Here is an 89,083-nt window from a genome sequence, read left to right as displayed (position 1 = left end):
AAGATATTTCAGCTTTTCTTTTTTATAAACAGTGAAACTTCCATCAGTGGAAGTTTTCTTCATCCCCCACCTATCTTCTTCGCTTTCTCTGCATCTTGAGGTGAGGGTCTTACTGCCCGCAGGATAAACTCGTCGATATAATCCCCGTGATGAAAGATTAAATAGAAAAAGCATGTTTTGAAAAAAATGTTTTATTGAATAAAAGCTTAAAAGAAAATTGGATATCTTTTTACATTTTAGAAGGGATTGTTAAAATTTCTATATAAAGGGTCCGTGTCAAGAAGTATTTTGACGATAATATGTTAGAATAGTTATTAGGAATGAGTCTAACTCATAAAAAAATGTGTAGGAACGAAAAGAGAACATAGTTTGAAATGGAGGAATTATATGAGTATAAGCAAAAAACGCAAGCCCAATAAACTAAAAATCGTTTTTCGAGTATTAATGATTATTATTGGGGCATTTATAACAGCATATGGACTAGAATCGGTATTAATCCCAAACAACGTTTCAGACGGTGGTGTGACGGGTTTAAGTATTGTTAGCTCACAACTACTTGGATTACCATTAGGACTTCTAATTGCAGTCATTAACATCCCTTTTGTTTGGTTGGGGTATAAGCAAATTGGTAAAAATTTTGCTATTTATTCGATTATCGGTATTGCTTCACTAGCAATCGGTACTGTTCTTATGCACAACGTACGAACTATTATTCACGGTGATACATTGTTAGTTACTGTTGTTGGTGGGATTATCATCGGTTTTGGTATGGGGTTAGCATTGCGTAATGGCGGAGCATTAGATGGAATTGATATGTTAGCCGTATTACTTTCTCGAAAATTACCTTTTGGGACAAGTGACCTCATCTTATTTTTAAACATGTTTATCTTTATTGTTGTCTCAACAGTATTTGGTCTTGAAGGGGCTATTCTTTCAGCAATTGCTTACTTTATTGCTTCTAAAGTAATTCACATCGTTGAAGTAGGTTTAAGTGGTTCTAAAACATTTAAAATTATCACAAAGGAACCTAAATTAATGGTAGAGACAATTCGAGAACGCTTAGGTCGAAGTGCAACTTATAATGAAGTTTACGGCGGTTATTCACATGAAAAATTTAAAGAAATCACTTGTGTCATTAACCGTTTAGAAGAAAGTAAAATGAAAGAAATCATACATGAAATTGATGAAAATGCCTTCGTTACGGTATATGACGTAGCAGAAGTAAAGGGCGGTAATTTCAGAAAACATGACATTCATTAATTATAACCTAGAAAATTTTAATATAGTTTCACAAAAAATCACCTTTTAGTTTAACTAAAAGGTGATTTTTATACTGGATTTTTATCCCGCATTAACGGGCAGTAAGAGCTCGATTGGTTCAACTAACCATCAGTGGGGGATGAAAAAAATCGACATCTGTTTATGTAAACCGTCATTTTTTGATAGGTGCCTTTTTTGACAATACTTCAAATGCTAAGAATTGTGTTACCTGGCTAGAGTTGAAATTATTATCTGAAACTAGTACAAGACTGTCGTTCCCGTTTGCAAGTTTAGGACCCCAAGAAATGCCTTCGATATTGTCAAGCTTAGATAAACCTAATGTGTTCAAATCAAGAATCAGACGCTTTTTAACAGGCTTAAATTTGCCTTCTTGTAACGAATCTATATGACTAATATTACTAGCTCCGTTAAGATCAATCTCATAAATACGAATATAGTTTTTAAAAGTTCCATCTGCACCTTGTACACCAGAACGTTCAACTGTTAATAACTCGTGGTTGTTTACCGCGAGAATCTCTGACACGCCATTATCTGCATATTTGCCAGGCGCTGGCGTTGTTGGAATTGAATCAACAGGGTATGCGTACTGTCCTAGTACATTCCCTTTACGATCGTATTGAGTGATCCGTGAAAGTGCCCCGGAGTTTGGAGTAGGTATAGGCCCGTCCTGATATAATGGACCTTCCATTGCAACCCATAGCGACTTACCGTCGGGTGCAAATGTAGAACCTTCAAAACTCAGGTTATTACGTGCTCCAGTCTCTTGTGTTGGTGATACTTTAAATATTTCTGGCAAAGGCAATGTAGATAAGTATTGTCCATCACGAGTGGCATGTTTCACGAACGGATTTAAGCCAAGAGAACGATCACCCTCACTCGCATACCAAATACTCCCATCTAGAGGATCAATGTTTATGGATTCAAAATCGGGAACTTCTCCACCATGAGTGGTGTATTGTGTTTGATTGGGATAAACGCTTCCATCGGCTTGCTTTAAAAAATTCACTCCGGTCAATTGAATAGACTGAAAACCTTGAATATTATAGTCGAGCCTCGCATTATAAAAACGCGCAGGATTATAACTTGATCTGTCGTCGCTTATCATAACCCACGTGTTACTTTTAGAATCGTACCTAAGTCCTGAAAGACCACCCACAGTAGTTCCTTCAAAATTCTCATTGAACGGAATTTTTTTCTCTCCAATAAACCTTAGACTCTTAACGGAACGTTTTTCGTTTACGTTGTTTGCACCATCCTTTTTCTCGCTAGAATGGTCATCATTTTCCTGTAATACCTTTTGCTCAGCAGCATGAATAGTAATAGGTGATAAAGCTAGACAAGCACTTAATGCAGCAACACTTAAAACGTTAAAATACTTAGGTAACTTAAATTTTTTCATAATACTCTCCCTCTCCTATGTTTATTTTTATACAGCCCCATTTCCTTCATACAAAATTACCCCTCTAAAATAACACCCAGATATGAATTTCCATTTAAGAGACTATTAAAAAAATGTAAAGCATTGTCAAAATTTTAAACAACTTAAATATAACGACTTTCTTTCAAAGCCCCACAACGAAAAAGGATGGCAACCTCTCGGCTGCTCATCCTCTAACATACAACTATTAAAGCAAAACAGAATCCTCATCCTTGTCTTGATGACGTCGCTCCCGTTCTTCTACTAAACGTCTCATCAATACACTTGTTAACTAAATAATTATCTTTAGCAAAATAGGTTAACTTTTTTCTATATTTAACATCTTAATAATTCTCACGGGGGGTGCTTGGTGACATCTTGTTTATGGTACACAGCTCCGTTTTACTAAAGATTAGCGTCCCTTTAAATATTATCCGTTATGATTGAGTAACAATTGGCTGTGTTTCTTTGACAGTGTCCACACTATTATTACTTGTCAATTTTAATGTAATTAATGTGAAAAGGCCGATTATTAGTAATCCTGATAAAATAAACATCCCAAGGGTAAATGCTACAGATCCAAGAATCATCGGTCCTACAAATCCGCCTAATGCCGCAAATGAATTGACTAAAGCGATACCAACAGGTGCAGTAGACTCGGTGAAGAAAAATGTCATGTAGGCAAAGAAACATCCAGTAAATCCATATAATCCGGCAGATGTAATTGTTAACATAAGTACCATCATAAAGACGCTTTCTGAAAAGCCACATCCGATAAAGCCCAATACTGAGATAATAAAGCAAACAATTAAATGTTGTTTGTACGCATTCGTTCGATCCGAATACCATCCGACAAATATAATAGCCGGAATACCTACTAATGAAGGAATCATGGCTAACCAGCCTATTTCTAAGTTGGTCGTGGCAATTTCTGATAAGGATTTAATGATGGTTGGCATCCAGAATGACAAGCCATAGATACCTGTATAAACAGCAAAATATAGCATAGATAACTTCCAAACCTTTGAATCCTTCAGCATGTCTAGTTTTGAGACTTTATTTACTTTTGAACTTGCTTGCCGTTCAGCACTCAATTCGCCCTCCAGCCAATCTCTTTCTTCCTTCGATAACCATTTTGCATTTGCAGGTCTATTTGTTAAGAAGAAAATAGTAAGAACACCTAAGATAATGGCCGGGATGCCCTCAAGGATAAACATCCATCTCCATCCTGACATATTGAGCCAAAATATGTTATCAATAATCCACGTTGACACTGGTGCGCCGATTAGGCCGCCTATCGGTAAAGCCAGCAGTAATGCAGCTGTTGCTCGTCCTCTTTCACGGGCTCTAAACCAATAAGTTAAATACAAAACAATTCCAGGAAAAAATCCGGCTTCAGCAATACCTAATAGAAAACGCAGAGTGTATAAATGTGTCGTCGTTTGCGCGAAACCAGTTAAGATTACTATAATTCCCCATGAAAGCATAATCCGTGCAATCCAAATGCGCGCCCCAACTTTATGCATAATCATGTTACTTGGGACCTCAAAAAAGAAATAGCCAATAAAGAAAATACCGGAAAGAAGACCAAAAACTTCAGCAGATAAAGCTAATTCTGCATTCATTTCTAAAGCAGCATAGCCTAAGTTTACCCGGTCTAAGTAAGCAACAACATATAGAATTAATATAGTTGGAAGAATGCGTTTCATCGTTTTACGGATTGTACTTTCTTCTATAGCCTTAATATTCTGATTCATCAAATCCCCCCTATCTGTTTCATCAGCTTTGTACATTTTCTAAAATAATGGCAATGCCTTGTCCGCCGCCAATACAAAGCGAAGCTAATCCATATTTAACGTTTCTTTTCCTCATTTCAAGTGCTAAAGAATAGGTGATTCTAGCACCACTTGCGCCTACAGGATGGCCTAATGCAACAGCCCCTCCGTTCACATTCACCTTTTCCTTATCGACACCTAACTCTTTAATTACAGCAATAGATTGTGAAGCAAATGCCTCATTAAATTCGAACAAACCAATATCCTCTAAGCTTAAACCAGCCTTTTCTAATGCTTTTTTGCTTGCTGGTACGGGGCCAATACCCATAATGCTCGGGTCAACTCCTGCAACGCCCCATGTTACTATTTTCGCAAGTGGCTTTAAGTTATGTTCACTCACATACTCCTCAGATGCGACTAACACAGCAGCTGCACCATCATTAATGCCGCTCGCGTTCCCTGGTGTAACAGTCCCATCCTTTTTAAAAGCGGGCTTCAATTTTGCTAAACCTTCTACAGATGCACCTTCACGAATATGCTCATCCGTATCAAAAACGACTTCCTTGCCTTTTCTGCCTTTTAACTTAATCGGAACAATTTCCTCTGCAAAACGACCGCTATCTCTTGCTGCAATGGCCTTTTCTTGTGATTCCACAGAAAACTGATCCTGCTCTTCTCGGGAAATTGAATATTTTTCAGCTAAGTTTTCAGCTGTCATCCCCATTCCACAGCCAACGTAGTTATCTGTTAATGTTTCCCATAACATATCATCAACTTTTGGTGCTTTATTTGGTGAGCCGAAGCGCGTGCCTCTTAATACATGCGGTGATAAGCTCATATTTTCGGTTCCTCCAGCGACAACTACTTTTGCATCTCCAGAAGCAATGGACTGTGCGGCAGATACGATAGACTGCATGCCCGAACCGCATAATCTATTAAGTGTAAGCGCAGATGATGACTCTGCCATGCCGCTTTTTAAACCGATATGTCTGGCTAAATAAGCAGAGCCGCTGCTTGTATGAATAATATTTCCAAATATGATTTCATCTACATTAGAAGCTTGAATTCCGCTTCTTTTCAATGCCTCTTCCGTTGCTGCTACACCCAAATCGATATCGGTCACATCTTTTAATGCCCCGCCAAAAGTACCAAAAGCTGTTCTTGCTCCGTCAACAATATAAGTTGCCATTCTTTTTCCTCCTCTTTTTTTATTACATGCCGCCTGCGACTTTAATATGTTCTCCTGTAATACCGCCTGCTGCACCTGTCACAATAACTGTTCTTTGCTTGTCCATGTGTTGCCCTTCATTCTTCACTTATTACTTACGAGTGTTAAATCATTCACATACTCTAAATCAAAACCAACCTTTTCACTTAATTCTTGTATTGAAATCTCTTCCATCATTTCTACAACTTTTACGCCTTTATCCGTAAATTTAAAAACAGCGTAATCGGAAACAAATAAATCTACTTTTCGAATTCCGCTAGTTTTATATGATAATTCCTTGACTAATTTAGACGTTCCATCCTTTGCAAACAAGGTAGCTGCGACAATAACCTTTTTTGCTCCTGTCACCAAATCCATCGCTCCACCAACGCCTAAAATCGGCTGATTCGGAACGGCCCAGTTGGCAATTTCACCATGAACATCCACCTGAAGTGTGCCTAAAACCGCTACGTCAATATGACCACCTCTAATCAAAGCAAAAGAATCAGCACTATTAAAAAATGATGCACCTTTCAAATAGGTAACCGGTTCTTTTCCTGCATTAATTAAATCAATATCTAAATTTTCCTCTGCAGGAGAAGGTCCCATACCTAACAATCCATTCTCAGATTGTAAATAAACCTCTTTATCACCTAAATAGGAAGCAACCAAAGTAGGAATTCCAACTCCTAAGTTAACAATCTGTCCATCTTCTAATTCTTCGGCAATTCTCTTAGCAATAATTTGTCTTTTATCTTGACTCAACATAATCACTCCCTATCTTTGAATATTTGCTTTGGATGACATAATCCACATACGCATGAGGCGTCACAACAAATTCTGGGTCCAGCTCACCAACTTCAACAATTTCATTCACTTCGGCAATGACTATTTTTCCAGCTGTAGCCATCATAGGGTTAAAGTTTCTAGCTGTCGTATGGTACACTAAATTTCCAATTCGATCTGCTTTATCCGCCTTTATAATAGCGACATCACCTTTAATAGCCTTTTCAAAAATGTATCTCTCTCCATCAATTTCTCTTTCCTCTTTGCCCTTGCTTAATTCAGTACCAACGGCGGTTCTTGTGTAAAAACCACCTATTCCGGCACCACCGCAGCGAATTGCTTCAGCTAATGTACCTTGAGGCAGCAAATCGATTTCAAGCTCGCCTTTAGACCAGGCTATTACCGCTTCTTTATTAATGGAAAAAAAGGAGCCAATTGCTTTTTTGATTTTTCCCTGCATGAATACTTTATGTAATCCTTGTCCAAGATCCCCTAAATTATTACTAACAATCGTTAAATCACGAATATCTGTTTCTAATAGTTCATCAATGATCGTTAAAGGTGTACCTGATAAGCCAAAGCCTCCTGTTAAAATTACATCACCACTCTTGAAATACTTTCTTATTTCACTAGACTCAATGACTTTATCCATTATTTCCCCTCCATTTCTTTATAAAGCGCTTTCTTTTTTGGTTAGAATAAAATAAAATTAGAAATCGTTGTGATAGTCGAAATCTATGAGGTAGACTTGAATAAAACATCAACTTGTTAACTAGACTGCAGTCTGTTTATAATTAGACCGTAGTCTGATTTTATAAAAATATAAATATTCTGTCAATTTATTTCCGGAGGATTTTTCATGCTAGAATCAAAAAAAAAGCAGCGCAGAGGAGAAGTAACACGCGATAAAATTTTAAAAACAGCTTTAAAACTTTTTAGCCAAAAGGGTTATGACAAAGTAACAGTCGACGAAATCGTGAAAAAAACCGGCACTTCAAAAGGTTCATTTTACCAACACTTTTCGGCTAAATCGGACATATTTTTAGAGAGATTCACAGAAGTCGACAATTATTATTTAGAAGTTTTCCATTCTTTCCCGAAAGATATGGACCCATTTGAAAAACTATTTATTTTCACTCAGAAATTATTGCGCTTTCTAGAAGAAGAAATGGGTAAAGATCTTATGAAAGTCATTTATAGTTCCGCTCTAAATTCAAAAGAACACACTTACTTTTTAAATTCAAACCGTTCACTCTTTCAAATCATCTTTACACTACTTGAAGAAGCTAAGGACCAAGGATCCATTGGCACTGACCAATGTGTGGAAGTCATTTCTACAATGGTCACACAAAGTCTAATGGGAATCATCTATCACTGGGGTATACACGACTCTGACCAAAGTCTAGAGTCATTATCAATACCGCTGATTAAAACAATCCTTGAGGGATTGAATATGAAGAACTAAAACAAATTTAGAGGCCATCCGCGAGAAGATCTTTGTAGAATTGGACTTATGATGGGTACACAATAAGAAGACCGTTCTCATGCGAGAACAGTTTTCTTATATATGGAGGAGCTATAGCAGCCCTTCCACTCGTAAGTTTATTAAGCATTATTTGGTTATATGTTCAAGGTGAAGCAAGCGAAAGTTTGAGTAAATTTGCTCTTGGTGTTCTTTGGGGATTTCCAGCTACTGCTGTTTTATTACTTATCGTTTATACAGATTAAGAAGCTGTAGCGCTGGAGAGGATTCATCAAATGTGGCTTCCAATGATATTGATTTAGAGCTTTTCATAACCATAGTTCCTCCTTCAGAATTTTATCCCGCATTAACAGGCATCAGAATTGTAAAAATCGCGGATATACCATAAAAAAAGGATGGCAACCGTTCATTCGGCTACTCATCCTCTAACATACAACTATTAAAGCAAAACGGAATCCTCATCCTTATCCTGATGACGTCTTTCCCGTTCTTCTGCTAGGCGTCTCATATATATTTCGCCTTCTTTTTCAATAAACTCATTATCAATTTCTTGCTCTTTTTTCGACGTGTATAAGACCATATAACCGCTCACAATAATCCCAATAATAATGAGATAAATCCACCATGGTAAAGTTTCCATTCAAATTCCTTCCTTTCATAAGACAAGCTTTGTTAGTTTCACTGTATGAATGAAAGGAAGGTTTTATGACTCTTTTATTTTGAAAGGACCTTCAACTTATCGATGAACCCAAACTGCCCCTGCTGACTTATCATCAGCTTGACCTACTACTTCAATTTTAATTCCAAGCTTTGGAAGTTTTCGTCCTGCATCTGGAATTACGCTATTGATATATGATTTAGAATCATCAAATTTAGACACACCTGGTAATCCTTTATAATCAAAGATTCCGCGCGTCGGTGAATTTACTTTCCATGCTGGCGTTTGATCAAACGAGAACGCAGCATCTGCAATTTGATAACGAGTACTCTGTTCCACAGATGGTTTGCCATTTAATGTTCCAATAATCGCTTCTGGATGAGAATCCACTACTCCAAGGAATCCTTCACCTGGATGTATGCCAACCCAGTTATCTGTAAAGCTTTGATCTGCATACCATACAACAAGTCCTGTATTGTAAGCTGGACCGCGTCCATATTGTAATGCCTCGTCAGAACCTGCATAGTTTCTCCACTCTAAATAATAATTATTTTTCTTCTGCTCAAATCCATCAGAAACAGTAAATCCTTTTAAAGTAAAGCTTGGTTGTCCTTCTGCATCATCAGAGAAAACAACTTTATTATCTACCGTTAAAGTAGCATTATCAAGCGCAAAGCCTCTATAAGCTACAGCAACATCTGTTAAATATTCAAATTGTAGTTTTACTTTCTTCCCTTTGAATTGACTTAAATCATAAGACTTGCCAATCCACTGATCATTCGTTGTATCTACGCCATTCTTTATATCTTTGTCACCCATTCTATCAATCTTTGTTTTCGTTCCATCTTCCGTAATAGCGTATACGTCAAGGAAATCATATTTTGCTTCCAGTTCATAGAATGCTTTGTAATCAAATTTCGCATTCGTTGCATTTGTTAAATCAAACACTGGTGTCTCTAATGTTGTATGTATATCATTTCCTTTTGTACTATAATAAAATTTCTTTCCAAAGCCAGGTTCAATATTTTTCAAATTTTTATCCGGTAAATTTACACGAATAATTCCTGGACGTTTTGATTTTGTAACACTTTGATCTAAATACGTCGAAAATCCGATACCAGTGCCAAGTTTATCATAGTTTACCTCTACAATATTCGCCCAGTTCCCTTTCATATTCTTTTGGAAGAACTCTTTGTTTTGCGGAGAGAAACTTGTTGGCTCTGTTCCTGCAATTTTTCCAGCCCAGCTGCCGCCGCTCATAATAGACCAAGCCTGAATTGGCTCACCTTGTCCTGAATACTTTGTATCATACTCATCTGGTAAACCTAAATCGTGACCAAATTCATGTGCAAATACACCAACTGCACCGTCTTCAGGCTCAATTGTGTAATCATATGCAGCCATCTTTCCGCCAAAGTTTGGAACAGATGCTGTTGTGCCATCAATTGCATAAGGTTGTGCACCAAGTTTTGAACGATGAGACCAAATTGCATTGTCACCTAGTTTACCGCCGCCAGCTTCTTGTCCAACTCCAGCGTGAACAACCATTAAATGATCAATAATTCCATCTGGCTCATTTTTATTACCGTTACCGTTGTAATCGTACTGATCGTATTGATCAAAATCAGCTAAATTAATTCCTTTTGCTACTGCTGCTTTTAACGCGTCTTTTACTAAATCACGTGGTCCTAATGGTAATTTATTATCATGACCAGTTCCAGCATCATCACCGTAATCTGCAGCTTTCCCTGGAACAGTCAACCATTCTGTTACAGTTCCATCAACTGTATAGCTGCCGCCAGATTGCTCTTCATAATATTGTTTAAACGTTTTAATTTTCGAACCATTGAATAGTGTAAACTGTTCATCTCCAAACAGCATATTTTGATAATGCTCACGATTAAAATCATTCGCAAACATATATCCTGGTTCTTGATTGATATTGTTATGTTTAAAATCGCTATACTCTACAAGTAACACAAGAACTTTATCTTTACGAACAGACCCATTATATTCCGCTTGCTTCGCTGAAGATGTCGGAACTTTACCATTTCCATGTATCTTTCCATTTAATCCAGATACTTGTCCAGCTAATGGACCATTCTTAGACTGATGCTGGTTCTCATTCTCTTCCATTTTTGCATCTTTTACTTTTTTCATAAAATCAGTAGCTTCCTGAGTAAGACTGTCTTCTGGCGTTGTTTCCTTTCCAGGATTTTCGCCTTTTTTCTTCTCTACATATTTTTCTACAGCCTTCGACGTTTCTGCTTGTGATGCAGAAGGATCAATAATCCCGCGTTGTTTTAACGCATTCGCCAAACGTTCCTCCGGTATTAAATTCTCATCTATGAAACTAGATGGCTCTGATGATGATTCAGCATAAGCAGCATGACCACCGAAGGCAAACATAGAACTTAGCACAGCCCCTGTTGCCAACACTGAAAAAGTTTTTAATTTTCTGTTCTTTTTCAATGCAATCCCCCCTATTGTGTATAAGTTGTCGACTTTTTTTGTCGATATGTACATATTATTATCGATTGATGTAATTTTCAATATTTTTGTAATATACAGACTATTTGATATAATTTATTTTATTACAATAATTTTTCTGCAGTAGAGCTGATCATTTTTTTGTTCTACTTCACTTCAATAATCATAAAAAAAAGATTCTACCACGATAGTAGAATCTTTTTTGCAATCTTTTTTAGTTATGGAAAGTAGGTTTATAAAACGAACGATTATCAAGCGCAAAGACACGCTCTGTATATTCACCTGGTTTTGTACGGCTTAACGCACGATCCATCATGTTCATCTTCGCATCTAAGTTATCGATATAATGGAGAATTTCTGCTTCTTTTACAAGCGGCGGCTTCGGACTGCCCCATTCCGCTTTACCGTGATGGGATAAGACGATGTGCTGAAGAATCAATATTTCTTCTGCTTCAATTTGCAGCTCGTCTGCTGCTTTGCCAATCTCATTTACCATAATCGAAATGTGGCCAAGCAAGTTCCCTTCTAACGTATATGTTGTTGAAATTGGACCTGATAATTCAATAACTTTACCAAGGTCATGTAAAATAACGCCTGCATACAATAAATCTTTATCAAGGGACGGATATAACGCTGCAATTGCTTTTGCTAAGTCAAGCATTGATACAACATGATACGCTAGTCCCGATACAAATTCATGATGATTTTTCGTCGCTGCTGGATAATCTAAAAATTGACTTTGATACTTATTCAGCAAATGTCTCGTAATGCGCTGAATATTAGAGTTGCTCATTTCAAATATGTACTGTGTAATTTTCTCAACCATATCTTCTTTTTTGAGTGGCGCCTTTTCCACAAAGTCCGAAATATCCGTTACTTCATTCGAATTTGCCACTCGAATTTGTTTTACGCGAAGTTGAATGCGTCCTTTATAATTTTGAATATCTCCCGCTACTTTTACGATTGTTTCCGCTACATATTGCTGCTCTACTTCAGGTGACACATCCCATAGCTTCGCTTCAATATCTCCGCTTTGATCTTGCAAAATGACTGTTAAAAATGGTTTTCCGTTACTTGCGATTCCTTTTGTTGCCGACTTAATCATTAAAAATAACTCGACTTGCTCACCAACTTCATACTGTGCAATTTTCTTTTTCATATTCTTTCCTCCACCGTCATCGATATTGTTAGTATAGCATAACCTCACTGGTTTAACCTTTGCATTTCATCTTCTTCAAAGAAAGATAGAAGATGTTTATGACAAGTAAAGAAAATAACCTGCCGTTCTTTCGCTAATTCCTTCATAAGATGCACAGTCCGCTCTGTCCGCAGTACATCAAAATGTACAAAGCTATCATCAATAATAAACGGATACTGCCCTTCAAACGTATGCGCTAACGCAAACCGCAGCGATAAATACAGCTGCTCTGCTGTCGCTTGGCTTAATTCATGACTGTAAAAACGAAGTCCATCTTCTCTTTCTACAATAAACGGCTCTTCTGCATCTGGCGAAAAGACTTTTACATATTTTCCGCCTGTTAAATACACAAAGTATTCTTCTGCCTTTTGCAAAATGCGCGGCAGCTGCACTTCATGATAATACTTCTTCGTTTTACTTAATACAGCCTTTGCCGCAGCATATGCAGCCCACTTTTTCACTTGCTCACGCACTTGTGATTTTTTTAGTTCCCATTCATGAAGCACATCACCGTACGTACGACCATCTTCTAACTGGGAGATATCAAGACGCAGAGCTGCCAGTGTATTCGTCAATTCTTTTTCCTCGCGCATCAATTGTTCTAGCTGCTCCTGCTCTTTTTGGCGCTCCTCTTCGTAGCCTTCTAAACGGTAACCGGTCTCCAGCGCCGCAGTCATTAATCGTTCTTCCAACAAATCCATTTGCGGAATTAACCGATCAAGCTGCTGCTGCTTTTCTTCAATCTGCTCCGCTTGCTTTGCCGCCGTTAAAAAGGCCTCTTCATCAGTTGCCGCGGCAATGTCCCAAAGCTGCTGACGTTCTTCTAATAGATGATAAATCTGCTGCTCCACTGCCGCATACTCTTCTTTCCACGCAGCATCCTTTTCTTCCAACTGCTTTTTCTGCAATTGCTTTTCCTTTTCTTTCTGCACATCTTTACTCATACCATGTAAAAATAACGACGGTGTGTCCATGTTTCCTTCTGTAGAAACAGTTAGCTTCATTAGTTTATGTTCAAACTGCGAAATCATGTCTTCCTGCAGTTCTTTTCGTTCTTGCTGCTTCGCTAACTCACGGTACAATTGCTGCATCTTTTCAAGCCGTTCAAACGCCGGCAATATATGAGCATACGTAAAACTATCTGGCAGTGCGTACATCTCTTTATACGATTTCACCTGCTCATTCACCTGAAACAAATCACGCTCCCACTCATCATATTCAGAAAGAACGCGTTCATATCCTCGCTCAATTTGCTTTAACTTAAATTCCTCGCGCTCTAATAGCTTCCGCACTTCATCATCCTTCTCCAGACGATACCTTATTTCAAGCGCTTCATTACTTTCATGTCCCTCTGACGCAGACCCTTTAGAAGCAGAGCCCATATACATCACATACAAAACGACAAGGCCAATTAAAAGAAAAACACCAACAAACAATAACTTGCGATTGTCCATTAAAACGCCCGCAAGCAGCAGCAAAGCATTCATAACGAACAGTACCATCGTAGCTTTATTCATCTGCGGTGCGGTGTTACTTCGTTTCTGTCCTTGTCCTCTTTGCTGGGACGCTGCACTTTGCGCTTTTGGCAAATGTCTCTCCCGCTCTTCTTCAGACATCGTTTGCGCTTTGAGCCTGTTAACTGCTTCCTCTTGTTCCTCTAACTGTTCCTGATCTGTTTTAAATCTTTCATCTAACTGTTGCTTACGCTTCTCTAACTCTTTTGCTTGCTGCATCATCTGCGTAATTGTTTCCTTCATAGCCAAACTCGTCTGAAAAGAAAGAACATCCTCACGCGCAAACGCTATCCCGATTTGCTGCTGCAAATCTTGTATTTCTTCCTCTATATGTGAAATACGCCCCGTCAAATCCCGCACTTCTTGCAGCGCTGCTTCATAAGACATATGCTGCAAACGAAGCTCTTCCACATACACCTCTTGCTGAAGCAATTCTTCGTTTACTTGCAGTGCTTCTATTTCAATTTGGGCTGCATTCAATTTCTTTTGCAGTGCATCTCCTTGCAGCTGAAGTGGTTCAAGCCGTGCTTTTACCGCTTCATAACGCTTTAGACCATCAACTGGAAACGCATGTCCCGCATGTTGTTCTAAAAAGCGTTCACACGCACGTTTTTCTAGAAACAGTGGCTGCAACGCTTCTAGCACTTCATAATCTTGTTTTCGTTTTCCTGCTTCTTGCTGCTCTGTGCGAATGAATGTAAGACGCTCTTCTATACTCTTTTTCTTTTTCACAAGCTCTTCATACGCCGCAATCTTTCCTTGCCAATCAGCCAGCTGATCTTGCAGCTTTTTTAGCTCCTGCAATGCTACATTAATTTCGGGCTTACGGCCATTTGGCTTAAAGCGCTGCTCCATTTCTTTCTCAAGCATTTTTTCGAGTCGTAATAACCCGTCGCTGCCAACTGCACTTGCCGAAAATAAATAGTTGCCAATATCGTTTTCACCGATATGGTGAATATTTTGCAAACCATGCATATCAAATGAAAAAACAGAATCAAACAACTGCTCATTCATTCCGTTTAACAGCTGCTTTAAAACATCTTCGCCGCCTGTTTTTCCATCCGCAAAATAAATTGTCACTTCCCCGGCCGCTGTTTTCGGAAGACGTTCAATTTTTAAGCGTCCATACTCCTCAGTAAAAACCGTAATTGCTCCGCCGTATTTCCCGCCTTCTTTCGGCTCATAGCGGCGCTGCCCTCTTGTTGGAAAACCAAACAATACGCTCTTCATGAACGAACGAATCGTTGACTTACCTGCTTCATTTTCTCCGTACAATACTGTAAGCATGGAAAGGTTGAGCTCGACATTTTCTAATTTTCCATATCCGTAAATATGAAGCTTTTCAATTCTCATGCTTTGCTCCTCTCTTGCTCTAGTAATTGCTCTAAAATAATATTCTCGGCGCCCTTTTGAATCTCTTTCTTTTCTTCCTCAGAAAATGAATGAAGTACCTTCCTTGCAACCGGTGAAGTCCAAATCATCCGCAGCACCTCATCCATACTAGAAAATGACTCAAGCTCCTGCAGCACATTCCCAATAAAATGATTCTCTTTCTTCAGCTTCTCAATTTCCGCAAACGAAATCGTTTCATTCTTCCATTTCACGACGTGTACAAAATTACTGCGCTCCTCACCTGACGCTACAATATGAAGGATTTCCTCGACGCGCTTCTCATCACGTAAATAAGAAGCAAGCGGGCCTTGCCCTGTAAACATCATCGTCACAAGCAAACCTTCCTCTTCTTTTCGAACACCGTTCATATTCTCTGTACATGCATGGATAAGATCGTCAACTGTCTCTAGCTCATCAATGTTGATAGAAATCTCATCCCACACAACATCTGCCGTACTGAAAAATGTCAATTCCGTCCCTTGCTTAGACAAGGAAACAACATACGCACCTTTCTCTCCTGTTTCCTTTCGGTGCCGCCCTTGAATATTGCCAGGATACACGATGCTCGGTTCTTCTGTTAACACTTCACGCTTATGTATATGACCAAGCGCCCAGTAATCAAACTGCTTTTCCTTCAATTCACGAATTTGAAACGGCGCGTACCGATTATGCTCGGCATCTCCTTCAACGCTTCCATGAAGCATCCCAATATGAAAAGGCGCACCCGTCATCTTTTTATATTGCTCTGTCATATTATCCGTCACAGCTTGCTGCTGATAACTAAATCCATAAAGGGATGCCAGCAGCTCACCGTTTTTATAAAATGATTTTTCTTCTATATAAGGCTCTGTAAAAATATGTACATTACTCGGAAACTCAATTGCCGCCCAACTTCCGCCTAAATGATCATGATTGCCGTGAATCACATATACGGGAATGTCATACTGCGCCAAACGCTTCATTTGCTCACGAACAAACACCTGCGCCCGTAAACTTCTCGTCTCCGCATCATACAAATCACCCGCAAGCAAAACAAAATCAACCTGTTCTTGAATCGCTTTATCAACAATGCGCGCAAACGAACGAAACGTACTTTCCTTCATTCTTTCCCATATAAAAGCTGGCACATTCAATTCCATCCCTTTAAACGGACTATCCAAATGCAAATCTGCCGCATGAATAAACTTTACTTCTTTCACACTGTAACGTCCTTTCTCCGTCATACTTGGCTCTATTTTAACACGGAATGTCACATGCTTGTCTTATTCCAAGGCTAAAAAAAGAAGCAACTGAACGTCATAGTCTTCAGATTAAAAGTTTATATAAAAAAAATTTTAGTCTTCTATAAGACAATGAAAATAAGCCAAATGTAAAAAACATCCAGCTTTTTTCATTACCTCGCTCGTTACGTTTTCCTGCTTATACTTTAGCCTTATTTTACTTTTGCTTCCTCACCTTGTGTTTCCAACTTATTAAGTAATTCATGATATCTTTGCATTTCTTGCTCACTACTATCCCAGTTTTCTCCGTAAATATGATTCACTGTGTGCCCTGACATTTCTAAAATAAAAGTGCTATTATCATCACTTCGTACTGATAAGTAAGTATTTTCCCCTTCTTTATATGCTTTAACGGGATGTGAATTTTTTAATTTCTCCATACTTGGTTGCCCTGCCTTCTCTAGTACAATCGGCACATAATGATCCGCTACAATCCTCCGAAGTGAATTTTCACTAACATCACTCACTTTAAATGTTTGAAACTGTAATAGCGTTATACTCATCCATGATTCATCTAGTTTCTTTTTCCATTTTTCAGCTTCTTTTTCGTCAAATTCAGCAATAGCCTTTCTCTCTTCTTCACTTATATTCGGCGTCGTATTTCCATCTGTTTTATGATAAAGGTTATATAATTTCCCGGCACGGAAAACGAGAGTAAGAGACAGTGTAATTAACAAATAAATATACCATTTGTTATATCGCCGAGATTTACTTTCCTTTTTCCTATCTTCCTTCCCGCCAACATCTGAAAAACTCGTTTTACTTTCCTCTATTTCCACCATTCTATTTTGTTCTTTATTAAGAGAGATTGGCTTAGACTTGTCATGATTTTTCTCCACTTCATTCATCCTCTTTTCTATTTGTGCACAAACAAATGCTTTCATTGTAACGATTACGCTTTAAATATTATTCCTTTAAATGGATTAAGCTTTCGTAATTGCATATTTCCCTAATTCTGCAAAAATATCATAACAAATAAAACACTTTCACTTTGTCATATTTCGTCGAAAAAAAGATAAAAAAAGGGTTATCTACCTTTTTCTTCAAAAATAAAATAGATACAAAATTCATCTTACTTAATACCAATCATGTCGCATATTTCTTTTGCATAATCGCTCATTTTATGACACAATAGTTATAACATTCTGATTATTTATTTTGGAGGGAATTTCATGGGCGTATACACACTAACAGTTTTCGAAAAAGACGGTTCCAAAGTACTAGACGAATCATTTGAGGCTTCGACTGAAACAGAAGCAAAATCAAAAGGCGAAACCCTTTTACGAGAAAAACAATTGTATGACCACACACACCGCTGCACATCTTCAAGCGGAAAGCTTGTCTTATTCCAACGCTAAAAAAAGAAGCGTCTGACCGCTTCTTTTTCACACTATATCTTCTTCACACCACAGAAACACAACTTCTACGATTCGATTACCTAATCGAACGCGCTTATTCCACATTCCTGCTTGAATAAGGCGCTTTAACTCATCCTTCATTTTATCCGTCCAATCAAGAATACTCTCTCTCTTATCGTACGGATAAATACTTGGGAACTCTTCATGCAAGAGACGCAAACTTTCCGCATCTAGATGAAAATGAAAAAAATAATTCGCAGTAAGAGAAGGCTCCTGCAATTGTAAAAACTGGTGGTCAATTTGCTTTTTATTACGATAAAACGTAAAAATATTGACCTTCCCACTCGTAATCTGATCAATTTGAATTTCGTGCTTTTCAATAATCACGCTGTTCAAGCCACCTCAACATATACTACTTCTAGTATATATGTCTTCGACGGAGAAGTTAACTACTTTCATATGGAAATTCATCATTCCGCCAAAAAATACAATCAGAATAACCCAAAACAAGAAAGGAAGCGATTATATGCATTTCGGTAGCAAAGGTTGGTATGTAAACGAACTTAAAAAATTAGGTATCCGTTACTATGAAGGTAGAAAACTAGAGTCATATCGTACGCATATTTTGGCTGGGTTGTTAGAGAAAGTTAAGAGGCAGTCGGCTTAATTTAAAGAAGCTCCTTCTTAGGTGGAAGGAGCTTTTTCATTGAAAATATATATGTAACTAATAAACTATCCTACTTAATTATCACTTACCTCAATCAAAAAATTCCTTTCTTCAAATCCACCGCGTTTTTCTGCCTTTTCTTTACGAACTTTCTCCACGTCTTCCATCATTACGCCTTCATGCTGTGCTAGTGCGTTTACAAGTTCTAATAAATCAGCTAGTTCTTCTATTTTATGCTCCAGAGTTTCTGCTTCTACATACTCTACTAACTCTTCTTGTGTTTTTTTACGTATTTCTTCTATGTATTCTCGTTCATCTAAAATTCTTATTGTGCATGTTTTTCCGTTACTTTCAATAATTTCTGGAATGCGATCTCTTACTAACTTGTTGTAAACTGGCATCTTAATTCCTCCAATACTTTGATTCTATTATTTTATCACACAAAATTTTCCATTTCCCTTAAAGTAAACAAGTGACATCTGCAGAAAAATCCACATTTTTCGCAAGTAAAACAAGCTTTCCTTTTCATACTCAAGCATATACTGTTAAAAATTCAAAAGGAGCATGTTCACATGTATTACGGAACTAAAGGCTGGTACGTGTATGAGTTGAAAAAGCTTGGGATTAATTATTATGAAGGACGAAAATTGGAGAGTTACCGGGCGCATGTTTTGCGGAACTTGTTGTTGAAAGAACAGGAGGAAAGAGAAAAAGAAGATAAATAAGACCTCTACGTCGGCGGCGTAGAGATTAGAGGGCACTCATATAAAACCAAGAGAAACCTTAAGAAATTAAGGTTTTTTTCTATAGAATTGAGGTTTTCCTTTTATTGTCTAGACAGTATTACCAAGAAATGTTATATTACCATTTTATAATTATTATTAAGCTAAACAAGGAGGAACCTTGCATGCAATGGTATTTACAAGCATTTAAAAACTATGCAGGATTTCAAGGAAGAGCTCGTCGTAAAGAATACTGGATGTTTTTCCTTTTTAACTTCATTATCACGATTGTATTAGAAATCCTTTCGGCAATGTCAATTGTATTTTTAATACCTTTCTTACTTTATGCTATCGCGATCATATTACCATCTTTAGCTGTTGGTGCTCGCAGACTGCACGATACCGGAAGAAGCGGATGGTGGCAACTGCTGAGCCTTATTCCTTTCGTCGGTGGTATCGTTCTCATTGTATTCTTTTGCCAGGATAGTGAAGAATACGATAACGAATATGGCCCATACCCTAAGTTTAAAACGAACTAATGCTATTATTCTAACTACATAAGCAAATAAATAGCCCGTGAAGATTTTCTTCATGGGCTATTTCTCTTTTTCTTTTATTTGTGGTACAGTTCTCCGTAATTAACCGTAAAGTGAAACTTCCGGGGGGTTTTCTTCATCCCCCACTGACGGAAAGCCCGCCCAATCGGGCACATGCCAGCAGTTATCCATCACCTAGCTTCTTTGCTTATCTTTGAATCTTGAGGTAGGGGTCTTACTGCCCACGAATAGCGGGATAAACGAAAAATGACTTGAGTTGCTACATATGTAGCCTCAAGTCATTTTTCTCTTTACTGGATGATTAGTCTCAAAATCAGGCGATGGTTCGGTATTACTAAAGTAGCGGCCGTTTGGCTATACTAATCTACCATTTAAAATTAACTGTGCCCTTATCTTCCGCTTCTTCTGCACCATTGATCTGTATTGGCTTACGGAAGTTTGATTTTGGTTCAGGCATTTGGCTGTCCGCGCCTTTGATGCTTTTCCAGATAGCTTCGTTAAGCAGCGGTTCAGACGCGCTGTCTGAGACCTCAAGATTCATTTGGGCTGATTCGGCGGCCATTGGAGCATTCTTTGGATTTAGCTCGTCAAGTGACTGCTTTGGAACGATCGCCTTATAAGGTTTATAATTCGGCTTATCCGTAAAGCTATTTACCATTGGAGTTGCCGCTGCGTCAAATTGTGTCATCGGCGGTACTCCAACAATCAATTCCATCGTGCGCAGCATGGAAGTGGTCGTATAGAACGTAGAATCCACCTTGCCCGTTTGCGTATACGGGCTGATTACAAGAGCTGGCGTACGGTGAGAGTCAACGTGATCGGAGCCATTTTGCGCATCGTCCTCGGTAACGAAAATCGCTGTATCCTTCCAAAATTCGGAGTTCGAAACAGCTTCTACGATGCGACCTAACGCCAGATCGTTATCCGCCATCATTGCTCTCGCAGTTGGTCTACCTACTGATGTCCCGACGGTATGGTCATTAGGCAATCGGAGAAACTGGACAGTTGGCATCTTGCCTGCCTCTTCAAAAGTCTTAAACTCTCTTAACCACTCATCCGCTCTCTTCTGATCTTTGATATGCAACCCATCGCCTGGGTAAGCGGCATCTGTTTTTGCTGCCAGCTTCGGCATCGTAGAAGGTGCTATGCCGTTTCGAGCATAAAATCCGTAATTGCGATAATCGATGCCAGCTTGGTCCAGACTGTCCCATAAATAGGCATTATCAACATTATCGCTTGGTGCCGTAGATAACTTGTTTTCGCCTTCCCAATCATAATCACGTGCCCGTCCGCCGTACCAATGAGGCCAAGTCTTTTGCGTATACGAATTGGCCATAGCTGCCGTGGACCAATTCCAGCCATCCGCAGAAACATCAGCATCCGCATAAAAATTGTCGATCGTGCTGAATTGGCGGGCCAACTCCCGGTGATTCGGCGCCGACTCATCCCCGAACAGATTCAAGCTTGGATCCCCATTTCCTTTTTCCAAGGAACCAAATACTTGGTCATAAGTCCGGTTTTCCTTCAAAATATAAATCACATGCTTAATCTCGGAAGGATCCCCGACATGGCGAGGAATAACTTGCTTCGCCTCATTTGAACTGACGCGAACCTTATCCCGTTCATTAAACCCGTTGTTCTCAACTACCTGCTTTGTATACTTGTTAAGCTGCCCTTTGTCCGGCACATCGATGATGGAAAGTGTTCCTTTCGTCATCGAGGAGGTTTTTTGATCATCCGGAACAGTCTTTTTAATGGTAGGATCTGGACCATTCGGGTTAGGACCGGCTCCGAATCCTTTAGCATTGGCTACAAACAGCTGCTCTCCATCCTTGGAAACCTCCACTGCAGACGGATACCAGCCGGTTGGAATCATCCCCTCGATCTTTCCGTGTTTAGTATCGATGACGACTACATCGTTATTACCAGCGTTGGCCACATAAAGTTTCTCTCCATCCTCAGACACGGCCATTGCGTTGGGACTGCTTCCTTCTTGTGCACCTTTGTAAGGAGAGAGATCAATCGTTTGCTGCACCTTGCGTGTCTCGGTGTCAATAACAGAAATGCTATCGCTATCACTGTTGGTAACATACATAAGTTTTCCATTTGCACTTAACTTCAGGGCGCTCGGATGGGAACCGACTTTGATCTGATCCACCGCTTCTCCTGTTACCGTATCTATGACCGAAACCGTATTCCCGCCCCAGTTGCTTACATACGCAAACCCACCGTCATTGGAAAGCTTAACAGTGTAAGGATTATGCCCAACCGGAATCGTTTTGGTGACCTGTCCGGTTTGGACATCAATGATCGACATGGAATCATTCAGGTTATTGGCCACGTACAAGAACTTACCGTCCTTTGAAATGTCCAGTCCCGCCGGGAAGAAATCCACATTTTTCGGTAGTACAATCGGCTGCTTTTCCGTTAGACGCTGTCCCTCGACATCATAGACGCGAATCTTTTGATTGCCTCCGGTAGTAGCATACACATGTTTGCCATCAGGACTATAGGTGACACCCCAAGTCAGGGATTCTGGATATTTGTACTCCAGAGTTTGAATGACCTCCCCGCTCTTCACATCAACGACCATCATGGAATGGATGGATGTTCCACTGTTGGCGTACAAAATGGTTTTTCCATCCGGGCTCATGACTGAAGCGAAAGGCTTATCACCCAACTTCACTTGTTTTCCGGCGGGCGTGATGGTCCAGCCGTTTGCTGGTTTTTCAATTTGCGCTCCCCAAGGGAATTGGTTATAAGCAGCCAAAGCCGCTGTTCCTCCACCGAATGTCAAACTTACAGCCAAAGTTACCCCCATCCACTTCTTCCATTTCGTTTTCATATTCTCACTCCTTACCAAGATTTTGTATGTGCAAAACTATATAACTTGTTCAACTTCCACGATTTTTCCTGAATCAAGTGCTGATTTCCGATTCATCCATTCATACATGATAGGGATGATAAACAAGCTAATGCATGTTGATGTGAGCATACCCCCTACAACCACAATTCCGAGAGTCTGCGTCACAATCGTGTCGCCTCCGGACGTAAAACATAGGGGAAGGACCGTTAAGATGGTTGTACCCGCTGTCATTAAAACGGGACGAATCCGTGTCAGTGTACCTCGCAGTACAGCATCTCGCGGAGTCATTCCTTCCCTGAAGTTCCGTTCGATTTTGTCCACAAGTACGATTCCGTTAGTCACAACAATTCCGGTGAGCATCAACAGCCCGACAAAAGCGCTCAAATTCCACTCTTTACCGAATAGAATCAGCCCCCAGACGGAACCGATCAAGGCTAAAGGGATGCAGACGAGAACAGACATCGGAACCTTCCAGCCTCGGAAAAAAGTACTGACGATAAGGAGAACCAACAGCGTCGATATCCCCAACGCGATAGCCGTTTCGACCACCATTTGCTTCACCTGTTCCGAAATTCCGCCAAAGGTATACGTAACTCCCGGCGGCATTTGCACATCCTTCAAAATGTGCTCCACTTGGTCAGTGACCTCTCCCACATTCCTTGAGATAACATCAGCCGATACGACTGCAAAAGGATGCCCATCCCGTTCACGGATAACCGGATTGCGAAAATTGTGCTGAAGGGTTGCCAACTTGTTAAGAGCGACAACGCTTCCATCCGTTGCGGTAAAAGTTTCATTGGCTAATGCGTCAATGATGTTTTGTCCCGGCAGGACGGTAGCATCTGCTGCCACAGGTACGGCTTCCACTGAAGTGACCGCATCATTTTCCAGGATAATCGGAACTTCTCCAGAATTGATTTGGACCGAGAGCTTTTCCCCTTGAGAAAGATAAGGCTTGATCCGCTCTAGGACATCCTCCACTTTAATTCCAGTACGCTGAAGCTCATCTCGATTAATGTTTAATAGGTAAATAGAGTTGCTGTCATCGTTATCCGCTGCCCCTTCCACACTTAAGCCCTGTACTAACTTCATCTTGCTTTGGATAACTCGCGCCTGTTGTTCCAGCGTAGCGGTATCCGCTCCTGTAAGAACCACCTTCAACCTCGAGTCGTCCCCGGAGATATTCATATTCGTGACCGTAAACAACGCTTTGCTCGGGATAGCTTTGACTTTTTTGGTCAGTATCTCCGAGTAGGCTTCCACATCTGTTCCCTTTTTCACCGCGACAGTGATGTTAGCTACATTATTGCGTGGAATCCAGCCTCCACCTTCATCAAACACATCGTCAAATTGAGGCAGAAAATTGGAGCCAATCGTAGCCGAAAAGGTATCAATAGCAGGCTCCTTGCCTAGCACATCTTCAATCTTTTTCACCTCAGCATTAACCTGGGATAGGGAACTATTTTCCGGGAGCTCCACCTCAATATTGATTTCCCCCGAACGTCCCATTGGCAAAACATTAGCGGGCAGGAGCAGCGCTGCAACCACTGTAACAGAAAACACCCCTGCACAAACCGCTGTCACTGTCTTCTTGCGTGGCAGTGCCCAACTAAGCATACGGTGAAGAATGTTTTCCATCCGTTTGCTGTCCCCCTTGAGGGAACCTTTATTCAACCAAAATAGCGACAGACCCGGTATCACTACTAGTGACACTACCAAGGAGGTTACTAGCGCAATCACCACCGACCAGGCGAATGTTGAGAATGCGGCACTAATCATCCCTCCAACTAAAGCGATAGGGATAAACACAGCCACTGTTGTTGCCGTTGAGGAAACAATCGCTGGAATCATTTCCTTTACAGCTCCTGCAATGACAGGAATCGTAGCCTTTCTTCCAGTCTCCTTCACCCGACGATAGATATTGTCCAAAATAACAATTGAATCATCGACGACTCGGCCCATCGCCACCACCAAACCGGATACAGTGAGCATATTCAGGGTAATGTCCATTGCCTTTAGAAAGCCGGTTGTCACCAAGAAACAAATTGGCAGCGTCAAGGCGATCAGCAATGTAGCCCGAACATGGCGAAGAAAAGCAAAAACACAAATCATGGCAAACAAACTGCCCAATACCCCTTCCTTTAGCAGACCAAAAAGAGACTTTTGAACTTGAGCCCCGTAATCATAAAGGATGTTCATCTGCACGTCTTCGGGCAGTTTCGCCTGGACTTCATTCACCCGTTGTTTAATTCGATTCGATACATCTGTCACATCGGAGGAGGGCGTTTTCAGCACATCGATAAGGACGCTCGGTTTACCGTCCGTTCGCGAAATCGTCTTTAGATCTACCATGCCTTCGGATACATCGGCCACAGAGGAGAGATCTACCGATTTGCCCTCAGCATTGCTTATCTTTATCTGCTTCAGCAGCTCAGGATTGATAGTCTCGCCTGTTACTTGAATCGGAATTAGAGCCTGCTGACTCTGAATCTTTCCTTTCGGCCATACCGTATTGGCGGAAGACAACGCTTTCTCGACGTCTTTCAACGTCAGCCCGTTTTTTTTCAATTCATTCATGCGGACCGTTACGACATAACCTTTCTGTCCTGTCCCCGTAAGGCGTACTTCTTTTACCCCCGGAACATACTCCAGCTCCTTTGCTACCTTTGTTTGGATTTCTGTGCGAAGCTGTTTCTCGTCGGTCGCTGTCCCTTTACTTACTAATCCGATTCTCATCATAGGAAAAGAGTGAGTACTGACTCTCGTGACCACCGGTTTTTCGACTCCTGCTGGAAACTGATAACTGTTCAAGGCTTGAATAATCTCCTGTTCCGCCTTTTGCACGTCAAAATTGAGCGGAAAATAAAGACTGGCAAACAACCCTCCATCATAGGAGTTGGTTTCTAGATATTGAAGCCCATCTATTCCTCTCACAGCTTTTTCCACCGTACTTGCAACATCGCTTTTCACCTGATTGGCATCAAAGTTCTCCGCCCTTACCGTAATCATCAAGGTCGAATTGTTAATGGCAGGCATGTAATCACGCTGCATTTGATAAGCTGAAATCCCGCCCCACAGCATAATCAGAAGGATCGACATTATAACCAGCACAGAACGTTTCGTTACTGCTTCTATCAATCGTTCCATCGTTTTTTATCTCCTTCTTTAGCATGTAGAATATCGTCTGCTACCTTTTCCGTTCCGCTCTTTTCATTTTTTATTCGCTCTTCCTTTGTTGCCTTGTAAAAAATTTTGATTAAAAATACGCTATGAACGTTGATTTATCAACAAGACTTCGTTTTACCCCGCATTAACGGGCAGTAAGACCCCCACCTCAAGATTGAGAGAAAAGCAAAGAAGAAAGGAGGGAATAACTGCCCGTTAATGCCCGATTGGTGAGAGCTTTCCATCAGTGTGGGATGAAGAAGACCCCCACTGATGGAAGTTTCACTTTATTTTTTGAAAAAAGGTTGATCAAAACCCCTCTGATGTTTCAGACCATATAATTTAGAATAAAGTTCGAGAAAAAATGTTCATAAGTCTTGTTTTATCAACGTTCTTATAAGATATGTACTGTATTTAAATCAATCTTTTTTATAAACGGTGCAACTTTATCACAAACGGTCGAGCTTTATTTTAAATTCCCCCTTCAGAATCAAATTTGCTTTTCCACTTAATCGTAAGCGACAAAATTTAATAGAGCGTAAATCCAATGTAAAATTTTCGTAATCTTGTGGAAATGATGGAATAACGAGGGTTATCAATGGCTCATACGACCATTATGTGGTGGGATCATCAGTATAGTTCTGAATTAGACAAGCCATCCAAAACGTACAAATGATTCATGGAGAATATACGAGATGTATATCAAAGTAAAACAATTGCCAAAATGTTGGAATCTACTTTGCGCTTTCAAGTATAGATACAGCTTCTATCCCTATTAACATCATTCTTGCTACAGAAGTAGATAAATAGCCCATGAAGATTTTCTTCATGGGCTATTTCTACTTTTCCTTTATTTGTGATACGGTTCAGTGTTACACCTACAACGGAGATCATTCTATTTATCTCTTTTTTCCTACTCAAAAACATATGTCAACATTTACTTCAAATGCTTTTCTTATCTTACTATTCATTTCATCAATAATATATCATTATTTAATTCTAGTACTAACTCTAACTATTTTTTTACTTCTTTTACAAATTCCCATGTTTCTCCTTTATCTTTTGATTGATAAAGTGCACTGCTATCGCCATTATAGTCCCCATCTGCTCCTTGTCCAACTAACATATTAAAAACTCCATCTTTCTCATAAAGCATACCTGGAGAATCAAAAGGACTTATTATAGACTGTGTAGTATCTAATTTCACTTCATGAGGTGGATAATTTACCTTTTTAAAAGATATGCCCCCATCATCTGTACGGTATAACTCTCCCTCAGTACCAGAAGGTCTAACTGCTCCTAAAAATCCAAGTTTATCATTTATAAAAGTTATTCCTGATACACTACCAATTCCTCCAATGAATGGGTCTGTATTTATAACCTCCCATGTTTTACCTCCATCAATAGTCTTGCTTAGTGAATAAAACGTACTTCCTAGTGCTTTATCTGTCATATTTAGTTTATAACCAACTTCTTTTGATAGGTAAAACTGTTCCTTGTTATTCGTTACATCTTGTTGCTTCTCTTTAGAACTCTTTTGCTTTGGATTCGTATTTGGTTTACTCCAATTCGGATCACCTATTAAGTTATATCTAGCAGGTATTATCTCCTTCTCTTTTCCAGGGACAAATATGGATACTGTATATCCAATTATTTCAGAAGTTGCTTCTTCAAGCTTATGCTCCTTACCATCCTCATTAATATTAATAATTCCCTCTGTATTGTATCCCCAATTTCTTTTTCCATAATAAATTAATCCATACTTACTTTCATTCCACTTACTAACTGTTTGCTTAACTGGAATAGCCTTAACCGTTTTAATTAGAGGTTCTACTAGTTTATCATCATCATAATCAGGATTTGCATATCCATTTCGTATTACAGTAATATCTTGTGACTTCTTCTTATCATAGGCTATTAAATAAGTTTCCTCTTTCCCGTGAGCATTTTTCCCATAAACAAATGTATCAAATGCTGTAATTGTTCCATCTGAATTAAATGTAAGGTCGAAATCACTTGCCATATATAATTTCTTTGGCAAAGGATATTTTTTATTTATATCTTCAAAAATACCTTCTACTCCATATTGATATATGTTGTTATGTTCAAATTTAACTGATCTTTCATGTTTTAATTTTTCTATAAACCATGCAAGTTTGCCATTATAATTTACTGCACTTTTATAAATCTGCACCCCATAAAATGATGTGATTACAACAAGAATGATAATAGAAATGTATTTCCATGCAGTTAAATTAGTTAATTTTTTAGATTCATATTCTCTATCTTTTATAATTCTCATTGTAGTAAATGTAATTACAGATATAAAAAATACTAAACATAATAATAAAATATAAATATTATAATTCATTCTTCCATACTTACAGAATGAAGCTAACTCATAACAAAAAATCCAGTATCCAATTATTAATATTGGGTTTGTTAATAATGATATAAGTATCCTTTTTGCATTTCTCCTAAATATGTAAATCACTCCTAATCAAATTTATTAAATATAATGCATCTACATAAAGTATACTTTGTTTTACCAAATATTTGTATAATCCTTTGTTCATCATATTACTTAATTACATACGAATGAAAGTTAACGTAACCGGAATTGATATAGTAATGAAAAGAAAAGAAAATAAAAAAGCACTCCATCATGCACAGATGAGCGCTAATTTTTATAAAAATGATTCCGAAAATGACCCATTTTACTTTTTGGAGGAATCATCTCTGGTCACCATATCCTGGTAAGTCGCCTGTTCGCTTCCGATCTTGACATCGGCGATAAAAATCTTCCGTTCTTTTACCGGACCAGGTTTCGGTTCGCCGTACTTGAAATCTCTGGAACGGCTATATATGCAGAAGAATTCCAAGTTTCGATTTAAAAATAGGAAAAAGTTCGGCATATAACCGAACTTTTTTCATCTGTTTATCACTTCAATAAAAGATGTATCCCCATTGTTCCTAATTGTAGAATGGAATTTTTGATTTTCTAATGTCTCAGCAACTTGTTCTAATTTTTGTACATCATTATGATGAATGAGTAAACTGTCTGATCCACTTTCTTCAATGTGGATATGTTCAATATTACCAATGGCTTTGTGTACGGTTTGTAAAAAATCGGGTTTCATAAATAAGGCCTCCTATATTTACAGTTATTTGCTTCTATTATTTCCTTATTTATGAAAAATTAGGCCGGTTGATAAACGAATCTTGGTAATTTTGTTTTTTTAACTTGCATATATCCTAACCATCAACTGACTCATTATTTTCGATAAGCATTTGAATTTGACAGCTATACGATTCTGTATTAAAGAAATCATTAAATAACTCCACCTCAATAAAACTTTTAACTTTTAAATTATATTCTTTTATATATTTAATTATTTTATTTCTACGTTCCTCCTCATTCTCTTTACTATAGGCTAAAGTTAAATACTTTCCCTTTGGTAATATTTTTATATTTTGTTCCACTTCTATATTAGAATTCCCTTGAAATCCACTAAAAACATATTTTGGTTCTGCATCCCCCTCTGAATCAAAGTTATATATGATTCCTCTTTCCAGCGACATTTTTACTTCTTTATCTTGAATGATTTTCTCTAAATCTGAATAATAAAGTAACTCCTGTAAACTCCCCACTTCTTTACATGGTGCTACAATTACATAACGCTCTTCCAAAGATTTAATAGATATTTCATCATTATTTAATATCGCTTTAGAAGTCTCTACCTTCATATGTAAGCTATCAATGGTTTTGATTACTTCTTGCATTTTATTTATGTTTTCTTCTGCTTCATCTCTTTTTAATTGTAAAAATTGCAGTAATTTCTCCGTATCACAATCCTTAAAAATCTCTTGAAGTTCTACTATACTCGTTCTTAACTCTCTACAGCTTTTTATAATATCTATGTGAATAAATTGATCTATAGAATAATATCTATAACCTGTTGTTTCATCAATATATCTTGGAATAAGAATTCCCATTTTGTGATAATATCTTAACGCTTTTATTGTAATGTCTTTCATTTTTGCAACTTCCCCAATAGAAAATAAGTTTTTCACCCGAATCACTTCCTTTATATATTTTCTTACATCCTTGTTGACTCTCCTCTTAGGGGAGACCTTATGATCATAATAAGGCATTTACAACAAAATACGAAATGAAAATTTACTTATGTAAAAGGGAGTTTATAGACATGGATCAAGTAATATATAGAAGCCTAGTTAAAGAAGATTATGAAGCAGTTAAAACATTGATTGGTGAAGCATTTGGCTTCAATGAATTTATTAAGGATAAGAAATTTTTAGATTCAATATTAAACATCTATCTACAAGGTTGTATTTTAGAAAGTTCATTTAGCAAAGTAGCAGAAAAAAACAATAAGATTATTGGTGTTATTTTGGGCGATTCAAAAAAAGACAAAAATCGTTTAAAGAAAGCCCATAATACTGTAAGTCTTGCCTATAGCATGCTTAAAGTATTCATGGCCAATAAAGAAAATAAAAAATTCATAAAAGAATTCGCAAAGGTTCAAGATGCATATAAAGAACTTATAAAAGAAAAAGAAGAGGATTTTCAAGGTTGTATACAGTTATTTATTGTATCAGGGGAATCTAGAGGTCTTGGAGTTGGAAAAGCTCTAATGAACCATTTATATAATTATATGAAAAGTATGGATGTAAAATCCTTATATCTATATACAGATAATAGATGCAACTATGGATTTTATGACAGTCAAAACTTTGAACGTATAAATGAAAAAGAAATTTATTTTGATTCAATGAAAGACAAACTTCATGTATTTTTATACTGTTATGATTTTTAACGAATAGCAAAAACCGTATCACTTATTTGTGATACGGTTTTTGTGTAACGGGACAGACGATCAACTTCCCGATTTCGTACTACTTCGGCTTCCCTACGACCAACCCAAAGAAAAACAAATCTATCAATTGATCTATACTCCTCGTTATGCGTTCTTGATTCGACGCTTCCCAATGCCGCCCCAGCTCATTTTTGTACATCGTGAAGTACAGCATAATTATCTCTTCTGTTTGATCTCTATGAATGTAGCCCTGTTGCTTTCCAATCGCGACAAACTTCATAAATAATTGCATGACTTTCCGCTCATTATAACTCTTCAGCCTTTGCATCAACCCACTCCCCTCAGAGAATGGGGATTTCTGAAAATTATCCGATATAATTTGTAAATTTTTAGCTTCCAGCAGCATGATTTCCTTCGTCTTTTCAGGAAAGGAACACGCTGAATCCAGAATCTTCTCATACTGCTCCAACTGTTTGTCCATCCAATTCATAAGCATGTCAGTATAGAGCTGTTCTTTTGTTCCAAAGTAGTTATAAATGGTAGAGGGAGAAACCTTCGCATTTTGAGCGATTTCATTCACGCTCACCTTTCGAAAACCATGTTTGGAGAACAATTCAAATGAGGAGCTGTATATCTGCTCAATTTTGTTCTGTTTCCGTCGTTCGAATCCGTTCATATTCTCCACCTCACTTGTAGTGTAGCTCAAGTTTTAGAGTAAATGCAGAAAATGTAAGTTTGTACCGGGGATTCGGATTTGCTCTAAGCAAAGAAACACAAATCGACAAGGTACCCGTATATTGTATGTTCTATCAGAAAAATAGTTCGGGCAACGGAGATTCCGAGATTTCGGCTCATTTATAAAATGGTTTTGAATTTCATGCTGATACATAAAAAAGTGGCCGATTTAATGGCCACTTTTACTAACTTGTATGCTTTCATCAAAAATTAAGGGAAACCTAAACTATAAAGGTTTCCCATTCTTTGTTAAAGTATGAATCCGTAGCACTATAACTTTTAAAGCGGCGGATTTTCCACTCCTAAATGAATCCAATCTTCCTTTGGTGGACCATAAACTCCAAATGGTTTTATTCCTGCTTGACGCATAAGAACTGTAACTTGTCCACGATGATGAACAATGTGCTTAATTAGCCCCATTAGGATCGTAGCGTTTGATTCCTGTCTTCCAAATGCTTCTTGTATTTGCTTTAGAGATTCATCTGTCCATTGTTCTTCAATAACTTTGGCTGCATCGAGACTTATCTTTTTAAAGGTTTCAGCAATTTCCTTCGCTGAAGTTGGTACACTTTCTGCATTTTCTACTCCATCAATCTTCAACCCGAAATGAGCTAAATACTCTGGAATACTTGTTGTAAAATGCCACGCAATCCTTCCCAAAGTACGACCTTCTGTATAAACTTGTTGTTGTAATGATTCATCTGTCAAACCATCCAAAACTTTTTGGGTTAGTAATGCTTCCCTATTCCATTCATTAATAAAATCTGAAATTGTTACATACATGAATAATTCCTCCTCAATCAAAATTTTTTGAAATACAGTGCAAAACATTCGTTTCTATATCTTAATTTCCCTGCTTGAATTAGAACAACTCATTGATAGAATTGTTTTTTTGTATGTGGTACAAGCTATAAAATGCTTTGCTCACTTTGATAGCCAAGCGGAACATCTGTTCCCTATTTAACTATATCAAGAATTCAGAAAAACATCAAATAGATGGTAATCATTTAAGAAATTAAATTGGAAGCTGTGTCTGAGAGACCTTAGCTCGTCCGTTCGCTCCAACCTGCTTATTTCGTCATCATAACAATCCACTCTTCGGATAAAGTAAAACTTCCATCAGTGGGAGATTTTCATCCCACTCTTATCTTCTTTGACTCTCTCTAAGTCTTAAGGTAGAATCTTACTGCCCACTAATGCTGGATAAACACCAAAAAAAGCCATACAAGTTTGATAAATTTTTAAAGGCAGCCAAAAAATGACAGAAAGAATCGGAGAAATTGAGAATAATCATTCTTGACTGTCAGCTAATTGTAAAATTGCAAAGGAGTGTTCCTTGATGACAAATAGTAGAATGAATCCTAAGGTCGATGAATTTTTAAATGCGGCCAAAAAGTGGAAGGAAGAATACGAGAAGTTGAGAAATATCGTTCTTGACTGTGAGCTAACCGAAGAATTTAAATGGATGCATCCTTGTTACACGTTTGAGAAAAAAAACATAGTTTTAATACATGGATTTAAAGAATATTGTGCGCTTTCGTTTCACAAAGGTGCCTTGTTACAGGATACTCATGGGATTCTAATCCAACCAACGGAGAATGTACAGGCGGGGCGCCAGATTCGATTCACCAATGTTCAAGAAATAGTTGAAATGGAAGCCATCTTGAAAGCCTATATTTATGAAGCCATTGAAGTTGAAAAAGCCGGTTTAAAAGTGAAAAAGAAAGAGCATAAAGAATTCATAATTCCTGAAGAACTTCAAAATAAATTCGATGAAATGCCTACTTTTAAAACTGCTTTTGAATCATTGACACCGGGACGGCAAAGAGCATACATTCTTTATTTTTCTCAAGCCAAACAATCCAAAACTCGAGAGTCAAGGATCGGAAAATATATCCAGAAAATTCTCGATGGAAAGGGATTAAATGATTGTACTTGTGGGCTATCTCAAAAACAGCCCAACTGTGACGGCTCACACAAGTCATTGGATAAGAAAAAATAATAATCAAACTTTAAGATATTGTCTCACTTTGCGTTCATTCGAAATCTTTTTAGATCGCAGGTAACATTCAATCAAATAATTTATTCGCAGAGTATAAACAAACTACCGTATAACAGGCTTACGCATTATTAGTTAAGAAAAGAAAAATACTGTACACAAAAGTGTACCCTTTAGCTTTTTGCTGAAAGATACACTTTTCTTGAACTAACAGGTGCTTTAGTTGAATAAGCCAATCTAAAAAAGTCGGTTCCTTAGCGTACAGGAATTCGACTTTTTTTAGATTGGCTTAGCGTACAAAATTTCCGAAATGTTGGCGGGACCCCATAGCCATCAAGCTAAACTCTTGAAGTACCTCCCTAAACGAAAATTTACTTTTTTATCGTTCCAATCTCCAAATTTAACTTGTTACTTTCAAAATATCTCTCAATTCCTCCACCGTCAGCACTTCGTCCTTCTTCCGATGGATCATCCGATGACAATTGGAACAAACAGGAACAAGGTCCTCTTCCAGATTAATTTCCGTTGCTTCCTCAAGTGTACTTAATGGTTTTACATGATGCACTTCTATAAAACCTTTTCCTCTTTCTCCGTACACTTTTTCAAAATCAAATCCGCACACAGCACATGAACATCCGTGGATTTCAATAGCCGCTGATCTATTGCGTGCATCACGTTCATAGCGTGTTCCGTAGTATGTTTTTGCAGTCCCTTCTGTATAGAAAATATCCTCTTGTGCCAGTTCCGATGTAATATCCTCTTCTACAATTTTCTCCCTGTATTGTTTCTGTACTTCAGGGAACATCATCTGAAATGTCTCCTCATTTTCCCGTACCCACGGATTTACTTTTTGGCTATTTCCTTTGTAATGAACCATAGAAACGTCCTTTATAGAAACAAACGAGTTGTACTCAAACAAAAGTTCCAATCCTCTCCGCTTTACTCGTGTAAGCAATTGTTTTTTAGAGGAACTTCGCAAACGTTTTTTGTGAACTACATTCCCATCTTCTAGTAGCATCACTCGATATTCAGGTGCTTTTTCATCTTTAGAACACTTTACAATAAGGATATAGTATTTCGTTTTAAAACTTCCTTCATATTCTTTTTGACGCAAACTTTGAGCAAACGGTTTTTCATTGGACGGTAGTTGTTCTCTTTCAACCTTTTCCTCCCAGATCTTATCAAGGGCTTTCGCATGTTCCGATGATAAGAGATAATTCGTTTGGTTGGCCATACGTAAAATAAGTAAATCGTGTAAAATGTCATGTTCAGCTAAATCTTCTCTAGTTATCGGAGACTTTGTTAAAACTTGTTCGCGATTGATTGGGATTCCTTCTTTCTCATCCGTTCCGCCCTCATTAATCCAATATGTACTTGCATCAGCGGTTTGAGTTTCTGGCCCCGTAATCTTCCCTTTCGCAATGACTCCACCTGTTCCCTTCTGCTTTCCATCAGATCTCCAAATATAAACCGTGTCCCCTTCTCTTATCACATCTCTATAATGTTCCTGGTTTAAAGACCACAGCCAAGCTTCATTTTCTTCTATATAATCATCAATACGGAAACGTATAGGATTGCCTTGGAAAATCCACGTATGATTCAAACGCTTCGGACGCACCGTTTCGTGGAAAGAAGAAAGAAAATCATCCCAATGTCTGTACTGGAAAACCGCTTCTCGCTGCTCGTAGTAAAAATGATCCCACTCGTCTCCTTTTAAATTCCCATATCCCATCAGCGGTGCGATATATGTAAAAAAGCCTTCTCCAGGCATCTGGCTGTTCCGACTAATGACAATCGCAGATAAAGGAGGCGCGTTTCGTTCAATACACATCTCAGATATAGCTCCCAGCGGCTTGTTCAGCTGAATCGGAGAAATATATCCTCCAATTTCTTTACTTAATTGTCCATATTCCATTACTTTCCCGCTTTTCGCACACTCTACTAAAAGTTCACTTATTCTATAAAGAAGCTTCTTATTCATCTATATCCCCCTACAAAAATAGAATACGATTTTCATAACTTTATAAAGCCGAAAAGATTTTTTACAACAAAATTAATAATGATATTCTTAAATCCTATTATAACAAAAATAAAAATTACAAATTTACCCTTGTTTAATCCTTTTTGTATTCTTCCTACAGATTTGTTTGAGATATAGTCAAATTAATTTAAGGTATAATAAATTGTAAGACTATTCACATTATTTTTCCATTTAAATATACATGCAAATGTCTTTCAAGGGAGAGAGAAAACGATGAAACTTAGCAAATTACAAAAAGGGGATTTAATCGGGATTTATTCCCCTTCGTCACCAGCAACTTATACCGCACCTAAAAGATTTGATCGAGCAAAAAGATTTTTGGAGAACAAAGGATTTCATATAATAGAAGGAAATTTAACTGGAAAACATGATCATTACCGGTCTGGAGGTATGAAAGAACGGGCAGAAGAACTTAATGAATTAATACGAAATCCGAACATCAAATGTATCATGTCAACCATTGGTGGAATGAATTCTAATTCCATATTGCCTTATATTGACTATGAGGCATTTATGAAGAACCCAAAAATAATGATTGGTTATTCTGATGTTACTGCAATATTACTTGGGATATACGCAAAAACTGGAATACATACATTTTACGGACCTGCATTAGTCCCTTCATTTGGTGAATTTGAGCCATTTGTTAACTTTACATACGAATATTTTAGCGACATGTTAGAAGAGCAACAAACATTACCCTACAAGATTAAAAAACCGCCTTATTGGACGGATGAATGTATCAATTGGGAAGAAAAAACGAAGGAAAAACAACGCAGAAAAAATGATTGGGTCTGTGTAAATAGCGGAAAAGCAACAGGAAAGTTAATTGGAGGAAATTTAAACACATTAAGTGGTATTTGGGGTAGCGAATACATGCCAGAAATAAAAGAAGGAGATATCCTTTTTATCGAAGATGCAGCAAAAGATGCTGCTACGATTGAAAGAAGTTTTTCCTTACTAAAAGTCAATGGAATATTCAATAAAATTTCCGGCTTAATCCTTGGGAAACATGAGCAGTTTAATGATTGCGGTACAAATAAGAAACCATATGAGATTCTATTAGAAGTTTTAGATGGTATGAACATACCCTTTATTGCGGAATTTGATTGCTGCCACACTCACCCTATGTTAACCGTTCCAATTGGTATAAAAGTAGAGATGGATGCAACAAATAAAACACTACATATTCTTGAAGAGTGGATACGTTAAATCTATTAAATATAAAAAGGCTAATTAACCGAAACATGGATGAATCAGCCTTTTTCATATCAAATTTGTTTATTATAGAAGATAGCCGAAATACTGGCTGTACCCCATGCCTATCAAACCAAGACAATTCATTACCCCCATAACGAAAAAATGCCATCTTTTCTGTAATTTAATGTAAATAATGGTATTTTTTAAGTGTATTGAGGTTTCAAATGCAAGAAACAGGGGTATGTAGTAGAATAAATAGTACTGGAGGGGGATTGATGAAAGAATATATTTATACGAAAAACGAAAAAAAAGTGAACTTGAAATTTGGAATTTTAAAAAAAGACATTGTATTGACCATATCACTCTTATTAGCAATCGTAAGCTGTTTATTCCATGCACCAAAAATAGAATATATTAATTTTAAAGTATTAGTCAGTTTATTTAATCTTATGCTCGTAGTTAAGGCTCTGGAAGATCTTAAACTATTGGATAAGTTCGCCATTGCTCTACTAAGTAAATGTCATACTAGTAAAAGCGTTTCAGCAATCCTAATTTTATTATGCTTTTTTAGTTCCATGCTTGTAACGAATGATGTGGCATTAATAACATTTGTACCATTAACACTTATAATTAGTAAGTTTATACAAACTTCTATGTTAGATACTATTATACTAGAGACAATTGCGGCTAACATCGGAAGCAGCCTAACTCCTATGGGAAATCCTCAAAATCTTTTCATATTTACTAACTATGGAATAAAGCCTATACAATTTTTTACAACAATCCTTCTATTAGTGGTTCTTGGAATTATTCTGTTATTCTTTCTTAATCAAAGATTGAATAGTAAAACATTGGAAATGGAACTTCCGTATATTCCTATAAAAAGTAAAAAAAAGGCAACGGTATGGGGAATACTATTTGGCATCATATCTGCATCCATACTAGGGGTTTTAGACTACAAACTTGCGTTCATCATCGCATTGGGAACCGCATGTATACTTGATATAAAATTATTGAAGAAAATTGATTATTTATTGCTTATTACTTTTATATGTTTTTTTATATTTATAGGAAACATATCGGAATTAAAGGTAGTTCACACATTTGCAAGCGAAAATCTCAAAAGTCCCACATCTATCTTTTTCAGTTCCATAATTTTAAGCCAACTGATAAGCAATGTACCAGCTGCGATTTTTTTATCAAAATTCTCCGTGGATTGGCAGCCTTTATTAGTAGGTGTGAATTTAGGTGGACTTGGTACGATTGTCGCTTCCCTCGCAAGTGTAATTTCATTTAAACTTTTTATTAAGAGAGATCCACAAAAAAGTAAAATGTACCTTATAAGGTTTAGCTTTTATAACTTTTCGATTTTAGCTCTTTTAACTCTTGTTTATTATTTTACGATGAAAAATCAAAATTTCTTTTAATACAAAGTAATAGGTTTAAACAACTTTGGGTCCTACCAATATAAAAACCCAATTTCTCGAATTTTAATACTGAGAAATTGGGTTTTTTATATTAGATTTGCCTTAACATATGCCTATAGGGATACCACCCCATGTCCATCAAATTATCTACATAAAATACCCTCTAAAAATTAAGAATACCCAAAACTTAAAATAGACATTTATTTCATTTGTTATAATTCAAACAAAATAAATAAATGTCTATTTTCCATACTTGACGATGCCAAATTTACTGGAGGGGATAAAAATGAAAAAGGCACTTTACATCAATATAGGTGGAGAAGGACACTTAAATCCAACGTTAGGATTAGTGCATGATTTAGTACAACGTGGAGACAACATTGTCTATTATTCATCAAATGATTTTGAAGAAAAAATCTAACATAATACTCTTTTAGTTACAAATAGTTTGTGCTGTTGTGACTTTACATAAATTCTCGGCACCCGCTTCCCAATCAAACAAACCACTTCGTAATTAATAGTCCCCATCAACTTTGCAATCTCGTCCACAGATTGAAACGAAGAACCATTATGTCCAAAAATAGTTACTTCATCATCGGTACTGCAGCCATCAATATCCGTCACATCAATCATTGTCTGATCCATGCACACACGCCCGACGATAGGGGATAACTGCTCGTGCATCAAAACCATCCCTTGGTTTGAAAGCAGGCGTGAAAGGCCATCCGCATAGCCGAGCGGAAGTGTTGCGATAAGGCTTTCTTTTTCGAGTTTATATGTCCAGCCGTAGCTGATTCGCTGGGAGGCAGGAATAGTTTTCAGAGCCGCGATTTTCGTTTTGAAATTCATGGCTTGCTTGAGTTTGATAGAATGCCCTTTAAATGTCTCATTAGGGTATAAGCCATATAAAGCGATGCCGATGCGTACCATATCCAGATGCATGTCAGGGAAATTCATCGTGCCGGCACTGTTGCAACAATGCCTGATCGGTACATGAATATCGTGTGTTTCCAAAGATTCAATCACATCCAAAAAGTGCTGAAACTGCATGAGTGTATAGGCAGGGTCTTTACTGTCCGCATTGGCGAAATGCGTGAATATGCCTTCGAGATATACAGAGGGAGAGGTAGCCGCCTTTTGTGCAAGTTCCAAAGCTTCTTCCGCAGAAGTGATGCCGATTCTGGACATGCCTGTATCAACTTTTAAATGAACGGAAGCTGTTTTTTGTAATAGAGAAGATTGGATGATGATTTCATCCAATACTTCGTGAGAGAATACGGTCAGCGTAATGTCTTCCGAAACGGCCTTTTGAACCGAGCGTACTGGCGTATACCCTAAAACAAGAATCGGATGAGAGATACCTGCATTCCGCAGCTGCAGAGCCTCATCTAAAAGAGCGACAGCCAAATAATCCGCCTCTGCTTGCATAAGGGTCTTCGCAATTTCAACTGCGCCATGCCCGTAGCCGTCCGCTTTGACAACAGCCATAATTTTTGTTTGTTCCTTTACATATCCCCTGAATTGCAAAAAATTGTGGTGAATGTTGTCCAATAAAATTTCTGCCCATGTGTCACGATAACTGTTCCGTTTCATGTACCCATCCCCTTTGTATGAAAAACCCCCTCAAGAGCTGCTCTTAAGGGGAGATTGAAATCTTAATTAGATAGCCGCAACTTCTTTTGCGAAAGCGTTTTCTACAGATACGTAAGTGTAGCCGAGGTCTTTTGCGACCACATCGTATGTGATTTCGCCGTTCGCCGTGTTTACGCCAAGTTTCAATGCGCCGTTTTCAGAGATTGCTTTTTGCACGCCCTTGTTGGCGATTTGCAATGCGTAGGGAACTGTTACGTTCGTCAAAGCGATAGTGGATGTTCTTGGAACTGCGCCCGGCATGTTCGCAACAGAGTAGTGAAGAACGCCGTGCTTTTCGAATGTCGGATTGTCATGCGTCGTTACATGGTCGCATGTTTCCACAACGCCGCCTTGGTCGATCGCTACATCTACGATTACAGAGCCAGGCTTCATTGTTTTTACCATTTCTTCCGTGACAAGCTTAGGAGCTTTTGCGCCAGGAATCAATACGGCACTGATTAAAAGGTCTGCTTCTTTCACCGCTTCCGCGATGTTGAACGGATTGGACATCAATGTTTTGATTTGAGTGCCGAAAATGTCATCCAATTGGCGCAGACGATCTGCGTTCAAGTCGATGATTGTTACTTCAGCTCCGATGCCGATTGCCATTTTCGCAGCGTTAGTTCCTACGATGCCACCGCCGATGATAGTAACTTTACCGCGGCTCACGCCAGGAACGCCCGCAAGAAGGATGCCTTGGCCGCCGTTCGGCTTTTGCAGGAATTGCGCGCCGATTTGTACAGCCATGCGTCCAGCTACTTCGCTCATCGGTGTAAGAAGAGGAAGCGTACGGTTCACTTCTACTGTTTCGTATGCGATTGCAGTAACGCCATTATCTTTAAGAGCTTGAGCTAAAGCAGGCTCTGCAGCCAAATGCAAGTATGTGAATAGAATTAAGCCTGGACGGAAGTATGTGTATTCGCTGGAGAGAGGTTCTTTTACCTTCATGATCATTTCCGATTGCGCCCATACGTCAGCGGCACTTTCAATAATTTCGGCACCAGCGTTTGCGTAATCTTCATTTCTGAATCCGCTTCCAATACCAGCGTTTGCTTCAACCAATACTTTATGACCAGACTTCACGAATGAGATAACTCCTGCAGGCGTAAGCGCAACACGATTTTCGTTATTTTTTATTTCCTTCGGTACTCCGATAATCATTAGATTTTCTCCCCCTTAATAACCTTTAATTTACCTTGTTCTAATCCGAGTATAGAATGTTCAAAATATTTTTTCATCGTTAAAAAAGGAGAAAAACGCATCATCCTTTTGTGGAATTCCACAAAAGGATGATGTTACATCTACATAAATTTTTGCAGCTTGAGATCCAAGTACAAAATCATTTTTTGGTTGGGGTCTTTTAAATTGATTTCACTGATTTCACAAATGCGTTTAAGCCTGTAGCTCAGCGTATTGGCGTGAATATTCAAAGCCTTGGCCACGGCACTGACATTGCTGTCTTTATTCAAAAAGACCTCCAGCGTTTCAACAAGATTGCAATTATACTTTTGGTCATACTCATGCAGCTTTTGCAGCGTCTGATTTTCATACTCTTCATGCTTTCTCTGCTCAAGCAGAAGATCAATCAGCTGATAAATCCCCATGTTTTGATAACTGTGAATACTCGCTGTTTCGGAAGGGAATTTTTCCTTTATGGATAAAACAGTCAATGTTTCTTTGTACGCTTTGCCGATTTTTTGATAGTCACAGTATATACTGCTGAATGCCGGTCTGATAAATTTGATTCCGAATCGCTTTTCCATCTTGTGCACAAATGTCTCGACGAAGCGGTTGATTTCATGGAAAGGCTGATCGACATCATCCAATGAAGTGAGAAGGATCAGCTGGTTACAATCAATCGTATAAAGCAAAACTTTCAAATGCTGACTTGTTTTTAACAAATAAGAAATTTGTTTTTCTTCCTCACTCGTAATTTCTTGTTCAAAATGGAATACGGCAACGGCAAATAAGGAAGCGGGAGTAATGTGAAGCAGGTGAAAGTTTCTAATAATTTCCTCGTTTATCTGCATATGACCGGTGAGCAGCTTCCAAAAAAATTCTTGCGATCGTTCTTCCTGTTTGTTTTTGCGGGTTTGCAGCTGCAGCAGCTTGCTTTTCACAGCTTCCGCAGCTCTTTTCAGCAAGGTGCAATCCTGCTCAGTCAAAGATTTCTCGATTTCCAAAGCCCAAATGAACCCCAGGACGTCCTCTTTGTTCCAGATGGAAATCGCGACCCTGTCACCGAGACCAATATCATCTATCCTTTTTATGCGAATAGGCTCACAATCTTTTAAAAGGGCGGGAATAATTCCTTCTTTCCATAAGCTATTGATTACTTTTTCAGGTACGCGGCGTCCCATAATAGTCGCGATTCTCGCGGGGTCTGTTCTTTCATCATGGGTGCTGTACGCAAGAAGGCGATGATTCGCATCCTCAATCGTAATCGAGCATTGCAGAACCTCACTGATCACATCAGCAAATTCTTCCAAACTATCGAAGGCGGCTCTAAAAGGATCGTTTTTCATATATGTCAAGATTCATCCCTCCCATTTGAAATGTATTTGCATATTTACTGCAGGCGACAATTTCCTTTGTGTAAATCAACAAAATGATCTCATAATTTTTATAAATCTTATACAAAAAATAAATTTCACACAAGTGTCAAAATGCTGTAATATAATTTTTGTAATATTCTGATCAACGGGCCTGTTTATTGTAAGCGTCAACATCGGGAGGGCGGATCAACAAATTCTGTAGAAATGTCAATGGGTTTATATACATCTACATTCCGAAAGACGCGATATTCTTGCTTTATTCATAAAAATTAATATGTAACAAAAACGTTATATGTTTCTTAGTAAAGCAATAAATAAAAAGGCATGTTAACTATTGATTAGAGGAGGTTTGAATTTTGAGGCAAGAAGAACATGGGGAATACATTTCAAAGATTAGGAGATTTCTACAAAGGGGGAGAAATGATGCAGAAGAAGCATGAAAAAGAACTTCATCGCGGATTGGAAGAAAGGCATATCACTCTTATGTCGTTAGGGGCGGCTATCGGGGTCGGACTGTTCCTCGGTTCCGCATCTGCTATTAAGTTGGCGGGTCCCGGGATTTTGCTGGCGTACGGATTTGCTGGTCTCATCATGTTTTTCATCATGAGAGCTCTTGGGGAGATGGCGATTCAAAAGCCTGTGGCAGGTTCGTTCAGCAGATACGCGCGTGACTACTTAGGTCCTCTTGCGGGCTATCTGACAGGGTGGAATTACTGGTTTTTATGGGTTGTGACTTGTATGGCTGAAATTACGGCTGTCGGTGTTTATATGAAATACTGGTTCCCGGATATTCCGACTTGGATTTGGGCATTGGCTGCGCTTGTCATTATGACAACAGTCAATTTCTTGGCTGTAAAAGCATATGGGGAGTTGGAGTTTTGGTTCGCGCTTATTAAGATTGTGACGATTGTCGCGATGATCGCGATTAGTGCGGGAATGATCGTTTTTGGTATCGGAAACGGCGGCATCGCTACAGGCATTCATAATTTATGGGAGCATGGCGGTTTTTTCCCGAACGGAATCAGCGGCGTTCTCATGTCGTTGCAGATGGTTATGTTCGCTTACCTGGGCATTGAAATGATCGGTGTTACAGCCGGAGAAGTTAAAAATCCGGAGAAAACGCTAGCGAAAGCAATCGATTCTGTATTCTGGCGTATTTTAATCTTTTATGTAGGGGCACTCTTCGTTATTATGGCCATTTATCCTTGGAATGAAATTGGCACACAAGGAAGCCCGTTCGTTTTGACATTTGAGAAGTTTGGAATTAAGTCGGCGGCAGGTATTATTAACTTTGTCGTGCTGACAGCGGCTCTTTCTTCCTGCAACAGCGGTATCTTCAGTACGGGACGTATGCTGTTCAACTTAGCGGAACACGGTGAAGCACCGAAGCAATACAGCTCTCTTACAAAAGGCGGTGTTCCGGGCACGGCTGTTTTAGCTTCTGCAGCCGCTTTATTAATAGGTGTTGTGCTGAACTATGTGGTGCCGGCAAAAGTATTTACATGGGTGACGAGCATCGCCACATTCGGAGCGATCTGGACGTGGGCTGTTATTTTGTTATCTCAAATCCGTTACCGCAAGAGCTTACAGCCGGAGATACAAAAGCAACTAAAGTATAAAATGCCTTTCTTCCCATATGCTTCTTATGTTTCATTGGCATTTTTAGCAGCGGTAATCGGCATTATGGCTTATAATCCGGACACAAGAATCGCACTGGCCGTCGGACCGGTTTGGTTCGCTATCTTAATCGGCTTTTACTATGGAAAAGGATTCCACAAAAGAAAGCAGACAGAATATGCAAAAGGCAAACAAATCGGCTGAAAAGAGGCTGTGAAGAAATTGAACTTATTCCCATCAAGTTAAGATTTTGAAGTATCCCCAAAACGAAAAATACGCTATTCTTTTTGAAGAAATATGCAGAAAGGATGGCGTTTTTGGTATAAATTTATCGATTTCTGATGAACTAGAATTGTTTCTAAAGAACCCCTTCAAAAAACCCACCTCCCCCTTGTTTCATCCTTTTTGTATTCTTCTCACAAATTTGTTTGAAATATAATGGTATTAATTTAAGGTATAATGAATTGTAGGACTATTTACATTATTCCCCAAATACAAATACCTTTCAAGAGAGAGCACACTATGAAACTTAGCAAATTACAAAAAGGGGATTTAATTTGGATTTATTCCCCGTCATCACCAACAACTTATACCGCACATAAAAGATTTAATCGAGCAAAAAAATTTTTGGAGAATAAATGGAAATAGTCTTTCCTTTTTATATCAAAATGAAAAATGGGGGATTGAATATGAGTGAATTAATTGGGAATGAAACAGGAAAAAGACTAGATATAGGTGGTATTGAATTATACTATGAATTGTTAGGGGAAAATAATGAAGGTCCAACTCTAGTTTTTGATTCTGGATATGGAGCCACTTTAGAAAGCTGGAATCCTATTAGAGATGACATTTCAAAATTCTCAAAAATGTTTATTTATGATAGAGCCGGTATCGGCAAAAGTGGAATGGATGAAAGACCTCGCCATAGTCAACAAAGTGTCGAAAATCTGCGTATCTTACTTCATAAAGCAGGTATAAAACCTCCATATGTATTAGTCGGGCACTCATTGGGAGGTTTGAATACAAGATTATTTGCAAGCACATATCCAGAGGAAGTAGTAGGAGTAGTTCTCTTAGACTCAACTCACGAGGATCAAAACAGAATATTACCTGCTCTATTTACAAAAGAAGTTCAGGAGGCTTATTATAACCAATTTACTTTGGAAGGTTCCCTTAATGAGGTAGAAGAAAGTTTAGAACAAGTTCGTACTTCTAAATCTTTTGGAAGTATTCCACTTATTGTCGTAACAGGTGGTTTGCAGCCTTTTCATACAGTAGAGTCTATGGCTGCTTGGATGAAATTCCAGAGAGAGCTTGCTAACTTGTCGACTAATAAAAAACATATTATTGTTGAAGATGCTGGACACGCAATACATATTGATCAGCCTCAAGTTGTTGTTAATGTAATAAGGGATATATTAGATATGGTGAAAAATAACAACAAACACTCTACTCTGTAATGAACATTGTATGAAAGTTTGTTATCCCTATTTAAGTAGAAACTTGCTATATAGAATAATTTTTTTATATGATAAAGTGGGCTTATGCTTAAATAAAAAAAGGGGAGTGACCCAGATGACAAACCAAAATGAAATGAACGCTTTACCGCCAAAAACATGTACGATTGAACGTCTCATCACGATTCAGGAGGACATTGAAAAAGTGCTTGCAGGACAGAAAACGGCTACTCGCCGCAACGGGAGATATGCGGATGTCGGGGAAGTGATGGAGCTTCAAGGTCACCGGTATGTTGTGGAGAAGGTCTATTCGCAGTCACTTGGCGAATTGACTGATGAACATGCCCGTCAAGAAGGCTTTGCGAATGTGGAGGAATATAAGCAATCTATCCTGTCTCTTCACCCTGGCATGCCGTGGCTGCCAAAGATGAGAGTTTGGGTTCATGAGTTCCGTCCCATCGAAGGTTAATGTGATATAAGGATGGACATGTTGTATCGACTGCTTCTGTATGTACATATTTTCAGTGTAATTTTATCCATCGGCCCGTTTTTTGTATTGCTTCCGCTCATCAAAAAACTGCGGGCTTCAGAGGCTCGAACACAGCAGGCTTATCTGGATGTGTTCCGATTTTCGGTCAGGCTGGCCAAGCATGCTGGGCATGTGCTGGTTGCATCCGGGGCCCTGCTTGTACTGGCAGGCCCTTGGACTTGGAAGACCCCTTGGATAGTGATGACTCTTATTCTCATGGCGAGTTCATTATTTTTCCTAGCCCGCGCCTTTTCGCCGACCATTCGGAAATTCAACGAAACGAGCCAAGACAAGAACGCCTTGATTCAATTGTTGTGGCGTTCTGTTTGGACTTACATCGTTCTTTTGATGGTGATGTTATGGTTCATGGTGACAAAGCCTGCGTTGTGGCAGGGGTGATAGATCTAGGGCGAATAGCGGCTTTGTGTGATTGCCGTTTGAATTCGCGGGGCAGCATGGGACAAGGACAAGCCAAAACTGGATTGTCCTTGTTGTAGTTACGCTTTGAAGAGGTGATGGAATAGCCTTTTACGATCTGGGCCTATTACCCCAAAGCAAGGTTTTTGCCTGAGTTGCTCAGTTTTATCATTTTGAGGTAGTTTATTTTTGTTAGGTTGATGAGCATGGGGTAGCACTCACATTTTAACGTTTTTATACGCTAAAGGAACAAAGTAGTTAACGATTTTAAACAACAGTACTGTAAATATAGCGAATTTATTTGTAATGAAACATCTTTAATGTGAAGCAATACTTAATACATAATTTTTCTGTTCTTAACTACACCCACTTCTAATGATTTACTAAAATGTTGTGTAACTTCTCCGCAAATTCTTTATGATGCATTGTGTTATAGCCCACATGATGTCCAGGAAACTCCACAATTTCTGTTCCCAGTTGTTCCGTTAATGCGACTGCGCAGCGGTAAGCAAAAAAATCTCGTGATGCACTTCCTGCGGCTGGAAGTACCTGCATCGATGAGGAGTTTAATGCGTTCTTCAATCTATCGATGTCTAGCGAATAGTTAAGAATTCCTGGGATCTCATATTTAACGAAATACATTGAATTCCCAAGAAGACGCTCTGTTAGTATATCCTTCGATTGTCCAGGATCCATAGCGTCCATTCCCATATTTGACAATAACTTAATGACCTCACTTCGATGATTTTTCTTAAGATCTTCCATGAATTGCTCGGCTTGTTTTAACTCATTTCCAAATAAAAATTGCAGTAAGATTGGTTCGTGTGGTATCAGTAGCTTAATCTGTTCTGGATGATGTATGCACAGATCAATTCCGATGACAGCACCGGAGCTGCTTCCGAATACGTACGCCGGTTCATCAGTCAGTTTGGCTATTAGGCGGTGAGCGTCGTTGCTGTGTGTTTCTACGCAATAATCCTCAATTTGATTGGTGGGATTGCTACGAGAATGGCCGCGGCGGTCGTAGGTAACAACTGTATACCGGTCAGCAAGGTGGTTTGCAACCTTCAGAAACTTATCAGCATCACCACCTCCCCCATGAATGAAAAGAAGTACAGGTCCCTTTCCACGTACTTCATAGTAGATACTCGCTTCATGTACTTGCAATATTCCATTCTTCGCTACAGTCATTTACAATCCCTCTCCTCTCTTCTTATCCATCATAATAATTATTACTTTTTAATAGATCCTAAGAATGGTTATACCCATAAATCGCTAGTTTCCTTTACTTTATATGATTTGTAAATGATATAAAATGCAGAAATTAACTAAGAAACAAAACTGCCATATTTAAAAACACTGATCAAAGTGTGATTGAATAGCATTTTGATTAATCTTTTTATAAATGTAGTGTAGTGCTATCCTAAGGGGAAGTAAAAAATCCCTCTTGGTAATAGCACTATTTTTATACCGTAAACAGTTGTTTTGTGCCTTTTAAAACATTTACAGGAAATTAGTATTTTTTAAGTCTTAATCTACCCCTGTTTCAATTTAACGCGGATTGTTTGCTTTTTGCGGCTACGCTTTCCTGAACACGATGGCAGCACCAAGCGCCGAGGCCGCCGGTACGAAGAGGTCGCCCGAGTTCGTCTCCGCTATCGGTAAACCGTTCTCTTCGAGATAACTTCGGGTGTGGGAGATGTCGCTCACTGCTACCGCGTACCCGGCGAATCCCGGCACCGGGGGTGCCACCTCTCCTGGTAGCAGCTCTGACAACCGCGATCCGGGAACGATTGTGATGCGAGCCCCTTCCAAGTTGAAGATGTGTGTCACTCCATCCGTCTGGACCTCACAATCCAAGTATTGGCCGTATCGCCTAGTAAATTCATCCAGCTCGGAATCGTCTACGCATAAGATTGATTCGACTAGATCCGTCGCCCCATTCGGATGGTTCGGAGGTATTTGCTCCCCCATTATGGCTGAGGGTGGGTTTTCCGCTGCGGCCAGACGACCTTCGTGCACGTTGTCCCCGTCAATTTCCAAATAACGTACGGGAATAAGTTGAATTCCCCCGGACATCTCAAGAGGTCGCTGTACGGTGTTAACACCGCCATGACTGATTCCACTCCGTTGGAAACGGTCCGCTGTCTGGTCGGCATCCTCGGTACCGAAACAAAGAATATGCGCTCCTTCATAACGGGACAGACATCTGGAGACAGTATCGACAGTGCGTTTGATTTTTCCGATTATTACTTGGAGCACATCCGGCGATGCCTGCAACGGAACGAGTTTTGCATTGATCGGAATCCTCGCGCCTTTCTCGGCAACCGTTACGATTTCGATGAAGCTGCCTAAAAACTCGGCATGTGAATTGGCTGCTCCGAATGGCTTCGGAGGTTCTCCTTCATTCTCGGCCATCGCCGGATAGGACGGCGGCGAACAGACAAATCCCAGTTTTCTGTACAGCTCGAGTGCAGCTTCCATATCGGAAACTACATGGCCGACGTGATGAATGAATTTGATTTCAGCATGCATCTGCATCCACTCTCCTTGAATTCAATAATTGTGACAAAAGAAAAGTTTATTTTAATTACATTGAAAAATTTGAGGTAGAGACACATAGCCATCAAGCTAAAGTTTTATTGCACCCCTAGAACGAAATTTTTAGGCTTTCTTGTAACGAAGAAGCTTATTTATCGTTTTTGGGGTGACTTGTTTTCTTAAGTTGATGGCAATGTGGTGGTACCCCAATTTATAATCCTTTGTTTAGTTGATTATTCTTATTTTTAAGAACCTCGATGCTTTACATCTGCGGATACGCCTCCCGCTATAGGCTATGTCCTCCTCCAAACCCAATTAATCCCTTATATAATTCCCTTGTTTTATACTCTTTCGCATATAGTATGTAGTCTTTTATTTTTAACTAATTTATTCTGAAAAGACTACGGAAATAATCGAACTTTATTCAAAAGCTAACTATACACGGCCTATTTTATGATAAGAATACATACAACCGTAGAGATGTTTATGAGGTAAAGACTAGAAAAATAATACCTTATTCAAATACAATTGCCTCCTCACCTATTCCCTTCCACAAACCTCCCATACTCCTTCAAAAACATTAACTTCACAACCCCAACAGGCCCGTTCCGATGCTTTGCCACATGAATTTCTGTAACATCTTTATCCTCTGTCTCCTGATCATAATAATCCTCCCGGTACATGAGCATAATCACATCCGCATCCTGCTCAATCTGCCCTGTTTCCCGTAAGTCAGACAAAAGCGGTCGCTTATCTTGTCGCGACTCTACGGCACGTGACAGCTGCGACAGCGCTACTACGCACACATTCAAATCACGGGCCATCAGCTTCAGCTTGCGGGAGATTTCACTCATTTCCTGAAACCTGTTTCCCCTGTGTTTTGAATCACCTGTAATGAGCTGCAAATAATCAATGATAACGAGCAGTTTTTTATTTGGATACTTTCGTTTCAGCTTTCGCACTTGCATCCAAATTTCCTGCGTTGTGACGCCTGCTTTATCATAAATTTCTAGCGGCAGGTCGCCAATTTCCGCAAATGCTCGGCTTGTTTTCTCCCAGTCTTCGATCGTAAAACGATGCTTCGGATTTTTCAGCCTTTTTCCCGATACCTCTCCGGTGCAGGAAACCATCCGTTTCAGCAGTTGCTTGTCGCTCATCTCCAAAGAAAACAATCCAACTGCCGCACCCGATTTTGCGGCATGAAGAGCAATATTTAAAGCGAACGCCGTTTTTCCTATGGAAGGCCGTGCACCAATCACAACAAAGTCACCCTCCTGCAAGCCGCACGTCATCTTATTTAAAGCGGAAAAGCCGGTCTCAATGCCTATGAGTTCTTCTGCGTCCTGATGAAACTCTTCATACAATCCAACTAAAGAATCCTTCAAATCAAAATCTAGTGTACAATCCACTTCTTCCAGTTCACAAAGTGCTGTAATCGTCTCGCCGATTACTTTCTCATTCTTCTCCGCCAGAAGACGTTCACTCATACTTTGCGCCATGATTCCCGCATGATGCATTTTCCATGCGCTCCGAACAAGCCCCTCGTAATAGGAGAAATTAGCAGTATTCGGAACACTCTCGATGATATTGACAAAGTACTCAATTCCGCCAATCTGTTCCAAAAAGGAAGGGTCCATTTTAGAAACAAGCGTAACAAGATCAAGCGGCTGTCCATCTTCCTCTATTTTCCGTATTAACTTGAATATCGCTTGATGCACAGGCATAGAGAAATGCTGCTCGGTTAGCCTGCACTCCTTAATCAGCTCTCCATCAAGCAGCAAAGAGCCTAATACGGTCTGTTCAGCTTCGACATTTTGAATGCTCACGGACGCCACCCCTTTTCCTGCAAGAACTTCTGCAGCTCTTCTTCAGACGGTACGTTTTTCTCCCACTCTTCACACTCCTCCAAAAACTGCTCAGTCTCATGAATAGCAGACGGTTCCTTCTTCCGGAACTTCACTGCCGCTTCCTCTACTTCACTAAGTTTCGTATATCCCTTTCCATGCCAATCTCGTAAAATGCCTTTTACGTAAGCAAGCGTCCGCTTGTTGTTTTCATGAGCAATTTGGAGTGCTTTCAATACGAACTCCTCTGATAAATCATCAATCCATCCGCTCAGTTCCTCTGCGGTATACGGCGACAAACTGCCGAAGTTTTGTTCATAAAACGTGAATACATTGCTGTCAGAATCTATTTTTTCATCTGTTTCACAGCTTTCAGGGTCGTCTTGAGAAGCAGCCTGAGACTCTTCAACCGGCATGCCGAAATGCTCCAGTAATAGCGGAATGCTCAGCTCTTCCTCCAAGCATTTTTGAAGGAACATATGGACAAACTTTTTACTTTTCACAGTCTTTAACTCACGCAATACACATTTCTCAACGTTCGTGTTCGTAACTGGGTTATAACGCACCCAATTCAGGATATATAACTCCTTCGTTTTTGCATCATATAATATCTTTCCGTAATCGATAAACCGCTGCAGCAACTTCTCGACAGTCTCTCTGTTGTAGCCTGTTTCCATTTCCGCCAAACGCTTCGGCAACGGATAAATACCGCACTGCGTCGTTTTAGAACATGTCAGCAAGTATATGTAAAAGTATCGCTCCTCCGGCGTTAAGTCCAATACAAAATCATCCTGCCAAAAATTCACCTGTACGTTCCGGTATACTGCCATATGTATCCCTCCCATCTTTGATGACAAATATGAAATTGCAGTTTCTTTCATATATATAAGGATGAGTGAGGAAATTTGGCATTTTAATTTTATAAAAAATTACTACTACGGTTTTATTTCCTTCGAAGTGATTCTTATAGTAGTAGTTTTTTTGTTTTTGTTTTTTATTTTTGTAATGATTTATTACTTGCAAGGGGCTTAGTAGGGGCTTAGTAGAGGCTTGGTAGGAACTGTTTTACATTCGTCATCCATAAGGAAAAGAAGTTTCATCAAATGATAATCCCCCTTTTAAACTGCCTTCCCATTTCTTCATCATATTCCCGCATACGCTGCTTCTTGCTTGCGACGAAATGGGATGCTTCTCTTTACTTCGTGTAGCATCGCCAACAGTAACAGAAACTTTACAACTTTTGTTAAATTTTAAAATTATTTAACAAATTTATTTATCATGAATTCCATACTCTAAATGTTGCATTACAGCTCAATATAGTCATAGAATTATAATTATCCTCTGGCCGAAAGGACGTAAAGAGCTGCTAGAATGAAGTAATAAGAATATGAAGAATGCAGCAAAGGAACGAAGTAAAAGCTAAAAAAATTAGAAAAGGAAAATGGAGAGATGAATTAAATGTTAAAGATAATAAAACATTTAAAACCTTTTACTGCCTCAATCATTGCAGTTATATGTCTTTTAACTGTACAAGCGGTATGTGACCTATCACTACCAGACTACATGTCTAACATTGTCAATGTAGGTATTCAACAAAAAGGTGTCGAAAACGCAGTACCTCAAGTCATTCGTAAAAGTGAGTTTGACAAACTTAAGCTCTTTATGAATGAAGATGAGAAGAAAAAAGTAGATGACAACTATGTGCTTTTAGATAAGAAAGATCTTTCTCAAAGTGAGTTGCAAAATTACTTAAAAGATTATCCGCAGCTTGATAAAGAACCTCTTTATAAGCTACAGACAAAGGATAAAGATACAATTAATGAGCTTAACGACATATTTGGGAAACCAATTTTAATTACAGAGGGAATTGAAAAAGGTGGTACATCCGCTGCGCCAAATGGTAACAAAACACCGACGAATCTTCCGCCAAATACAGATCCTTTCGCAGTAATTGCTAAACTGCCTCAAAGTCAAATCGATGCAATGAAAGAAAAGGCAGATGAAAAGTTTAAAAATATGCCAGGCAGCATGGTAACGCAGTCAGCCGTTCCATTCATTGAGAATGAGTATAAAACGATCGGTATAGATACAGGTAAGCTTCAATCAAATTACATTCTTACTTCTGGTGGGAAAATGCTGCTTTTATCTTTAGTTAGTATGGCCGCTACTGTTATCGTTAGTTTACTTGCTGCAAAAGTAGCTGCTGGATTAGGTAGAGATCTTAGAAAGAAAGTATTTCGGAAGGTTACAAGCTTTTCGAATGCGGAGTTCGATAAATTTTCTACTGCATCTTTAATCACAAGAAGTACAAATGATATTCAACAAGTGCAAACACTTATGGTTATGATGCTTAGAATCGTATTCTATGCACCGATTTTAGGCATAGGCGGCGTAATCAAGGTACTTACCACAGACGTTTCCATGGGATGGATTATCGCAGTTGCAGTTATCGCGATTTTAAGCTTAGTAATTGGTTTATTTAGCGTCGCAATCCCTAAGTTTAAGAGTATCCAAAAGTTAGTTGATAAAATTAACTTAATCACTCGTGAATCTTTAACAGGTATGCTCGTTATTCGTGCTTTTAATAACCAAAAGCATGAAGAAAAGAAATTTGAAAAAGGAAATCAAGATTTAACAAGAACGAATTTATTTGTAAGCCGTTTAATGTCATTTATGATGCCAATGATGATGTTTATCATGAATGCCGTTACTGTACTTATTATTTGGGTTGGAGCACACCAAGTGGATATGGGGCATATGCAGGTTGGTGATATGATGGCATTTATGCAGTATACAATGCAAATCATCATGGCCTTCTTAATGATTTCTATGGTATCCATTATGGTTCCACGTGCTTCTGTATCCGCACAACGTATCGCAGAAGTTTTAAATACTGATGTTACCATTCGTGATGCAGAAGAACTAAAAACATTCTCTTCAGACAAGAAAGGTTACGTTGAATTTAAAGATGTTAGCTTTAGATATCCAGGTGCGGAAGAAGATGTGCTTTCCAATATCACCTTTACCGCAAAACCTGGAGAAACGACAGCTTTTATTGGAAGTACAGGTAGTGGTAAATCAACACTTATAAACTTAATTCCACGTTTTTACGATGTAACAAGCGGCCAAATATTAATAGATGGCACTGATATTAGAGATGTATCACAGAAGGAATTAAGAGAGAAAATTGGTTATGTACCACAAAAAGGAGTTCTATTCTCAGGTACGATCGAAAGTAATCTGAAATACGGTAAAAAAGAAGCAACTGAGGAAGAACTAGCAAAAGCATCAGAAATCGCTCAAGCTATGGAGTTTATTAACGCGAAACCTGAAAGCTTCCGTACAGAGATATCACAAGGCGGTACGAACGTTTCAGGCGGTCAAAAACAAAGACTTTCTATTGCGCGTGCTCTTACTAAGGAATCCGAAATATTTATATTTGATGATAGTTTCTCAGCTCTTGACTTCAAGACAGACGCAGCATTGCGTAAAGCTTTGAACAATGAGATTTCAGGAAGTACTATGCTACTTGTTGCACAAAGAATCAGTACAATCATGAATGCAGATAAGATCATTGTACTTGACGAAGGAAAAATAGTAGGAACTGGTACTCATGAAGAGCTTATGGAAAACTGTGAGGTTTATAAGCAAATTGCTTTATCACAACTTTCAAGGGAGGAACTTTCGTCATGAGTGATAGAAAAATAGAAAATAAAAGACAAGGTGGCCCTGGTCCTGGTGGCGGCGGTCATATGGGCGGCGGCATGAGAAAGATTGAGAAGGCAAAAAACTTTAAGGGAACGATGAATAAGTTACTTCAATACCTAAAGCCATATAAGTTCTCTATCATGATCGTCATTATTTTTGCAATTGGTAGTGCTGCCTTTGCAATCGCAGGTCCAAAGATTTTAGGTAAAGCGACAACAAAACTTTTCGAAGGACTAGTAAGCAAGGTGACGGGAGCGCCAGGTGCTACAATTGACTTTACTTATATCGGAAACATTGTCGTTATACTCCTTGGATTATATATAGCGAGCGCTGTGTTTGGCATTATCCAAGGCTATATCATTTCTGGAGTAGCACAAAAGGTATCTTATAATTTCAGAAAAGAAATTGATGAAAAGATTAACCGTATGCCGCTTAAGTACTTTGATAAAACGACACATGGAGAAGTATTATCTAGAGTTACGAATGACGTAGATACTGTGAGCCAGACTTTAAATCAAAGTATGTCGCAAATCATCACATCCGTTGTTACAATCATTGGTGTACTCATCATGATGTTATCAATAAGCTGGCAAATGACATTAGTAGCACTTTTAATATTGCCAGTATCAATGATGCTCATAATGGGAGTCGTAAAAAGATCACAAAAATACTTTAAATCCCAGCAAGAGTATTTAGGACACGTTAACGGTCAAGTAGAAGAAATTTATAGTGGTCACAATATCGTAAAAGCCTTTAACACCGAAGAAGACGAAGTTAAAAAATTCGAAGAGGTTAATGATACTCTTTACACTTCTGCATGGAAGTCTCAATTTTTATCTGGAATGATGATGCCGATTATGATGTTTATCGGTAATATCGGTTACGTAGCTGTATCTATTTTAGGCGGATGGCTTGCGGTCAAGAAAACGATCGCAGTTGGAGATATTTTAGCCTTCGTTCAATATGTTAGAAGTTTTACACAACCAATCGCTCAAGTAGCTCAAATCGCGAACGTACTTCAATCCACAGCTGCAGCTGCAGAAAGAGTTTTCGAATTTTTAGAAGAAGAAGAGGAAATTCCAGAAGCAGAAAATCCAGTGAAGCTGCAAGAGGTTAATGGAGAAGTTACTTTCAAAGATGTTCAATTTGGATATAATCCAGATAAGATCATCATCAATAATTTCTCAGCTCATATTCAGCCTGGACAAAAGGTAGCCATCGTAGGACCCACCGGAGCAGGTAAAACAACAATCGTGAAACTGTTAATGCGTTTCTATGATTTAAATAGCGGTGCTATATGTATAGACGGTCACGATATAAAAGACTTTACGCGAGAAGATTTACGCAATATGTTCGGTATGGTACTTCAAGACACTTGGCTATTTAACGGTTCAATCATGGAAAATATACGTTACGGTAGACTCGATGCTACTGACGAAGAAGTGATTGAAGCAGCTAAAGCAGCTCATGTTCACAGCTTCGTAAAGACCTTACCAAATAGATACAATATGGAATTAAACGAAGAAGCAAGTAACGTATCCCAAGGACAAAAGCAGCTATTAACAATTGCTCGTGCCCTTCTAGCGGATCCGAAAATATTAATACTCGACGAAGCAACAAGCTCGATTGACACTCGTACAGAAGTACTCATTCAAAAAGCCATGGAAAACCTTATGGAAGGCAGAACAAGCTTCATTATCGCTCACAGATTATCAACAATACGTGATGCAGATTTAATCCTCGTTATGAAAGACGGGGATATTGTAGAACAAGGTAATCATGAAGAGTTATTGAAGGCTGATGGTTTCTATGCTTCGCTTTATAATAGTCAGTTTGAAAGTGCGGATGCTTCGTGAGATTAAATGGAACACTCCTCTGTTTTTTAGAGGGGTGTTTTGTTTTTTCTACTTCTTGTAATCATGCTTCATACCGAATAAATGCTTCGTATCTTTTCCCTGTTATCTTTGGCTATTTGTTTTTCTATCATAATATCCTAAAATCTTAATTGGACTTAGCGAAGTCCAAAAATGACCTAAATTATAAAGTTCATATAGTACAATTCTCGTTAATATGACTCAAAATTCTTATGAAGTCGCAAAAGGGGTTCGGAATGAGACCATTCCGAACCCCTTTTGTGACAAACGCTTTTTCAACAACATAAAACTACTAGAATTCTAGTAGTTTGTCAGTTCTGTCTTTAACTTTTTCTAGTTCCGATATAAGCTTCTTTATTTATTTTGCTTATTTTTTTGTAAAAATATTCTGCGATTTACATAAAACATGTAAAGTAATTAAAGAGTTTGTTAAGAATCATGTAATTTCATTGAACTTTAATGGTTTTTCTCTAAGATGGAAAAGGTAATCTATTATTACTAGGAGGACTAAAGACTATGAAAAAATGCTTGGCTGTTTTAACCCTTATTGCTTCTGTTTTCATGCTATCTTTTACAAATGTTTTTGCAGCTGCCGAGGAAGGCAATTCATCTTTATCTAACCAAGAGACTGTGGTTCCTCTTGCAAAAGCTCACGCACATAATGATTACGAGCATACTCGTCCATTAACAGATGCTCTGGAACATGGATTTACCAGTGTAGAAGCTGATGTTTGGCTTGTTGATGGAGAACTCCTTGTTGCCCATGATAAAGAAGATATTCGACCAGATCGAACATTGAAATCACTCTATCTTGACCCATTGAAGAAAAGAGTGAAAGACAATAATGGAGCCGTTTATCCAGGATACGATAAAGAGTTTACCTTATGGATCGACGTGAAATCGGAGGATGCCGCGACCTATCAAGTGATCCATGAACAGCTTACAAAATATCAAAATATGCTTACAAAGTTTTTGCCTTCAGGGGTGAAACCGGGGGCGATTACTGTCTATATTTCAGGGAACCGTCCAAAAGAACTAATGGAGAGCCAGCCCGTTCGCTATGCAGCTTATGATGGACGAATGAGCGACCTTGAATCAGGTGACTCCAATGAGTTTATGCCAATTATTAGTGATAACTGGACCAAATATTTTACATGGATGGGTGAAGGTGAAATGCCAAAAAGTGAAAGGGAGAAACTAAATCATATCGTTTCAACCGCTCATGCTAATGGCCAAAAAGTTCGTTTTTGGGCGACTCCTGACATCGCATCCCCAGCTAGAGATGCTATATGGAAGGAACTGTTAAATGCTGGTGTTGATTTTATCAATACTGATGATTTAGCTGGGTTGCAGCTTTTCTTAATGAAAAATGATCCTCAGCCTTCTGAACCTAATATTACTTGGGAAACCACTAACAATAATAAATAAACGCTGAGGATTCAGTGTAATCATTTCAGATTATTGTAAAATAATCCTTAGCTAAACCACCACTTGTGTTAATAAGTTCGATTATCCATACAACGGAAAGGCGATGACTGAGTGTCATCGCCTTTGTGTGTTTAATACGGTCTATTGCGGTTATAAAGTGTTGATTTTTTTGTGATAGCCATTACTATTACATCTTCAACTAACGGGTGCGTTAGTTCAACAAGCTATAAGCGATTTTAGGAATAAGCCCATATTTTAGTTATTCCATTAAAGGGCACTATTGCGGAAAATCTAAGGTGAAAAATGATCAAACTTTTTTATAAAACCGAAACTTAAATATGCTAAAGAAGAATCCATTTTGATCAATCTTTTTTTCAAAATGGATTCTTCTCATTTACCGTAAAATACGGGTTTGTGAGGTGTTTTTGATCAAACTTTATTTTAAAGTAACAACAGATCAGCATACAAGCATTCCCTTGCTATCATTATGTTATTTTTACAACATAATGATAACCAAAATAAAAAGTATAGGATGATTATTATGTGTTTTTTATTTTGGTTTTTTCAATTCTGGCGGGATATATAGTAACTCTATGTTTTTAAGTAGAAATTAGTGCAAGATAAATAAAATGTCGAAATTATAATAATTTTGTGATTTTTTGTTGATTTATGTTATTTTTAATGTTAAACTCATAATAACAAAGAAAGAGTAAACGAAAACCCTTAGTGATTAAATTATCAGAATTTTTAGTTTTATAAGTCAGTTTACTCCATGTGATTTACATGTTTGTGTATTGCTTTTCCACTCTTTCTTTGTTCGACCCTATAAAAGAAAACAACCTGTTTTTATCCAAGTTGTTTTCTTTTGTAAAAATTTAATTTGTTGTTTTTATAACAGAGTTGGGATCACTATTTTAAAAGTTATTATGATTTATGGGGGTGACAGCTAATAAATTGGACATTTAATGAGGAGTTTACATTACAATGGGAGTGGATCCAGAAAGAGGTGAAAACTAAGAAGTTTGGATTTTAATTTTTGAAAAGGAAGAATAAAAATATAGTGGACATACAATTACAATAAGGGAATGCAGTATAGATCAGTATACAAGCATTCCCTTTTTATGTGTATGCTATTTTTTGTTTTTAGTTGAGTTTATAAGTATTTATAATCAATAAAGTTGGATATATCGTTTTTAACTAGAGCATAATTTTGATAGACTTCGTCTTTTAATTGTGCACATACAATGTGATTTAGAAGAACGCGAATACTATTAGGGGTACCGCCCCATGCCCATTAAGCTAAAAATAACGATTTATCCCAAAACGAGAAAAATGTAAAAAATTTTCGTTCTGGGGTAGTTTCTATTGTTAGGTTGATAGCCATGGGGCAGTACCCCAATATGGACTATTGGGGGTTATTGTATTATCTCTTCTTTAGGTTGAGTAAAAAAGAAGATAAAAATAATTAAAGGAAGAGCTAGAAGAAAGACTCCACTTTTAGATGGATTAATAGAAGGAATATCGGTTAAAGCCATGTCATCATTCCTTTGTAAGTGTTTTTAATAAATTAGGATTAACATCAAAATGTTTGGACACAACCTTTTGAAAGAAAGTATAATCTCTTTTCAAGTAAGGAAGAGTAGGTTCAAGTTTAGGAACACCAAAAATGGGTCCACTAACATTGATGGTAAATCTGCCAGGTGCAATAAAGCTACCCGTAACACCAATCTCATCATTGAGTAATAAAACGGCGAGGATAACGTCTATTACATCAATAATCACATTCGTAGTTTGTTTTTCAAATTTACCTTCGATTCGATTTTCCCCTGTTAATGGTCCTCCTAATGAAACGCGAAACCCTCCTGGTGTCACAAAAACTCCTATAATGGTGATTTGTCCAGTTAACAATAGTGCGACTGTCACAATATTGAGATCGCGTTGGATAGACCGTATGACTTGTATATTTTTTGTAATTTCAATGTTTTTTTCCAATATTGTCACACCCTCTAGGTACATATTATTCTGAGCGATGTTAAATGTGAGTAAGGATAAGTATGAAATATAGGAATTTATGTAGTAGTGAACCAAATTATCTTCAATAGACACATTAATTATAAAAATACATAATATAACTTTATGAATAAATGTGAATTAGGCCTCCATTTATTACAACCCGCCGTCGGCGGGTTATTTTGTTATAATTTCGTAGTACCAGGGGTAGTGACAAGGTTAATCTGTCTAACTTTATGTAGATCACTTCATAGAAACTGATTTTCTTTTAGTTGTTATCTTTATAAAATCTTTGTGCTTTTCCCCAAGCTTCAGTTAATTTTCTTAATTCGATTGTTTCAATTTTACATATATTAGGATCATGGATAGAATATAAATCGGCAATTATGGTCTCATCCTTTTTTACTTGAACTGAGCATAATGTACCTTTAAATTCATTATATTCTTTTAAGTTGTTTAATACTTCATCAATTTGTTGTAACCACCAATTAATTGGAATGCCTTGTATATCATTTTCTAAAAATGTTGCTACAATTTCTAGTTCTTTTGGTAATTCTATTTTTAAAGAATCTAGGCCTTTATTTTTTGTTATATGATATTTATATTTCATATTTTTGCACCTCATATTCTTCAATATATTGGATAAGCGGTTATAATTTTATCATTTTGGCGAATTAATTCTTCACACAAGTAGATAATTCCTTGGGCTAAAGGACGAAAGGTTTGTGCAAAGAATGTTTTTGCACTGTCGTAAGTTTGCCCTTGCAAAACAGCATCGAATACAAAAGCATCAATCGAATTGATGGCTTGTTCCATACCTTGAATGGTTGCTACGCACAAAGCATTCATACTTTGTGTTTGAGCTCGCACTTCTCCTAGATACATGTTTAAACTCATGACTTCACCTCCAGTGCTAATTTTTGGCGTTGATAGTGAAGGTCATTTTCTAGATTACTGAGGTTTTGTTTCTCCTTTAGCAACGTTTCTTTTTGGTCTTCCAGTTCGTGAGTAAGCTTTCTCCCGATTTGTTGTGCATCTTGACGCAGATTATGAAAGAATTGTCCTAGTTCTCTATCGTTATGCCAAGTTTCTAATATACGGTCAAATAAACGATAGCTTTGACCTTTCCGTGAATATTCAGTTTTTTCATTAGAGTAAAATAAAAAAGCACAGATAGCAATATCCATGCCTTTCTAAAAAATATTTTGTACTATTAATTAATCGTCCTCATCTTCAAACTCATATAAGCTATCGAGTAATTCTGTAAAAGACGAACAAACTGGATAAATCGCTTCTTCCATCTCTTCCTCATGATCCCAAAATATAACCGTTGGTGATTGGGGATTGTTTCGATAATCAAAACATAAAAAATTCCCAAATGGATCACGAGCAAACGGGTATACTTTATCTACTAATCGATCTTTTATATTCTCATATCTTTGGAGAATATAGTATTCACTTTCTAAATCGAAAGTTAGAAGGTTATTTATTACGTCATCATCTTGTCCTTCTATATCAAACGTATTAGGTTGTGGATGCCCTCCATCATTTTGCTTCACACATTCAATAAAATCATGAGGAAGTTTTACACCAAAATATTGTTCTACTTGTTGAATATGTTCATCTGTAATTGTTTTTTTACTTGTTCCAATCCATGTAACATTGTTTATTTTAATGCACCTCCCTATAAAAATATAGCTTGATATCTATTGAATATAGTAGTCAGGCTTTTCAACTGAGTGTAAGACTGTATTTGCCAATCCTTTAATGTATTTCAGTACTTTGTCCTACTGTCATCACTTTATTTTTCCAGAACTAAATAACTATTGATGGATAGCCAAAGTATAAAGTTCATAATAGCAAGGTTAAAACATATTATATAACGGCTAATGAACTCTATGTATAGTATGAATCCATAAGAATTGGTTTATTTGTCATACTTTAAATTTTCTGCTTCCCATATTAAAATTAATTCTCTTAACTCAGAAGTTTCAATTGTGCATGAATATTTTTCATCTTCAACATAACGATTTGAAATTTTTGTAAAATCTGGATTTATTTCTAATTCACAGGCGTTTCCACCAAAGTTTGAGGATTTTTCTTTACCATTTAAAACTTGATCAATTTCTGTAATCCAGGGCTCAGCGCTCCCGCCTTGGATATCAGAAGCTAAAAAATCTGCAACTATAGATATTTCCGAGGGTAATTTCATTAGTAATGTATCATATGGGCCAATAATAAATTCATAATTATATTTCATTTTACTTTCTCCTACCTTCTATAAATTTGGAATGCCTATATGGTTTTTCTATCTGGAGTAAGAAACATCCTAATTTTCATTCCATTTGAAGTTACTCCGATGTATGCACTTTCTGCACCTTCCATCGTATGAATACTCTTTTCCGACGCCTGATCCATCTTCTAACGAATTAATTCTTCACACAAGTAAATAATCCCTTGCTCTAGAGGACGGAAAGTTTGTGCAAAAATACCTATATAACATAATGCAAAAACACCTTAGAATTCATCCAAGGTGTTCAATGCGTTTTTTACTAAAAGGATATATTATAAACAAAACTTTATTTACATCTCTAACAATTTTTCACGTAAAACTAATTCACTTTCAGTCATATAACCTCTATGTAATTCCTCTACAATTTTATCACAATTAAAGCACAATACTTTTTCATCACCTAAGTAACCAACAGGATAAGGAACACCGACATAGTCAAAATCACGTTTATCTGCTGAAACAACCATTCTTCCGATAATCATTATAATTGGTTCTACAGCTTCTAATTTTACAACTGAGCCGATAGGTAATAGTTTCATTTATTTATTCTCCTTTCTCTTTTTATAAAACCGTTCCACTAGCATTGAGGCACAAAAAGTGAATGCTCCTATGCAAAGGATAATTAGGATTGCTAATAATTTATTTGAAATAGTACTTGTAGAAAGTAGTATTATAACAATTGGTGGTAATACACCTAGAATAATTAAAATTCTTCCTTGCTTCAGCAAACTAGTTATCTCCATTCTTTTTAAATTTGCTAGTTATACATTCTAGTAAGTTTGTAGTACCAAAAGATAAGGAGGCTAGTATAAGCACAAAAGCAATAAGAGCTAACTTTTTCCCCCATCCATAAGGAGCAAAAAGGCTAAATATAAGTAAAACTGAAAACCCAACAATCTTAATAATTCTTGCTTGTTTAAACATGTTTATTCTTCCCCCGGTTTAGTAAATTTAGCAAATATCCCACCACCAACTTTTCCACCGCCAACATACAGACCAGTTTCTCGACCTGCGTGTAATTTGTAACCGAATGTCCCTATTCCAAATTCGCCTCGTATTTCAATATCATATTCACCAATAAAAGGAATAAAATCAGGGATGTCAATCTTCTTTAAAGCTAATTCGTATTTCTGAATCGTTAACTCTGCATCATCTTTAAATGTGTAATCCTCGATTCCGTAAGCTAAAGAACCATCTAAGAATTTCTGTGTTACCTGCATCTCTGTATTATATATAATATTAGTTGAAATGGAGTTTTCTAAGCCTGTAATCCCTACCTTACCTCCAATGATGTTTCCTGTAAAAAAATCTTCTTTTATTGTATTAAAGTTATAAGGGGCGTTTAAATCAACTTCCCCATGACCAGCTTTAAATGAAAATTCATTGCCTTTTGAAATAGCGTATTTTCCTTCGATTAAATTTCCTTCTGCTTTTCCTCCAAGACGCCCATCTGTTTTCCATTCTGCTGAACCTACAAAAGTTTTGTATCCTCCTTCAAAGGGTTTCACAAATTTCGCAGAAGATGACATGAAAGCTAAATTATCAGCTTCACGAGCCTTATCCTCTGCAATTTTTTGAATAGACGCCGTCCATCCCATATTCAATTCTTGTATGCTAAATGTTCCTGCTGTGGCATTAAAACCTTTCCCACTTTGAACTTCCGCAAGACCTTGAGCAATGCTGGCAGCTAGTTGGAGTGCAGTATCATAATTACTACTAGAAGTATAATTGAATTCATGCAGATGTTCTAACTTTTCTTGAAGCTTTCGTTTCATCGCATCAAAAATTTGCACCATAACTTGCATGCCTGGAAGGGTCTGACTAATTACTTCAATGCCTGTTTTTGTTCGCTCGATCTCTCGAATTTGGCCTAGTATTTCTTGTTCAATGACATCTGTTGAAGCTACTTGTGATTGAAAATCGTTCGGAAAGGCATCATTCTGACGAATTAATTCCTCACACAAGTAAATGATTCCTTGGGCTAAAGGACGGAAGGTTTGTGCAAAGAATGTTTTTGCACTGTCGTAAGTTTGCCCTTGCAGAACTGCATCGCCTATAAAAGCGTCAATCAAATTGATGGCTTGTTCCATGCCTTGAATGGTAGCAACACAAAAGGCATTCATACTTTGTGATTGGGTTCGCACTTCCCCTAGATACATATTTAAACTCATGACTTCACCTCCTGTGCTAATTTTTGGCGTTGGTGGTAAAGGTCATTTTCTAGATTACTTAGGTTTTGTTTCTCCTTTAGCAACATTTCCTTTTGGTCTTCCAATTCGTGGGTAAGCTTTCGCTCCATTTGTTGTGCATCTTGACGCAGATTATGAAAGAATTGTCCTAGTTCTCTATCGTTATGCCAAGTTTCTAATATACGGTCAAATAGACGATAGCTTTGACCTTTCCATTCATAAAAATCTGCTTCCGTTTGTTCTTGTTTTTGAATAGCGTGTTGATTTTGAGATTGTTCTTCAGATAGACTTCTTAATTTTTCATTCAGTTGATTGATTTGTTTTTCGATATCTTGACTCATCTTTTCCCTCCTACATTTTTACGTTCACGTAGGTTTTCATATTAGTTAAAGGTTTTTTTATTAAAGGATAATTATGAAAAGTTTTTTTGAAGTTCGTTATCCATACGCTCAAACTCTTTGGCTACAGAATGAATATTGTTAACCGCTTGTTGAAAGGCGCTATAAAATTGTTTAGTTAAATCAAAAGCTTGTTGGTTAGCTTCTTGTGCTTTGGAGTTAACGGATAACGTCGTACGTTCTGATTTAGTTATAGATCTATTTGCGGCACTATGAATCGTATCAGCAGCGGTCCCCATTTGCGTCGCGATTTGTTCTGCCGTTTGAAAATTACTTTGAAATTGTCCCATCGCTTGAATCCTCTCTATATTTTTCTGTCCAGTCTTTCAGAGTTTCTTTGAAAATTTTTGGACTTCTTCACAACTTGATAAACTATGAAAATTATACCATATGAAAAAATGAGGGTTTCATAAAAAATCTCCAATTATTGTATATTGCTTTTTCTTTTTTGTACCTCCTCGAAGCACTTAACTGTGTTAAATATAGTAATTCCCCCGTCCTCCACACAGTCTATATGTTGTAGCCTGTTTCTATCTCCGTCGAACACTTCGACAACGGATAAATACCACATTGCGTAGTTTTAGAGGCTGGATATATTTTCAGCTTTAATAGATCTCTTTATGCGGAGTTCTTATTATTTAATAATAAAGATTTACGATGATATCATTAATTTATAAGTACATGCACTGCATACTTGTTCCGACAGTTGGAGATTATTTCAAATATACAGATTTGAGTAATGAAAGAAGGGAATTCGTTTTGAATAAAAAACTGAAATTAGCATTTTCTGGTGGTGGATTTCGGGCTTCATTTTATGCACTAGGGGGATATAAACGGCTTGTTGAATGTAAGTTAGACAAACATGTATCCAGTATCAGCTCTGTTTCTGGAGGTAGTATCACCGCTGCAGCTATTATGCTTGCCTTACATAAAGGTGGCGAATTTCGAAATGTGATTGATTTTGAAGATCGTGTTATTACTCCCTTAGTTAAATTAGGACAAATTGATCTTCGCACAAAATTGATTACAAATTCTTTTACAAAACAAGTCTTATCTTTTAAATCTCTTCGGGAGAAATGTAGTCATGCACTTCCAACATTACTTGATGAATACCTTTGTGAAGGGGTCCGAATGGAGGAATTACAAAATCTTCCGATCACCTGGTATTGTAATACAACTTGTTTAGATACGATGCGGATGTTTTATTTTTCAAATGATCATATGTACGGAACATATATAGGACAAACAAATAATATAGATGACATTTCTGTTTCTTATGCTGTAGCTACTTCAGCAGCTTTTCCATTATTATTTTCCCCTTTTTCTTTATCAGTAGCAGATAGAATCTTTAGCGACCCAGAAAATCGAATGCAAGGGAGTTCATTAGAAAAATATGACACCCTTTGGTTTTCAGACGGAGGAGTTTTCGATAATATTGGAACTGAACCATTGATATTATCGGATCGGGAAGTACCCGATAATAATAAACAGAGATATCCTCCTCTTGCAAAACATAGAAAAGAACCTATGAAATTTATTCCCAAAAATTCCGATGAGATATACTTCGTCTTTGATGCCTCTGCGGCTGAAAAAGAGTGGAAAGAAGATGAAAAACCCACACATTTTGAATTAAACAAACGCATTTTAGATACATCTAATAGTCAAATTGTAATATTGAGAAGGAAAATGCTGCGTAATCTAGATCCAGATACTTATCCAGGATTACAGCTCATTCTTAGCAAACCTATTCAAACTTTATTAGATCCGAATAGCAACCCTTTTTATACTGACCATGTTTCCATACCAGACTACCAATTTTATTCGCCTCCTTCAGATCAAGAAAATATAGAAAAATTATTAGCGGGACTTCGTACAGATTTGGATGGTTTCCATGATAGTGAAATTCAAACATTGATACGTGCAGGTGAAATTCGAATGGACATTGCCCTGCGGACGTTACTACCAGATTATATGGAGAGTTTAAACAACATATCGATTCCTACATTCGCATCGGAAAATATAAAACACCTTTCAGATATATTACGGTCAGGTGGCAAACATCACTTTACTGGCAGTCTTTTTCAAAACCTTCATGATAGTAAGAAATCTTGAGAGAAGAAATGCTTCAATCCATTGGCTTGTATCATACTTTAAATATGATGGCCGCGCTATCTATATAAAAGAGTTTATATAATTTTTTTATAAAAATAAATTTTGTGTATCTGTAAACACTATCATTTATATAAACTATGGAGGAAACAACTATGGCTGAACATTTACAAAGACATCCGCATTTCGGAAATACATTAGCAGATTATTTTATGGAACATCATCGAAATCCACTTTCATTCCATGGTCCGATCGTACATGTTAAAGCAACAATAAAATTAGTTGAAGAAGATGAAGCTTTCTGTGCCATTCGCTATGGAGATAAGTTAGACTTAAAAAACCTATTCCAGACTTAAAAGAAGGGGAAGAAATTGAATTACAAGAGGAGTATGTTGATAGAACACGTGTAAAAGTAGGAATTGGTAATCCAAGGGATCCAGTCATACACTTTACGCATTACCCAGTAGGATTTGTAAATTGTAATGGTAAGCACTACAAATAGATATTTAATTGGCTCTCTCATAAACGGTAAGATTTTATTTTTAGTAAATAACAAAGGTGAGGTTTATCAAAATTAACACCTTTCATAATGGTTACTGCGGTTTCAGCGGAATACCTGGATATGTTACCATAACCATTCATCCAAACAATTATAACATTCCGAGAATACTGGCGCTCATTGCCCATGAATTTCATCATAACCACCGTTTTTCTTATTTCGATTGGGATCATGGAGACGTAACGTTAGGTGAATATTTAGTCATCGAAGGACTTACTGATTCATTTGCTACTGAGTTGTATGGTGAAGAATATTTAGGTCCTTGGCTCACATCAATTGATGAAGAAGAACTCAAATATTCGATTCATGTCATTCGGGAAGGTTTTAATTTAAAAAGATTTGCGGAAGTTAGTAGTTACATGTTTGGAGATGAAATTGATAAAAAAGAAGGTTATTCACCAGTAGGCTTATCATCTGGCGCAGGTTACGCCGTAGGTTAACACCGTACAATCTTTTATGAAAAAGAATAACATCACAATTCAAGAAGCCACATTGTTAAGTGAAGAAGAAATTATTACAGGATGTGGCGTTTTTTAAGGACAGAGCATTTTAAAGTTCGAAGTATTATGAGGCTGTTCCAAAAGGTCGTTCAATAACAACCTTTTGGAACAGCCTCATTTTGTTTTTACTAGATTAATGGGTATATGTTATGACTTTTATTACTTTAATACAGAATTTGTTCTCTTTTTATTTTTGAAAATTAAGGTACTTTTTTATTCTAACTGCATCATTATATATGATACTAAACCCAGTATGATTACAATAGTAATAAACTTAATAGCTATAACCTTTAAAGTTAACTCCCCACTCCGAACTTTAACGATAATAATGATGCTTGCGAGAATGACCATAAATATATAAAAAGTGTTCATCGTGATCGTTCCTCCTTCTTATCTTCTTGATTTAAGTTAGACGCTAGAACAAATTCTTTATTAATAAAACTACTTAATTCATTATCATGACTAATAAAAATACATATTTTATTTGAAAATTCCTTAGACAAAATCTTTTTAAAAGCTTGTCTCGCTTTTTGATCCATATTTGATATAGCTTCATCAAATATCAAGACATCAAACTCTTTCATAAAAGCCCTTGCAAAAGCAATTTGTTGAATCTGACCTTTAGATAAGTTTTTCCCATTTTCAATAATTTTTTTGTTTAAATCTAAATCTGTTAAAATACCATTAGTTTTAAGTAAATCAATTTTCTGTCGAAATTCGCTCTCTTTAATCATAGTGTTTCCTATTTTGATATTATTAGCAATTGTATCTTCAAATAAATATATATTTTGAGGTATAATCCCAATTCTATCTCTTAAGTCTTTTATATTTATTTTTTTTAACTCTGTTCCATTTATAAATATATTTCCTAAATAAGTTTGATAGAATCCTAATAAAAGTTTTACAATTGTGGTTTTGCCAGAACCATTGCTACCGATAAGGGCTAATTTTTCCCCAGTATTCAGGTCTAAATTAACATTTTTTAGTATTTCTTTATGTGCTGTTTCATATTTAAAAGATACATTTTCAAGTGAAATGCTTTCAATTTTATTAACCTTTATCCCTTTGTTATCAGGGACTGTTTTTCCAATTAAACTATTTAAACGTGACATCGCAGCTAACGCAGGTTGTATGGTAATTTTGAAACCTTGGAACATTGTAATTGGTGCATATACCATACCAACGTATTGAGTCAAGGACACATAATCTCCAACTTGCAATCTCCCTTGTGTAATTAAATAAGCAATCGTACCAATAATTAAAGTTTGAATGATAAGAATTGTTACATTAAGTAACTGTGAACTTTTACTGATTGTTTTACTTTGGTATACCGTTTTTTCAGCTAAACTAAATACCTCTTTTGAAATACTTTTATTAACATTTTTCTCTTGATTTAGTTGTTTTAAAGTTACTATTCCTTCAAAGGTTGAATGAATTTTATTATTTGTTTTAGCGTTTGTTTCAAACATTTCTTTAGAATATTTATTTATTACACTTAGTGAACTATTAGAAATTATATAAACTAGTGGCATAAATAATATACAAATAATAAAAATCAAAATGCTTTTGCTAAATATGAAAATTAAGGCTCCTATCATTGATATTGAAGTCGAGAAAAAGCTAAATACTGTAGGTGTGAATATTGAAGACAAAGAGTTTGCTTCATTTATTCTAGATAAGATATAAGCTGTAGATTTGCTATCAAAAAATGACATTGGCATATTTAATGTTTTATGTATCATATCAGTTTTTATATCAGCGATTACTTTAGAAGAAGTTTTTGCTAGTAGAAAGTCACTAATATAATTTAATATGCCCCGACTGAAATATATAATGATAAGTACAGCTGTAAATAAAATTATACTGTTAATATTTCCTTTTAATATGCCCTCATCAAATACTTTTTGTGACAAAATAGGAATGGCATTTGTAATACCAGCAATTAGAAATGTTATAAACCCTAATAAAAAAATCGTCATCAGGCTTTTTTTGAAATATACTACAAAAGTTTTCAACACCTTCACCTTCTATCAATATCAGTATTTGACATTTATAAAATATTTTCTATTGAACGTTTTTTTATTACCATATTTAGCAAAAAAGCAACTATAAATAGTACAGCAACTGATATAAATAGTAACCCAATATCTCCTGTATTGGAAAATAACAATATATAGATTATCGTTCCAGTCATCGTAAGAAGCTTAGTCACTAACATGTTATCAATCAATAAGATCAATACCGTTAGAATATTTCCAAACAATAAATTAATAACTGGTAATAAAGAAATAGCACCTAAGATTTCAAATTGAGGATAGCCTTTTAGTAAAACAAAATAAATAAAAAAAGCCATAGAGTATGTAATACTTACAAGGGTTGCTGTTATCATACCAAATACAGTTTTAGCCAATATAATTTTTTCTGCACTAAATAGTGGTAGTAGTTTTTCTAAGGTTTTGTTACCTTTATCAGACTTAATAGATTCAAATATTATTTCCGACATAAAGATAATCGATGTTACACCTAATATGAAATTAAATTTCATAGGAATAGAGAGCGTTTTCAAACTTGATGTAGCATATAAAGATAGAACTGCTAATATAAAGAGTATGAAAATTGTTTTTTGCCAACGACTTTTTACAAGGCGAAACTCTTTCCAGATTAAAGATTTCATACCTCTTCTATCCCTCTTTCTTATTAATATTTAAATATATTTCTTCTAACATGACACTTTCTTCGACTACATCTCTAATATTAATTTGTAATTTGATTAACAAAAGTAATACTGAGTTTAAATTATACGTATCTCGGTCAATGATAATCTCATCTTTCTTTACTTCAGACTGATTAAAGGCTTGCTGTATTGCTTTCATTTGTACTTCTGATATATCTTCTAATAGTCTTATATGTACTTTTGAATTTTTATACTCTGTTTTTAAAGTCTCTAATTGTTTTTGAACTTTTATTTTCCCTTCTGAAATTAACAATATTCGCTCACAAAGATTTTCAATATCATCAAAATTATGCGAAGTGATTATAATACAACTATCGAGAAGATAATTTTTAATTAAATTTTTCAACAATATTCTATTTTCTACATCGAGGTTAACTGTAGGTTCATCTAATATTAATACTTTAGGTTTGTGAATGATAGCACATGCAAAAGCGAGCTTTTGTTTCATTCCAGATGATAATTGAGATGCTTTTTTCTCAAGCATAGATTCCATTTTTAAATTTGATACAACTTCTTTCACAGCTTTACTTGATTGATTAAATGCCTTAGCCCAAAACATTAAATTTTCCAATACCGTGAATTCATCGGTAACCCCTTTGGATGCGGGTAAGTATCCAATTTGATTTTTATTTATATAATGCAATACTTCTCCAGATGTTGGACGGTAAATTCCCATAATAATTCTTAATAATGTTGTTTTACCAGAACCTATTGAACCAACAATTCCAATTCGTTCACCCGACGTAAAAGCTAAATTGATATTTTTTAATACGAACTCTTCAGTGTTAAATCTCTTATTAACATTTTCTAATCTGATATATTCCATACAGTTCACCTCCTCTTCCACTTTGTTACTTTAATCATATTAGACGTAAGAACATAATGTTTTTTTCGTAAGATCTTTTGAAAACTCCATTTCTGCAGCTCTACAATCTCCACACATTCGTCTAAATTCACATTTACTACATGGTTCTATCTTTTCTAGACTTAATTTCCAGTATTTCATTATATTAGCTTTTTCATCAAATAAATCTAAAAATCTTTCATTATTTTCCAAGTCCATTAGTGGTTCTTCATGCATTCTTGGACAAGGATATACTTTTTTATCCGCTCCAACTGCCAAAGTACCCGCTAAACAAGGGTGATATTCTCCTAGATACGAAAAGGTATTAATATCTTTTGTAAATACAGGTAAATACTGGTGGTAAACTACTTTATCATCAAGACTATTAATGAGTACTGAAGGAATGATATGTCGGACACCTATCCCATGTAATTTCTCATATATTAACTTGAAATCTTTTAAACTTTCTGTGCTAAACAACACATTTACTATAACATTTTTATGATTTTCATTAAAGTTGTGAACTATTGTTTTTATAGATTTTACCATTTGCAAAATATCTTCTGAATTATCACTTGTGAAATCGATATTGATAATTGGTGTAATATTAAAATCTAACATAAATTTAACTTTATCATTATCTAAAAGACTACCATTTGTTTGTATAAATATATTTTGTTCATTTGTAGTTAACAAAGATGTAAAATGTAATATCTCTTTTGTAAATTCCCATTCAAGTAATGGATCACCACCATGAAAATAAAGATTTTTAAACTTCAAAGCTACAATATCGCGCATTAAATTATAGTAAAATCCTAATTCTTTAATAGCAGTTTGCGTAGCTCTTTTGCAACTATAGCAACCGTTTATTTTGGTGTCATCACAATGCACACAATTTTTTGTGCATTCGCATGGTAGTTCTATGAAACAATTTTGCATAGGGATATTTTCATCTTTTAATAAATTTTTTATTGCTCCTTTTCGATAAGTTTCCCTTGGAAGGAAGTTGTTTGAATATTCCCCCATACTTTTTTCTATTAATAAATTTATAAATTCATCTACAATATCCCCATCAATGTCCTTCTTAATCTCTTTAATTTCTTGACCATTAATTATTCGATTTATAATGATACTTTCTTTTTCTTTAAGATGAAATACCGTTTCTTCGTTAAAGTTATATAGTGTACTACGTAATTGTCCGTTAACAGGAACGCAATGAGAGTATAAATTAAAGTATTTATTCATGACCATCTGCCTCCTTTATAATTTACATATTTAATATTCCGTCCAGTTTTACGCCTTGTTCTAACAATGTATAAGTGGTTTTAAATGCATTCCTTTTTTCAGTAATAAATTCTTTGCAAGGCTTGCTTAGTTTTCTATCAAAACCACCTTCATTGTCAATGAAATTCCTAAAACATGTTGGACATAATCGTTGAATAGGACAATTAACACATTGGGTGCCCATGTATTGATTATATTTTTCTAGACTTTCTGCTATTCTATCAATGTCAAGCCACCCCCTGACAGTTCCGATAGGCATTTTATCATTTACCTTTTCACAACTATGTAAAACTCCTTTAGTATCAACAGCAACTTTAGTCCCCGGAACACAAGTTCCAGTATAAGGTAAAAATTCTGCTTTTAATTCATTTAATGGAGCATTAACAGCTCTATTAATGATTTCATATATCGGTAAAGCGAACAACAATCTGGAAAGTGGATCTAATTTTTCGCCAGCAATTACTTTTTCTTTAAATTCTTCTCTTAGAGTATGTATCTGATTATTAAATTTTTCTTTATCCTCATCAGTATACTGATCGTACCAATCAGTTCCCACATCTGAAACTTGTAACAAAATTGATATTTTGTTTTTTACTAATTCATTTGATAGATAAAAATCTTTCAATTTATACAGGTCTGTACCAATATCAAAAACATCAATAATTTGTAGTTTTGTCCTAAAGTAATCAGGATAATTTTCTTTAATAAAACGTAATTTACTCATAATGACTTCGTATGTACCTTTATTATTTGCAAATACTCTCATTCGGTCATTTTCTTCTTTGTAACCATTTAAACTTATAGATAAAAAAAAGTTATTATCTATTAAAAATTTTATTTTTTCTTCATTTAAAAGAGTTGCATTCGTTGTAATATTAAAATAGATTTTACCGTTGTATACTTCCTTCGCATAACTAACAATCTCTTTAATAAGTTCATAGTTTAGTAATGGCTCTCCACCGTAGAAACCAATCATTGGAATAATAAAAGGTTTTTCTTGTTTAATTTTTGTCACGCTTGCCAAATACTTAAATACAGCTTCCTTCGCGGTACCAGTTTGCATTTTAAAGTAATTATGTGTTCGATTGTTATCGTATTCTCCTGAATATAAACAGTATTTACATCTCAGGTTACAACTTTCTGTAACAATTAAGATAAGCTGACTAAAACCATTTTTATCAATGAAATCACTCAAAGATTTTTTATTAATTGTTTTGGGAGTTGCTTTTTCTTTCCCAAAAACTAATTTTTCTGATTTAGAGCCATCTGCTAATTCTACGTTACCTGAAACATCATTATAAAAATAGGTATTTTTAGAAGTTTTAAAATAAAATCCTCTCTCTTCCATTTTATACACTTCCTTATTTTTTGATTTGAATAAAAGCCATCCTGCTACGGATGGCCTTTTATTTAGAAGCAAAATTGATAAATCGGTTTAACCATGGCCTCCAGCGTAACCTGATGCTGTTCCAACTGCATCCATTACTGGACTAGCTGTATCAATAGCACAAACTCCGAGACAAGGGCCAGCACATTTTAACGCACAACCCAAATAGTCAGCATGTTGAATTGGTTCCATAAAAACCACTCCCTCAATTTAGTTTTGGCTAAATCTTTTAGTAAGAACTAAACCGACTTAGTAACTTCAACTGATATATCGGTTTAACCGTGGCCTCCAGCATAACCTGATGCTGTTCCAACTGCATCCATTACTGGACTAGCTGTATCAATAGCACAAACTCCGAGACAGGGGCCAGCACATTTTAACGCACAACCCAAATAGTCAGCATGTTGAATTGGTTCCATAAAAACCACTCCCTCAATTTAGTTTTAGCTAAATCCCACTTTTATTAAGTAAGGATTAAACCGCCTTAGTAGCTGTTTGCTACAGTTATAAATTACTATAAATAGAAATAGAATTATATAGTTATTACCAATTGTTCACAATATTTACATTAATAGATATATTTGTATTTTTATTATTTATATAGTGAAAAATAACCTTAATTAACTAATATTGTTAATTGTTTAATATAGTTCATATCCCATACCTATAAAGCCAATCTAACGATGTACCCTCATATCCATGAAAACTCCCGCCACTTATCTCCTGCGGATCTTGAAGTGGGGGTTTCTCGTGTATCACCTTCAAGAGATGCTTAACACGAGTGGAGTTGACACAGCTGCCGCCAAAGGAAACGTACTGACTACGACGGTCGGCTGCACTTCTTCAATCAATTTTAGCAATCGCCCGAGACCTGTAGAGAAAATCGTCTTTATCAAATTGGATAAAGTGTTCACTCTCCGTGTTTTTTGATAAATATACCCATACACCTGAGGGAATTTTTTTACTCCTTCAAGGAAAAGGAAACGGCTTACATGACTAGAATACGGATGGACCCATTGCATAAAATCAAAAATCACCGGTTCTAATGTCGGAAATCGAATTTATATCGCTTCATGTAGTGCTTGGGCTACTTGAATATGACCATCCCCATAATTTCCGGTAAGGATTAAAATTCTTTCTTTATTTACTACCTCCATTGATCTCTGCTCCTTTAAAGTGTTAATGTGACTTTTATCTATGGAGTTCGAGTGCCCCACATTATCCAGTCGTTCATCTCAACACTAATAACCAAACTGAAAAAGATTTCTTGGCAACATGTTTTACTGTACAGTTCGGTAATAACAACCACCTATACACAAGCTCTACCATTTTAAATAAACATTCAACCAATAAAATGACGGTTATAACATCCATAATGACATGTTGTTTTATAAATAAAAACCATCTAATCTAGCAATTAGATGGTTGTTTCTAAACATAATTATCTTATGTTACTTTTAATGGTATCGTTCTTTCTTCACATTCTTTTTTAGTATCTTGCTTGTCGCATTTTTAGGCAAAGAGTCTACTGATATTAAGTCAAAAAATATAAAGATTCATTCTTAAACTTTTAGAAATTTAAAAACAAAAATACCTTCAACAAGCACTACGTCATCCTGTTTGATTTGCAGGTCGAGCTCATTAACAGCAATAAATATATTACCATCACTTCCTTTATTCATTGAAGACATACAAACAGCCATCGTTTCATGGAATATCCATGAAACGATGGCTATTTTTGTTTAAAATTATATATAATCTGAACTTGCTAGCTATGGTATTTATGACAATCAATAAATCTCCCACCTACACAATAGAAAACACCAGATAAACTCCAATAACGACGAAAACAGCTAACGTCTTAATCAAAGTAATGCCGAAAATCTCTTTATAAGCTTCTCGGTGCGTTAAGCCTGTAACTGCAAGCAGAGTTATAACTGCTCCGTTATGAGGAAGAGTATCCATGCCTCCTGCCGCCATTGCGATTACACGATGCAGCACATCTAATGGAATACCGAAATTCGTTGCCGCTTCAATATATTTTTCCGCCATTAAACCTAATGTGATGCTCATTCCGCCTGACCCCGAGCCCGTCAGCCCGCATAATATATTGGTCATGACCGCCCCGCTAACCAAAGGATTTGAAAATGTTCCAGTCAAATAGTTTTGAATCATAACAAAGCCCGGTAAAGCTGCTATAACGGCACCGAATCCAAACTCAGCTGCAGTGTTCATGGCAGCTAGAATAGAACCACTTACACCCACGCTTGTAATAGATTGAAAATGTTCTTTTACCGCTTGGAAGTTTAATAATACAGCGGTCAGTATACCGATAAGAAGCGCCATTTCCACTGACCAAATACCCACAACTTGCGTCATATCAATCTTTCCGTAATCCTTCAAACCTATTGAAGCAAAATCAAATCCGTTTGCATACCAAACGGGGATGAATTCTGTAAAAACTTTATTCATCACACCGACCAGTACAAGCGGAAGGAATGCTATCCAGTGACCAACTGTAATGGCATCTCCTGAAACAATCGGCGTTGGTGCAGCTTGACTAACACTAGTTGTAGCAGCCATTTCAGAAGTAGCACCATTTTTCCCGAAATAACCCTCGCCATTAGCGGCTGCTTTCTTTCTACACCTTTCCAAATACAGCATGCCGCATGTAAAGATAAATACTGCGCCGATGATTCCTAATGTTGGGGCCGCATAAATATTAGTTTTAAAGAACGTAGTCGGAATGACATTCTGGATTTGAGGAGATCCAGGAAGCGAATCCATGGAAAACGTGAATGCACTGAATGCGATTGTCGCTGGAATGAGACGTTTCGGAATATCAGCTTCGCGGAATAACTGCGCCGCAAATGGATAAATTGCAAATACTGCAACAAATAAGCTTACACCACTGTATGTAAGAATCGCTCCCATCAGCACGATGGAAAGAATGGCTCTTTTCGCGCCTATAAAACGAACGATGATTTTCGCGATTTTCTCTGCTATACCAGTGACTTCAACCAATTTACCAAATATCGCTCCAAGCAAAAACACTGGAAAATATAATTTTATGAATCCGACCATCTTCGTCATAAAGACATTGGAAAAGAACGGAAGAACATGCCCCGGCTCGGTCAAAAACACAGCCAACAAAGCACACAAAGGAGCGAACAGAATCACGGAGAACCCCCGATAAGCTAGAAATATAAGCAGGCCGAGCGATAATAACACAATCAATAAATCCATAACTCCAATCCCCCCTCAATAAAAATGGATTTTCTTAAATTCTTGTATATATCGTTGGATGCCTGCCCCTAACAGGCATCCGGATATGAAGCTGCTTTCTGCAAATTTGCAGCCGTACCTTTTTATTTATGATGAAAAAGCGGTATCCTTTTTTCTATAAAAGCTTCCACTCCTTCTTTTACATCACTCGTTTGAAATACGTGACCAAAATTTTCGGCTTCCACTTTAAGCCCTTCCTCAAGAGAAAGGGACAGTCCCTTATTGATAGATTGCTTCATCAAAGATAAAGCTGGAAGGGAAAAACGAGCCATCTTCGCAGCCAGCTCCTTCGCCTTATTCAGCGCTTCACCGCGGGGAACAACATGATTCACTAGACCGGCTTGCAAAGCTTCTTCAGCAGTGAGCGGTTCGCCGGTGAACATAATTTCTTTTGCCCTTGCTGCTCCTATTAAACGAGGCAAACGCTGCGTTCCTCCCGCTCCTGGAAACAAGCCCAGCTTAACTTCCGGAAGCCCGATTCGGGCATGTTCTTCCATAATCCGTAAATCACAGGATAAAGCCAACTCACACCCGCCTCCAAGCGCTAATCCGTTAACAGCAGCGATTACAGGCTTTGGCAGTCTTTCCATTTTATTTAACGGGTTCTGAAGCCACAATGATTTTCCCTCGGCATATTCACTTCCTTTTCCAATCCATTCTGGAAATGACTTAATATCCCCTCCGGCAACGAAGGCTTTTTCTCCAGCACCGGTTATCAGTACAACAATCACTTCATCATCCCGTTCAATTTCATCAACCGCTGCCGTCAGTTGTTCGATCACGGCATAGCTCAATACATTAACAGGAGGATTATTAATGATAATGGTCGCAATCCCTTTTTCTTTAGACCATGAAACAACCCGCTTCTTTTCCAATGCGATCCCTTCTTTCCAACATGTAATAAGACGCACATTTTCTATGAAACAATCATCTTCAGCTCGTTCTTGTAATTACATATCCGGCCTGCTCACGATCCCAAGCAGCACCGATTCCTTCTTCCTTCAGCTTGAACTTCTGAATCCGTTCCGTCGCGGTTTTTGGGAAAGATTCACTGAACTGGACGTATCGCGGCACCATAAAATAAGCCATGCGTTCTTGACACCAATCTATAATCTCTTCATGGGACATCATTTCCCCTTGCTTCAAAATCACATATAATTTGACATCCTCTTCTCCCACTTCCGACGGGACGCCAATAGCCGCTGATTCAAGCACTTTCGGGTGATTGTTCACAACCTTTTCGATTTCCCAAGAAGAGATGTTTTCTCCACGTCTCCGGATACACTGTTTGATACGATCGCAAAAGTATAAGTAGCCCTCTTCATCCCGATAACCGCGATCTCCAGTATGGAACCATCCACCTTCCAACGCCTCCTCCGTTTTATCCGGCATTTTATAGTAGCCTTCCATGACTGCCTGTGAGGAATGGATGTAAATCTCCCCGATTTCACCGATCGGCGCTTCATTTCCTTCCTCATTGACGATTTTCGTCTCTACGTAGGAATACGGTTTTCCGATAGAAGGCGGCTTATTGGCGTTCAATGGATTCGTTACACAAAAACCCGTCGTCTCCGTTAATCCGTAGCCTTCCACGATCCGAACGCCGAATCTCTCCTCAAACATCTTCCAGAATTCCTTAGGCGTAGCGGCACATGCCGTCACCCTTGCAGGATTTTCATGATCGTTCTCCTTTTCCGGCTGCTTGCAGAGAATCGGAATCATGGATCCTAAAGAATTGAAAATCGTCGCACCATGGTAGCGGATTTCATCCCAAAAACGAGAAGCGCTAAAACGCTTGCCAAGAGCGACCGTCGCATTGGAATGAATAGCACCGAAGACTGTATGAGCTTGGGCATTAATATGGAATAACGGCAGCGCTGTAAATAAAATATCTTTTGAATTCGCGCCAACCATATGATCGGCGAATGACTGTGCGGAATTTACATAAGCAGAATGACTTAACATGACCCCTTTAGGCAATCCAGTCGTTCCAGAGGTGTAAAGGATACTGTTGATAGAAGAGGAGGAAACAGCTTCATTTGGAAAATGGTGATAATTTGTATTCAATACATCTTTCAATCCGATTACCGGTCGTTCTTCACCATTCCCCATCATGATGACGCTTTCATTATTGCCATAGACGACAACTTGAATTTCCCTTTGTATAAATGGCAAACAAGAAGCAATTTGCGAAACAAAGTCCTGATCAACGATAATCAACTTACAATCGGAATGGGATAAAATATACTGCAGGCCTTCTCCTTTTAAATGCACATTAAGAGGCACCGCGATTGCTCCCATAAAAGATAAAGAAAACCACACATCCAGATATTCAGGAGCGTTATGTAGCATAATACAAACCTTGTCACCTTTTTGGATGCCCAGCTCACGAAATCCCGCTGCGGCCCTAGTGATCCGATGATAGAGATCTTCATAAGTGACCCTTTGTTCTTCAAATTGCAAATACACCTTATTTGGTGTCTTTTCGATACTTCGCATAATAAAATGCGGCAGGCTGTAATTCTCCATCATTGGCTTCTATTCCCCTTTCTACTAAACTCTTTTTTATCCCCAAAATTACGAGGCTTTTATTTTTATATAGCAAGAGGTATGCCAAAACTCTAATTATTGCCAAATTCCTTATTTCTTCAGGGACATGCTGTCAAAATCCTTATATGTACACTTGCATGTGTCGCATTTATGCTACAAATTATAACGATGACTCTTTTATAAACGTCGCATATATGAGACACCGTCGCAAAAATGCGACGGTGAATATTGCTGTACACTCTATCGACATCCACATTCCAAACAAAAAAAGGGCCTGTTTGCCCTTTCCATTTCCTCATTGTATGTCATATCTGTCTATTTTCCGATATAAGCTGGCCCGATGAATTCCTAAAAGCTCGGCTGCCTCTTTTCTGTTTCCAGATGTTTTTTCCAGAGCTCTCGCAATCACCCGTTTTTCAGCTGATTCCACTTCCATGTACAACGAATAATTCATCTCAATCTCATCTTGATCCACTGCAAACATTTCATGATACAACTCCTCTTGCAAACTCTTTTTCCGCAAGTAGACAGGAAGGTGATGCACTTGAATAATAGTTCCTTCAACAACATTCATCGATCGTTCGAGCACATTCTCTAGCTCCCTAATATTCCCTGGCCAGTCATGCTCCATAAATATATCTCTCACTCTCTCATCCAATGAAAGAACGCTGCTTCCAAGCTCCTCATTCAATTTCTGAATTAAAAATTTCGTTATATGTATAATGTCTCCCTTTCTTTCTCTTAACGGAGGAATATCAATCGCAAAAACATACAACCGGTAATATAGATCCTCTCTGAATTTCCCGTTTTGAACCATTTCAAAGAGATTTCGATGTGTCGCCGCAATAAAACGGACATCAATCTTGCGAATGTTCGTGCCACCGATTCTTTCAATCTCTTTCTCTTGAAGAACGCGAAGCAATTTCACCTGCATGTCCAACGGCATATCGCCGATTTCATCCAAAAACAACGTTCCATTATGGGCCAGCTCAATCTTCCCAGGATTTCCACCTTTTTTCGCTCCTGTAAAAGCGCCCTCTTCGTACCCGAACAGTTCAGCCTCCAAAAGATCCCTCGGAATCGCGGCACAGTTCAAACGAATAAATGAACCTGCAGCACGCGGACTAGCATTATGAACCGCATGGGCAAAGAGCTCTTTCCCTGTTCCACTCTCGCCTCTTATCAAAATGGTAGACCGGCTTTTTGAAACCTTTAAGGCCATATCCTTCACTTCATTCATTTTTTCGCTCTCTCCTATAATGCTTTGAAATGAAAGCTTCCCCCGTTGCAGCCGTTTTAATTCAGACTCATAATATGACAGCTTCGATTCCATCGTACTGATCTGATCCGCCAAAGCCTTAAACTGCTGTATATCATGAAACATAATTTTGCCTATGGCACCAATAATTTTACCTTCCTTGGCAATAGGTATACGAATTGCAATAATATTCCGATTATTTATACGCTGAATGTGCCCAATCTCCGCATTCCCCGTTTTCACGATAATATGCATCCTCGTATTCTCAACAACCTCCGTACAATGCTTCCCAATCGCATCCTTTGGGTCATCGATTCCTAAAAATTGCGCATAAGAACCACTTAAGAAATTGATGATTCCTTGCCCATCCACCCCTAGAATACATTCAGACAGCAAATTCAAAGCATTTTCATACTGACTGATGATCGTTTCCAAAGACTGTACGCTCTTTTCCTTGCTTGGCTTGTTTTCCAGTATTACAATCGATCCTTGTCTTTTCCCATCCTGATATACAGGGGATTCGTTCACGATAAACACTTGATTGCCGCTCTTATACTCATACTTGTACAGATTATCATTTTGATTGACTAATAGCTTTTTACTGTTGGGAATGATTGTTGATATGTGCTTGCCCGCGATTTCGTTTTCTGATTTGTTTAACATACTACAGAATGATTGATTGCTGAATGTGATGGTTCCGTCATAATTTGTGACGGCTATTCCGTTATTCATTAACTGAATAACATGGCCGGTTAACCGCAGATTTACCCCTTCATCAATATGCATTTGAAAACCTCCCCTATCAAATAGCACTCTTTCTCCTATGTAATATATATCCATTTTACAACACCTTGTGAAATACTTGGAACTCCTAAAATTATTTAACAGTTCATTTAGTTGATTAATCGGCTTTATATTGATTTTTTTAGGGTTAAATTAAAATTAACAATTTTATCAAAGGTTGTCTTATTTCTCTTCAAAAATGGAAAATAATCTACAGAAATACGAGATCGGGCCTGGGCGTGGATTCGGTCTCTTTTCCATGCCCGTGATTGCCAAAACACAAGTTTCGTAAGGGTTTAGTAGCCTTTCAATTCCTTTCCAGCTGGGTTTCTTACGGTATAGAATCTAAAGGTTTTCGGTAGCTTTTCCTGTGTTTTTTCTAACAGTTTCGGTTCGGAAGTAGCTGAAAAAAACGATTGGTATTCATTCGGTTCTTTACCAAAATATAGATGGTGTTATTTATACTTTCTTTAGCAATTATTAATTGCAAAATGCAAATGATTATTTACATTTTGTAATCAATCTTTTACAATGATGGTGATAGAAAATAAAGGAAGGAAAATCAAAATGCTGGAAAATAGAGTAAGAGAATTACGGGCACGATTTAAATGGACTCAGCAGGACTTAGCTGATGCAATTGGAGTGACAAGGCAGACAATCGGATTAATAGAGAAAGGTGATTATTCTCCATCTGTCACTATGGCGTTAAAAATAGCTGCTGCGTTTCAAGTTACCGTAGAAGATGTTTTTTATTTAAGGGGAAAGGAATGATTATGATGAAACAGGTTTTAAGAGCTCCGCTTATGGGGGCCAGTATATTTGTGTTGATTATTGCGTTTTTACTATTTTCTCTTATGAATACACAGGTCATTTTAGCTAGATTATGTTTTGGGATTTTAGTTACGGTTACTTTTTTATGGGTCATTCTTACAAAGTTTTATAACAGGAAAAATCATGATGATAAGATTAGATTATTTGGCTTTATACCATCCGAATTTCGTGAAATAGATGAAGGGCAGCAGTGGGTAACCTATAAGGCTTGCCGAAATGTGTATATTTACTATAGTATTGCACTTCCAGTAACGGCAGGGATTTGCTTCCTCTTTTCTCAACATAATTTTGTTCCATTACTGTGCATTGGTGTACTAGGTGCGGGTCAATACATTGTCTATTGGTTAACTACTATTCTTATTTTAAATCGTATTTAATCTAAAGAAAAAAGGGGATGGAACGATATGCTGGAGTGGGCTCAAAATGCAGGTGCATTATGGCAATATGTAGTGTTATTTCTATTAGCTTTTGCCCCATGGATGGATGTATCAATCGTTGTACCACTTGGTATCGCATGGGGGTTACAACCATTTGCAGTAGGAATAACAGCATTTGTAGGAAATCTTATTTTAATTCTAATACTAGGCTTTTTCTTTAAACAGTATGCCAAATGGCAAGCAGCAAGAAGGTTAAAAAAAGGTATAACAACACCTTCTAAAAAAGAAACTCGATCAAGAAGAATATGGGAACGATATGGTATTCCAGGTTTGGCCTTGATCGCTCCAATTCTTGTAGGGACTGATATTGCGGCCGTATTAGCTTTAACATTTGGGTCTAACCGGACACACGTTATAAGTTGGATGACAGTTAGTCTAGCAGTTTGGACGGTTATCTTTACAGTTGCTTCGATATATGGATTTAGCTTTTTAAATATTATTTAGGAGAATGAGAAATAACAATCAATTAGTTCTATTCGATTGGGAACGTATAGGATATGGTTCTCCTGCTATTGATCTTGTGGATTAGGAACTACGGAGACATTACTAGAAGTCAGTATTGCTAATACATACCTCAAATTTTGGAAAGCTACCTCAATACCTTTTCCATACTCAATCTCAGAATTAACACAACAAATTACAGTAGCTAAGATATGGAGTGTATTAAACTTCATAGTTAACAATGCGGAGACATTAGAAAAAGAAACATTAGAGATTATAATAAAACAGCTAAGTAATAAATTAGAATACGAGTATGCAACTTTATAAAAGATACAACAACTTTCGATAATGAAAAGGAAACAAAAGGTGCTTTCTAGACGTGAAAACCCCTTTTCAGTCTACAACTTTAACAGTCTAATACTTTTTTCTATGGTCTAAAACATTTTTTAATAAGACATTTTCATTAGATTTATTGTCCCTACACATCATCCAACAATACAAATCCCCTTTANNTAAAGGGGATTTGTATTGTTCTAGTGCGAAGATCCTTTTAAACTTGGATATAGTGATATTCAGCTCTCCCTCCACTTGAGCTACACTTTTCCCTTCTTCCAAGATGCACCAAACTATTTGTCTGTTAAAATCTTCATCATACCTTTTCACGTAGACACCTAATGTTTAATTTTTTTCATTATAATCCGTGTCTACTATTCAATCTACTATCACAATTCATCAATTCTTACACAAGACATATCGCGGCTTGATAGTTCTTTAAAGACATCTTTTAATGCATGAATGGTATTCATAGGGGCATGTTCATCCGCTCCCAAGGTTTTTCCACAATCATGCAAGAGGATAACATCCCCATTTTTTATATCCCGTAATAGTCTTTTTTTAACTTTTTCACTGCCGCCTTTACTGCGCCAATCCTCTGCCATTACCGACCATAGGATGATTTTATACTTTTTCATTAGAAAAAAATCGAATAAGTTCAATAATCCCCATGGCGGACGATAATAGATGGGACGTTTCCCAGTAATATTTTCAATGATGGAAGCACTCTTCCTTACATGCCGCCTTATCGTCCAAGGGGCCATAATCCAGTTGGACTTGTGCACGTAATTATGCATTCCTATTAAATGCCCCTCTGCTTGCATTCTTTCAATTAACTCAGGGTATTGTTCCGCTTTGGAACCAACGACAAAAAATGTCGCTTTCATATTATTTATTTTTAACAAGTCCAATAGCTGTGGAGTATAAATAGGATTGGGACCGTCATCAAAAGTAAAAGCAATTTTTGCAGAAGAATCTTTCCTTTTTAATACCCCGATACCAAAACCGGTAGTAAGAATATATGGAACAAGCCAGTATAATGCTAGTAAGAACAATACCAGTAAAATAACCTTAACCATCTCCTACACTACCCCCTTTCTATCATTTCTGTTCTTGTAGTGTTTCATTTTAGAAGTGCTTGATGTATGAAGAAAATACAAATATATTCCTGTAAGAAGTAAGAAGACAAATAAACTTCCAATAGATAAAGAGCGAGCTACTGGTTTCTTGAACTTGTATGACGCAAACATTAAAATTCCCATGTTTTACTTTATTAACTAATCATGAACCAAACGAATACATTAGGTCATGTCCATTGTTATTGTTTTCTTTTGTATTCATAATTACTTCTACTGATGCAAACGCAGATTCTTTAGAATGAAATCGTTTCGAATTCTCCCTCATCTGTTGAAGTAATTCTACATCGCTCAATAATTTGGATAAATGATCGGTTAAATCCCGATCCGTTTTTGCTTGAATCGCCACGCCTGAATAAACTAAAAATGTAGCGTTATCCTGTTCTTGACCCGGAATAGGTTTATAAAGAAGTATAGGCAACTCCATGGCAATCGCCTCAAAAGTAGAGACTCCTCCTGGTTTTGTAATCATTAGATCGGAAATAGCCATTAACTCATGAACGTAATTGATATAACCAGTGAGATGGATGTGATGTTTAGAATCCTTTAACTTTTCCTTTAATTGCATACGAAGTTTTTCATTATGTCCACAAACAATGATGAATTGAATAGGCTGCGATAACGTATCAAACTCCTGAAAGGTGGAACTTCCATCACCAATCATGCCATAACCGCCCCCCATTACTAACACTGTAGGAATATGAGGATCTAAACCATATTTCTCGAAAATTTCCTCTCGTTCAAAGGACTGAGAAAATTGCTGACGAATGGGAATCCCTGTATGAGCAATCCGATTCTCTTTAACGCCTAAGTTAATCAAAGAATCGCGGACAATACTTGAGCCGACGATATATTGATCCGTAAAAGGATAAATCCAGCAACTATGATCTGTATGATCAGTAATGGTGGTTACAGTAGGAATATCGGTTAAACCATAGGATTTCAACCTTGACATCACAGCTGCTGCCAAAGGAAACGTACTGACTACAACGGTCGGCTGCACTTCTTCAATTAATTTTAGCAATCGTCCAAAACCTGTAGAGAAAATCGTCTTTATCAAATTAGATAAAGTGTTCACTCTCCGTGTTTTTTGATAAATATACCCATACACCTGAGGGAATTTTTTTACTCCTTGGAGGAAAAGAAAACGGCTTACATGATTAGAATAGGGATGGACCCATTGCATAAAATCAAAAATCACCGGTTCTAATGCCGGAAATCGAATTTGTATCGCTTCATGTAGTGCTTTGGCTACTTGAATATGACCATCCCCATAATTTCCGGTAAGGATTAAAATTTTCTCTCTATTTACTACCTCCATTGATCTTTGCTCCTTTAAAGTCTTCATGTGACTTTTATCTATAGGTTTCGAATGTCCCACATGATCCAGTGGTTCATCTCAACACTAATGGCTAAACTGAAAAAGATTTCTTGGCAACATGTTTTACTGTGCGGTTCGGTAATCACAACCACCTACACACAAGCTCTACCATTTTAAATAAACACTCAATCAATACAATGACGGCTATAACATCCATAATGACACGTTGTTTTACAAATAAAAAAACATCTAATCTAACAACTAGATGGCTTTTTCTATACATAATATTCTTATGTTATTTTTAATGGTATCGTTCTTTCTTCACATTCTTTTTTAGTATCTTGCCTGTCGCATTTTTAGGCAGAGAATCTACTGATAGTAAGTAAAAAGATGTAAAGGTTCATTTTTAAACTTTTAGAAATTTAAAAACAAAAGTACCTTCTCATTTGTACCCTCCCCTGAATAACGAGAAATCACCTACTATTCAGGGGACCACATCTTAGTTACAACTACTGATGCTTTACGGTACAGAGAAAAATTAAAATCAACACCAAAAAAGAAACCGCCCTTGTAGGCGGTTTTACTTTACGCTTATACGTTTACTTTCTTTAACTTCATTTCCATGTGGAAAATTAATGAAATCCCCCTTCTAAAAGAACGCAAGTTCGTATATAATAAGAACGAACGTTCTAGTTGTTAGGAGTGATTTCTTTGTATGACTATTCTCTTTTACCAAAACGGAACATCTTATGTGTAGATTTATTCTGTTACTATTATGTCAACGATTCTATATCGTTGACATTTTTTATACAAGGAAACTGATAGCTATAGATTTTTATCTTAGAAGGAATGATAATGAACCAAAATGATACCTTACTTGTAGAAATAGCGAAAGGAGAAAATGAATTACGTTACTTAATTACAGATAATGGAATTCCGATTCCTGAGGTGTCTCTCTGGCTAGATTTAGTTAGCCTAAATAGTTATTTGACAGGGGAACGTTATGCATATGCTTTATTGAAGTATCTTCGTTTTCTAAAAAGCAAAAACATGGATTTTAAAGGGGTTCAGAACAAAGGTACCATTGAAGAGTATGTCAAATATCTAATGGGATTTAGAGAACAAATTATTAACATTGAAGCTCCTTTAACATTTACAGCTATGCAAACTAATCTTACCCCCATAAAGCAATTCTATGGTTGGCTAGAAGATGAGCAGGTATTAACTCAAAGTCCTCTACGTTCAAAGGTAGAAAGACAAAATTCTTCTTTTAACGTTCATTGGAAAAAAAAGCTATTGTACGGTCAAATATGGTCTTTTAATACAGAAAAAACGATACTCGCAAGAATTAAATATACAAAAAAACATGTACATCTTAAATGGTATACAGAAGATGAAATTAAAGGAATTACTGAGTGCCTTCCTACTATTCGGGACAAAGTTATTTTTCAAATTGGAAACAGTGTGAAAAACGCTCCTTAAAATCAAATGATGTAGTTTGCGTTGATAATAATGAGCCACAACTACAAATTGATGAACTTACGTATAAATTATCCATAGTTGAAAATAAAAATGAAAAGTTGAAAAGAAAATTAGAGCAAGAACAAACACGTTTGCAAATAAATGTGCAGGAGATAAAAGAAATAAAAGAGAAGCATCAAAAGCTTTTATATCAATATTTAAAAATATTAAGGGAGCTACATGTTCGTGGTATTAAAATAGAAGATTTAAATACAGAATCTACTATTTAATAGTAATTCATTGTTGATATACGCATCTAAATGTCATTTATTAGTAAATGCAAATTGTGTGGCTTTAAAATAAAGTTACGACGTTTATAAAAACATTTTGCCTAAAGGACCAAAAAAGAATAAGACGGTCATTTAGAAATCGATAACAACAGAAGTAAACTTGTTCGGCTATTAAGACCAATGTAATCTATTATTTACTAAAAAATATTATAAAAAATTTTTTAAAATGATACTTGTCCAAACCATATCTACTCTATTTCATATAATGATTCTAGTTAGATAATACTAACTAATAATTTAAACCCAATTTGGAGGGATATTGGAATGGATGATTTAAAAGAATTGATTTCTTCAACACTTAACGGAAAACAAAAGGACGAAATAATCAATATAGTACTTTCAGATGTTTTAAATAGAAATGATATAACAGATTCATTTCTAAAAAATTTACCCTCAGAGAAAAAAGCACAAATTAAAAAAATCTTTTCTGAATTACAAAATCAAATTAATAACATTTTAGACTAAAAGGAGAGAATTTATGTCTGGAGTTTGGTATCCAAATCAAGATAAAAAATGGAGTGCATTAGATTCTTCAAAGCCTCATCCATCCTTCAACGATCCAACAATTTCAGAAGAAGCTAAGCAAAAAAATAAAATGTATCAATTGTCTGAAGAATATATTGCGATTGTTGACTCTGCTGACGTTCAAGTTACTACTACAGATACAAAAGTAGCACTATCGATTCAAGCAGCATTACAAGCAGCAATTACTGCTATTATAAGTATATCTATTGCAGATAGTGAAAAAGCTGATAGAATAGCACAAGAACTTTTTCAAAAATCAGCTATTACACAAATCAATAGACAACGTACTATTATTAGAAATTCTCGAAACGTTTCAGTAACTACTACAGATACTGATATAGCAGTAAATATTCAAATCCTTCTTCAAATTTTAGTAGCTTTATTAGTTAAAGTAAATATTTTATAAA

Annotated in this window: 78 protein-coding genes and 5 pseudogenes; 30 read left to right on the top strand and 53 right to left on the bottom strand. The window is 37.1% G+C overall.

What is annotated here, in order from left to right; translation table 11 throughout:
- The first annotated feature begins 387 nt into the window (after window positions 1-387).
- Entirely contained in the window at window positions 388-1,260 is an 873-nt protein-coding gene (locus CN326_RS02610) for a YitT family protein (RefSeq protein WP_176524516.1), read from the top strand.
- Between the two features lie 172 nt (window positions 1,261-1,432).
- Here the strand turns inward: CN326_RS02610 and CN326_RS02605 are convergent, their stop codons facing one another.
- From CN326_RS02605 to CN326_RS02585, 5 genes are all read right to left on the bottom strand, one after another.
- Entirely contained in the window at window positions 1,433-2,680 is a 1,248-nt protein-coding gene (locus tag CN326_RS02605) for an esterase-like activity of phytase family protein (protein WP_098305932.1), read from the bottom strand.
- 455 nt (window positions 2,681-3,135) lie between these two features.
- Window positions 3,136-4,455, bottom strand: coding sequence for an MFS transporter (locus tag CN326_RS02600; RefSeq protein ID WP_098305930.1), 1,320 nt, complete (start codon window positions 4,453-4,455; stop codon window positions 3,136-3,138).
- Between the two features lie 22 nt (window positions 4,456-4,477).
- On the bottom strand, window positions 4,478-5,662 hold the full coding sequence (locus CN326_RS02595) for an acetyl-CoA C-acetyltransferase (protein ID WP_098305928.1): 1,185 nt from the start codon (window positions 5,660-5,662) through the stop codon (window positions 4,478-4,480).
- Window positions 5,663-5,785: 123 nt separating this feature from the next.
- A complete protein-coding gene (locus tag CN326_RS02590; RefSeq protein ID WP_098305926.1) occupies window positions 5,786-6,448 on the bottom strand; it encodes a 3-oxoacid CoA-transferase subunit B in 663 nt (220 codons plus the stop codon).
- A complete protein-coding gene (locus CN326_RS02585) occupies window positions 6,432-7,118 on the bottom strand; it encodes a CoA transferase subunit A (protein WP_098305924.1) in 687 nt (228 codons plus the stop codon). The genes CN326_RS02590 and CN326_RS02585 overlap by 17 nt, the downstream gene beginning before the upstream one ends.
- Before the next feature lie 207 nt (window positions 7,119-7,325).
- Here CN326_RS02585 and CN326_RS02580 point away from each other — a divergent pair, with 207 nt between their 5' ends.
- Both CN326_RS02580 and CN326_RS25510 read left to right on the top strand, forming a co-directional pair.
- Window positions 7,326-7,931, top strand: coding sequence for a TetR/AcrR family transcriptional regulator (locus tag CN326_RS02580; RefSeq protein WP_098305922.1), 606 nt, complete (start codon window positions 7,326-7,328; stop codon window positions 7,929-7,931).
- 101 nt (window positions 7,932-8,032) lie between these two features.
- Window positions 8,033-8,182: pseudogene (locus CN326_RS25510) on the top strand (DUF3147 family protein); the annotation flags it as partial.
- 206 nt (window positions 8,183-8,388) lie between these two features.
- Here the strand turns inward: CN326_RS25510 and CN326_RS02570 are convergent.
- The 6 genes from CN326_RS02570 to CN326_RS02545 form a co-directional block, all read right to left on the bottom strand.
- The gene (locus CN326_RS02570; protein WP_098305920.1) at window positions 8,389-8,589 is read right to left on the bottom strand and encodes a sporulation YhaL family protein; all 201 of its coding nucleotides are present in this window, start codon (window positions 8,587-8,589) and stop codon (window positions 8,389-8,391) included.
- 96 nt (window positions 8,590-8,685) lie between these two features.
- The gene (locus CN326_RS02565) at window positions 8,686-11,079 is read right to left on the bottom strand and encodes an immune inhibitor A domain-containing protein (RefSeq protein ID WP_176524515.1); all 2,394 of its coding nucleotides are present in this window, start codon (window positions 11,077-11,079) and stop codon (window positions 8,686-8,688) included.
- Between the two features lie 232 nt (window positions 11,080-11,311).
- Window positions 11,312-12,256: a 3'-5' exoribonuclease YhaM gene (gene yhaM / locus CN326_RS02560; RefSeq protein WP_098305916.1), complete on the bottom strand. Its 945-nt coding sequence runs from the start codon at window positions 12,254-12,256 to the stop codon at window positions 11,312-11,314.
- A 44-nt stretch (window positions 12,257-12,300) separates the two neighbouring features.
- Entirely contained in the window at window positions 12,301-15,162 is a 2,862-nt protein-coding gene (locus CN326_RS02555) for an ATP-binding protein (protein WP_098305914.1), read from the bottom strand.
- The gene (locus tag CN326_RS02550) at window positions 15,159-16,400 is read right to left on the bottom strand and encodes a metallophosphoesterase family protein (RefSeq protein WP_098306259.1); all 1,242 of its coding nucleotides are present in this window, start codon (window positions 16,398-16,400) and stop codon (window positions 15,159-15,161) included. Before CN326_RS02550 ends, CN326_RS02555 begins: the two co-directional genes overlap by 4 nt.
- A 233-nt stretch (window positions 16,401-16,633) precedes the next feature.
- Window positions 16,634-17,320 (bottom strand): hypothetical protein, encoded by a 687-nt coding sequence (locus CN326_RS02545; RefSeq protein ID WP_098305912.1) that lies wholly within the window; start codon window positions 17,318-17,320, stop codon window positions 16,634-16,636.
- Window positions 17,321-17,653: 333 nt separating this feature from the next.
- Between CN326_RS02545 and CN326_RS02540 the strand changes: the two genes are divergently transcribed.
- Complete coding sequence (locus CN326_RS02540; RefSeq protein ID WP_098305910.1) at window positions 17,654-17,839, top strand: YhzD family protein; 186 nt, start codon at window positions 17,654-17,656, stop codon at window positions 17,837-17,839.
- 27 nt (window positions 17,840-17,866) lie between these two features.
- On the opposite strand, the gene CN326_RS02535 is transcribed toward CN326_RS02540, so the two are convergent.
- Window positions 17,867-18,226, bottom strand: a complete 360-nt coding sequence (locus CN326_RS02535) for a hypothetical protein (RefSeq protein WP_098305908.1) — start codon at window positions 18,224-18,226, stop codon at window positions 17,867-17,869.
- Between the two features lie 40 nt (window positions 18,227-18,266).
- Between CN326_RS02535 and CN326_RS25505 the strand changes: the two genes are divergently transcribed.
- Window positions 18,267-18,506, top strand: coding sequence for a YflJ family protein (locus CN326_RS25505; protein ID WP_483295624.1), 240 nt, complete (start codon window positions 18,267-18,269; stop codon window positions 18,504-18,506).
- 74 nt (window positions 18,507-18,580) lie between these two features.
- On the opposite strand, the gene CN326_RS02525 is transcribed toward CN326_RS25505, so the two are convergent.
- On the bottom strand, window positions 18,581-18,907 hold the full coding sequence (locus CN326_RS02525) for a nucleoside triphosphate pyrophosphohydrolase (RefSeq protein ID WP_098305904.1): 327 nt from the start codon (window positions 18,905-18,907) through the stop codon (window positions 18,581-18,583).
- Between the two features lie 171 nt (window positions 18,908-19,078).
- On the opposite strand from CN326_RS02525, the gene CN326_RS02520 reads away from it, so the two are divergent.
- Both CN326_RS02520 and CN326_RS02515 read left to right on the top strand, forming a co-directional pair.
- Window positions 19,079-19,231 (top strand): YflJ family protein, encoded by a 153-nt coding sequence (locus CN326_RS02520; RefSeq protein WP_098305902.1) that lies wholly within the window; start codon window positions 19,079-19,081, stop codon window positions 19,229-19,231.
- Window positions 19,232-19,413: 182 nt separating this feature from the next.
- Entirely contained in the window at window positions 19,414-19,767 is a 354-nt protein-coding gene (locus CN326_RS02515) for a DUF805 domain-containing protein (protein ID WP_098305900.1), read from the top strand.
- Between the two features lie 382 nt (window positions 19,768-20,149).
- Here CN326_RS02515 and CN326_RS02510 read toward each other — a convergent pair whose 3' ends face one another.
- Window positions 20,150-22,630, bottom strand: coding sequence for a bifunctional YncE family protein/alkaline phosphatase family protein (locus CN326_RS02510; protein ID WP_218007838.1), 2,481 nt, complete (start codon window positions 22,628-22,630; stop codon window positions 20,150-20,152).
- 36 nt (window positions 22,631-22,666) lie between these two features.
- Window positions 22,667-25,798 (bottom strand): efflux RND transporter permease subunit, encoded by a 3,132-nt coding sequence (locus tag CN326_RS02505; RefSeq protein WP_098305898.1) that lies wholly within the window; start codon window positions 25,796-25,798, stop codon window positions 22,667-22,669.
- Window positions 25,799-26,369: 571 nt separating this feature from the next.
- Here CN326_RS02505 and CN326_RS02500 point away from each other — a divergent pair.
- Window positions 26,370-26,529: pseudogene (locus CN326_RS02500) on the top strand (IS6 family transposase); the annotation flags it as partial.
- A 302-nt stretch (window positions 26,530-26,831) separates the two neighbouring features.
- Here CN326_RS02500 and CN326_RS02495 read toward each other — a convergent pair.
- The 3 genes from CN326_RS02495 to CN326_RS02480 form a co-directional block, all read right to left on the bottom strand.
- The gene (locus CN326_RS02495) at window positions 26,832-28,310 is read right to left on the bottom strand and encodes a WD40/YVTN/BNR-like repeat-containing protein (protein WP_098305896.1); all 1,479 of its coding nucleotides are present in this window, start codon (window positions 28,308-28,310) and stop codon (window positions 26,832-26,834) included.
- Between the two features lie 436 nt (window positions 28,311-28,746).
- Complete coding sequence (locus CN326_RS02485; protein WP_098305892.1) at window positions 28,747-28,956, bottom strand: hypothetical protein; 210 nt, start codon at window positions 28,954-28,956, stop codon at window positions 28,747-28,749.
- Window positions 28,957-29,071: 115 nt separating this feature from the next.
- Window positions 29,072-29,890, bottom strand: coding sequence for a MerR family transcriptional regulator (locus tag CN326_RS02480; protein WP_098305890.1), 819 nt, complete (start codon window positions 29,888-29,890; stop codon window positions 29,072-29,074).
- 134 nt (window positions 29,891-30,024) lie between these two features.
- Between CN326_RS02480 and CN326_RS02475 the strand changes: the two genes are divergently transcribed.
- Complete coding sequence (locus CN326_RS02475) at window positions 30,025-30,654, top strand: GNAT family N-acetyltransferase (RefSeq protein WP_098305888.1); 630 nt, start codon at window positions 30,025-30,027, stop codon at window positions 30,652-30,654.
- A 79-nt stretch (window positions 30,655-30,733) separates the two neighbouring features.
- Here the strand turns inward: CN326_RS02475 and CN326_RS02470 are convergent, their stop codons facing one another.
- Both CN326_RS02470 and CN326_RS02465 read right to left on the bottom strand, forming a co-directional pair.
- Window positions 30,734-31,330 (bottom strand): TetR/AcrR family transcriptional regulator, encoded by a 597-nt coding sequence (locus CN326_RS02470; protein ID WP_098305886.1) that lies wholly within the window; start codon window positions 31,328-31,330, stop codon window positions 30,734-30,736.
- A gap of 338 nt (window positions 31,331-31,668) precedes the next feature.
- Entirely contained in the window at window positions 31,669-32,172 is a 504-nt protein-coding gene (locus CN326_RS02465; RefSeq protein WP_098305884.1) for a DinB family protein, read from the bottom strand.
- Between the two features lie 556 nt (window positions 32,173-32,728).
- Here CN326_RS02465 and CN326_RS02460 point away from each other — a divergent pair.
- Window positions 32,729-33,391: a DUF1801 domain-containing protein gene (locus tag CN326_RS02460; RefSeq protein ID WP_098305882.1), complete on the top strand. Its 663-nt coding sequence runs from the start codon at window positions 32,729-32,731 to the stop codon at window positions 33,389-33,391.
- 397 nt (window positions 33,392-33,788) lie between these two features.
- On the opposite strand, the gene CN326_RS24845 is transcribed toward CN326_RS02460, so the two are convergent.
- Window positions 33,789-35,369, bottom strand: a complete 1,581-nt coding sequence (locus CN326_RS24845) for an HNH endonuclease (protein WP_098305880.1) — start codon at window positions 35,367-35,369, stop codon at window positions 33,789-33,791.
- A 273-nt stretch (window positions 35,370-35,642) separates the two neighbouring features.
- Here CN326_RS24845 and CN326_RS02450 point away from each other — a divergent pair, with 273 nt between their 5' ends.
- The 3 genes from CN326_RS02450 (at window position 35,643) to CN326_RS02440 (ending at window position 38,477) form a co-directional block, all read left to right on the top strand.
- Window positions 35,643-36,641, top strand: coding sequence for a S66 family peptidase (locus CN326_RS02450; RefSeq protein WP_098305878.1), 999 nt, complete (start codon window positions 35,643-35,645; stop codon window positions 36,639-36,641).
- A 263-nt stretch (window positions 36,642-36,904) separates the two neighbouring features.
- The gene (locus CN326_RS02445) at window positions 36,905-38,056 is read left to right on the top strand and encodes an SLC13 family permease (protein ID WP_098305876.1); all 1,152 of its coding nucleotides are present in this window, start codon (window positions 36,905-36,907) and stop codon (window positions 38,054-38,056) included.
- A 286-nt stretch (window positions 38,057-38,342) separates the two neighbouring features.
- Window positions 38,343-38,477, top strand: a complete 135-nt coding sequence (locus tag CN326_RS02440; RefSeq protein ID WP_255258081.1) for a hypothetical protein — start codon at window positions 38,343-38,345, stop codon at window positions 38,475-38,477.
- Here the strand turns inward: CN326_RS02440 and alr are convergent.
- The 3 genes from alr to CN326_RS02425 form a co-directional block, all read right to left on the bottom strand.
- On the bottom strand, window positions 38,474-39,649 hold the full coding sequence (gene alr / locus CN326_RS02435; RefSeq protein ID WP_098305874.1) for an alanine racemase: 1,176 nt from the start codon (window positions 39,647-39,649) through the stop codon (window positions 38,474-38,476). The genes CN326_RS02440 and alr overlap by 4 nt on opposite strands.
- 66 nt (window positions 39,650-39,715) lie before the next feature.
- A complete protein-coding gene (gene ald, locus CN326_RS02430; RefSeq protein WP_098305872.1) occupies window positions 39,716-40,849 on the bottom strand; it encodes an alanine dehydrogenase in 1,134 nt (377 codons plus the stop codon).
- A 140-nt stretch (window positions 40,850-40,989) separates the two neighbouring features.
- Window positions 40,990-42,213, bottom strand: a complete 1,224-nt coding sequence (locus CN326_RS02425) for a PucR family transcriptional regulator (RefSeq protein WP_098306255.1) — start codon at window positions 42,211-42,213, stop codon at window positions 40,990-40,992.
- Between the two features lie 453 nt (window positions 42,214-42,666).
- Between CN326_RS02425 and alaP the strand changes: the two genes are divergently transcribed.
- The 4 genes from alaP (at window position 42,667) to CN326_RS02400 (ending at window position 46,245) form a co-directional block, all read left to right on the top strand.
- On the top strand, window positions 42,667-44,064 hold the full coding sequence (gene alaP, locus CN326_RS02420) for an alanine permease AlaP (RefSeq protein WP_098306253.1): 1,398 nt from the start codon (window positions 42,667-42,669) through the stop codon (window positions 44,062-44,064).
- A 485-nt stretch (window positions 44,065-44,549) separates the two neighbouring features.
- The gene (locus CN326_RS02410) at window positions 44,550-45,320 is read left to right on the top strand and encodes an alpha/beta fold hydrolase (RefSeq protein ID WP_098306251.1); all 771 of its coding nucleotides are present in this window, start codon (window positions 44,550-44,552) and stop codon (window positions 45,318-45,320) included.
- 115 nt (window positions 45,321-45,435) lie between these two features.
- Complete coding sequence (locus CN326_RS02405) at window positions 45,436-45,786, top strand: ASCH domain-containing protein (RefSeq protein WP_098305870.1); 351 nt, start codon at window positions 45,436-45,438, stop codon at window positions 45,784-45,786.
- A gap of 18 nt (window positions 45,787-45,804) precedes the next feature.
- Window positions 45,805-46,245, top strand: coding sequence for a DUF2269 family protein (locus CN326_RS02400; protein ID WP_098305868.1), 441 nt, complete (start codon window positions 45,805-45,807; stop codon window positions 46,243-46,245).
- 390 nt (window positions 46,246-46,635) lie between these two features.
- Here the strand turns inward: CN326_RS02400 and CN326_RS02395 are convergent, their stop codons facing one another.
- From CN326_RS02395 to CN326_RS02380, 4 genes are all read right to left on the bottom strand, one after another.
- Window positions 46,636-47,454 (bottom strand): alpha/beta fold hydrolase, encoded by an 819-nt coding sequence (locus CN326_RS02395; protein WP_098305866.1) that lies wholly within the window; start codon window positions 47,452-47,454, stop codon window positions 46,636-46,638.
- Window positions 47,455-47,841: 387 nt separating this feature from the next.
- Window positions 47,842-48,798 carry a VOC family protein gene (locus CN326_RS02390; RefSeq protein WP_098306249.1) on the bottom strand — a complete coding sequence of 319 codons (957 nt, stop codon included), beginning with the start codon at window positions 48,796-48,798 and terminating at the stop codon, window positions 47,842-47,844.
- A gap of 542 nt (window positions 48,799-49,340) precedes the next feature.
- A complete protein-coding gene (gene dnaB / locus CN326_RS02385; RefSeq protein ID WP_098305864.1) occupies window positions 49,341-50,630 on the bottom strand; it encodes a replicative DNA helicase in 1,290 nt (429 codons plus the stop codon).
- The gene (locus CN326_RS02380; protein ID WP_098305862.1) at window positions 50,627-51,478 is read right to left on the bottom strand and encodes a DnaD domain-containing protein; all 852 of its coding nucleotides are present in this window, start codon (window positions 51,476-51,478) and stop codon (window positions 50,627-50,629) included. The genes dnaB and CN326_RS02380 overlap by 4 nt, the downstream gene beginning before the upstream one ends.
- A 628-nt stretch (window positions 51,479-52,106) precedes the next feature.
- On the opposite strand from CN326_RS02380, the gene CN326_RS02375 reads away from it, so the two are divergent.
- The 3 genes from CN326_RS02375 to CN326_RS02365 all read left to right on the top strand — a co-directional run bounded on the left by CN326_RS02375 (window position 52,107) and on the right by CN326_RS02365 (window position 57,658).
- Entirely contained in the window at window positions 52,107-54,341 is a 2,235-nt protein-coding gene (locus tag CN326_RS02375) for an ABC transporter ATP-binding protein (RefSeq protein WP_098305861.1), read from the top strand.
- The gene (locus CN326_RS02370) at window positions 54,338-56,212 is read left to right on the top strand and encodes an ABC transporter ATP-binding protein (protein WP_098305859.1); all 1,875 of its coding nucleotides are present in this window, start codon (window positions 54,338-54,340) and stop codon (window positions 56,210-56,212) included. The genes CN326_RS02375 and CN326_RS02370 overlap by 4 nt, the downstream gene beginning before the upstream one ends.
- Before the next feature lie 534 nt (window positions 56,213-56,746).
- On the top strand, window positions 56,747-57,658 hold the full coding sequence (locus tag CN326_RS02365; protein WP_218007836.1) for a phosphatidylinositol-specific phospholipase C/glycerophosphodiester phosphodiesterase family protein: 912 nt from the start codon (window positions 56,747-56,749) through the stop codon (window positions 57,656-57,658).
- 1,539 nt (window positions 57,659-59,197) lie between these two features.
- Here the strand turns inward: CN326_RS02365 and CN326_RS02360 are convergent.
- The 11 genes and pseudogenes from CN326_RS02360 to CN326_RS02305 all read right to left on the bottom strand — a co-directional run bounded on the left by CN326_RS02360 (window position 59,198) and on the right by CN326_RS02305 (window position 64,838).
- Window positions 59,198-59,659 carry a hypothetical protein gene (locus CN326_RS02360; protein WP_255258080.1) on the bottom strand — a complete coding sequence of 154 codons (462 nt, stop codon included), beginning with the start codon at window positions 59,657-59,659 and terminating at the stop codon, window positions 59,198-59,200.
- A gap of 277 nt (window positions 59,660-59,936) precedes the next feature.
- Window positions 59,937-60,278: a hypothetical protein gene (locus tag CN326_RS02355; RefSeq protein ID WP_098305855.1), complete on the bottom strand. Its 342-nt coding sequence runs from the start codon at window positions 60,276-60,278 to the stop codon at window positions 59,937-59,939.
- 50 nt (window positions 60,279-60,328) lie between these two features.
- Window positions 60,329-60,565 (bottom strand): annotated as a pseudogene (locus tag CN326_RS02350) (T7SS effector LXG polymorphic toxin); the annotation flags it as partial.
- On the bottom strand, window positions 60,562-60,855 hold the full coding sequence (locus CN326_RS02345; RefSeq protein ID WP_098305853.1) for a DUF3958 family protein: 294 nt from the start codon (window positions 60,853-60,855) through the stop codon (window positions 60,562-60,564). The pseudogene CN326_RS02350 and the gene CN326_RS02345, both read right to left, overlap by 4 nt.
- 30 nt (window positions 60,856-60,885) lie before the next feature.
- Entirely contained in the window at window positions 60,886-61,338 is a 453-nt protein-coding gene (locus CN326_RS02340) for an SMI1/KNR4 family protein (protein ID WP_098305851.1), read from the bottom strand.
- 257 nt (window positions 61,339-61,595) lie between these two features.
- Window positions 61,596-61,928, bottom strand: coding sequence for a hypothetical protein (locus tag CN326_RS02335; protein WP_098305849.1), 333 nt, complete (start codon window positions 61,926-61,928; stop codon window positions 61,596-61,598).
- Between the two features lie 323 nt (window positions 61,929-62,251).
- Complete coding sequence (locus CN326_RS02330) at window positions 62,252-62,500, bottom strand: DUF4176 domain-containing protein (protein ID WP_098305846.1); 249 nt, start codon at window positions 62,498-62,500, stop codon at window positions 62,252-62,254.
- Window positions 62,501-62,690: 190 nt separating this feature from the next.
- Entirely contained in the window at window positions 62,691-62,885 is a 195-nt protein-coding gene (locus CN326_RS02320) for a hypothetical protein (protein WP_098305842.1), read from the bottom strand.
- A 2-nt stretch (window positions 62,886-62,887) separates the two neighbouring features.
- A complete protein-coding gene (locus tag CN326_RS25330; protein ID WP_098305840.1) occupies window positions 62,888-64,132 on the bottom strand; it encodes a T7SS effector LXG polymorphic toxin in 1,245 nt (414 codons plus the stop codon).
- Entirely contained in the window at window positions 64,129-64,491 is a 363-nt protein-coding gene (locus CN326_RS02310; RefSeq protein ID WP_098305838.1) for a DUF3958 family protein, read from the bottom strand. The genes CN326_RS25330 and CN326_RS02310 overlap by 4 nt, the downstream gene beginning before the upstream one ends.
- 71 nt (window positions 64,492-64,562) lie before the next feature.
- Window positions 64,563-64,838, bottom strand: a complete 276-nt coding sequence (locus CN326_RS02305) for a TIGR04197 family type VII secretion effector (protein ID WP_098305834.1) — start codon at window positions 64,836-64,838, stop codon at window positions 64,563-64,565.
- A gap of 469 nt (window positions 64,839-65,307) precedes the next feature.
- Between CN326_RS02305 and CN326_RS02300 the strand changes: the two genes are divergently transcribed.
- The 3 genes and pseudogenes from CN326_RS02300 to CN326_RS02290 form a co-directional block, all read left to right on the top strand.
- Window positions 65,308-66,660 carry a patatin-like phospholipase family protein gene (locus CN326_RS02300; protein ID WP_098305832.1) on the top strand — a complete coding sequence of 451 codons (1,353 nt, stop codon included), beginning with the start codon at window positions 65,308-65,310 and terminating at the stop codon, window positions 66,658-66,660.
- A 152-nt stretch (window positions 66,661-66,812) separates the two neighbouring features.
- Window positions 66,813-67,159: pseudogene (locus CN326_RS25355) on the top strand (hypothetical protein).
- An 86-nt stretch (window positions 67,160-67,245) separates the two neighbouring features.
- A pseudogene (locus CN326_RS02290) lies at window positions 67,246-67,753 on the top strand (DUF2268 domain-containing putative Zn-dependent protease); the annotation flags it as partial.
- Window positions 67,754-68,084: 331 nt separating this feature from the next.
- Here the strand turns inward: CN326_RS02290 and CN326_RS02285 are convergent.
- The 12 genes from CN326_RS02285 to CN326_RS02240 form a co-directional block, all read right to left on the bottom strand.
- Window positions 68,085-69,731 (bottom strand): ABC transporter ATP-binding protein, encoded by a 1,647-nt coding sequence (locus tag CN326_RS02285; RefSeq protein WP_483295623.1) that lies wholly within the window; start codon window positions 69,729-69,731, stop codon window positions 68,085-68,087.
- A 35-nt stretch (window positions 69,732-69,766) separates the two neighbouring features.
- On the bottom strand, window positions 69,767-70,390 hold the full coding sequence (locus CN326_RS02280; protein WP_098305830.1) for an ABC transporter permease: 624 nt from the start codon (window positions 70,388-70,390) through the stop codon (window positions 69,767-69,769).
- Window positions 70,391-70,397: 7 nt separating this feature from the next.
- Window positions 70,398-71,276, bottom strand: coding sequence for an ABC transporter ATP-binding protein (locus tag CN326_RS02275; RefSeq protein ID WP_098305828.1), 879 nt, complete (start codon window positions 71,274-71,276; stop codon window positions 70,398-70,400).
- Between the two features lie 39 nt (window positions 71,277-71,315).
- A complete protein-coding gene (locus tag CN326_RS02270) occupies window positions 71,316-72,539 on the bottom strand; it encodes a radical SAM/SPASM domain-containing protein (RefSeq protein ID WP_255258077.1) in 1,224 nt (407 codons plus the stop codon).
- Window positions 72,540-72,561: 22 nt separating this feature from the next.
- Entirely contained in the window at window positions 72,562-73,926 is a 1,365-nt protein-coding gene (locus CN326_RS02265; RefSeq protein WP_255258076.1) for a radical SAM protein, read from the bottom strand.
- 87 nt (window positions 73,927-74,013) lie between these two features.
- Window positions 74,014-74,157 carry a huazacin family RiPP peptide gene (locus CN326_RS24470; RefSeq protein ID WP_176524514.1) on the bottom strand — a complete coding sequence of 48 codons (144 nt, stop codon included), beginning with the start codon at window positions 74,155-74,157 and terminating at the stop codon, window positions 74,014-74,016.
- Window positions 74,158-74,240: 83 nt separating this feature from the next.
- The gene (locus CN326_RS24465) at window positions 74,241-74,384 is read right to left on the bottom strand and encodes a huazacin family RiPP peptide (protein WP_176524514.1); all 144 of its coding nucleotides are present in this window, start codon (window positions 74,382-74,384) and stop codon (window positions 74,241-74,243) included.
- A 342-nt stretch (window positions 74,385-74,726) separates the two neighbouring features.
- Entirely contained in the window at window positions 74,727-75,002 is a 276-nt protein-coding gene (locus tag CN326_RS02260; RefSeq protein ID WP_255258075.1) for an MGDG synthase family glycosyltransferase, read from the bottom strand.
- A 769-nt stretch (window positions 75,003-75,771) separates the two neighbouring features.
- Window positions 75,772-77,211 (bottom strand): GntP family permease, encoded by a 1,440-nt coding sequence (locus CN326_RS02255; protein WP_098305824.1) that lies wholly within the window; start codon window positions 77,209-77,211, stop codon window positions 75,772-75,774.
- Window positions 77,212-77,333: 122 nt separating this feature from the next.
- Entirely contained in the window at window positions 77,334-78,125 is a 792-nt protein-coding gene (locus CN326_RS02250) for an enoyl-CoA hydratase (RefSeq protein WP_098305822.1), read from the bottom strand.
- Between the two features lie 58 nt (window positions 78,126-78,183).
- Window positions 78,184-79,782, bottom strand: a complete 1,599-nt coding sequence (locus tag CN326_RS02245) for an ATP-dependent acyl-CoA ligase (RefSeq protein ID WP_098305820.1) — start codon at window positions 79,780-79,782, stop codon at window positions 78,184-78,186.
- Window positions 79,783-80,095: 313 nt separating this feature from the next.
- The gene (locus tag CN326_RS02240) at window positions 80,096-81,844 is read right to left on the bottom strand and encodes a sigma 54-interacting transcriptional regulator (RefSeq protein WP_098306241.1); all 1,749 of its coding nucleotides are present in this window, start codon (window positions 81,842-81,844) and stop codon (window positions 80,096-80,098) included.
- Between the two features lie 564 nt (window positions 81,845-82,408).
- On the opposite strand from CN326_RS02240, the gene CN326_RS02235 reads away from it, so the two are divergent.
- From CN326_RS02235 to CN326_RS02225, 3 genes are read left to right on the top strand one after another with little or no spacing between them, the layout of a single operon-like run.
- A complete protein-coding gene (locus tag CN326_RS02235) occupies window positions 82,409-82,612 on the top strand; it encodes a helix-turn-helix transcriptional regulator (RefSeq protein ID WP_098305818.1) in 204 nt (67 codons plus the stop codon).
- A 2-nt stretch (window positions 82,613-82,614) separates the two neighbouring features.
- The gene (locus CN326_RS02230) at window positions 82,615-83,049 is read left to right on the top strand and encodes a hypothetical protein (protein WP_098306239.1); all 435 of its coding nucleotides are present in this window, start codon (window positions 82,615-82,617) and stop codon (window positions 83,047-83,049) included.
- A gap of 27 nt (window positions 83,050-83,076) precedes the next feature.
- Entirely contained in the window at window positions 83,077-83,553 is a 477-nt protein-coding gene (locus CN326_RS02225; RefSeq protein WP_098305816.1) for a small multi-drug export protein, read from the top strand.
- A gap of 719 nt (window positions 83,554-84,272) precedes the next feature.
- Here CN326_RS02225 and CN326_RS02215 read toward each other — a convergent pair.
- Together CN326_RS02215 and CN326_RS02210 are read right to left on the bottom strand one after the other, a co-directional pair.
- Window positions 84,273-84,962, bottom strand: coding sequence for a polysaccharide deacetylase family protein (locus CN326_RS02215; RefSeq protein ID WP_098305812.1), 690 nt, complete (start codon window positions 84,960-84,962; stop codon window positions 84,273-84,275).
- Window positions 84,963-85,164: 202 nt separating this feature from the next.
- The gene (locus CN326_RS02210; protein ID WP_098305810.1) at window positions 85,165-86,340 is read right to left on the bottom strand and encodes an MGDG synthase family glycosyltransferase; all 1,176 of its coding nucleotides are present in this window, start codon (window positions 86,338-86,340) and stop codon (window positions 85,165-85,167) included.
- Between the two features lie 855 nt (window positions 86,341-87,195).
- On the opposite strand from CN326_RS02210, the gene CN326_RS02205 reads away from it, so the two are divergent.
- The 4 genes from CN326_RS02205 (at window position 87,196) to CN326_RS02190 (ending at window position 89,082) form a co-directional block, all read left to right on the top strand.
- Complete coding sequence (locus CN326_RS02205; protein ID WP_176524513.1) at window positions 87,196-87,822, top strand: hypothetical protein; 627 nt, start codon at window positions 87,196-87,198, stop codon at window positions 87,820-87,822.
- On the top strand, window positions 87,756-88,091 hold the full coding sequence (locus CN326_RS02200; protein ID WP_098305808.1) for a hypothetical protein: 336 nt from the start codon (window positions 87,756-87,758) through the stop codon (window positions 88,089-88,091). Before CN326_RS02205 ends, CN326_RS02200 begins: the two co-directional genes overlap by 67 nt.
- Before the next feature lie 324 nt (window positions 88,092-88,415).
- A complete protein-coding gene (locus tag CN326_RS02195) occupies window positions 88,416-88,616 on the top strand; it encodes a spore coat protein (RefSeq protein WP_098305806.1) in 201 nt (66 codons plus the stop codon).
- Window positions 88,617-88,629: 13 nt separating this feature from the next.
- Window positions 88,630-89,082 (top strand): spore coat protein, encoded by a 453-nt coding sequence (locus tag CN326_RS02190; RefSeq protein ID WP_098305804.1) that lies wholly within the window; start codon window positions 88,630-88,632, stop codon window positions 89,080-89,082.
- The last annotated feature ends 1 nt before the right edge of the window (window position 89,083 follow it).

Origin of the sequence: Bacillus sp. AFS018417 (assembly GCF_002560985.1) — a bacterium.
GTDB lineage: Bacteria > Bacillota > Bacilli > Bacillales > Bacillaceae_G > Bacillus_A > Bacillus_A rhizoplanae.
This window is presented reverse-complemented; position numbering and strand designations above follow the sequence as displayed.

Bases quoted from the DNA above. Each gene is read 5' to 3' on its own strand.
- CN326_RS02610 (WP_176524516.1), top strand. From the start codon at position 388: ATGAGTATAAGCAAAAAACGCAAGCCCAATAAACTAAAAATCGTTTTT.
- CN326_RS02605 (WP_098305932.1), bottom strand. From the start codon at position 2,680: ATGAAAAAATTTAAGTTACCTAAGTATTTTAACGTTTTAAGTGTTGCT.
- CN326_RS02600 (WP_098305930.1), bottom strand. From the start codon at position 4,455: ATGAATCAGAATATTAAGGCTATAGAAGAAAGTACAATCCGTAAAACG.
- CN326_RS02595 (WP_098305928.1), bottom strand. From the start codon at position 5,662: ATGGCAACTTATATTGTTGACGGAGCAAGAACAGCTTTTGGTACTTTT.
- CN326_RS02590 (WP_098305926.1), bottom strand. From the start codon at position 6,448: ATGTTGAGTCAAGATAAAAGACAAATTATTGCTAAGAGAATTGCCGAA.
- CN326_RS02585 (WP_098305924.1), bottom strand. From the start codon at position 7,118: ATGGATAAAGTCATTGAGTCTAGTGAAATAAGAAAGTATTTCAAGAGT.
- CN326_RS02580 (WP_098305922.1), top strand. From the start codon at position 7,326: ATGCTAGAATCAAAAAAAAAGCAGCGCAGAGGAGAAGTAACACGCGAT.
- CN326_RS02570 (WP_098305920.1), bottom strand. From the start codon at position 8,589: ATGGAAACTTTACCATGGTGGATTTATCTCATTATTATTGGGATTATT.
- yhaM (WP_098305916.1), bottom strand. From the start codon at position 12,256: ATGAAAAAGAAAATTGCACAGTATGAAGTTGGTGAGCAAGTCGAGTTA.
- CN326_RS02555 (WP_098305914.1), bottom strand. From the start codon at position 15,162: ATGAGAATTGAAAAGCTTCATATTTACGGATATGGAAAATTAGAAAAT.
- CN326_RS02540 (WP_098305910.1), top strand. From the start codon at position 17,654: ATGGGCGTATACACACTAACAGTTTTCGAAAAAGACGGTTCCAAAGTA.
- CN326_RS25505 (WP_483295624.1), top strand. From the start codon at position 18,267: ATGTCTTCGACGGAGAAGTTAACTACTTTCATATGGAAATTCATCATT.
- CN326_RS02525 (WP_098305904.1), bottom strand. From the start codon at position 18,907: ATGCCAGTTTACAACAAGTTAGTAAGAGATCGCATTCCAGAAATTATT.
- CN326_RS02520 (WP_098305902.1), top strand. From the start codon at position 19,079: ATGTATTACGGAACTAAAGGCTGGTACGTGTATGAGTTGAAAAAGCTT.
- CN326_RS02515 (WP_098305900.1), top strand. From the start codon at position 19,414: ATGCAATGGTATTTACAAGCATTTAAAAACTATGCAGGATTTCAAGGA.
- CN326_RS02510 (WP_218007838.1), bottom strand. From the start codon at position 22,630: ATGAAAACGAAATGGAAGAAGTGGATGGGGGTAACTTTGGCTGTAAGT.
- CN326_RS02505 (WP_098305898.1), bottom strand. From the start codon at position 25,798: ATGGAACGATTGATAGAAGCAGTAACGAAACGTTCTGTGCTGGTTATA.
- CN326_RS02485 (WP_098305892.1), bottom strand. From the start codon at position 28,956: ATGAAACCCGATTTTTTACAAACCGTACACAAAGCCATTGGTAATATT.
- CN326_RS02475 (WP_098305888.1), top strand. From the start codon at position 30,025: ATGGATCAAGTAATATATAGAAGCCTAGTTAAAGAAGATTATGAAGCA.
- CN326_RS02470 (WP_098305886.1), bottom strand. From the start codon at position 31,330: ATGAACGGATTCGAACGACGGAAACAGAACAAAATTGAGCAGATATAC.
- CN326_RS02465 (WP_098305884.1), bottom strand. From the start codon at position 32,172: ATGTATGTAACAATTTCAGATTTTATTAATGAATGGAATAGGGAAGCA.
- CN326_RS02460 (WP_098305882.1), top strand. From the start codon at position 32,729: ATGACAAATAGTAGAATGAATCCTAAGGTCGATGAATTTTTAAATGCG.
- CN326_RS24845 (WP_098305880.1), bottom strand. From the start codon at position 35,369: ATGAATAAGAAGCTTCTTTATAGAATAAGTGAACTTTTAGTAGAGTGT.
- CN326_RS02450 (WP_098305878.1), top strand. From the start codon at position 35,643: ATGAAACTTAGCAAATTACAAAAAGGGGATTTAATCGGGATTTATTCC.
- CN326_RS02445 (WP_098305876.1), top strand. From the start codon at position 36,905: ATGAAAGAATATATTTATACGAAAAACGAAAAAAAAGTGAACTTGAAA.
- CN326_RS02440 (WP_255258081.1), top strand. From the start codon at position 38,343: ATGAAAAAGGCACTTTACATCAATATAGGTGGAGAAGGACACTTAAAT.
- alr (WP_098305874.1), bottom strand. From the start codon at position 39,649: ATGAAACGGAACAGTTATCGTGACACATGGGCAGAAATTTTATTGGAC.
- ald (WP_098305872.1), bottom strand. From the start codon at position 40,849: ATGATTATCGGAGTACCGAAGGAAATAAAAAATAACGAAAATCGTGTT.
- CN326_RS02425 (WP_098306255.1), bottom strand. From the start codon at position 42,213: ATGAAAAACGATCCTTTTAGAGCCGCCTTCGATAGTTTGGAAGAATTT.
- alaP (WP_098306253.1), top strand. From the start codon at position 42,667: ATGCAGAAGAAGCATGAAAAAGAACTTCATCGCGGATTGGAAGAAAGG.
- CN326_RS02410 (WP_098306251.1), top strand. From the start codon at position 44,550: ATGAGTGAATTAATTGGGAATGAAACAGGAAAAAGACTAGATATAGGT.
- CN326_RS02405 (WP_098305870.1), top strand. From the start codon at position 45,436: ATGACAAACCAAAATGAAATGAACGCTTTACCGCCAAAAACATGTACG.
- CN326_RS02400 (WP_098305868.1), top strand. From the start codon at position 45,805: ATGTTGTATCGACTGCTTCTGTATGTACATATTTTCAGTGTAATTTTA.
- CN326_RS02395 (WP_098305866.1), bottom strand. From the start codon at position 47,454: ATGACTGTAGCGAAGAATGGAATATTGCAAGTACATGAAGCGAGTATC.
- CN326_RS02390 (WP_098306249.1), bottom strand. From the start codon at position 48,798: ATGCATGCTGAAATCAAATTCATTCATCACGTCGGCCATGTAGTTTCC.
- CN326_RS02380 (WP_098305862.1), bottom strand. From the start codon at position 51,478: ATGGCAGTATACCGGAACGTACAGGTGAATTTTTGGCAGGATGATTTT.
- CN326_RS02375 (WP_098305861.1), top strand. From the start codon at position 52,107: ATGTTAAAGATAATAAAACATTTAAAACCTTTTACTGCCTCAATCATT.
- CN326_RS02370 (WP_098305859.1), top strand. From the start codon at position 54,338: ATGAGTGATAGAAAAATAGAAAATAAAAGACAAGGTGGCCCTGGTCCT.
- CN326_RS02365 (WP_218007836.1), top strand. From the start codon at position 56,747: ATGAAAAAATGCTTGGCTGTTTTAACCCTTATTGCTTCTGTTTTCATG.
- CN326_RS02355 (WP_098305855.1), bottom strand. From the start codon at position 60,278: ATGAAATATAAATATCATATAACAAAAAATAAAGGCCTAGATTCTTTA.
- CN326_RS02345 (WP_098305853.1), bottom strand. From the start codon at position 60,855: ATGGATATTGCTATCTGTGCTTTTTTATTTTACTCTAATGAAAAAACT.
- CN326_RS02335 (WP_098305849.1), bottom strand. From the start codon at position 61,928: ATGAAATATAATTATGAATTTATTATTGGCCCATATGATACATTACTA.
- CN326_RS02330 (WP_098305846.1), bottom strand. From the start codon at position 62,500: ATGAAACTATTACCTATCGGCTCAGTTGTAAAATTAGAAGCTGTAGAA.
- CN326_RS02320 (WP_098305842.1), bottom strand. From the start codon at position 62,885: ATGTTTAAACAAGCAAGAATTATTAAGATTGTTGGGTTTTCAGTTTTA.
- CN326_RS25330 (WP_098305840.1), bottom strand. From the start codon at position 64,132: ATGAGTTTAAATATGTATCTAGGGGAAGTGCGAACCCAATCACAAAGT.
- CN326_RS02310 (WP_098305838.1), bottom strand. From the start codon at position 64,491: ATGAGTCAAGATATCGAAAAACAAATCAATCAACTGAATGAAAAATTA.
- CN326_RS02305 (WP_098305834.1), bottom strand. From the start codon at position 64,838: ATGGGACAATTTCAAAGTAATTTTCAAACGGCAGAACAAATCGCGACG.
- CN326_RS02280 (WP_098305830.1), bottom strand. From the start codon at position 70,390: ATGAAATCTTTAATCTGGAAAGAGTTTCGCCTTGTAAAAAGTCGTTGG.
- CN326_RS02275 (WP_098305828.1), bottom strand. From the start codon at position 71,276: ATGGAATATATCAGATTAGAAAATGTTAATAAGAGATTTAACACTGAA.
- CN326_RS02270 (WP_255258077.1), bottom strand. From the start codon at position 72,539: ATGAATAAATACTTTAATTTATACTCTCATTGCGTTCCTGTTAACGGA.
- CN326_RS02265 (WP_255258076.1), bottom strand. From the start codon at position 73,926: ATGGAAGAGAGAGGATTTTATTTTAAAACTTCTAAAAATACCTATTTT.
- CN326_RS24470 (WP_176524514.1), bottom strand. From the start codon at position 74,157: ATGGAACCAATTCAACATGCTGACTATTTGGGTTGTGCGTTAAAATGT.
- CN326_RS24465 (WP_176524514.1), bottom strand. From the start codon at position 74,384: ATGGAACCAATTCAACATGCTGACTATTTGGGTTGTGCGTTAAAATGT.
- CN326_RS02255 (WP_098305824.1), bottom strand. From the start codon at position 77,211: ATGGATTTATTGATTGTGTTATTATCGCTCGGCCTGCTTATATTTCTA.
- CN326_RS02245 (WP_098305820.1), bottom strand. From the start codon at position 79,782: ATGATGGAGAATTACAGCCTGCCGCATTTTATTATGCGAAGTATCGAA.
- CN326_RS02240 (WP_098306241.1), bottom strand. From the start codon at position 81,844: ATGCATATTGATGAAGGGGTAAATCTGCGGTTAACCGGCCATGTTATT.
- CN326_RS02235 (WP_098305818.1), top strand. From the start codon at position 82,409: ATGCTGGAAAATAGAGTAAGAGAATTACGGGCACGATTTAAATGGACT.
- CN326_RS02230 (WP_098306239.1), top strand. From the start codon at position 82,615: ATGATGAAACAGGTTTTAAGAGCTCCGCTTATGGGGGCCAGTATATTT.
- CN326_RS02225 (WP_098305816.1), top strand. From the start codon at position 83,077: ATGCTGGAGTGGGCTCAAAATGCAGGTGCATTATGGCAATATGTAGTG.
- CN326_RS02215 (WP_098305812.1), bottom strand. From the start codon at position 84,962: ATGGTTAAGGTTATTTTACTGGTATTGTTCTTACTAGCATTATACTGG.
- CN326_RS02210 (WP_098305810.1), bottom strand. From the start codon at position 86,340: ATGGAGGTAGTAAATAGAGAGAAAATTTTAATCCTTACCGGAAATTAT.
- CN326_RS02205 (WP_176524513.1), top strand. From the start codon at position 87,196: ATGAACCAAAATGATACCTTACTTGTAGAAATAGCGAAAGGAGAAAAT.
- CN326_RS02195 (WP_098305806.1), top strand. From the start codon at position 88,416: ATGGATGATTTAAAAGAATTGATTTCTTCAACACTTAACGGAAAACAA.
- CN326_RS02190 (WP_098305804.1), top strand. From the start codon at position 88,630: ATGTCTGGAGTTTGGTATCCAAATCAAGATAAAAAATGGAGTGCATTA.